Genomic DNA, 113,177 nt, shown 5'->3' on the forward strand with positions numbered 1-113,177 from the left:
ACGCGCTGCCGTTGAAGAGGGAGGTCACCGAGCCGTTCTCGAAGACCTCCTTGATGGTGCGCGCGAGCAGCGGCGCGATGGAGAGCACGGTCAGCGTCGGGAAACGCTTCTCCTCGGGGATCGGCAGCGTGTTGGTCGCGATGACCTCCTTGGCGCCGCAGGACGCCAGTCGCTCCGCGGCCGGGTGCGAGAAGATGCCGTGGGTGGTGGCGATGATGACGTCGCCTGCACCGGCATCCTTGAGCACCTTGACGGCGCCCGCGATGGTGCCGCCGGTGTCGATCATGTCGTCGATCAGCACGCAGGTGCGGCCGTTGACGTCACCGACAACGCGGTTGGACTTGACCTGGTTCGGGACCAGCGGGTCGCGGGTCTTGTGCACGAACGCCAGCGGCGCGCCGTCGAGGGCGTCGGCCCACTTCTCTGCGACCTTGACGCGGCCCGCGTCGGGGGAGACGACGCAGATGTTGTCGGTGCCGTAGTTCTCCCGCACGTACTCGGCGAGCTGACCCTGCGCGTGCATGTGATCGACGGGGCCGTCGAAGAAGCCCTGGATCTGGTCGGTGTGCAGGTCGACGGTGATGATCCGATCCGCGCCCGCGGTCTTGAGCAGGTCCGCGATCAGGCGGGCCGAGATGGGCTCGCGGCCGCGGTGCTTCTTGTCCTGGCGGGCGTACGGGTAGAACGGCAGCACCGCGGTGATGCGCTTGGCGGATCCACGCTTGAGCGCGTCGATCATGATCAGCTGCTCCATGACCCACTGGTTCAGCGGGGCCGGGTGGCTCTGCAGCACGAACGCGTCGGAGCCACGGACCGACTCCTCGAACCGGACGAAGATCTCACCGTTGGCGAAGTCGCGGGCGGTCTGCGGGGTGACCTGGATGTCCAGCTCTTTCGCGACCTGCTCGGCCAACTCGGGATGGGCGCGACCAGAGAAGAGCATCAGGTTCTTCTGGTTGTCGATCCAATTCGCGCTAGTCACTGATCTTCGCCATCCTTGTTCGTGTTTTCGGCTTGTTGCTGTGCCCGCGCCGCCGCTTCGGCCGCCGCGGTGCCGGGTCGGTTCCGCTCGACCCAACCTTCGATGTTGCGCTGCTTACCCCCGGACACGGCGAGCGCGCCGGGCGGAACGTCGAACCGCAGCACCGTACCCGCACCGGTGTACGCACCGTCGCCCACCTGCACCGGGGCGACGAACATCGTGTCGGACCCGGTGCGGACGTGCGACCCCACCACCGTACGGCTCTTGCTGACGCCGTCGTAGTTGACGAAGACGCTCGACGCCCCGATGTTGCTGTGCTCGCCGACGGTGGCGTCGCCGACATAGGTCAGGTGCGGCACCTTCGAGTGCGCCCCGATGTCGGAGTTCTTCACCTCGACGAAGGCGCCCAGCTTGCCCGCCTCGCCGAGCACGGTGCCTGGCCGCAGGTAGGTGAACGGCCCGACGGTGGCGCCCGCGCCGATCGTCGAACGGTCGGCATGGGTGCGGACCACGGTGGCGCCCTCGCCGACCGTGACGTCCTTGAGGGTGGAGTCCGGGCCGATGACGGCGTCCTCGCCGATGGTGGTGCGGCCGCGCAGCTGCACACCGGGCTCGATGGTCACGTCGCGTCCGAGGGTGACGCCGACATCGATCCAGGTGCTCGCCGGGTCGACCACGGTGACGCCTGCGCGCATGTGTCCTTCGATGATGCGACTGTTCATCTCCGCGGCCACCCGGGACAGCTGGGCGCGGTCGTTGACACCGGTCACCTTGGCCTCGTCCGCGAGCTGCGCCGCATACACGTGGTGACCGTCTTCGCGAGCGATCTTGAGGACGTCGGTGAGGTAGAGCTCCTGCTGCGCGTTGTTCGTTCCGAGCTTGCCGAGTGCGTCGCGCAGGACCCTGGCGTCGAAGGCGTAGACACCGGAATTGACCTCGGTGATCGCGATCTGCTCCGGGGTGGCATCCACGTGCTCGACGATCTCGACCACCTCGCCTGCCGCGTTGCGGACGATGCGTCCATATCCGTTGGGATCGGCTGGGACGAAGGTCAGCACCGTCACCGCGGCAGGGGTGGGTGCCGTCTTGTGCTCGTCGATCAGGCCGAGCAGGGTGTGGCCGTCGAGCAACGGCACATCGGCAGCGGTGACGAGCACGACCCCGTCGAAGTCCTCGGGCAGCGACCGTAGCCCGCACTCGACCGCGTGACCGGTGCCGTTCTGTTCTTCCTGGATCGGGACGAGGATCTTGCGACCCAGTTCGGTGGCGACCTCCGACACCGCCGCGCTGACTGCGTCGCGCTCGTGCCCGACCACGGTGACCAGGTGGGTGGGGTCGAGTTCGGAGGCCGCGTACAGCGCGTGCGCGAGCATCGTCCGGCCTACCAGCGAATGCAGCACTTTGGGGGTCTTGGACCGCATCCGTGTGCCCGCTCCCGCGGCGAGGACTACCACGGCGGTCTCGGCTGGCATGACGCTCCCTCGAAATCGAACCGGTCTCTACAAGCTGCTGGGTGACCCAGCAGATCGCGCCACTGAGCCAATGGTCGCTCAGAAGTACTCGCTCCGCCGCCAGGACTCGAACCTGAACTATCTGAACCAAAATCAGAGGTGCTGCCATTACACTACGGCGGATTGCCGCACCTGCGGAAACGCGTCAGAAACCGGAGGCTCGACCCGGCCCCGCCTGTGCGCCCACGATCCTCGCATGCTGCCGCGGATTTGGTCGAACCGCCTCGACTGAATCGATTCGCGTGCCGGATAGGCTGGCGGCATGTCCCGACCCCCGCAGGCCTCCGGCGAACGACCTCCGCGGACGCGGATGACAGGCACCCAGCGTCGTGAGCAGCTGATCGAGATCGCCCGCGCGCTGTTCGCCGAACGCGGGTACGAGGCCACCTCCATCGAGGAGATCTCGGCCCGTGCGAGCGTCTCCAAGCCCGTGGTCTACGAGCACTTCGGCGGCAAGGAGGGCCTCTACGCCGTGGTCGTGGACCGCGAGATGTCGACGCTGCTCAACATGATCACCGCCTCCCTGTCGCAGAATCGGTCCCGGGTCCGGGTCGAGCGGGTGGCATTGGCCCTGCTCACCTACGTCGAGGAGCGCACCGACGGGTTCCGCATCCTGGTGCGCGACTCCTCGGTCACGGCGGCCGACGGTACCTATTCGTCCCTGCTGAACGATGCAGTCAGCCAGGTCGGGCACATCCTGGCCTCGGATTTCTCCAAACGCGGCTTCGACCCGGACCTGGCGCCCCTCTACGCCCAGGCGTTGGTGGGGATGGTGTCGATGACCGCGCAGTGGTGGCTCGACGAACGGACCCCTCCCAAGGAGGTGGTGGCCGCGCACGTGGTGAACCTGTGCTGGAACGGCCTGACCAATCTGGAAGCCGAACCGAAACTCGCCGGGGAGTAGGACTCCCGGTTGCCACGACACCGGGGCGGTGACTCGCGGTCCGAATACGACCGAGTTCACCGTGCGGGTGTAAAGTTTTTGATGGATTTGTCGTGGTGACAGGCCCGCGAGTCACATAGTGTGCGCGCCAGCGGCAGGCTCTAGGCCTCATGCGTCTACCGAGAAGGCGGTCCGATGGTCAGGCAGGAGCGCGCGGAAGCGACGAGGAAAGCGGTTCTCGGTGCCGCCGCGAACGTATTCGCGAGATTCGGTTATGCGAACGCGAACCTCAGCGAGATCATCGCCGAGTCCGGTGTCACCAAGGGTTCGCTCTACTTCCATTTCGCTTCCAAGGAAGAGCTCGCACGGGGCGTCATCGACGAGGGAAACAGCCGAGTGATCGCGGCCTGCGCGCCGTTGATGGACATTCGCGACCCTGCGTTGGAGACGATGATCGGGCTCTCGTATCTGGTGACGGACGTGGCCGCAACCGATCCGATCGTCGCGGCGATGTTGCGCCTGCATCACGAGATCGGCGATCACCGCGGAACCGGAGACAACCTCGTCGAGTTCTGGCAGCGAGAGAACTCGAACCTGGTCAAGAGGGCGATCGCGGAGGGCGACATCACCGCGGAGGCGGAGGCGGACGCGATCGCGACCTTCATCTTCGATGCGTTGTTCGGTGGTCGGGTCGCAGCTAGCGCGACCGGGAGCGCGGAACAACTACCGGCCAGGATGGAAAGCACCTGGTCCTTCATTCTCACGTCGTTGGTTCCCGCCACAAAGGTCGGCTATTTCCGGGAGTTCACCCTCAGGCGTTCACGTCGTTGACCCCATCGGCACCGGTCGGTGCCCCGGCCTACTATCTGTTGTGGTCGTCCATGCGGCGACTTCACCCGTTCGGCGAGCCCAGGAGCATCGACGTTGTCTTCCCGTTCTTCGAACCCGGTGGCCGTCGAACCCGCTGCCTTTCCCCTCGCCGGAGTTTTCGCGTCGGCGCTCGCCGACCCCGCCTTCGGCGGCGTGCGGGAGGCCGTCGGCTCGGCCTCGCTCGACATCGTCGCGCCCACCCCGGCCCGGCCGTTCATCGCCTCGGCCATCGCGGAGAAAGTGCAGTTGCTGCTCGTCACCGCGACGGGCCGCGAGGCCGACGACCTGACCGGTGAGCTGCGCGAGGTGCTCGGCGACGCGGTCGCCCAGTTCCCGTCCTGGGAGACGCTGCCGCACGAGCGGCTCTCGCCCGGCGCGGACACGGTCGGTCGCAGGCTCGAGGTGCTGCGCAGGCTGGCACGCCCGGACGACGCCGACTACGGCCCGCCGCTGCGGGTCATCGTCACCACCGTCCGCTCGCTGGTGCAGCCGATGGCCCCCGGGCTCGGCGAGATCGAACCGATCACGCTGCGGGTCGGATCCGAGTACGACTTCGACGCGCTGACGCACCGCCTCGTCGAACTGGCCTACGAGCGCGTCGACATGGTCGGCAAGCGTGGCGAGTTCGCGGTCCGCGGCGGCATCCTCGACATCTTCTCGCCGACCGCCGACCACCCGGTGCGGGTGGAGTTCTGGGGCGACGAGGTCACCGAGCTGCGCGCGTTCTCGGTGGCCGATCAGCGGTCGTTGCCCGAGCTCGAGGTCGCCACCCTGATCGCGCCGCCCTGTCGCGAGCTGCTGCTCACCGCGGCCGTACGTGATCGCGCGGCGGCACTGGCCGCCGACAACCAGGCCGATGCGGCGCTGGTGGAGATGCTCGACAAGCTGTCCGCAGGCATCCCGGTCGAGGGTATGGAGGCGCTGCTGCCCGTGCTGCAGAACGGCGAGCTGGCGCTGCTCACCGATGCGCTGCCTGCGAACACGCACGTGCTGCTCTGCGACCCGGAGAAGATCCGTACCCGCGCGACCGACCTGGTGCGCACCGGCCAGGAGTTCCTCGAGGCGTCCTGGACAGCGGCCTCACTGGGCGGGGCGGCGCCGCTGGACGCGTCCGCGATCGACACCTCGAGCGTCGGTGGCAAGGGCCTCGACCTCGCGGCCTCCGCCTACCGGTCACTGCGCCAGGTGCGCGAGAGCGTCGAGGCGTCCGGCAGGCCCTGGTGGACGGTCAGTCCGCTCGCCTCGGGTAGCGGCGAGGAACTGGCGCTCGAACTGCGGGCGGTGCCGGAGGTCCGCGGTTCCGACGAGCTGCTGGCCGAGCTGTTCGTGACCCTGCGGGCGCACGTGAGCGCGGGCGGTCGGGCCGCGATCGTGGTGGCCGGCTCCGGCACCGCGCACCGGGTGCTGGAGCGCCTCGCCGAGGCGGAGGTCCCGGCGACCGAGCTGGCGCCGGGCGCGGCACCGGGGCCGGGCGTGGTCGGCGTGCTCTGCGGCAGCCTGCACGACGGACTGATGTTCCCTGGCGGCGAGGCCGCCGATGCCGGCCTGGTCCTGATCACCGAGTCCGACCTCACCGGCAACCGCGTCGCTGCGGTCGGGGACGGCAAGCGGCTGCCTGCCAAGCGGCGCAATCAGGTCGACCCGCTCGCGCTGACCGCGGGCGACATGGTGGTGCACGATCAGCACGGCATCGGCCGGTTCGTCGAGATGGTCGAGCGGACCGTGGGCGGCGCGCGCCGCGAGTACCTGGTGATCGAGTACGCGGCCAGCAAGCGGGGGCATCCCGGCGACCGGCTGTTCGTGCCGATGGAGTCCCTCGACCAGCTCTCCCGTTACGTCGGCGGCGAGCTGCCCGCGCTCTCGAAGCTCGGCGGCTCCGACTGGACCAACACCAAGCGCAAGGCCCGCAAGGCTGTCCGTGAGATCGCGGGGGAACTGGTCCAGCTGTACGCCGCCCGGCAGGCCGCGCCGGGGCACGCCTTCGGCCCTGACACCCCGTGGCAGAAGGAGATGGAGGACGCGTTCGCGTTCACCGAGACCCACGACCAGCTGACGGTCATCGACGAGGTCAAGGCCGACATGGAGAAGCCGGTCCCGATGGACCGGGTGGTGATCGGCGACGTCGGCTACGGCAAGACCGAGGTCGCGGTCCGCGCCGCCTTCAAGGCCGTCCAGGACGGCAAGCAGGTGGCGGTGCTGGTGCCGACCACCCTTCTCGCGCAACAGCATCTGCAGACCTTCACCGAGCGAATGGCCTCCTTCCCCGTCAAGGTCCGGGGCCTGTCCCGGTTCACCGACCCGGGGGAGTCGCGGGAGATCATCGCAGGCATGGCGGACGGCGAGGTCGACGTCGTCGTCGGTACCCACCGCCTGTTGCAGACCGCGGTCCGCTGGAAGGACCTCGGGCTGGTGATCGTCGACGAGGAACAGCGCTTCGGCGTCGAGCACAAGGAACACATCAAGGCGCTGCGCACCCACGTCGACGTGCTCACCATGTCCGCCACCCCGATTCCGCGAACCCTCGAGATGAGCATGGCAGGCATCCGCGAGATGTCGACCATCCTCACCCCGCCGGAGGAGCGACACCCGGTGCTCACCTACGTCGGCGCGTACGCCGACAAGCAGGTGGCCGCCGCGATCCGGCGCGAGCTGCTGCGCGACGGTCAGGTGTTCTATGTGCACAACCGGGTCAGCTCGATCGACAAGGCCGCCAAGCGTCTTCGCGACCTGGTGCCCGAGGCGCGAGTGGTGGTCGCGCACGGCCAGATGAACGAGGAGACCCTCGAGAAGACCGTGCAGGGCTTCTGGGAGCGCGAGTTCGACGTCCTCGTGTGCACCACCATCATCGAGACCGGTCTGGACATCTCCAACGCCAACACCCTGCTCGTCGAGCGGGCCGATTCGCTCGGCCTGTCACAGCTGCACCAGCTCCGCGGTCGCGTCGGCCGCAGTCGCGAGCGCGGCTACGCGTACTTCCTGTATCCGCCGGAGAAGCCGCTCACCGAGACCGCCTACGACCGCCTCGCCACCATCTCGCAGAACTCCGATCTCGGCGCGGGCATGGCCGTCGCGATGAAGGACCTCGAGATCCGCGGCGCGGGAAATGTGTTGGGGGCGGAACAGTCCGGTCACGTCGCAGGGGTCGGGTTCGACCTGTACGTGCGGTTGGTCGGCGAGGCCGTTGAGGCGTTCCGTGCGGTCGCCGACGGCAGACCCGTTGAGGCGGCAGCGCCTTCTTCGGAGGTCCGCATCGACCTGCCGGTGGACGCGCACATCCCGCCCGATTACGTGACCAGCGACCGGCTCCGGCTCGAGGCATACCGGAAGCTGGCCGCCGCCACCGACTCCGAGGCCATCGCCGCGGTGATCGAGGAGCTCGTCGACCGATACGGCCCCGTGCCGGAGGAGGTCGGCAGGCTGGTCTCGGTCGCCAAGCTGCGCCTGCTCTGCCGCGAGTTCGGCCTCGAGGAGGTCTCCGTGGCGGGCACCCAGCTCAAGATCGCGCCGATGCAGCTCCCGGACTCGAAGCAGCTCCGGCTCAAGCGCCTCTACCCGAGCGCGCAGTACCGTGCGACGACCGGGATGGTGCAGCTTCCGTTGCCGCGCACCGGCTCCGGCGGAGTCGGTGCGGACCGGCTGCGGGACGTCGAGCTGCTGCAGTACATCGCGGACTTCCTGCTCGCCCTCGACGGCCGGGCGGCGGGGGCAGTGGACGTGCGGGTGCAGGCGGGGGCGTGAGGCGATGACCGTGGTGTTGCTCGACCCGCACGGCCCCACCCGGGTCCCGGCGGCGGCGGTGCGGCTGCTGCGCGGGCAGGTCGAATACGCCTCGGAGGTGCCGATCGCAGTGCGTGAAGAGCTGGGGCTGCCGCACGCACCTGGTGCCGCCGTGCTGGTGGCAGTGGACCCCCAAGGGGTACAGGTACGGCACCGCGTGTCCTCGGGTGAGGAGGTGGTCGTGGCGTCACCGGTGCCGGGGAGCCGGCTGTTGGCGGCCGTCGAGGTGATGGACAGGCTGTGGCAATTCGGCGGGTGGGAGGTCACGCAGACTCACGACTCGCTGCGCCGCTACCTGCTCGAGGAGACCTACGAACTGCTCGACGCGATCGAGGAGGGCGACCAGGAGGGCCTGCGGGAGGAGTTGGGCGATCTACTGCTGCAGGTGCTGTTCCACTCGCGGATCGCGCAGGAGTCGGCGACCGATCCCTTCACCGTCGACGATGTGGCGCAAACCCTGGTCGCGAAGCTGGCGTTACGCAGCCCCCACCTCACCAACGGTCACACCGGGCCGATCGACGTGGCCGAGCAGGAGGCCGCGTGGGAGGTCGCGAAGGCCACGGAGAAGTCTCGGGCCTCCTGCCTTGACGGCATCGCGATGGCGCAGCCGGCGCTCGCGTTGGCGGAGAAGGTGATCGAGCGGGCGACCAAGGCGGGACTGCCGCAGAGCTTGATACCCGCGGAACTCAAGACAGTGCGACTGGGCGGGTCGGGCAACGCCGAGGACGACCTGCGAAAGGCAACCTTGTCATTTGTGACGCAGATCCGGGGCGCCGAGGTCGCCGCGCATGAACACGGGATCGAACGGGGCCGCCTCACCGCGGACGTGTGGGCGCAATACTGGATTGCGCGGTAGGTCTTCGACCGCGGAAGGTGGGTGTCGATGTACGACTACTGCGTCATCGGCGGGGGCATCATCGGCGTGGCCACGGCCAGGGAACTTCTCCGCCGTCGGCCGGGAGCGAGTCTGCTCCTGCTGGAGAAGGCCGGCCGCCTCGGCATGCATCAGACCGGACACAACAGCGGCGTCATTCATTCCGGCATCTACTATCAGCCGGGCAGCCTCAAGGCGGAGCTGAGCAGGCGCGGCGCCGAGCTGACCAAGAACTTCGCGGCCGAGCACGGCATCCCCTTCGACGTACGGGGCAAACTGCTGGTCGCGACCGACGGCGTCGAGCACGCGAGAATGCAGGCGCTGTACGAGCGATCCAGGGTCAACGGGCTCGACGTCGAGGTGCTGGATCGGGCCGAGTTGCGGCGCCGCGAGCCGGCGGTGACGGGCACCGGCGCCCTGTTCGTGCCGACGACCGGAATCGTCGACTACCGCAGGGTCACAGAGGTTTTGGCCGATCAGATTCGCTCCGCGGGCGGCGAGATCAGGCTCGACACCGCCGTGACCGCCATCGCGGAGTCGGCCGCTCGCGTCGTGGTCAGTGGTCCGTCGGGGTCGTGGTCGGCCCGGCGTCTCGTTGTCTGCGCGGGCCTTCAGGCCGATCGAATGGCCCGAATGGCACAGATTCGCACGGACTTTCAGATCGTTCCCTTCCGGGGCGAGTACTACGAGCTGCCCGCTTGGCGTTCAGAGTTGGTGCACCACCTGATCTACCCGATCCCCGATCCGGAGTTGCCCTTTCTCGGTGTGCACCTCAGTCCGACCATCGAGGGCAGGCTGACGGTTGGCCCCAACGCGGTGCTCGGTCTGGCGCGTGAGGGCTACCGACGATTCAGCTTCGACCGCAGGGACGTGTGGGAGTACGCGCGGTTTCCCGGCTTCTACCGGGTGGCGCACGCACACCTTCGGACCGGCATCGGCGAACTGCGGGATTCGCTGTTCAAATCCGGATACCTGGCGCGCTGCCGGAAGTACTGTCCCGAGCTGACCATCGACGACCTGCTGCCCCGCGAGGCTGGTATCCGGGCGCAGGCGGTGCTTCGCGATGGAACCCTCGTCCACGACTTCCTGATCGAGCGGTCACCACGCTCCGTGCACGTCCTCAACGCTCCGTCGCCGGCGGCGACCTCCGCCTTGCCGATCGCCGAAGCCATTGCACACAGGCTGTTGGCCGAGGGCTGAGCTGGGGCTGCGGATCGTCATGGAGCCCGCAGGTGTGGGCGCAGCGCGAGGACGTGCCAGCGCTCGCTGAGTGGCTTCCGGTGATCGGTGTGGCGCACCTGCCGCCGGATCGTCGGACGGCGCACTGACTTCTCGCCGAACAGAAGCGTCTGCATCAGACTCGATCGGCGAGATACGATCTGGAACGCAATCGGTGCGGCGATACCGATCAGCAGGCCGAGGGCGAACAACTCCGGGCGCCTGTGACAACGTGAACGCCCGATCGAGCGAGGCCTACTTCGGACGCGTCTGTAACTCACACAAGGGGTTTCACACGTCGCGGGTCATCTCGAACGAGTTCCCGCGCGATACGCGCGAGTTTGCGTCCGCGGCGGACCACCACGATCCGTTGACGCCGCGCGTACATCCGCGCCACCGCGAGCCGGGCCCTGCGCCGCTGCTGGTCGCCCAGGTCGCATTCGGCCAGCCAGCGCAGGATCTCTCGGCACTGCAGCGTGGTCGCGACATGCGCCTGCCACCCCGGCACTGCCAGCTTGCGGGCCAGCGCCGGTAGCCTGTCGTCCGTCCAGTTCCGCCGTGCGAGCACCTCCGGCACGTGCCCCCACGGCCCGGCGAGCGCGAGCTTGGTCGCGAACACCTCGTCCTCACGCAGCATGTTCCGACGCTCGATGCGCACGACCGGCTCGCGTCGGACCAGGGCATACAGGGGATCGATCAGCAGGTGGCTCTCGTTGAGCAGCCGCAGCATCTCGGTGAAGCGCGTGACCGGGTCGTCCGAGCCGAGTGCGGTGCCGTCGTACGCCGCGGTCTGCGTGACGCCGTCCGGGCCGGTGTACGCGAGCTGGCTGGTCACCAGGATCAGCCGGTCGTCGGCCGCGAACGCCTCGAGGCCGCGCGACACGCAGTGCGGCTCCAGCCAGTCGTCATCGCCCACCCAGCGGAAGAAGGTGCCGGTGGCCAGGCGAATCGTTCCGATGAAGTTGTTGAGCAGCCCCACGTCCATCGGATTGCGGTGATAGACGATCCGGCCGTCCTGCGCGGCGAGGCCGCGGCACAGCTCCTCGGTGCCGTCGGTGGAGGCGTTGTCGCAGATCACCAGTTCCAGGTTCTGGTGGTCCTGGGTGAGCACGGACTCGACGACGTGTTGGATCCGCTCGGCTCCGTTGCGGACGGGCAACCCGACCGAGACCTTGGTGGCTGCATTGTTCACCTGGCTACTCCTTCATGGCTCAACGGGCGGCGAGCCAACCACGACCTCAACTGCCGGAACCGGCCGATCGGGACCACGACCAGGGCGAAAGTGAGCATTCCCGCACCGCCGGCCACCACGAGCTGGGCGAACGGCCCACCGTCGATCGACGGGAGGACGAGCAGGATGACCACGGCCGACACCGCGGCGCCGAGCGCCGGCCGCACGAGCGCGGGCAGCGTCGGCACCAGGCTGACGCCCGCGCGGTGCAGGGCCAGCACGGCGAGGGGAAGCGCGACGAGCACCGCGACGACGCCGTGCGCGAAGGCCGCTCCTCGGATGCCCGCCAGGTGGGTGCCGGTCCAGAGCGCAGGGATGAGGGCGACGGCCCAGCCGGCGTTGAGCCAGACCGTGGCATTGGTGGCGCCAAGGGAGGCCAGGATGTCGAACGTCAGCGACGTCAGCATGCGAACGACCATGAGCACGGTGAGAATGCGCAGCACATCCGCCGACGGCCCCCACTGATCGCCGTACAGGAATTCGATCAGGGGCGAGGCCAGAGTGGCCATCACCACCGCGATGGGCAGGATCGCCGACACCAGGAGGGGGACCGTGCGGCGCACACCCAGCGCGAGCGCCCCCGGCTCGTGCTCCGCCAGCCGCGAGAAGCCGGCGATCGACACGTAGCGCACGGCGGTGCCGACCAAGCCGGGAACCCAGTTGGAGACGTTGAACGCCAACAGGTAATAGCCAAGCGCCGCAGCCCCGAGCGCGTTGCCGACGATCACGTAGTCCGCGTTGAGCAGCAGGGCTTCCACGCCGAGGCTGCCGGCAAGCGGTATCCCGAACTTGAGCAGCTTCTTCGCGATCTCCCTGTCCAGCGCATACTTCACCGGCAGATCGGCCATCGTGAACACGAGCACGCCGGTGACGATCGCCCCGGCCACCTGACCGCCCGCGAAGCTGTACGCACCCGCGCCTGCGAACGCCAGCGGCGGCGCCACCGCCACATTGGCGAGCATGCCGATCACGGTGGCCTTCGTCAGCCGGTCCTGCTCGAACCTGCGCTGCAGCGCGGACACACGTATCGCGGTGATGCCGTCGATCAGGATGACCACGGTCAGCAACCGCACCACGGGCGCGGCATCCGGAGTGCCTGCGAGTGCGGCGAACGCGGGTGCGAGCAGCCAGAACACGCCGTAGACGAAGACGCTGAACATCACCGCGATCGTGGCGCCCGTCGGTGCCATGTCCTCGAGCTTGCCTCGCCACTGCACGCCGGCTGCAATCATCCCGATGTCGTTGATGTGCATGACGAACGCGGTCGCGGCCAGCGCCACCGCGTACATGCCGAAATCGGCTGGGGTGAGCAGCCTGGCCAACACCAGGCCGATCGCGAACGAGCCTGCCTTGGTGGCGAAGTTGCCGAGCAGGCTCCACTTGAGGCCGCGACCCGCCTTGCGGCCGATCCTGCCGACCTGCTCGACGCTCGACTCCTCAGGCGTCACCTCCGCCTCGTCAGGCACGCTCGAGCCAGATCTCTCGCCAGAACGACACGTACTCGCGCGGGCAGCTGGCGTTGTACACGCCGGCGCACACGATGTCCTCCAGCACGATGCAGGGACTCTTCATGGTCAGCAGCTCGCCGGTCCTCTCGTCCATGCACTTGGTCACTCGTGCCTGCACACGCGCGGTGCGGCCGCAGAAGCGAGCCATCTCCTCCTCGAAGCCCATGCCGCGGTTGAGCCGGTCCTTGTTGAGGGTTGCCTCGATCTGCTCCTTGGTCTTGATCCGGACCATCTCGCCGGGCTGCAGGTCCAGGTGCCCGGTGGGTGTTCTGCCGATGACCCGGCCCTTCACGAAGCCCCAGGGAAGGCCGTCGCGGAACCACAGCTTGGGGGGCAGCACCCGCTTGCTTACGTGCTGCAGCCGGTTGAAGAAGGCAACGAGGAACGCCAGGAGCGACTCGAGCGCAGTGACGTTGCCGGTCCTGACATCGGTCACGTACTGGCGGACGTCGCGGAACGGCAAGCAGGTCGGCGCGGCCCGCAGTATCTCGGTCGCCTGGCATGAGTAGCGTGGCGCGCCGTCCTGCCCGGGTTCCTTACGCGTGTTGATCTCCAGTAGCGGCAGGTCGATGGGGCCGCCGGTTGCCGAGCTCGCCATACCTGGCTCGACTCGCTTGAGCCAGGCTTCCTTCCAGTACAGGGAGCATGCGGTCTGGCAGCCGCCGTGTGCCGAGCCATCGCAGCGTGAGCCGGTCAGGTGCACCGCGTTCGCCATCTTGTGCATGCCGGTCTTGTTGACGGGGTCGCACAGCTTGTGAGCGACCTTGCGCACTGTCAGCCGCCGGCCGCAGAACCCGAGCATCTCCGGCATGAACGGCAGGTTCTCCAGCTCGCCGCGCTCGTCGAGGGTCGCCATGATCTCCTCGGCGCTGCGGACTTCGACCAGGTCGCCGACGCGTAAGCCCTGAACGGACGCGGTGGACACGGGCTCCGTCATTCTCGCTGTCGCTCCTTCGCCAGGCCGGCGCCACGTAGGGCATCGGCCCCGTCCGCGACCGCGGCGAACGGCAAGCGCAACGTTGCGCGACGTCCGACAGGCTGTGCTCATAGGACACGATGAGCACACCAAGGATTCTCACACTCGAGCTATTCGGTGTCCACGCCCTGGCATCAAATCGCCTGGGTACGGCATGATCCGTTACATGGCGACCGCCAAGAAGCCGACTCGTGGTGCTCATCTCTCGGCGGCGGTCGCTGCCTGCACCGTCCTCGCCTGCACGGCACTCGTCGCCGGGCTCGGCGTCATCGTCACTGCAGGCGGACGGGACCAACGAAGCTTTCACCTGCCGTCTGTGATGCGAATCCGCGACGATTTCCCGCGCATCGACATCGTCGATCTGCCCACCGCGACCGGGCCGCTTTATCACCTTGTCGTCGCAGCGATCTCAGGCCCGTTCGGAATGGGGGAGGCCGGAACACAGATCGTGGGTGCGCTGTTTGCCGCCGCGCTGGCGGCCCTTGCCGTGTGGCATGCGCGATCGGTCCCGACTCCCTACGGTCGCGCCCTCGCGGTCGCGCCCCTGCTGCTCTCGGTGTACTTCTGGCAGTCCGCACTGTGGATGCTCACCGATGACGCCGCGATCTTGTTCACCATGGCAGCGCTCGTTCTGCTGGAGCGCACACTGACAACGCGGCGACAGGTCGCGATCGGCGTGCTGATCGCCGCAGCCATCGCGACGCGCCAGACGTTCGTGTGGGCGCTGGTTCCCGCAATCCTGGCGTGCCTGTGGTCCATGCGCGGCCGACCCTGGCCGACCAGAGTGGGCGCGCTCGCCAGGCTGTGCGTGCCCGGCGTGGCGGTTCTCGTCGCGCTCGTGACGATGTGGGGAGGCCTCACGCCGCCGGCCATGCGCGGTTTCAATGCCTCGACGCAGAGTTGGACATCGATCGCGTTCACGTTTGCCGTCGCCGCGATCTTCGCGGTTCCAGTGCTCATCGCGACGATGCGAACCGACGTCATCCGAGAGCGCGCTCGGGTCGGGGTGGCGGTCGGAGCTGTTGCGGCACTTGCCGCGAGCGTGTTCCCGAGTGCGGCCACGTCCTTCCCGGATGATTCTCGCCGGGGAGGTGTCGTATGGGCGGTCGTTGCCCAGGTCCCAGATGTCGCCGGTCGCTCGCCGATTCTCGTAATACTCGCCTTCATCGGCGGCTTCGCATGCACGGTGGTGTTCTTCATCCTCGAGCGGCGGACCGCGATCATCCTGGCATCGGCGCTGTGTGCACTGGCAGTCGCGACGGCACCGGGTGCTCAGCTCTATCAGAAATACGCCGAGCTTCCGATCGGGATGTTCGCCGTCCTCGCGATTGTGGCCCTCTTCGCCGACGGGCAAATCCGACGCACATGGCCTCTGCTGGGATTGGCCGGTTTCCAGGCCCTCCTGACCATCGGGGTCGTGGTGATGCCGATCGTGCGAGCTGTCTGAGCAGGCAACGTGGCCCACCCGAGGCGAACGACGACGACCGGGTGAATTTCACGGTGCAACGGAATCCATTTCAACCGGGTATCTCGTCGGTGCCTAGCCGGCGCAAGAAAAATGCGAAACACGTTAATTGTCAAGCAATTTCGAAGAACTGAGCGTACGTCGTCCGCTGTGAAATTCACTGGCGACGGCAAACTCGTTCTGTTAAACTGGCGCCCGACCGTTCCGGACTCGATTGCGCGAGTTGTTGCCATGTCTCGATCGCCTTTTGTCGTCGGCCGGACCCTGTGTTCAGTGCTCACGGCGTCGCTCATCGTGTTGGTGCTGTCGTGCAGTGGCGGTACGAGCGACGGCGCGAGCACCGACTCCTGCGCGGCGGGTGAGGTCGGCGCGCACCCCAACTGTGCATCTTCTCCGCCGGCACTGGCGGCTCCCGGCAAGACCTGGCAGGTCGCATTCGCCGAGGAGTTCGACGGATCGGATTACGACCACGCCAAGCTCACACCGTGTTTCGACTGGAACTACGGTGACTGCACCAGCTCCTTCAACGAGGGGCGGGAAACGTACAAGCCGGAACAGGTCCGCGTGAGCGGGGGCACCGCCAAGCTCGTCGCGGAGCCACTGTCGCCCCCCGAGGCGGACAGTGCGTGCTTTCAGGGTTCCTGCACCTACAAGGCCGGATTGCTGTCCACCGCACGGCCGAATGTCGGCGCGCAGTATCTGTTCCCTTTCACCTACGGATACGTGGAATCGCGGATGAAGGTCCCCGATGTTCCCGGATTCTTCACGGCGTTCTGGATGTTGCCGACAGATCCCTCGTACGTATACCGGAGCGAGATCGATATCGCGGAGGTTCTGGGCGGGTTTCCCGACAGCGTCTTCATGACCTATGCCTATGACGGCCGCACTCAGTCGTATCGGGTCAACGACGGTCTCCACGACAACGGCGCCTGTGCGGCAAGGGACTATTCGCGGGATTGGGTCCGATTCGGCGTGGACTGGCAACCCGACCACATCGCCTGGTACATCGACGGCGTCAAGTGCGGTCAGTTCGACGACGCCGCCAAGATCGAGAACGGACCCATGCAGATCATCCTGCACATGATGGTCGACAACGACTGGGAGCGGCGCGAGGGCTCGGTTCTGGCCGATCAGACGGTGGCCGACCAACTCGAGGTTGACTACATCCGGGTGTATCAGCAGCATTGAGCGCACATGCTTCGCACGATGTGTCCGACCGACTCGGCGACGAGCCGTCAGGGGTTTCGGCATGAAGGCATCGCGGGCCCGAGACGGGCGAGGCCGGTTCATCGCCGCGGATCGGCCCGCTGACGTCGCTGTGGTGCTGGTGACGTACAACAGCGCTCGCGATGTACTCCCGCTGATCGACGATCTGCGAATCGCAGCCCGTGACCGGCCGGTGCGAGTGATCGTCGTGGACAATCGGTCGTCGGACGACACGGTCGAGCTGGTCCGCGCGCACCGCGACATCAGGTTGATCGAGTCCGGCGGCAACCTCGGTTATGCGGGCGGCATCAACGCGGCGTTGCCGTTCACCGAACCCTGCGGCGCGGTGCTGATCCTCAACCCGGACCTTCGGTTGCTCCCGGGCGCGGTCACCCGGCTGCTCGGGGTACTCGACGAGGACAGTCGGATCGGTGCCGCGGTACCACTCATCCGGGACGCCGATGGGCGGACCCACCACTCACTGTGCCGGGAACCCTCGCTGACCCGGGCCATCGGCGATGCGGTGCTCGGCAGCAGGCTGTGGCGCAGCAGGCCCGGATTCCTCTCCGAGTTCGATCATCGCCCTCGAAGCTACGTCGAAGCGCACGATGTGGACTGGGCCACGGGCGCCGCGTTGCTGGTCCGTGGCTCGCTTGCTCGCGTGTTGGGGGAGTGGAACGAGGAGTATTTCCTGTACTCGGAGGAGACCGACTACTTTCGTCGGCTGCGGGAGAGCGGCCATCTCGTTCGCTTCGAACCATCTGCGATCGTGGTACATCGCATGGGAGGGTCGGGAACCTCGCAGTCGCTGGCGACGCTCTTGGCCGTCAACAGGGTCCGCTACGTCGAGCGCCACCACGGATCGGTGTACTCGGCACTCTTCCGGTTCTCGGTTGCACTGGCCGAGATGTTGCGTTCCTACGATCCCGTTCATCGTCGTACGCTCGCCGTCGTGGTGAGTCGGAGCCGCTGGCGGGAGCTTCCGCGTGCAACCAAACCCAGAGCGGTGGAACGGATATCGGGCCCGCATCGGCGTGGTTCGGTGATCGTTCCTGCCTACAACGAGGCCACCGTCATCGAACGAACGCTCGCCCCGCTGAGCCGGGCAGCGGTGGACGGGTTCATCGAGATCATCGTCGTGTGCAACGGCTGCACGGATGGCACCGCCGACGTTGCGCGGGCGGTGCCGGGGGTGCAGGTCGTGGAGTTGGCGGTGGGGTCGAAGCCTTTGGCGCTCAACACCGGTGACGAGTTGGCCACCCTGTGGCCGCGACTCTATCTGGACGCGGACATCGGGATCACGGCCGCTGCCGTGATCGAGGTCCTCGATCGGCTCGGCCAGGGCGACGTGATGGTCGCCCGGCCCGCCTCTCGCTACGATTCAGACGGCGCAGGCGTGCTCGTGCGCAGCTATTACCGTGCCCGGAGAAGGATTTCGCTGCACGAGCAGGCGATGTGGTGCGCGGGCGTATACGGACTCAACGAGCTGGGACACCAGCGATTCGGGAGCTTTCCGGACGTGACGGGAGACGATTTCTTCGTCGACACCCGGTTCGACGATGACGAGAAGGCAGTTGTGCAGACGGAACCCACCGTCTGGCGGACGCCCTCCGATGCCAGGAGTCTGCTCGCGATCCTGCGTCGTCACCACCGTGGTAACGCGGAGCTCGTCGCCTGTGACCCCGATCGGGCGAGCCGAACCGGTCCTGCCACGGCGCGCGCACTCGTGCACACGATCCGGGGGCCCAGGTCGGCGGTCGATGCGGCCGTGTACTTCGGCATGGCCGTGGCTGCGCGGCGACCCGCCGCACAGGCGACGGTGATGTGGGAGCGCGACGAGAGCAGCCGATCCAACCGGTGATGCTCTGCGTTCGAAGGATCAGTGTCGCGGCCGCCCTCCTCGGATCTCGGGCACAGGAACGGTGAAGGTGGACCACAGCAGGCCGAACACGATGAAGAAGATCAGCGAGGCCTGTTGGTAGTAGAAGAGGTCGAATGTTGTGCTGGACACCAGGATGCCGGCAAGGACCGCCCCCATCATGTACACCTGCTCGCGTTCTCGCGGGGACGTGGCCCTGCGTAGTCCCGCGGCCATTCCGAAGACCGCACCCCCGGTCACCACGATCATCGCCGCGAGGCCGATGACACCGCCTTGCACGATCGTCTGGAGCCATTCGTTGTCCAGCAGGTGCGGTTGGCCGCCGAGCCCGAGGCCGAAGACCGGATGCTCGCGGAAGGTCTGCGACACCTCGGCGTAGTCCTCGGTTCGGGCACGGACGCTCGGGTCCCTCTCGGAGCCGGTGATCGTTTCCCACAACGCCACCGCCACGTGCGGGAACGCGACGGCATAGGCGACGACCGCGACGGCTCCGACCGCAAGCGCTATGGCGATTTGTCGCACGGTGAAGGCGAGCATGTAGATCAGTAGCACCGTGACCAGCGAGATCACCCCGGACCGTGAGATGGCCGCCGGCAACGCCAGCAGGGCCAGGCACGCCGCGGCCGCGGCGAGCAGGCGCAGGCTCCGGTTCGGGGCATGCCGGGCAAAGTAGATGGTCAGCGGAACCGTCGTGGCGGCAAGCACGGAGAACTCGATCGCGTGCTGCGACGTGCCGATGACCCGCCTGGCCCCCAGACGCTCGGTCAGCTGCAGTTCCTCGACGTTGAGGGCGAACCCCGGGGGCCGGAACAGGAACCGCAGGTCGATCGGGGTCAAGCCCTGCAGTAGCCCGACAAGGCAGGCGAACGTCAGACCCGCCGCGAGACAGCCGAGCACGATACTGCGCTGGCGATCGGTCTTGACCCTGGACAGGACGTAGAGTGCCACGCCGACATCGGCGCACAGTGTGATGATCGCGCGAGTCCTGTTCGACGCGATGAGCGCGCTGTCCACGTACAGGAGCCCGACCCCGTACGTCGTCAGCCAGAGCAGGAAGTAGACGAGGACGACGATGGCCCCGGGGCTCACCTGCCGGGTGTTCGCGGTTCGTCGGGACAGCGCGAAGCCGAGGACGACCAAACCGAACAGCACCACCGCGATCATCCGCGCGGGCGATCCGTTGCTCTTCAACGGTCCCGGCAGCACCACATACGCCGGCATGATCGGAATCAGAAAGGCGAGGAACCCGAGCAGCCACGGCGTCCGCTCCCGCTCGTCCTTGCCGCCGTATGTGTTCTGGAACGGCGGATCGATCGGTGTGGCGGCGGTGCGCGGCTGCGCCGTTGTCATGTCGTGTCCATGGCGCCTTCGGTGACCGGTGCGCCGTCACCGCGCCCGGCGGGCTCGCTCGGCGGGTGATCCGGGCTCGGGCCGGCGGCCTCCCCGGCCTGCCGGTTCGTGGCCGTTCGCTCCTTGCGGCGGGTCAGCATGATGTCCAGCACGACGGTGAACAGGATCGAAAGCCCCACGCCGGCAGCGAAGATCGCGATCGTCGACCGGGTGCGGGACGGCATCGCCGCGACGGGCGCGGTGGGCGGTTGCACCAGGAACGGCGCGACCATCTGATCATCGGGTACGCGCGCCTGCTGTTGCAGGGTCCGCATCGTGACATCTGCCTGGGAGGAAACCAGTTCGAGCGTCTTCGTCGCGGCCGCCGGGTCCGGGGCCATCACCTCGACCATGATCAGCGGCAGCTGCGGGGTGGCGGCGGGTGTCGGGAACATCTCGGACTTGTAGTCGGGCAGCCCGCCCGCTGCCACGACCCTGCTCACGACGGACGATTCCTTCAGTCCGACCGCGGTCATGTTGGCGATCAGCGACGCTCCACCCACGTCCAGAAGCCCGTTGCGGCGAACCCCGCCGCTGTCGGGGGAGGCAGTGTCGATCCGCAGGCTCGGCGGCGCCAGTCCGATCACGGCACTCGAGTAATAGACGGGCTTGGTCGAGCTGTACGTGTGGTAGCTGAACCAGGTGGTGATCAGCAGCAATGGAAGCACGACATACCAGCGTCGAAAGCACGATCGCGCGACATCGAACAGGTCCACGTCAACGTCCCCTCGTCATTGAATGAACTGGGGTGCGTCAATGCTACCAACCCGAATGCGCCGACGGATGCCTCGATTTCTCAGCGATCAACAACCCGGTTGCAGGACTGCCCTCACATAGCCCACGGACTGGTACGCGTACTCGAAAGCCCATCTCGGCACGGATACCTCGCCCGGGCTCGCGACCATGGTCAGTTCGCCGTCGAAGCAGCGGTGCAGGATGAACCGAGCGCGGGAAATGTGCGGTGTGAAGGTCACGACAATGACGTGATGCCATCCGTGCTGGTCGGCGAGACGGCGCAGTTCCCGTCCTTCTCCTCGGGTGGTCGGGGGATCAGGAACGAAACATTCCACCTCGATCCCACGGTGTGGTGACTCACAGACTTGCGTCATCCAGTCATCCTCTGCCCCAAGCGGATTCGACAGAACCACCGTGGGGGCCCAACCGTGCAGCCCGAGCTCGATGCCGAATGGATACCGGCTGTCGTCGGGCCCGCCGAGGACGAGGATCGCATCGGCAGGCCGCAGCGGATCCAGTTGCGGATGTATATACGCAGGCACCCCGGCGATCGCGACCGTGATCAGCAGGAGGCAGGCCGCAGTCAATCGTCGAATGCGGTTTCGGGCATGACCTGATTCCGGACGGTGCTCACGCATCGCGAGCGTGTCGTTCCCGGTACCACTCGACCGTCGTGGCAAGGCCTTCGTCCAGGGATGTCCGCGCCTGCCATCCCAAGACCTCGCGGGTGCGCCGAACATCGGCGAGCAGCGACACTTCCCCCGACCTGTCGGGCACGACTCCGAACTGTGGCTGAACCGTCCGGTCGGCAAGTCGAACGATCCGCTCGACGACCGAGCGAACCGAAACCAGCTCGCCGGATCCGATATCGAGGGTTTCTCCCATACAGTCGGCGTCCGATGCTGCCCAGGTGAAGGCTTCCACGACATCGTCGACGTACACCCAGTCGAACTCGTTGGCGCCGCTGGTCAGCCGGGGAACCTCACCGCGCAGGAGAGTGCGGGTCACGTACGGGACCAGCTTGCCGTAGTCCTGTTGACCGGGCCCGTAAACCATCGAGAGTCTCAGATTCGTCACCGGAAGTCCGTAGCGCGCGTGAAATGTGCGCGCATAGATCGAACTCGCCGCCTTCGAGGCCGCATATGGAGAGGTCGGAATCTGGTCGGGATCTGGTTCTGTCGCTGACCCGGCCAGGATCACTCGAGGTCCGCCCAGTTCGGATGCCGACGTCAGGAGGTTGACCGTCGGCAACAGGTTGTTCCGAATTGTCGGACGAATCATCGACACATCGCGCGCTCCGTTGACTTCACCTGCCAGGTGAAATACGAGATCGGGCCGGACCTCTTCCATCACGTGGTGCGCGGCTGGATACTCGGCGAGATCGGCTTTCCACCAGAAAGCGCCGCCGCCTTCGCGGCTGCGCCGAGATACCCCGTGTACTTCGGCGCCCAATTCCTGCAGTCTCGTGCACAGGCGGGATCCGATGAACCCGGCCGCCCCAGTAACGAGTACCCGTCGCGATGCGAGGGTCGACTTCATGTCGTTGCCACCTCAGACATTGGGCTGACAACGCTATCAGTCCCGACCGATCGCGTCACCGAGAGCACATCGATACAACTCGCCCTATCGGTGCCCCAAGCCCATTACGCTCGATAACTGTGACCGGTCACCGGCTCCGCATCGCCATCCTCGGGATCAACTACGAACCCGAGTCGATCGGGATCGCGCCGTATACGACGGGACTCGCGACCGGGCTGGCAGCACGCGGCCATGACGTCGAGGTGCTGACCGGATTTCCGCATTACCCGCAATGGAAGCGAGCGGAGGGCTACGCCGGATTTCGGTCAACGGACGTCACGGCCGGCGTTCGCGTACGCCGGTTCAGACACCCTGTGCCACAGGGAGGGTCCGCGATCGGGCGGACCATGATGGAACTGGCGTTCGGGCTGCAACTGCTCACAACCAGATGGAATCACCCTGAGGTGGTGGTGTGCGTGAGTCCGCCGCTGCTTGCCGCCGGACTGGCCGTCACCCGCACTCGGCTGACCACTCATCGACCGGCGCTCGGAGTCCTCGTCCACGATGTCTACAGCCGTGGCGTCATCGAGACGGGAAGCATGTCTGGGCCCGCTGCCCGTGCTGTTCGTGTGATGGAATCGGCGGTCACGCGTCACGCTGACGGCGTTGCGGTCATTCACAACGGCTTCATGACGGATCTGGTGGAAAGACTCGGAGTCGACCGGGCCAGAATTCGTGTGATCCGAAACTGGACTCACGTCGCACCGCCGGATCCGTCGGCCAGCGCCGCGTACCGCGCTGCGCGGGGCTGGGGGGACGGCGAGGTGGTGATCCTCCACGCCGGGAACATGGGTGCCAAACAGGGGCTGGAGAACGTGATCGCCGCCGCAAGACTGGCGGATCGAGGCGGGTGCCGGGTCCGGTTCGTCCTGCTCGGGGACGGACACCAGCGCGCGCATCTGGAGGCAGAGGGCGCATGGGTGGCCGCCCTCGAATTCGTCCCGCCGATTCCCGACGACGAGTTTCCCGCGGCTATCGGAGCCGCTGACGTGCTTCTGGTGAACGAGCGCCCCGGCGTGGCGCAGATGGCCGTGCCCAGCAAACTGACCTCGTACTTCATGTCGGGCAAGCCGGTCCTTGCCGCGTCTGACCCACATGGGATCACCGCCCTCGAGGTGGCTGCGTCCGGTGCGGGGATCTGTGTGCCTGCGGGCCGACCCGATCTGCTGCTCCGCGAAGCTGTTCGACTCGGCACTGATCACGCGCTGGCCGAGAGTCTCGGTGTCGCGGGCAGACGCTACGTGACCAGCGCATTGTCCGCAGACGCGGCCCTCGACTGCTACGAGGAGTGGATTGCGGACCTTGCCGCGACCCGCCGGGACCGCAAGCGAGAGGTACACCGATGAACCGACGCGCTCTGATCACCGGCATCACCGGTCAGGATGGCTCGTACCTGGCGGAGTTCCTTCTGAACAAGGGTTACGAGGTCCACGGAATCATCCGCCGCGCATCATCTTTCAACACCGGCCGGATCGACCACCTGTATGTCGATCCGCACACTCCCGGGGCAAGGCTTTTCCTGCACTACGGAGATCTCCTTGACGGCACGCGATTGATGAGCCTGTTGTCCCAGATCGCCCCCGACGAGGTGTACAACCTGGCGGCCCAGACACATGTCCGCGTCAGTTTCGACGAGCCCGAGCACACGTCGGAGACCACCGGACTGGGCACGATCCGACTCCTCGAGGCCATCCGGCAGCTCGGCTTGGACTGCCGTTTCTATCAGGCATCGAGTTCAGAGATGTTCGGATCCTCACCGCCGCCGCAGAACGAGGACACGCCGTTTCATCCCCGGTCGCCGTACGGCATCGCCAAGTTGTACGCGTACTGGTCGACCCGCAACTATCGCGAGGCCTACGGGTTGTTCACGGTCAACGGCATCCTGTTCAACCACGAATCACCTCGGCGGGGAGAGACCTTCGTGACCCGCAAGATCACCCGCGCCGCCGCACGCATCCAAGCCGGCCTGGATCAACACGTGTACATGGGCAATATCGAGGCGGTCCGAGACTGGGGATACGCTCCCGAGTATGTAGAAGGCATGTGGCGCATGCTCCAAGCGGATGCCCCGGACGACTACGTGCTCGCGACGGGAATCGGCTACTCGGTGCGCGAGTTCCTGGCCCTGGCCTTCACTCATGTCGGCCTCGACTGGGAGCGGCACGTTCGGTTCGACGAGCGGTATCTGCGCCCGGCCGAGGTGAACACGGTCATCGGCGACGCGTCGAAGGCAAATGTCGCGCTGGGGTGGAAGCCGCAGGTGCAGGCTCCACAATTGGTGCGGATCATGGTCGAGGCCGACCTTCGGGCGCTCGAACTCGGCGGATCCGGACCAGTCGACCGACCGGAGCTTCCTGGCTGGACCAACACGTCGGGCTGACCCGAGCAGAGTTCAGCGTCGGTAGTCGCCCTGGTGTCCGAGAAACCAGTCATAGGTGGCCCGGACCCCTTCCGCCAGAGGGATTCTCGCGTCCCACCCGAGGTCGCTCAGCCGCTGTACGTCGAGCAGCTTGCGGGGCGTTCCGTCCGGCTGCGAAGTGTCCCACTGAATCTCACCCCGGAACCCCACGACGTCCGCGACCATGTCCGCCAACTCCGCGATCGTCAGGTCGGTTCCGGTGCCGACGTTGATCGGCCTGTCGTCGTCGTAGGTATCGAGCAGAAAGTGACAGGCCGCGGCGAGGTCGTCCACGTGCAGGAACTCTCGCCGAGCCAGCCCTGTGCCCCAACAGGTCACGGTCTCGGATCCGTCTCCGGCCGCGGCGTGGAATCGCCGGATCATGGCAGGAAGCACATGACCGTCGTACAGGTTGAAGTTGTCGCCGGGGCCGTAGATGTTGGTCGGCATCGCAGAGATATAGGGCAGACCGTGCTGTCTACGGATAGCCATCACCTGCAGAACACCGGCGATCTTGGCGATCGCGTACCCCACGTTCGTTTCCTCGAGAGGGCCGCTGAGCAGTGCATCCTCGCCGATCGGTTGATCGGCGGACTTGGGGTAGATGCAGCTCGAGCCCAGGAACAGCAGTCTCTCGACGCCCGCCGCAACCGCGCTGTCGAGCACATTGACCTGGATCCGCACATTGTCCGACAGGAACTCAACGGGCCGGTCCCTGTTCGCGGCGATACCGCCCACCCTGGCCGCCGCGAGGATGACCACCTCCGGCCGCGTTGCCTCGAAGAAGGCACGAGTGGCGTGCGGATCGCGCAGGTCCAGCTCCGCGGAGGTGCGGCCGATCAGATTCCCGAATCCCCGATCCGTGAAGTGCCGCCACAGCGCCGACCCGACGAGACCCCGATGTCCGGCTATGAACATCCGGGTATCTGGCGGCATCGGGCCAGGAGCCATGGTGGACATTGTTTCAGCAACCGTGGCGACCCACCACACTAGAATCGTGCAATGACCCACGGCGGCAGGCGGGCGAGACTCCTGCGCCTTGCGCGGGTGTGGGCCTACCTGTTGTGGTGGGCGGTCAGACACTCGGGGGAGTCGGACGCGGTTGCCGTGGACGTCGACTGGTGGATCGAGTGCATCGGCGCGCCGGACCTGCTCGAACTCGACCACTACTCCCGATTCTCCTATCTGGCGGGTGCCTTGACGGAGTTCCGCACCCTCGTCCACTACCGGCTCCGATCGGATCCCTTCCTGCGTCGGTGTCTGCTCCGCGCGCTGTACCGGCCGGCCACCACGCTGACGCTCGACGCCGACCGGATCGGCCCGGGATTCTTCATCCAGCACGGGGTGGGCACGATAGTCACCGCCGACACGATCGGAAGCCATTGTTGGATAAACCAACTGGTCACCATCGGGCATGACGCGAAGGGCCGCCCCACGCTCGGTGACCGCGTCCGCGTCGGGGTCGGTGCCGTCGTGTTGGGCCCGATCACACTGCACGACGACGTGACCGTGGGAGCAAATGCGACGGTGATACATGATGTGGCGCCGGGTGTCGCCGTCGTCGCCCCGCTCGCCCAACCGCTCCCGCGCGGTGATCGATCGCGCTAGGCGTGCAGATGCTGGACCGGCGGGCGCCGCCGGACAAGGGTGGGAACCCACAGCAAGCTCGGGGCCGCCTGAGCTGCAGCGACACCGAGAACCGAGGCCCACACCACACCGATCGCCCCGTATGGTTCGGCCACGGCAATACCCGATCCCAGACTGATCGCGGCCATCACCGCGATCCAGCACGCCTGCCAGCGTGCCTCCGTCGGTCGGGTCAGTAGGACGCTGGTGGGGAGATACACGGCCTGCACAACGAGTAACGCGCCGAACGCCAGCGCCAGCGATGCCGACACCTCGATTCGCCCGCCCGACAACACCGACGCGACCCACGGCCCGAGCGTCGCCAACGCGAGCGCGGCAACCGCGGCGAGAGCGGCGAACGCGCCGGTGAGTCGCCACCACATCCGAACCGTTTCGCCGGTCGCGCCGCGCCTCTTGACGAAGACCGGCCAGTAGGCCAGGCCCGCGGTCGAGAGGATGGACCAGCCCGCGCCGTACATCTGCGCCATGAGGGCGTACTCGGACACCTCGGCGGCGGTGGACCGATGCGAGAGCAGGATTCGCCCGGTCTGCAGGCCGACCGGCAACCCGACCCCGACGACGAACAGCCACCAGTTTCCCTCGAGCAGCCGAGTTCCGCCCGACCGCTGACCGACCGGAGCGAAGGCCGACCACCCGAGTCCGGACAGGCGCAGCGCGAGCACCGTTCCGAGCACGTGTCCGGTGAGCACACCACCCAACGGCGGGATCGCGTACCAGATACCGCTCACGTCGAACGAGTACAGGAGCAGAGTGAGGAACAGCGAAAAGGCGGCGCTGCTCATCAGGACGAGAGTGGCCAGCTGGTTCCGGTCGATCCCGATCAGGATGCGCACGCCGAGTCCGCCCGGGATGGTGAGCGCGAAGACCACCGCGGCCACGGTGATCGCCCACCGATCCTCCGGACCGCTCGACATGCCGATGAGAAATCCCCAGCCGTCCACGACCATCACCGCGAGCGCGACGACGACCAGAGCGGCGGCCACGGAGAACAGCACCCGATACGCGCGCCGGATCACGTCGATCGCGGCCTCGTCCCGGGCGGGGCCGCTGAGCTGAGCGCTTGCGCTCAGTACGACTGCGCCGATCCCGAGGTCAGCGAACGGGAACAGCAGGGTGACCGTGGCGACGAGGGACACCAGCCCGAACACGGCCTCGCCGGTCTCGCGCACGATGATGGCCGTGTTCACCAGGCCGAGCACCGCCACGGCTGGGGTGCCCACGATGCGGTAGACGGTCCCGCGGACCAGGGCCCGCCGCTCCTCGGGTGCCAGCCGGTCGTGCCCCGAGGTCATGACCGGTCACCTGCGACCCCGAGCGCCGACCACGCCCTCAGCAACAGGATCCTGACCGCACTGAGGACGGCGTAGCCGAGCGCCCACGGCCCGGGCCTGCCGTGCCGCACGGCCGTCGAGATCGCGCGGTGCACGCCCGTCAGCGACCGCGCCGACACGGCCGCGCTGACCGGGCTGGTGCAGAGATAGTCACCACGCACCCGCGGCGACTCGCCGCTCAGGTGTCGCAGGCCCCAGTCGAGGTACTCGACGGTGCGGTCGACGCTGCTGCGCGAGAGCGACTCGCCGCCGACGTGATAGGTCCCGAGCACCTCGGGCGACTGGATGATGCGCAGCTCGGGCATCGCCGCCTGTACGCGGATCAGCCAGCTCGGCTCGTCGTGTGGCTTGTCCCCGTCGTCGTCCCATCGCACCTCGCGGGCGATCTCCGCGGGGAAGCAGAGCGTCGACGTCTGCAGCATGGCGCCGCCGAATCTCAGGTCGGTGAAGCGGAACAGGTACTCCGCGACCGGTTCACGAGTCCCGACCAGCCGTCGCGGCCAAACCCGTCGCCGGCGGCCGGGGCCGACGACCTCCGTGCGTGAGGACGCGATCCACCTGTCGCCTGCACCGGACTCGACGGCGTCCAGTTGCCGCCGCAGCTTGTCGGGATGCCATTCGTCGTCATCGTCGAGCAGCGCGATCACCGCACCGCTCGATGCCTCGATACCGCGCTGCCGGTGCGGTCCGGACCCGGTCCCCGGTGGCGTCCGGAGCACCACGATCCGCTCGTCCACCGGCAGGTGCAGGGGCGCGTCGGTGTCGGCCACCACCAGGATCTCGGCGACCCGGTAGGTCTGGCCCTGGACGGACCGCACGGCGCGGGCGAGCGTCGGCCGCCCCACCGTGGGAATCACGACGCTGACCCGTGGGGGCACGGTCCGCACGCCCCGTCCGGTCATGGCGGGCGGGTGTCAGGGGGAGTGGGGCGCATGGCATCGGTCGCCGAGAAGAACAGTGCGATGCACACGAACACCGGGATGGCGTTGTACGTCCACGCCTCGTACCACAGGTCCCACATCCCTTGCACGGCAAGCACAACCACCAACGGTCCCCACACCCCGTACCGCTCGCTGTTCCAGACGAGGCCGACACAGGAGACGACCAGCCACAGCGGCAGGAGCGCCGCGAGCACCCCTCCTTCGGCCCACGACCCCAGCACGAGCGAATGCATCGCCGAAGGGTCCGCGGCGGGCAGGCGCCAGTAGAGCTCGAACGGAAAGGTCGGGGAGAATCCGAGCCGGACCGCGAGGTGCTCGGCGGCCGTGTAGACCTCCGGCGTCAGTTTCTGCGCGCTTCCCCAACCGAGGACCGGTCGTTCGAGGATCGCCGTGATCGACATCGGCGGTTCGGTCCGGCCGACCAGGTACAGCGGCAGGTCCGTCGCCTGCTGCTCGAGGGTCTTCTGCCGCAGGGCCGGACCGAACAGGCCAACCCGCGCCGCGATGGGCATCAGATACGCGACGGTCAATCCGAACGCGGCGATCCCCGCGAACTGCCATCCGCGCGCTATCCGCGATCCCAGTACCCGGCGGGTCAGCAGTATCGCACCGGAGAGGAGGCAGACCAATGCGTGCGCGCGGAAATTCAGGGCGAGGCTGGTCAGTCCGAACACCACGAGCACCGCCGGGATGACGAACCACCGCACCCGAGTGCTGCGGATCAACCCGTACAGCACGAGGGTCGTGACGGCCTGGGCGATCCCGTACTTCCACAGATCCAGGAAGCTCCCGGTGTGGGTCAGCTCGATCCCCTGGGACAGGAAGAAGATCAGCGACCCGGCGGCGATGCCGGCGACGACCGTGGCGATCCTCGCCACCTCCCGACCTGTGATCACGGTCAGGCCGAGCAGATACAGCGAGAACGCCGCCGGCGCAATCGCGTTCGGCCACAGCACGCTGACCCCGTTGATCAGGCACGAGGCCAGGTAGGAGATCCATCCGAGGGCGGCGAGCACCAAGGGGACCAGTTCTGCGCCCCGGTGCCTCATCAGCAGGAAGGCGGGGACGAGGAGCAGACACACCACCGACAATCCGGTGACCGTGAAGTTGGCGACCTGGATGCCCGACGTCGCGCCGACACCGAACACCACGATCTGCGCGATGACCACCCTGTGCGCGCGCTGCTGCTCCGCGAACGTCCGGACCGGCCCGGACCCGAGATAGGCCATGGCACCATCCCCTCACGGCTGCGCCGAGGCGTGAATACAAACATAGTGGTTCTCGACGTGGTTCTTGACACATCCCAGGAGTGATCTAGCGTTTGAGTGAACTGACCGTTGTCCGACGGACGGGGGCGCGAATGCCCGGCGCACGAGCGACACGATCGTTGGGCCCGCTGCGCGGCCGCTCCTACGACAAGGGCCGCGGGTTTCTCGCGCAGGCGCTCTGGGTCGCGACCTCCAGTCTGCTGTTCACCCAGGTCTGGTGCCCCAACCGGCTGCGGTGTGCGACCTTGCGCTGGTTCGGCGCCGAGGTCGGCAGCGGCGTGCTGATCAAGCACAGGGTGACCGTTCAGTGGCCGTGGAAGCTGTCGATCGGAAACGACTCGTGGATCGGGACGGGGACCGAACTCTACGACGTCGACCGCATCGTCATCGGCTCCGACGTGTGTATCTCCCCGCACACCTACCTGTGCACGGGCAGCCACGACCGCCGTTCGCCGATCTTCGAGTACGACAACGCCCCCATCGTGATCGAGGACGGGGCGTGGCTGTGCGCACGATCGATGGTCCTGCGTGGAGTCACTGTCGGCGCCAACTCCGTGGTCGGCGCGATGTCGTTGGTATCGGCGGACGTGCCGCCCGACTCCTGCGTTCGGCCGCCACGGTCGAGCATCGCACCGGGCTGAATCGCGTGCGGGTGCTGCAGGTGGTGACGATGATCAGCCCCGACGGTGCGTACGGGGGACCCGCCCGTGTCGCGCTGAACCAGAGCGCGGAGCTGATCCGTCGCGGCACCACCGTCACCCTCGCCGCCTCGACTCGTGGGTATGCCGCCGCCCAGAGGGTGGTGGACGGCGTGCCGGTCCGCTTGTTCACCGCCAGGACCGTGCTGCCAGGGGCCGGATTCGCCGGCCTCGGCGCACCAGGTCTCGGTTACTGGTTTCGCCGCCACCGCACCGATTTCGACCTGGTGCACGTGCACCTCGGGCGTGATCTGGTCGTCCTTCCGCTGGCGGTGGCCGCGCGGCGATACGGCATCCCATACGCCCTGCAGACGCACGGGATGGTGGTCCCTTCCTGCCACCCTCTCGCGCCCGCGGTGGACGGCGTGTGGGTGCGCAGGGTGCTCAGGAGCGCCGGTGCCGTGTTCTACCTGACCCCACGGGAACGCGAACAGCTCATCGAGGTCGCGGGGGAGTCGCTGCGGCTGATGCAGCTGGGAAACGGCGTGCCCGCCTATCCGGCCGGTGCCGAGGAGGGCACCCGAGAGGTCCTGTTCGCCGCTCGCCTGCACCCACGCAAACGTCCGATCGCTTTCGTCGAGATGGCCCGCATCCTGCTCGACGCCGGCGCCGACGCGCGATTCACGCTGATCGGTCCCGACGGCGGCGAGGGTGGGGCGGTGCGTGCGGCGATCGCGGGCGACGATCGCATCGTGTGGGAGGGGGCACTGGCCCCCGCATCCATCCCCCGACGGATCGCCGGGGCCGCTGTGTACGTGCTGCCGTCCGTCCGCGAGCCCTATCCGATGTCGGTGCTCGAGGCGATGTCCGTCGGACTTCCTGTCGTCGTGTCGAACGACTGCGGGCTCGCGCCGATGATCATGCGGACCGGCAGCGGCATCGTGGTCGACCCGTCCGTACCCGCCCTTGCCGATGCGGTCGAAAGCCTGCTCGCGGACCGGTCACTGGCACGGGATATGGGGCGGCGCGGACGGGAGACGACGCATCACGAGTTCGGCATGGACGCTGTCGGTGACCGTCTTGTGGCGGTGTACGCGAACATGGCCGGTGATCGGTCGTGACCCGCCCGCTCCGCGCGCCCCGCCTGCGGGTGGCGTTGATCGCCGGGGTGCTTGCGGTGACCGCGGCCGTCGCGATGGCCTCCGCGATCGCGCTGCGAGGCGACGCGGACGTCCCACAGCCGTTGCGAATCGCGGTCGTCGGCGACGACTACGCCGCGGGTACCCAGAATCGGGTGGTGTGGCCGACGTTGCTGGCGGAGCGCACCGGGTGGGCCGTGTCGAATTTCGCGCTTCCCGGCGCCGGATATGCGGCCGACGGCAGGGGTGGCTACGCCTTCACGTATCAGGTGGACAGGGCGCAGGGCGCCGGCCCCGACATCATCCTGGTGGTCGGCGGGTTGCAGGACACCGGATTCCCCGATGCCGGCCCGATCAAGGTGGGCGCCGCCGCCGTGGTCGACAAGGCGGTTCTCGGCGGCGAGCGGCTCCTCGTCATCGGCCCGACCTGGTACGAGACCCCGGTGCCCGACTCGGTCAGGCGCGTATCCGATGCCGTCCGTGGCGTCGCGGATTCGGCGGGCATCTCGTTCCGCGAGGCGATCGATCCCCCGTGGCTGACAACGGATGTGATGCTGCCCGACCTCGCGGGACCCACCGATGCCGGGCAGTCCGTGCTCGCGGACACGATTGCGGAGTGGGTCCGGGCGGAGGTGGGCGGGTGAGGAAGGTCCGGTGGTGCGATGTGGCCCTGCTGGCGTTCGCCGCGGTGACACTGATCGGCCTGGCGGCGGTCGCCAGGCCCTCTGCTGGGGAATCGTCGGCGGTGCCCCAGCCCACCATGACCGTGCAGCGCCCGTCCACCGATCCGCAGGCCCCGCCTGCGGCCCTGTTCATCGGCGATTCCTACACGCAGGGAAGCGAATCGGAGGAGTTGACGTACGCATGCCAGGCCGCGGCCCAGGCGGGGTGGCAGTGCGCGGTGGCGGCGTTTCCTGGGACCGGCTACATCAGCGGTGGCCCCGCCAACAGATTCGACTTCGAGTATCTCGGCGAATCGGACTCCTTCGTCGAACGCATCCAGAAGCTGGGATCGGTGTACCGACCGGACATCGTGGTCCTCGACGGTGGCCGCAACGACGGCTTCCCGCCCGCCGACGACGTCTACAAGGCGATGGTCTCCACCATCGGGGAGGCGAGACGCATCTGGCCCGAGGCGGAGATCGTCTTCATCAGACCGAGATTCCTGGCCGACCCGCGCGGCGACGCGGGCTTCGGTGACGACTTCATGCGCCGCCTCGAGTCCGACCCGGCCGCCGCGGGCGTCCGCTTCGTGGACCCGATCGCCGGCGCCCCGTTCGCCGGTGGCGATACGTCCGGGCTGTTGGCCGCTGACGGGGTGCACCCGAACCTCGCGGGTGACCGGCAGATCAGTGCGGCCCTCGCGGCTGCCCTTGTCGCCTCCGGAGCGGAGGGCGCACGATGAGCACCACGGGGCACCAAGCCGTGCTCGCCTACGCTCGCGTCCTGCGTCGGCGATGGCGCTGGGTGGCCTGGGGGGCGCTGCTGGCACTCGGCGCCGGGATCGTGGGCCTGCTCGTCGTCCCGCCGATGTATCGGTCGACGGCGACCGTCTTCATCCGGACACCGGGCGACGTCAGCCGTGTTGTCGACGGGGGCGACAGGTACGCGCAGAACCGCGCGGGAACCTATGTCGAGCTGGCAGGTAGCACGGGCCTTGCGGCGCGGGTGATCGCGGACCTCGGCGTCGACGCCAGCCCGGAGGAGTTCGCCGATCGCATCACCGCCACCGCCGTGCCCGGCACCGTGCTGATCGATGTCGCGGTCGACGCCTCGTCCGCCGATCAGGCCCAACGCACCGCGACCGTGTTCCTGTCCGAGTTCGCGGAGACGGTGCGGGTGCTCGAATCGGTCGATGGTGCTGTGATGCCCCGAGCCCAACTCGTGGTCGTGGATGCCCCGGGGCCGCCGAGCCGGGCACGATTCTGGGGTGTCCCGACGCTCGTGGTGCTTTCGGCGGCACTCCTGATCGGGGCGGTCCTCGGCGCGGCGGGTGCCGTCGTGCGGTCGATGTTCGATCGCGCGGTCCGCGACCCGCGCGACGTTGCCCGCCTAGCAGGAGCGCCGGTGCTCGGTTCGATCGACCTCCGGTCAACGGGGTCCGTCACCGAGGATGCCCGGCTCGTACGACGCCGGTTGCAATCGTTGACGGGCGACCCTGATCGAGGGGTCATCGCGGTCACCGCGCCCCACGACGGTTCGGCGGCCGCAGCCGCAAGCCGTGCACTCGAGGCGGTGCTGCGCGAGCGACACGAGTCGGTGATCCTGGTGGATCTGGATCTGCGTTCCCGCCGGTTGACGGAACTTCTTGGGATGGAAGAGGTCCCGGGGGTATCGGATGTTCTCGGCGGTCACACCGCACTCGTGGCGGCGGTGTCGGACCACGAGGACGGAGCTGTCCTGAGCGCAGGCAGCGTGGTCGACCTCCCCTCGTCGTTCATCGACTCCGCCGCGCTGCCCGCCATGATCGGCGAGCTCCGCGAGCGGTATGCCTGGGTGCTGCTCGCCTGTCCGCCCACGTTGTCGGCAGCCGATGTCGATGTGATCGCGGCGGCCGCAGACGCGGTGGTGATCGTTGTGCGCAGCGGTGTCACCACGGACAGCGAACTACTCGAGACCGCAGCCGCCCTGCCCCCGCCGACGGTGTCCGCGGCGCTGCTCGACCGGGGATCCGATCCGGGCACGTTCGGATTGCTTCGGTCAGGGAAAGGACAGGTGCAGTGATGGATGGTTCCGAGTTCCTCGCCGCGATTCGCCTGCGGTGGAGGTTGTTCCTGACGGTGGTGGTGGCCTGCGTCGCAATCGGTGTCGGCTGCGCGCTCGTGGCGCCTGCCGGGTACGTCTCGACCGTCCAGTTGCTGGTGGCCATCGATGGCTCAACGACCTCGTCCGCGTACCAGAACGACGAGGTGGTGTCGGGGCGCGTCAATTCTTACGTCGCATTGTTGACGAGCGAGGCCGTCACTCAGCGAGTGGTCGACGATCTGGGTCTGACGACGTCGGCGCGGGACCTCGCCGGCGACGTCAACGCCACCATCGTGCCGCCAAGGACGGCGGTGATCGACGTCGCCGTGACCGGCGAGTCACCGGACCAGGCGCGACTGCTCGCCGACACGCTCGCGCGCGAGTTCATCACGTACACGGACGCGCTCGAGTCACCGACGGGCGCGGATGATCAGAAGGTTCACACGAGCGTCGTCACCTCGGCGAGCGTGCCGCAGGCCGGTCTGCCGCGGCCGCTGACGTTCGGCGCGCTCGGCGCGCTGGTGGGGCTGGTGTTGGGATCGGTGGCCGTGTGGTTGCGCGCGCGCACGGACCCCGTGATCCGGACACCGGAGCGGGCGGCTGCGGCGGCGGGGCTGCCGGTGATCGGCTCGGTCGCCGGTGCCGATCCTGCGGCCGGTGAGGACCTCGAGGGCTATCGCCGACTGCGCACCCGACTGCGGTCGACGACGACGACGGCGGTGGCAGGCGAGGCCACCGAGCGCGGCCGGGCATGGGTGCTGACGTGCGCGGACGGAGAGTCGGGCGGCGCCGCGGTGGCGTCGAACCTCGGCCGCGCACTCGCGGTGGGCGGAGAGCGGGTGATCCTCGTCGACGCGAACCCTGCCGGCCCGGCGATCGCCGACGAATCCGAACCGGGGCTGTTCCAGGTCCTCGCAGGGTCGGCGACGGTGGACCAGGCGGTCCGGCGTCAACTGGACGGACGACCGGACGTCTTACCCGCGGGCTCCTGCGAGGAAGAACCCGGCGACATGCTGGCGACGCCCGGCATGCGCATGCTGGTACACCGGCTGCGCATCGAGTACTCGCACATTGTCATCGCGGCCCCGCCAGTCCTGCGCACGGTCGCAGCCTCGGTGGTGAGCGAGTACGCCGACGGCGTGCTGCTCGTCGTCGTGCCCGGCACCACCCGGCGGCGCGAGCTGACCCGCGCCGTCGAGAAGCTGGGCGCGACGGGTGTCCCGGTCGTCGGAACGGTGATGTGCGTGGAGCCCGCGGACCACCGGTGGCGATGAGGTGCCCGGCTCAGGTCGACAGGTGCGGCGGAATGCGTTGTCGTGCACGCGTCGACCGCAGCATGTCCGCCAGCGCAACTGCACAGCGGAACAGTCCTGCATACACGGCGCCGTGAGACCGCCGGACGTAGCGAATCCGGTTGACCGACATGGGAGTCCCCAGGGAAGACACGGTCCCCGAACCGCTGCCTCGGTGGGTCACGACCGCCGCCGGCTCGAATCGGACCCGGTGGCCGGAGGCCCGGATCTTGCGGCAGTAGTCGGCCTCCTCCGAGAACAGGATGTGCTCCTCGTTCCACGCCCCCAACTCGCGAGCCAGGGTGGAGCGCAGCAGAACCGCGGCGCCGGTCGCCCAGTCCACATCCCACGGTGTGGCGTAATCTTCTGGCCGGTAGTCGATCTCGGTGAGAAATCCCGGCCGCGACGGGAAGTGGCTGCCGAAGATCGCATCACCCGCGGCGCGGGTCAGTGACGGTTCACGTCGTAGCGAGGGGTAGATCGCCCCGTCGCGGTCGAGGATCGTTGGGACCACGGCCCCGACCCCGCGATCGCCGAGCGCGGAGAGTAACTGGCTGATCGTGTCTGGCCGCACCTCGAGGTCCGGATCGAGCAGCAGAACCGCAGCACACGGATCGACGAGCGGGAGCGCCACGTTGATTCCCTCCGCATAGCCGAGATCGCCACCCGATCGGATCAGGTGGACATCCGAGTGGATCGGAGCGAATTCGGCTGTGCCGTTTGATGATCGGTTGTCGACAATGATCAGACGAATCGGATGTTCCAGCGCGGCGAGTCGGAGTCCGTCGATCAGGGTGTGTAGATCGGATGCGCTCTTGTGCGTCACGATGACGATCGTCACCGTGGCCCGGATGCCGTTCGGGACGAACCTTCCTCGTCTGCCAGGGGCCCGCGGGAGGTCGGTCGGGCCGGCGGCGACCGCGCGCGAACGACGCACGAGTCGCAGCATCGCGGGCGGACCCTCGATCAGGTAGCGATGTCCCAGCCGCCGGGGTTCCCTGGCCAGCCGCCACGCCCATTCGAGCCCATCGTTCGTTGCCCATTGCGGTGCCCTCGGGATTCGGCCTGCCAGGAAGTCCACCACCGCGCCGAAGGCCAGCAGTACCCGTGCGCCCGTGGCGACACCGAACTGGGCAATCCAATTCTCCTGACGCGGTTTTCCCAGCGCGACCACCAGGATCTCGACGTCCGCGTCACGGATCGCGTGCGCCAGGCGCGCAGATGCCGCCATGTCGGTCAGCTCGGATCGATCGGGCGCCCACGTCCCGACGATCTCGAGCGTCGGGTACCGAGCATCCATCGCCTCGGTCAGTTGCCCATGTGTTTCGACGGACCCGCCGAGGAACCCGATGCGGGCACCGTCTCGTGCCGCACGCTCGAGAATCGGTTCGATCAGGTCGCTGCCGGACAGCTTCGGCCATTTACGACCGGTCAGCGTCTTCGCCTTGCGTACCAGCGGGAAACCGTCGAGCAGTGTGAGCCACCTCAGATCGGCTGTCGGCCCGTCCACGGATACGGCGGGCGGACGGTCCAACCACGAGTCGCCTGCGCCGAAATGGTGAATGTGGTCCAGGTTCGCGGAAGCGACGGCGAGCGGTCCAGGGGCGGTGAGCGCGTCGAAGATCAGCGAGATCGCGGACTCGCGATTGATCAGGTCGACTGCGACCTGGTCGACGAGCATTCGTGGCCACGGCGGCGGATGTGCACTCATCGAGTCGGCCCTACTTGCCGCGGGCGGCCATCGACGCCCGCTTCGTCAGACCACCGGCCCGGCCGGTTTGCTGAGCGCGTGGCTCCCGGGTCCTCGGCTTGTCGCCACCGGACCAGTTGACCACCCACCGGCCGCCCAAACCAGGGAACTGGCGCTGCAACTCCGGCAGCAGGTCTGGAAGGGTGAGCAGCACCCAGTCGGGGTCGGCAGCGAGGAGTTGCCGGGGGGAGATGATGGGCACGTCGGTCCCAGGCATTCGCCTGCCCTGTTTCGATGACGAGGCATCGGCAACAGCTGAGACGAGCCGGCTGTCGATTCCGGCTCGACTGAACAAGGCGACGGCTCGCGACGCCGCCCCGTATCCGAACACGCGTCGGTCGTGGTAGGCCATCGATTCGAGTAGGAGGCGCAACCAGTCGGAGTGCCGGTCCGCTGCATGCTGCAGTCGGCTGACCGCATGGGGCCGGTCGACCCCGAGGGCGGCCTCCGCATCCAGGATCCTCTGGACCGTGGCGTCGGTGTCGGCCCCACGACCGTGCCGAGCCGCGACCAGGACGGTGCCCCCGTACAGGTCGAACTCCCACGCGGCCGTGACGGCCATGCCGACATCCGCGAGCAGCCGACGCAGCACGGTCAGCGAATAGTACGCGAAGTGCCCATGGCGCAGCGCGTTCCACTGTTCGTGTTCGATGATCGTGCGCAGCGAGTGGAACTGGATCAGCAGCACGCCGTCATCGTCTGTGGATGCCGCCCGGCAACGGAACGCGGCCCGTTGATCGGGTTCGTGCATGATGCCGAAGCAGTCGAGAACCACCGACGCCCGTGCGCCACGCGCCGATCGCCGGAATCCCCGGTCCACCAGCAGGGGTAGCCAGCTGCCGCCGTGTGGACTGCCGAACTCGATCACCGTGTCGCCGATCAGGCCACCGGCTTCGCCGACGGTTCGAATGGCATCGACCGCCTGGTCCTTCAGAGCCTGCGGTTCGACCCCTCGGGGTTCATCGGCGTGCGTGTCATCGTCAGCCAGTTGCGCGAGTCCACATCGCGTGCACAGGTCCATCGCCAGGGGATGGGCCGATTCGCCCGGCGATACCGGAGTCGATGCGAGCGGAAAGAAGTCAGCGGCCGGCACTCTGCCCAGGTCGAGAACGCGGGCGGATTCGGTGCCGGGGCAGGCTCTGCATGTCATTGTGTCCCCCTCGGGGCAGGAACTTCTGGTCTCGACCGACCGAATGCGGCAAGATGGCCACATGCGCGTCGAAACCGCGGATCTGGCAGATGTTTTGGTGTTTCGCCCCGAGCCCTTTCGGGACGAGCGCGGGCTGTTCACCAGGACGTTCGACGCGCGGATTCTGGACAACGCACTGGCTGGGAAGACGTCCGGGGGCAGCCCGGTCAGGGCGGTGGACTTCATCCAGGACTCGCAGTCGAGATCGGTACTCGGCGTGATTCGAGGCATGCACGGCAGGTCCGGGCGAGGTGAGGCGAAGCTGGTCCGCTGTGCACACGGCGCGGTGCACGACGTGCTGGTGGACATCCGCCGGGATTCGCCGACCTTCGGGATGCAGCAGGCGTTCACCCTCGACGACGTCGACTTCGCTCACCTGTATGTACCCCGCGGATTCCTGCACGGCTTCCAGGCCCTCACACCGACCGCCGACGTCTGTTATCGAATCGATCGCGAGCATGATCCGGCGGAGGACGTCGCAGTGGCCTACGACGATCCGGACTTGGGGATCGTGTGGCCGATGCCGGTGTCGATGGTCAGCGTCAGGGACGCCACGGCGGGCGGATGGTCGCAACTTCTCGAGTCGCTCTGAGTGAGTCGGCATGTGGCGCTCAACCATGTCCGGCCTCGATCGGTTGGAAGCGGAGTGAGGAATCGAGTAGCCGTGCTGCCCTGAGCTTCTCGAGATGTATCAGCCGCGTGTATCGCCCGGTGAAATCCGCTTCGGACACGCCCCATCTGGTGTACTGCCGATACAACTCGACCGCGCCGTCCGCGACGCTCCACCGCGGCTCGTATCCGTCGAAGGCGGCCCGTACAGCCGAGAAGTCCACGCGGTACGAGCGGGCATCGGGCCCGGTTTCCCCGGTGATGGCCACGGTGGAGCCGGGCACCGCTGCGGCGACCGCTGCGGCGATCTGTGCGACCGTGACGTTGTTGGTCTCAGTGCCGACATTGTATGCGGCGCAATGGATCTTCTCTATCGGTGCCTCGAGGGCGCGGGTGAACGCCGTCGCGATGTCCTGCGCGTGCACCAGTGGACGCCACGGCGTCCCGTCGGACAGTACCCGGACCTCGCCGGTCAGCACAGCGACCCCGACCAGGTTGTTCAACACGATGTCGGCGCGCAGTCGTGGGGAGAATCCGAAAGCGGTCGCGTTGCGCAGGAATACGGGGGAGAACCCGGAGTCCGCGATGGCCGCGACGTCGTCCTCGACCCGGACCTTGCTCTCTGCGTACGGGGTCAGCGGGCGCAGCGGTGCGCTCTCGGTCACCAGGGTCTCGCCGGCTGAGCCGTACACGGAGCAGGTGGAGGCGTACAGGAACCGCCGGACACCGGCGTCCTTCGCGAGCCGGGCCAGCCGTACGGACGCATGGTGATTGATGTCGTAGGTGATCTGGGGCGCGAGAGATCCCAGCGGATCGTTCGACAGCGCGGCAAGGTGAACCACCGCATCGAAACCCGACAGGTCCGCCTCCGTGACGTCGCGCACGTCCATCCTGATCGAGGGCGGATCCACGGGGGTCGGCCCGAGGACACAGTCCGCGAACAGGCCGGAATCGAGACCGGTGACGTCGTGGCCTGCCGCCTGCAGTGCCGGAACCATGACCGTGCCCAGGTAACCCTGATGTCCGGTGACGAGTACCCGCATCGTCATTTCCTTCCGAACCGGAGGGTGGACTTCTCCAGGACGAAGGCCTCGGCATGGGGGCGATGGCACTGCACCCCGCGCAACCGCGACAGTCCGAGGAAGGCCTGCTCGTCGAACCAGTCGCGTGCCTTCTGCGACGGGTAGTGCTTGAGCACGATCCGCGCTTTCTCCTCGGCGACCCTGGCCGTGAGCGGGTGAAACACCGTTGGTTGGGGCGTGTCCGCCTCCCATTTGAGGATCTCGTACCCCAACACGAGGTGGTCCCGGAACACCGTCGGCACCAGTTCGGCCAGCAGCCGGTGGTCCTGGTGCGCGTCGCCACGTTGGGGTGCGAACACCACGTCGGGCGTGACGCCCCGCGCGAACGCCTCGAGCGCGGTCTTGATCGGATCCCAGTACCCGGGCGCGTGGCCGTCGGGGATGTCGAGAACGGTGAGTTCGAGGTCCCCGCCGGGGCACAGGGCGGCGAGCGCGTGCCGTTCCTCGATCTCACGGCGCGAATCGGTCCCGGACATGACGAAGGCGTGAACGCGGAGCCCCGGCAGGACGGTCGTGAGGGTGAGCAGGGTGCCGCCGACTCCGATGGCGATGTCGTCGCAGTGTGCGCCGAGCAATGCCACCTCGCCGATGCTGAGTGCGTGTAGGTCGATCATGAGCTTTGCACCGGTTGTGGGGTCTCCCAGACGGTCCATGGGTGGATGCCGTGGGTATAGCCGTCGTCGAGCTCTGCGCGTTCTTTGAAGGTATCGGCGGGTTTCCAGAACCCCTCGTGCCGATAGCCGAAGAGCCTGCCCTGGCCGGCGAGGGGTTGGCACACGTCAGCGACGAGATCGCCGCCAGGGGGCAGCAGGTCGAAGATCTCCTGACTGAGAACGAAGTAGCCGCCGTTCTCCCAGATCGGGAATCGACTGATCGGTGTTATCTCCTTGATCTCGCCGTTCTCCGCCACGTCGACGCAATGGAACGACGATTGCGGTGGCACCACGAGGATGGAGGCAGTAGCGCCCGACTCGTGGAACCGCTCGATCACGCGGTCGAGTGGGGCGTCGGTGAGGACGTCCGCGTAGTTCGCGAGAAAGTAGGGGTCACCGTCCAGGTACTTGCGGACACGACGCAGCCGCTCGCCGATGGCGGATTCGAGGCCGGTGTCGACGAACGTGACGGACCAGTCGCTGATGTCGGTGTGCAGCAACTCGACTCGGTCGTTGTGGAGCACGAAGTCGTTTGACTGCTCTTCGTGGTAGTCGAGGAAGAAGTCCTTGATCTTGGCGGCACCGTAGCCGAGGCACAGGATGAATTCGGTATGGCCGAAATGAGCGTAGTACCGCATGATGTGCCACAGCAGCGGGCGGGGGCCGACCATCTGCATCGGTTTGGGGATCTCGTCGCTCCGGTCGTTGCGCATGCGCATCCCGTATCCACCGCAGAACAGAACGACTTTCATACTGTTCACCTCCTGTTGAGCCCGTGAATGTCAGCGGTCGCGCCCGCTTACGGCGCGGCTGGGTGCAGATGAGGCAGCGGGAACATCAGCTCGCCGCCCCACTCGGTGATGTAGCGGAGCTGTTCGGTGATCTCCGGCTCCAGGTTCCACGGCAACGCGAGTACCACGTCGGGGCGGTCCTTGGCGATCTGTCGGGGATCGAGAATCGGTATCCGTGCACCAGGGGTGAACCGGCCCTGCTTGTAGGGGTTTCGGTCCACGGTGTACTCGAGCAGGTCACTTCGAATGCCGCAGTAGTTGAGCAGGGTGTTGCCCTTGCCAGGGGCCCCGTAGCCGACGACGGTCTTGCCCTGGTCGCGGCAATCGAGGAGGAAGCGCAGCAGTTCGTGCCGGACGCTTCGTGCGAGCCCGGCAAGGTGGAGATAGCCGGCTGCGTCGTGGAGTCCCGCCTGCTCCTCGGCCGACAGCAGCTCCCGGACCCGCGGGCTGGGCTGATCTGCCGCCGCGTCCGGCTGTGCCCAGATGCGAATCGATCCGCCATGTGTCGGCAGCGACTCGACGTCGACGACGGCGAGACCCGCCGTGGCGAGCGCCCGAGCCGCGGACAACACCGTGTAGTACTGGAAGTGCTCGTGGTAGACGGTGTCGAACTGGCCGAGCGCGACAAGATTCAATGCGTGGTGGACCTCGATGCTCAGCCAGCCGTCGTCCGCCATGAGCGTACGGAGCGCTTGGGTGAAACCGATCAGGTCCGGGATGTGTGCGTACACGTTGTTGGCAACCACGAGGGCTGCCGCCCCGTACTCGGACCGGATGGAGGCCGCGAGTTGCTCGTCGAGGAACTCGGTCATCGTCGGTACCCCGCGGGCGCGGGCCGCCGCGCCGACGTTGTGCGACGGCTCGATCCCCAGGCACGGGATGCCGGCGGTCACCACGTGCTGCAGGAGATAGCCGTCATTGCTGGCGACCTCGACCACCAGCGAGCGTTCGTCGAGTCCGAGTCGGCCGACGGCGTGGTCCACGAAGCGCCGGGCGTGGTCGACCCAGGTGTCCGAGAACGAGGAGTAGTAGGCGTACTCGGTGAAGGTGTCCTCGGGTGTGATCAGCGCCGGGATCTGCAGCAGCAGACAGTCTTCGCACAGCCGCAGGTGCAGCGGGTAGGTCGGCTCGGGGCGATCGAGTTCGTCGGCCATGAGGAACTTCTCGCATGGCGGAGTCGCGCCGAGATCGAGGACGCTCACGAGGCGGTTCGAGGAGCAGAGTCGGCAGCGCACGCCATGTCCTTCCGATCAACCCGATCGAGGGGACGAGCTTCGCGAGGCGGACGTCTCATAGATGGATCAGTTCGGCCCTGATGGGTTCGATCTCTCCAACTAACCACACCCAAAGTCTTCAATCAAGAGAAAAACAGACCTTGGGTAGGTTATTTAAAATGTGTCGTTCGGTCATCGGGGCGGGGCGCCGGAATCGGCGCAGGCAGTCTAAATAGCAGCACACGCCCCGCGTTGTTGAGCTCGTTTTTCATCTGTTTGAGGGCAGAGCCGGGACGTTGCGTCGGCGGTATGGTTGATCTGCATTCACGGAGTCGGCCGCCACCGTCACCGGTGGCCCGTTCCAGGGAGGATCCGCGCAATGAGCAGGCGGCCGAGTGGTGAGATCGAATTCCTCGAACTCGGGGAGACCCTAGTGGCAGGCCTGCCGGTGCGAAGTCCGAAGCGGCCACTCGGTTCACTGCGGGACCGCAATCTCGAATCGGCTTGGTCCGGCGTTCTCCAGGAAGACCTGCCGGGGCCGTTGGCGTCGATCTACACCGACCACGCGCCCGAGAACGATTCGTACTACACCCAGATCGTCGGTTACCAGTGCTCGTCGATCGACGAGGCGTTGCGGGGGCACGTGGTCGCCCGGATCCCCGCCGGTCGATACGCAAGGTTCGTCTCCCTCGGTGAGTTCCCCGGCGTGGTGGCCGGATTGTGGGACCAGGTCCGTGCTGCGGAGGAATCGGGGCAGATCAACCGGTCCTTCACCGGAGATTTGGAACGCTATCCGAATGCCTTTCGGATCGATCTGTATGTTTCGGTTCGATCCTCGTCTGGAGAGACGCGCGCATGAGCTTCGAAATCGTTAAACGCGGAGCACAGGACTTCGGTGGACTGGTCCTGCCGAATGTCGAGACCGGACCGGGCGAAAGGGCCGGTGGGCTAGTGGAGTTCACACGCGAACGAATCCTCCAGCGCGGGGTCTCGGAGATCGTCACTGTCTATGTTCCGAATCGTGACGGCGGGTTGTCGGCGGTGATCGGATACCCGTGCGGCGATCTCGATGACCTCGTCGTCGGTGACGTGCTCGTGCGGGTGCCCGCCGGCTACTTCGCGGCGTTCACCCCGGATGGCCCTGTCGATGATCCGATCGACGATGTATGGCGGCAGGCGGAGCTGGCGGCGAAGGAGGGGCACATCGACCGCGCATTCGCCGAGGAGGTCGAGGTGACCCGAGCGCCGAGTGTCGTCGAGCTGTTCATTTCTCTCGTATAGCGGACACCTATCTGATACCTACGCCGCGGTTCGCCTTGTTTGGATCGCGGAATGTCCCATGGTGACAAAGCACGGACAAACGAGAAGAGTTATTGGTCAGAAGCGAGATTGTCGGCCCGAGCGCCGGCCGGAAGAAATTGCTCGAACCTGCGGTCTGATGTCTGCCCGGCCGGTGCTTCGACCCGAAATGGAGCAATGGAGATGGCGAGTATCTCGGCCTGCATGACAACTCCGGAGAAAATCCAGCGTGTCGAATCCAGAAGTGTATGGGACCCGCGGTCACAATATCGATTCGTTGCGGCGTGTCCGGCAGGGGAGCCGGAACTCTGGTCGACATACCTGGAGGGAGCATTGGGCGGCTACCGCAAATACGGCGCCGAGAACGCACTCGACTACGAGCGGACACGCGATGGCGGGTCGACGGCGTTGTTCTTCGTGGCGATCGGAGGGGACGGGTGCGTGGCGGGCGGGTTGCGGGCACAGGGTCCCTATCAGCGCGTGGAGCAGGCTCATGCGACCGTGGAGTGGGCGGGGCATCCAGGCGCGACGGCGGTTCGCACGATGATCGCCGATCGCATCCCATTCGGTGTCGTCGAGATGAAGGCCGCATGGGTGGCGGACGGAGTGGCCCGCCGAACCGAGCTCACTCGATCCCTGGCCGGAATCGGTTGTTGCACATTGGAAATACTGGACGTCCAGTTCCTCCTGGCCACCGCTGCCGAGCACGTCCTTCAGTTGTGGGCCTCGTCTGGGGGTGAGGTCGCCCGGCACATCCCGCCCGCGCCGTACCCGGACGATCGGTACCGGACGCGCATGATGTGGTGGGATCGGCGCAACCGCCAGAATCTCGGCGTCAAGGGGGCAAGTCAGTTCAACAGGATGCGTGCGCCGTGGCCGAAGGACGACGATGATGAATCAGTCAGGCTGCACCGGTCGAACTGAGGCTCGGAGCGTGTCATGGAAGTGCCCCGCGAGCAGTACGCGGCGACCTTGCTCGTTGACGGGTGCGACGAGGACGCACGCCTGCTCGCCACCCTCCGCGCGAGGGAGGCGATCATCTTCCACGACGAACTCGAGGCACAGCAGCAGGGACTTCGTGCGATCCTCCCGCCGCTGGACTCGGCTGAGTCCCCGGCCTGGGCCTACTACCCATGGCGGAGAGCGGCCGTCCGGGTTCTCGGCCAAACCGAGTTCCGGTTGCTGCGGCTGGACCGGAATCGAAACAAGATCACTCGTACGGAACAGGAGCGGCTGACGGAGCTCGCCGTGGGGGTCGTCGGCCTCAGCGTCGGCCACGCGGTCGCGTTGGCGCTGACCCTCGAAGGCACCTGCGGTGCGATCAGGCTCGCCGACTTCGACGCCCTCGAGCTGTCGAATCTGAACCGGGTACCGGCGTCGGTCTTCGATCTCGGGGTCAACAAGGCCGTCGTCGCCGCCCGCCGGATCGCAGAGATCGATCCGTACCTCTCGGTGTCGGTGCAGACCGGAGGGGTCGGCGCCGACACACTCGACGAGTTCCTGCTTGGACTCGATCTCGTGATCGAGGAATGCGACTCGCTGGACATGAAGGTCGCGGTGCGGGCGGGTGCCCGCGCGCGTCGGATCCCGGTTCTGATGCAAACCAGCGACCGGGGCCTGGTCGACGTGGAACGGTTCGACCTCGAGCCCGACCGGCCCCTGTTCCACGGACTGCTCGGTGATGTCGACGGGGAATCGCTGGCCGGATTGTCGGCTGGGGGGAAGGTGGCGCCGGCGTTGCGGATCCTCGGCGCCGCGGACATCTCATCCCGGATGGCCGCATCCCTGGTCGAGCTGGGCACCACGCTGTCGACGTGGCCGCAGCTCGGTGGCGACGTGATGCTCGGCGGTGCTGCCTTGGCCGCGACCGTGCGACGGTTCGGATTGGGCCAGTCGCTGCCGTCCGGGCGCGTCCGGATCGATCTGGACGAGCGCCTCGACGCGTTGCGGGCACCGATGGTCGGCCGCGATCTCGCGGGTGGCGAGGCCACGCCCGCCGAAGGTCCGCCGGACGATGCCATCGGTGCGATGGTCCACGCGGTGAGCAGGGCGCCTTCGGGGGGCAACGCTCAGCCCTGGACGGTGCACACCGACGACGGTGGGCTCCGGCTGTATCTGGATCCCGGCCGGACGACGGCGATGGACGTGCAGCTCCGTGGCAGTTACGTTGCGCTCGGCGCCGCGCTCTTCAACGCAAGGGTGGCTGCCGCGGCACATGGCCGGCTCGGGCCGGTCGAGTTGTTCGGCGACGACGACGGGCCGACCCTGGTGGCCACCATGACCTTCGGCGACGGGGCCGACGACCAACTCGCCCGACGCTACGAGGCCATGCTTCGTCGTACGACGAACCGCCATGTCGGGGTGCCTGCGCCCATCGCCCCCGAGACCGAACTGGCGCTGGCGGGCGCGGCGCGTGCCGAGGGCGCGCGCCTGTCCATGGTCACCGATCTGCGTGACATCGGCGCGGCCGCCGAGGTGTTGGCTGACTCGGAGCGTGTGCGACTTCTCGACCCTCGACTGCACCGCGAGATGGTCGGCGAGCTGCGCTGGCCCGAGGACACATTGGATACGGGTATCGACATCCGGTCGCTCGAGCTCGATGACGCCGAAATGTCGACGATCGGAATCGTGAGCAGGCCCGATGTGATGACTCACCTGGCCGAATGGGACCTGGGTGGGGCTCTCGGTGCCGTCACACGGGATCGGGTCGTGTCCAGTTCTGCGCTCGCGGCGGTTGTCGTGAGCGGGTGCGAACCCCGTGACTTCGTCCGCGGTGGGTCCGCGGTGGAAAGCGTCTGGATCAGTGCCGAGGACCATGGATTGGCAGTGCAGCCGATCGCGCCGGTCTTCCTCTACGGAGTGGACGGGGTCGACCTCGAGGAACTGGCTCCGGTCTATTCCGGGCAGCTGTCCGAGGGGCAACGGGTGCTGCGGGCGTTGTTCGGGATCACATCGGGCGAGGTGTTCGCCCTGATCTTGCGGCTGAGCCATGCCCCCCGCGCAACGATTCGCAGCCGCCGCCGTCCGTCTGTGCTTGGCACGGCCACCGGGCACACGAAAGGCTGAGGGAGCGCGCATGTCTGTGCACAGTCTGGAGGAACTGGTCACCGCCGTCGCTTCGCGGCTGACCGCCACCGACGCCCGGACGTGGGTGGCCTCGGCCGAGCAGGTACTTCACGATCTGGTCGACTACTTCGAACTCGATGTGTGCTTCCTGCGGCGCAACGACCACGAGATCGGCGCGACGATCCTGGTCGCCGAGTGGCCGAAGCGGCCGTTCGTTCCCGATCCCGATCCGCTCGCCGTCGTCTACTTCGCCGACGCCGACCCGGACTTCGCCAGGGCGGAGCACCTGAAAGAGGTCGGATTCGTACATCCCGGGCAGGACAGCGAGGGGTATCAGGATCGGGTGGCCGAGAGCACGGGGGTGCCGCAGGTCACCCTCGCCGCGGTGCCGCTTTTGTCGGGGGAGGTGACAACAGGAACGTTGGGGTTCGTCAAGTTCGGGGACCGCGAGTGGAGTACCGCGGAAGTGAACGTGCTCAAGGCGATCGCGGCGCTGCTGACGCAGGTTCAGGAACGGGTGCGGGCCGAGGAGCAGATCCGGCATACGGCCGACCATGACGAGCTGACCGGCCTCGCGAACCGGCGCGTTCTGGTGGAGTGCTTGGAGCGCCGGATGGCGCGAGGGATGCCGGGACCGGTCGCGATCCTGTTCTTCGACCTGGATCGGCTCAAATCTCTCAACGACTTCCTGGGCCATACCGCGGGCGATGCCTTCATCGTCGAGGTGAGCGCTCGGTTACGCAGGTACGTGGATGGTCGGGACATCCTCGCCCGATTGGGCGGGGACGAGTTCGTCATCGTGTTCGGTGGGGAAGTCGACCTCGCGGCGGCCCGCGTCAAGGCGGCGCAGATCAACGGCATCGTGAACGAGGGCGTCCGGCTCGGCAGCGTGTCGGTGAGCCGCGGTGCGAGTTTCGGAATCGCGGTCGGGATGCCGGGTCAATGCTCGGGAGCGGATCTGCTGTGGCAGGCGGATCACGCCGTGTTGGCGGCAAAAGCGGAGGGGGGCAATGCCATCGCCACGTTCAACGAGGACATGCGGGCGGAGTTCGAGATCCGCACCGCCATCGAGCTGAGCCTCCGGACGTCGATCAACGACGACTCCCTGCACCTGGTGTATCAGCCGGAGGTCGACATGCGCGACGGCAAGGTGCTCGCGGTCGAAGCGCTGGTGCGATGGGACCATCCGACACTCGGGCTGTTGCTGCCGGCCTCCTTCATCGAGATCGCGGAGTCGACCAACCTCGCCTCCGAGCTCGGGACCTGGGTATTTCGAACGGCCTGCCGTCAGTTTGCGAAGTGGCGATCCGAGAACGCCGACCTCGATCTGTGCCTGAGGGTCAACGTATCTCCTGCACAACTGGTCGGCCTCGACTTCCTCGAAGGTACCGCTCAGGTCCTGGAGGAGTACGAGATCGCGGGCAACAGCGTGTGTCTGGAGATCACCGAGAACGCAATGGTGAGCGATCTCGATCGAACTCGGGTGACCCTGCGTGGGCTGTCCGACCTGGGTGTCCGGGTCGCCATCGACGACTTCGGCACTGGCTTCAGTGCGCTGGCGCAACTCAAGCAGCTCAAGGTCGATGTTCTCAAGATCGATCAGGAGTTCATCCGCGATCTAGGCCACAGTCGGGGCGATCTCGCCATCGTCAAATCGATTGTCAGCCTGGCGAAGTCGTTCGACGTCGACCTGGTGGCGGAGGGCGTGGAAACTGTGTCGGCCGCGCGAACCCTCCTGGAGCTCGGGTGTTATCGAGCCCAGGGGTTCCTGTTCAGTCATCCGCTGCCGGCCGACCAGGCGGGTGACCTGCTCCGTGCAGGGGCGATCCAGCCGTGGTTGGCGGCGGCCACCGGCCCTGTGCGGAAATAGACTCGGCATCCTTTTTTTGGGCAGAAAAGAGGAACGGGTTCGCCATTGCGGATGATAACGGACCTGCAGTATGTTTTTGGGGTCGGGCCAGTTGGGGAGTGAACGGCCTGATCCTCGAGTTTGGACCTGCCCATGTGTGAATGCGAAAGAGTCGTAGAAAGAGAGTTCGGATCTGCTCCGCCGGTTGAAGCGGCGAACGTCCTGTGCGCCGAGTGCGCCCGAAGATCCAGACAGGCGGGCCACAGCGGCCCTCTGATCGCAACTCCCGCCTCAGTCCGTCCGGACTGGGAGCGCCGCTACGGCCGCGCTGCCGTTGCCTCCGACTGCCTGAGCCTCCTGGCTGCCGATGCGGTGGTCACGCTGATCTACAACAACGACTCGGTGCTCTCATCGCCGTCCAACATCGCTGTTGCACTGGCTGTTCCGCTGACGGCGCTGATCGCGTTGGCGATGGCGCACGCATGGGACCCGCGGGTGCTCGGCTCCGGGGCGGAGGAGTTCAGGCGGATCGGCTCCGCGTATGTGGTCGTGATCGCGGCGCTGGCGCTGGTCGGATATGCGATGGGGACGGCGGCGGGCCAGTCGTGGGTGTTCGGGGCACTGCCCCTCGCCGCCGTTCTGTCCGTGTTCGGGCGGTATGTCCTGCGGAAGTGGCTGCACAACGGCAGGCGATCCGGCGCGTTCTTGCGCTCGGTGCTGGTCGTCGGGGACATCGACTCGGTTCAAGAACTCATCAAGCGGACCCGTCGAGCTGCCCACGCGGGCTGGGAGATCCAGGCGGTGTGCCTCGCCGATGTCGATCACGCCGAGTGTTTCCCGCTCGCGATCGAGGATGTGCCCGTCGTCGGAACCGACCGCGACATCATCGGCCTGGTGGCCCTACACGGGTACGAGGCTGTGGCGATACTTCCGTCGACAGGTTGGTCGCCGATGCGTACCCAGCGGCTCGCCTGGGATCTGGAGGGGACGGGGGCGGATCTGCTCATTGCGCCTGCCCTGATGGACATCGTGGGGCCGCGGCTACACATTCGCCCCGTCTCCGGGATGCCGTTGTTGCAGTTGAGCGCGCCGAACTTCACCCGGCCCGCATGGTTCGTCAAGACGGTGTTGGACCGGGTGCTCGCGCTGGGGCTGCTGATCGTGATCGCCCCGGTGATGGTGGCCATCGGGTGCGCGATCCGTCTGACGAGTCCGGGTCCCGCACTGTTCAAACAGACCCGCGTCGGCCGGGGAGGCACGCGGTTCGAGATGTTCAAGTTCCGCAGCATGGTGCGTGACGCCGAAGACAGGCTCGCCGACCTCGCCAAGGCCGACGAGGGTGCCGGTGTGCTGTTCAAGATCCGGGAGGACCCGAGGGTCACCCGGGTTGGTCGGGTCATCCGGAGATATTCGCTCGACGAGCTGCCCCAACTGCTCAACGTTGTGGCGGGGCAGATGTCGCTGGTCGGACCTCGGCCACCACTCGTCTCCGAGTTCGAGAGATACGACGACGGCGGTGTTCGGCGCCGCATGTTCGTCAAACCCGGTCTGACCGGCCTGTGGCAGATCAGTGGTCGCAGTGACCTGCCCTGGGACGAGTCGGTGCGGATGGACCTGCGATACGTCGAGAACTGGTCGATCGCACTGGACTTCATGATCCTGTGGAAGACGGCGGGGGCGGTACTGCGGCCGGATGGGGCTTACTGACGCCGTGTGGCAAGCGCTGAGCGAGGAAGCGCCCGCCGATCTGGATGATGGACGGGGTGTATCGAATACGAAGCGCGTTCCTGGTCTCGGCGGCCGTGGCTGTGGCGTGCGCCGCCCTGGTGGTTGGGTGCAGCGGAGAACCCAGGATCGCCATCCCGCAGGGCATCCCACCGGGCCCCGGTGCACCCGTGCCCCCGATCGACATCAATGCACCCGGTCGCACCGCGGATCAGCTGCGGGACTGGGCCGCCGACCAGACCGACGCGCTCGGCATCTCGGCCACCGCGCTCGAGGCCTACGGGTACGCGGCCGCGGTGATGGCGCAGTCCCGGCCCGAGTGCGGCATCGGATGGACGACGGTGGCGGGAATTGCGAGCGTCGAGAGCAGGCACGGCACCTATCGCGGATCCTCCGTCGCGCCGAGGGGCGACGTCAGCCCGCAGATCCGGGGGATACCCCTCGACGGGGGACCGGGGGTCGCCGAGATTCCGGACACCGACGGCGGCGCGATGGACGGCGACCCCGTGCACGACCGGGCGATGGGTCCGCTGCAGTTCATCCCCGAGACCTGGAAGCGGTGGGGCGTCGACGCCAACGGCGACGGGGTTGCGAACCCGGACAACATCGACGACGCGGCGCTGACGGCGGCGCGGTATCTCTGCGCCAGGGGCGGCGACCTGACCTCCGAGGAGGGCTGGCGTCGGGCCCTGATGGCCTACAACCTGTCCGGCGAGTACCTGAGCGATGTTCGCGACCGCGCGGCCGCGTACTCGGTGGGGACCCGGCCGTGACCGCGCGGCGCGACGACACGGCCGGTTGCTGCCGTTAGGCTCAGACCTGGCACTATGTAGCGAAATCGTCTACTGGAAACGCCGCCAAAAGGAGAACCATCCGTGGCCATCATTGAGCAGGTCGGAGCTCGCGAGATCCTCGATTCCCGGGGAAACCCCACGGTGGAGGTCGAGGTGCTGCTCGACGACGGCAGCTTCGCGCGCGCCGCGGTGCCCTCGGGAGCGTCCACCGGCGAGCACGAGGCCGTTGAGCTGCGTGACGGCGGCGAGCGTTACGGCGGCAAGGGCGTCGAGAAGGCCGTCGAGGCCGTGCTCGGCGAGATCGCCCCGGCCATCATCGGCATCGACGCCACCGAGCAGCGTGTGGTCGACCAGGCCCTGCTGGACCTCGACGGCACCCCGGACAAGTCCCGCCTCGGCGCCAACGCCCTGCTCGGCGCGTCGCTGGCCGTCGCCCGCGCGGGCGCCGAGTCCTCCGGCCTCGAGCTGTTCCGCTACGTCGGCGGCCCGAACGCGCACGTCCTGCCCGTCCCGATGATGAACATCCTCAACGGTGGCGCGCACGCGGACACCGGCGTCGATGTCCAGGAGTTCATGGTCGCGCCGATCGGCGCCGCCACCTTCAAGGAGTCGCTGCGCTGGGGCACCGAGGTGTACCACTCGCTCAAGTCGGTGCTCAAGGCCAAGGGCCTGTCCACCGGTCTCGGTGACGAGGGCGGCTTCGCCCCCGACGTCGCGGGCACCAAGGAGGCGCTCGACCTGATCAGCGAGGCCATCGCGAAGACCGGCCTGAAGCTGGGCACCGACGTGGCCCTGGCCCTTGACGTGGCGGCAACCGAGTTCTACACCGACGGCACCGGCTACAAGTTCGAGGGCAAGAACCGCACCGCCGCCGAGATGGGCGCGTTCTACGCCGAGCTGCTGACCGCCTACCCGCTGGTGTCCATCGAGGATCCGCTGGACGAGGACGACTGGGAGGGCTGGGTCGCCCTCACCGATCAGATCGGTGACAAGCTGCAGCTCGTCGGCGACGACCTGTTCGTCACCAACCCGGACCGCCTCGAAGAGGGCATCGTCAAGGGCGCCGCGAACGCGCTGCTGGTGAAGGTGAACCAGATCGGCACGCTGACCGAGACCCTGGACGCCGTCGACCTGGCGCACCGCAACGGCTACAAGACGATGATGAGCCACCGCTCGGGCGAGACCGAGGACACCACCATCGCCGACCTCGCCGTCGCCGTCGGCAGCGGCCAGATCAAGACCGGCGCCCCCGCCCGCAGCGAGCGCGTCGCGAAGTACAACCAGCTCCTCCGCATCGAGGAGGCCCTCGGTGACGCGGCCCGCTACGCAGGCGAGCTCGCGTTCCCGCGCTTCTCCTTCGACGGCTCGGCGAGCTGAGAACGGAAGCGGGACTGAGCCTATGAGCCAACGCGGTAGGTCACGTCCGGGCGGCAGCCCGGCCGGTCGGGACTCCCGTCGCACCCGCGACGAGTCGGCTGCGCGACGCCCGTCGCGCGGCCGCCCGACCGGACCTACCGCGTCGGCTCCAGGCTCCGGTCCCGCGGCGAGCGGAAAGCCCGCGCCAGAGTTCGAGCCCGAGTCGTCCAGCGAGAAGCCCATCCGCGCACGGGGTTCGCGGGCGGGCGCCTCGGGCGAGGAGAAGCCCGAACGCACCATCCTCGGGCTCTCCACCGGCAAGGCGGTGATGCTGGCGGTGGTGGTCTGCGCGCTCGCGCTGACCCTGGCCGTCCCACTGCGCAACTACCTCACCCAGCGCAGCGAGGCGGATCGGGTCGCCGCGCAGCGCGAGCAGCTCGAGGACGACCTCAAGCAGCTGACCCGGCAGAAGCAGCAGAACGACGACCCCGCGTACATCTCTGCCGAGGCGAGGGAGCGGCTGCAGTACGTCAAGCCCGGCGAGACGCCGTTCCAGGTGCAGCTGCCCGGCGAGGTGGCGACCAGGCCCGAGGAGCTCAGCGAGCGCAAGCGCACCGCGGATCCCTGGTTCACCGACCTGTGGCGGCCCATCGTGGAGCCGCAGCCGGAGCCGAGCGCGGCGCCCGCGCCGCCTGTCCCGGGACCGCCCCCGCCCGCACCGGATTCCGGCGCGGGTTCGATGACCATTCCTCACGATCAAGGAGGGCCCGTCGGGTGACCGATCCGGCTGACAGCACTTCCCGCCCCGCGGTGTCCCAGGAGGACCTGGCCGCGGTGGCCGCGCAGCTCGGCCGCGATCCGCGCGGCGTGCTCGCCATCGCCTACCGGGCCCCCGACGGCACGCCCGGCGTGGTCAAGACCGCGCCCCGGCTGCCGGACGGCACGCCGTTCCCCACGCTGTACTACCTGACCGACCCGCGTCTGACCGCCGAGGCGAGCAGGCAGGAGTCGGCCGGGGTCATGCGCGAGATGACCGAGCGCCTCGAGCGCGATCCGGAGCTGGCGCAGGCGTACCGCCGCGCGCACGAGTCCTACCTCGCGGAGCGGAACGAGATCGATTCGCTCGGAACGGATTTCACCGGCGGCGGCATGCCGGACCGGGTCAAGTGCCTGCACGTGCTGATGGCGCATTCGCTGGCGAAGGGTCCGGGGCTCAACCCGCTCGGCGACGAGTCGGTCGCCTTGGCCGCGCAGGGCAAGCTGCGCGGCACCGCCATCCCGGCGGACTGGCCCGTCTACCAGGGACCGGGTGAGACCGGGGACGACGAATGACCAGGGTCGCCGCCGTCGACTGTGGCACCAACTCGATCCGCCTGCTGATCGCGGACGCCGACGCTGAGGGACGCCTGCACGACGTCCGGCGCGAGATGCGGGTCGTGCGCCTCGGGCAGGGTGTAGACGCGACCGGCGCGTTCGCACCCGAGGCCATCGAGCGCACCAGGGTAGCGCTGCAGGAGTACGCGGACATGATCCGCGAGACCGGCGCGACCGCGGTCCGGATGGTCGCGACGTCGGCGACAAGGGACGCCTCCAACCGCGAGGACTTCTTCGCGATGACCAGGGAGGTCCTCGGTGCTGTGATCGAGGGAGCAGAGGCGGAGGTGATCTCCGGCGACGAGGAGGCACGGCTGTCCTTCGCGGGCGCCGTCGGCGAACTCGATCCTGCCGCAGGTCCTTTCGTTGTCGTCGATCTCGGCGGCGGATCCACCGAGGTGGTTCTCGGTGACGGAGACGGGGTGCACGCGGCCCACTCGACCGACATCGGCTGCGTGCGGATCACCGAGCGCTGCCTGCACGACGACCCGCCGACGGCCGAGCAGATCGCGCAGGCGCGCGAGTTCGCGTTGGCGAAGCTCACCGAGGCCTTCGACCTGGTGCCGGTGGAGCAGGCCAACACCTGGGTCGGCGTGGCCGGCACGATGACCACCATCGCCGCGGTCGCGCTGGAGCTGCCGCACTACGACGCCGAGAAGGTGCACCTGTCGCGGATGACGCTGCCGCGGCTGCACGAGGTGAACGATTCGCTCGTGCACATGACCCATGACCAGCGGGCTGCCCTCGGGCCGATGCACCCGGGTCGGGTCGACGTCATCGGTGGGGGAGCGATCGTCTCCGACGTCCTGGCCGATGAGCTCGCGCGCCGGGCTGGGATCACCGAACTCGTGGTCAGCGAGCACGACATCCTCGACGGTATCGCGCTGTCGATCCTGTAGCGCTCGGGGAGAGCCCGCGCATACCTGTACGCAAAGGCGGCGTCAATACCTCAGCCTGTGCGTGTTGGGAAGAAAGATCTTGATAAAGATTCCATAACAGTGTTCGAGATTGATGCAGTTTTGTTACCTTCGTCACGGGGGCCCGAGGGTTCGCGCCACAGGAGCGGCCCAGCCAACGAAAAGAAGGTAGTGCTGTGGGCAATCACCACGGGACGGACACTCGTTCGAACTTCACCCTTGATCCACATCCCGGGTCAGGTCGGCACCGCGCGCCGGATGCCGGCGGCCCCGATGTAGGTGCCCTGTACGGCCGCCATTGCTTGCGGAACGTCGCGGTTTCCGTTGAAGTCGCCACCCAGGCCAAGGTCGCTGTGCAGGGCAAAGATGTCGCGCAAGCCAAGGCATCTGTCCGGGGCCGTCACCGCACGCCTGCCGGTAGGGGTCCGGTCAAGGTCGTCACGGTTGCAGCTGCGACGGGCGCGATGCTGGTCGGAAGCATGCATCTCGGTGTCGCCAACGCGACGGCAGTTCCGATCCGGATTCCCGGATTGCCGCCGATCGAGATTCCCGATGCGCTGGTGCCGGCGGGCGTTCAGCTTTCCCCGGTCCACCAGGCGCCTGCCGTCGTTCCGGTCCCCCCGGCGCTCCAGGCGCCGCCGGCGGACGTGGTGCCACAAGTCGCCCCGCCCCCACAGGATCCCGCGGCGCCGTCGATCGAGGTGCCCGGTCTCGCGGGCGTTCAGCAATGGGCGCAAGATCAGCTTGGCGCGCCTCCGTCGAACAATCCGATTTTGGCGCGAACTGTGCAACCGGCGTCGGGCACGCTGACATCTCCTTTCGGGCAGCGCTGGGGGACGCTGCACGGAGGAATCGACATCGCGGCGCCGATCGGAACCCCGATTCAGGCGGCCACAGATGGCACGGTCATTTCCGCGGGCCCGGCCTCTGGCTTCGGGCTGTGGGTGCGTGTTCAGGAAGACGATGGAACGACCACGGTATACGGCCACATCAACGAGTTCCTGGTCGACGTCGGCCAGCAGGTGGCCGCCGGTCAGCAGATCGCAACCGTTGGAAATCGTGGCCAGTCGACCGGACCGCACCTGCATTTCGAGGTGCACAATCCCGACGGGCAGAAGATCGACCCTGCACAGTGGCTCCTGGAGCGTGGGGTTTCGCCGACCTGGTCTCAATAGCCTCGGCTGTTCGTGAGGCTGAACACCGGCTTTGAGATGGCGCACGCGAAATGCGTCGCCCGGGATGGCGGGCAGCTAGCATCCACGTGTCCAGTTCGACCGTTTCCCGCGGTAGGACCGGTTGCGGCTGCCGTGGTGTTGGCAGTCGCTGCCCCCATAGCCCAATTGGCAGAGGCAGCGGACTTAAAATCCGCCGAGTGTCGGTTCGAGTCCGACTGGGGGCACTGGGACGAGACCCTTGTCGTGGATGGTGTCTGTTACATCCGCGAGCCCGGAGGAGCTCGGCTCTTCGAAACTGCCCCCGCCGCCCTCAAGCGGCCGGTCGCGCGGATCCGGCGGTGACCCGGGCGGCTGCGATCGGCGGACGGTCCGGATCGACCTAGTCGGTATGGTGGCCGTCTCGGTGGGCGTGGTCCTTGGCGAACTTCTCGGCGCGTTCTTCCACATGCCGGGCAGTTTCGGCGACCACCTGACCAGCGTGGCGCGTTGCCTCACCTGCCGGTGACGCGGCGAGCCTGGAGGCGGTTCTCTTGACTTGTTGCGGCAGGTTCTCTCGAACGTTGGCGGTGATCTCAGCCGGATGTATGTGCGGTGTGTGTTCCTTGATCGGGCCTTCCGTCGCGTGTATGGCCTTCGTCGTGATCCCTCGGCGACGTGCGAGCACGACGGTGACTCCGACAGCCGCTCCGGCACTGGCCCCGATAATCAGTCTCAACCACAGTTTGCGCATCTGATGGGCGTACCCCGCTGGTGCACCAGGAAACCTCGGTCGCGGCATCTCCAACCCTTCGGTCAGGGAAGATGCATGAGTTCTCTGGCGAGGGAGAAGAGGCGGCCTGCGAGTTTCATGACTGGGATGCCTAGCGGGATCAGGATGAGCGTCACGCACAGCACCGCACCGACGAGCCAGAGCACGGCCGCGAGGATTCCTAGTACCGAGCCGAGCAGTGCTGTGACGATCCCGAGGACCACATTGAGCAGGCCCTCTAGCACTCGCATGTTGGCCTCCTTGTCTCAGAATACGCGCTGGATGCGTAGGCCTTGTGGCTCAACGCATCTACGCCACTGTGCGGCATCAAGCAGGCAGATGAGAAGGCGCTTCAGGTCGGCATGAGAAAGGCCTCGCCGCCCTTCCCGGCGGGCAGCGAGGCCTCCGCCGCTGGATGGGAACCGGTGCGGCGAGTCAGAACGATAGGCGGCCCCGATCGGGGCGCGCTTCGATACTCAGCGAACTCTCAGCAAGAAGGCCCCACGGGCGGGCGGGGAGGCGCAGCCTGGTTGCTGGGCCACGCGTGCGCGGCGTTAACCCTTCGGTCGTGCGCGCTTTCGAGAGGCCGCCGGCGTACGTCACGGGCGTCGACGGCCTCGCCCATGAGGCGAGCCCCGCCGAATGCCGCGCTCCGGCAAGTGCGACATGGACGATTGGTCCTGGGCGCGTCGAGTTTCGGCCTTACATTCGTCGGGTAGCCGAGGTGGTGTCAACCGCACTCGACACGAAAGGCATGAACATGACTGCCACCCCGATCCGATCGACAGATGACGTGATCCAGTTCCTGGTCGGCCAGCATGAACAGATCAAGGCACTGTTCGAAACGGTCCTGGCTCGCTCGGGGAAGGCCCGCGAGCAGTCGTTCTTCGAGCTGCGACGTCTCCTCGCCATCCACGAAACGGCGGAGGAAGAGGTCATTCACCCTCGCGCTCGGCGTGAACTCGACAACGGCGAACCGCTGATCGAGGACAGGCTGGAGGAAGAGCACGAAGCGAAGGTGGCGTTGGCCGAGCTCGAGACGCTCGATGTTGACTCCGATGAATTCACACGCAAGATCACCGAGCTGCAGGCCGCGGTCCTCGAGCACGCCGAGCATGAAGAGAACGAGGAGTTCGAACGCCTGCGCAAGTCCCTTACGGACGCAGAGCTCGCCCGCATGACCAATTCAGTCGAGCTGGCCGAAGCAGTTGCGCCCACACGGCCACATCCCGGTGTCGAGTCGAAGGCGGAGAACCTACTCGTCGGCCCGTTTGCCGCGATGCTCGATCGTGCGCGCGATGCCATCGACAGCCCCCACAAGTGATGACGCCTCGACGATCGCGCACCGGACGTGGCCAAGTCGCCCGTGCTGAACGGGCCGGAGGGTCGGGCCACGGCGACAGCTTGGGTACTCCCACGAGTGATATCTGTGAGCCTCCACCGTCGGCTGATCAGATGAGAAGGAGGTCATCAGCGGCAGCGGTGTGGCGCGACCATCCGAAGATTAGGTGAAGCGGTGCACGTCAACGTGCTGGAACTGATTCTGCTGTTGGCTGCCGGCATCGGTAGTGCGATTGTGGTGCGGGCCAGGATCCGCCATCCCGAATACCGCCGACCGTCTGGCATGAGTAGGGGGTAGATCCCGTCGTTCAGTCCGCGAACTACGCATGCACGGCGCACTTGGCCCCTGGGCCGCGCGTGCCCACCAGAGGTCGTCGCACTGCGTGGAGTTGACGACCTCGAACACGAGCCCTGCTGGAGCGCACACCGGCAGGGCCCGTGTTCGATCCCGCAGCGGCAGCTCCTGAGCCCCGGCAGATCCGTCCGTGCGCCGCGGGGTGTCCTGGTCTCGGGTCGGCGGTTATGCCGACCGGAAGATGTCGTTCGCCTTGCCCGTGGGACTGGACCCTTCGCCCGGGGTGGCGATGAACATCTGGCGCATCACAGCCCGCGTCAAGGCGCCAACGGCGCGGGACTGAAGGATCAAGGCTGCGTCGGTGGTCGCCAGTGCGAGCACCACAGGTGTGCCGATCCACACCGGAATCTTCATTGGCCATCTCCTCGGGACTGCTTGTGCCCGTCAGTGATTGGGGTCTGACGGGAGACAACAGGCGGCCCCACCGACGCAGGGGGATTTGTCGGCGGGGCCTACGCCGGTCATCGAGGGATGGTGGCGCGAGCCAACCGTAGACGTAAGAAGTCGTTACTCGCGCGTACCAAACTGGGCGGTTCGCCAGATGTGAACCGGTGTGCCGATCGGTGCCGCCCTGCGTCAGGGGCTCGGCGGGGACTCACCGAGGTATGCCTGATGGCGGTGCACGAACTTGGCGCGGTGCCCGCGGAGCAGATGCACCTCGGCCACGTCCTTGTCCTGCTCCTGTTGTTCGGCCTGACGTTGTTCGAGCACCAGGGCGATCCGGGCCGGGTTGGTTTGCGCGCGCAGATCGCGGGCCCGCATGGCAGCGGAGCCGTCATGCAGTACATATGCGGCGGCACGGTCGCAATAGATCAGCATCCGCTCGTACGCCAGTCGGATGGCCGCACCTTCGCGCAGTCGTGTCACGCCAACGTCCTCGATCAGCTGTAACGGAAGACGCGCGAGCCGGTAGTTGAATCGGGCCACCGCCATGGGTATCCCGAACACGGTTCGATCGTATCGGCGCCCTCGTGGGCAGGCTGTGGACAACCGCTGTGGAAATCAGCGCATCGCGGGCAGGCCGTATCGCTTGACGGCGGCGACGGCCAGGCCGGTCGCGAGGGCGGCTGCTGCGACGACGCGAATTGCAGCCGACTTGATGCGGGGTGCTACGTGCGATGCCATTGGCGACGGTCTCCCTGGTTGGCATGCCTCCGGAGTGAGGCGGCGAAGGCAACCGTATTCCACGTCACACCCGATGGCCACCAAAGGACCGTTTGGTATCTGTCGAGGTGAAACGCGTTCTCGCGCTGCATGAGCCCGTACGGCGGCCCGCGTGCGAAGGGCGTCAAGGTCGGCGGTGTGTGCGTCAGGGCGGCGTCAAGGTCGGCCCCGTCGGGGCCTTGGAGCGGTAGACCTGGAGGCAGGGACTTCGCCGTTGCCCTGTCGGGTTTCGGCACGAGAAGGAGGTCTCGAATGACCCTTCATCTGCCTCGACGTCATCACGGCCTGACACGGCAGCAACCGAAACAGAACACGCTGGTCCACGTACCTCAGCAGGCCGATTCGGTGACGCGGCGCGCGATCGAGCGCGAGCTCTCCGGCGTGATCGCGCAGCCGAACCTGACGCTGGTGGGGCTCTGCTACACCCTGTGGGGTGAGGTCGTCGCCTCTCGCGGCATCGGCGCCACGGTCGACCTGATGATCTCGCTGATGGAGGAGGTCCGCCGCGACCACGGGTTGATCCTCTCGGAGCTGGTGATCGAGGTGGCGGAGCTTCCCGCCGGGCAGGAGGTCGAGCTGCTCGACGCGTTGGACGATGCGCTCGATTCGGCGTGCGCGACATACCGATTCCCTCGCCCGAGCGTCACGTTGATGACCAGGCCCGACATCCACGAGAGTTCGTCGGCCGACCGACTCGCCGCGGCGCTGCGGGGGCGAGCGACGGTCGGCGACTAGCTCAGGGCTCGTCGATGCCGGCGAAGGCGGCGGTGGACTGGCGCAACAGATCGGTGACCCGCTTGTCGGAGTACCCGGTGGGAGCGATCACGACGCCCCGGCGCGGACACCACACCACGCCCGCGTCGATCCGGGTCGCCGACTCCGCGAGGCCGGCCTCCCACTTCCCGAGCACGACCGCGTCGGGTTCCGCCGACACATCCCAGTCGAGGATCCAGGATTCGAGGGCCGCCCACTGAAAAGAGGGGTCAGCGATTCTTGCGCGCACGGCGGCCATTGTGGTGACGGGAGAACGAGCTGGCAAGTGTCGCACTACAGGGCGATGCCCGGCCGACTTTCACGGGTTCGGGCGAATCACCGAGTCGGGCCGCCAGGTCACCTACTCGCTGCCGGACGGCGCCACCGCGACCTTCGTATGGAACAGGAACGGCGAGCAGCGGGCTCAGGAGTAGACGGCGGCCTTCAGTTCCTCGAAGGACTCGAGCAGCAACTCGGCGTAGCGACGGTCGTCGCGCAGCTGCCGTGGGTCCGCGATGATGTTGACCGCCAGCGAATCGCCAACCGAGCTGACCGTGTGCGCCACGCCGGCGAGGCCGATGAGTGGGGCCAACCCGAAGTTCGCGGCCACGGGGGATCCGCAGAGCACCAGGTCGGCGGGGCCCTTGGGCACGTTGGTGACGAGGGTGTTGGCGAGCTGGATGGTCGTCGACGGCCGGGCCGGGAGCGCGCCGAGCACGCGCAGGGCGTTCCGCACCACGAATCCCGGGAGCGAATTGGCGAGCGCATCGGACTGCGTCTCGCCTGGGCTGGTCTTGCGGACCTTGTCGGCGAGCACCGAGCGGTGGATCGCGCCGACGCGCTCGACGAGGTCGGGGAGGTCGGTGTGCAGGTCAACGGCGATGGTGACGAACCGATTCCGGGATGCCGCCTCGATGTCGTCGCGCGTCGATACCGGGACGCAGGCACCCAGCGATCCGGCCGGCGGGTCGCCGACCTCGCACAGATATCTGTGCATGGTCGCGCCGACGATCGTGAGCATCAGATCGTTGAGGGTCACGCCGCCGACCGCACTCCGCATCGCCTTCAGCTCGGGGACCGAGAAGAACACGGCGTTGTAGACGCGTTCCGGGCCGAGGGGTTGGTTGAGCACGGTGCGCGGGCGCAGCGCGGCCGGGGTCTCGTACATCCCCTGCGCGCGCTCCGCCCGCCTCAATTGCTGGATCCGTCTCGCCCGGGGAACGGCGCCTGCGAGCAGGCAGAGATTCCGGGGAATGGCCGCGACCGCGGTCGCGGCCATCGAGAAACCGGACGGAATCGGGTCCGCCGCGGCCGGGCGCTCGTCGGTCGGCAGGGTCTCGGTGAACAGTTGTCGGGCGATCCGGGCGCCGAGGCCGCCGTCCGCCATCGAATGGTGCATCTTGATGGCCACCACGGTGGCGGGACCCGCGATCCCGTCGACGCCGTCGACCCCGGTGGCGACGTGGGCCTCCCACAGGGGTCGCGTCGGATTCAGCGGCCTCCGCTGGATGTCGACCAGCAGCGTTCGCAGGTCTTCCCAGCCCCGTCCGTCGTGGAAGGTGACGTGGTCCTCGGCCGCGAACGCGGGATCCTCGGCCCAGTACGGGTGGTCGAGGTCGAACGGAACCCGGATCATGCGCTGGCGCAGGACCCCGATCCGGCAGGCCCGTTGCGTGATCCACCGCAGGAGCTCGTCCCGGCTCGGGCGGGGGTGCCCGCCCGAGCCGAAGGCGTACGCCGAGACGGTGGTCTGAGCCGTCGACGGCGTCTCGACGTACGCGAAGATCGCGTCGCGTGGATCGATCTGGATCATGGCGCCCCCTTCGGACCGAAACGTCCCCCCGGACGATAAACGTATCGCCCGGTTTGGCGTGGCTCCTATGTCGGCCCCTCTTCGGGCCGCGGGGCACATAGCACCCCGATGGCTCGATTCGGGCGAACTGGGCAGGGCGGATTTGGTGACGTCGGTCACTCGGATTTCGCGGCCGCTCGGCGTCCGGATTCGGGATGGTGTGGCCCATGATCGACACAAAACCGGCCGGTTTGTTATCTCGTCGTTATTAAAACCGTCTCGCGCGGGTTTCTGTGCCTGACCACCTATTTCCGCCCGTTCGTCGGGCGTCGCCGGCGACTTGCCGCAGGTGGGGTGCCATGTCGCGCCCGGCGGGCCGGGCGCCCGTCGCGGTGCGGTAGCCGCCGTTCGTCGGATCAAGATCGTATTTAGATAAAGATTCGATCACGTTGGACGTATCGATATCGTTTCGTTACCTTCGTTGTGGGGGTCCGAGGTTGCACGGCCCAAAAGGTGCGACCAAGAAGCCAACGAAGATGAGGTAAAGACTGTGGGAACTCTCCGCAGGACGTTCAATCGTTCCAGCTCGATCACCACCGCGCGTCGCCTGAAGGGCGCCACGGTCGCCGTCGCGACCGGCGCGATCCTGGTCGGAGGCATGCAGCTCGGATCCGCCACCGCGACCGCCGCTCCGATCGACCACCAGGCCTTCGCCGCAGTGCCCTTCCAGCTTCCGCAGGAACTGCTTCCTCAGGGAGCCCCCGCCGCACCCGCCCCGCTGCCCGAGATCACCGGCGCGCAGCAGTGGGTCAACGACCAGCTCCGCGCGCTCAACCCCGGCGGGTCGGCCGCTCCGTTCAAGGCTCGCACCGTTCAGCCCGTCAGCGGCGTCATGACCTCCGGCTACGGCGCTCGCTGGGGCTCGCATCACGGCGGCATCGACATCGGTGCCAACCTCGGTACCCCGATCATGTCCGCGGCCAACGGTGAGGTCATCTCCGCCGGCCCGGCCTCCGGCTTCGGGCTGTGGGTCCGCGTGCGTCACGACGACGGCACCGTCACCGTCTACGGCCACGTCAACGAGTACACCGTCAACGTCGGCCAGCGCGTCGAGGCCGGTCAGCAGATCGCGACCGTCGGCAACCGCGGTCAGTCCACCGGACCGCACCTGCACTTCGAGGTGTGGGACGCGAACGGTGTCCAGCTGGACCCGAGCGAGTGGCTGGCGGCCAACGGCGTCGCGGTGACCTGGGGCAGCGCCCCGGCCGCCTAGGCGTCAGCCGAGGCTGAAGACCTCCACGCGCGGGGCGTGGGCACGCTGTCGGACGACGGCGCTGCCCACGCCCCGCGCGTTCGGTGTCTCAGATGCCGACGGCGGTCTCGAGCGCCTGTAGTTCGGCGTCGAGGTGGCCGAGGATCGCATCGAGGTCCGGCAGCGCCCGCCTGCACCCGGTCAGCCCGAACGCGATCGCGTCGTCGGAGCTGGTGCAGGTGATGTTCAGGGCCTGTCCGTCCTGCGGGAACGCGATCGGGTACAGCCCGTCGAGCCGGGCCCCGTTCCAGTACAGCGGCGTGGTGGGCCCGGGAACGTTGGAGATCACGACATTGAACGGCGGGCGGACCGCCCCGCTGCTACCCGCGACCACGTGCAGCGCCGCCGGGACCATCCCGACCGCACTCATCGCGAGGATCTGCGACGGGCGCTTGCCGGTCAGCGACTCCTTGCCCTCGAGCATCGACGCTCGCACGGTCTCGAGCCGCTGCGCCGGGTCGGCGGAGTGGGTCGCGAGGTTGCACATCAGCACGCCGAAAGAGTTGCCCGCCGGGCTTTCGTCGGGGCCGCCGCGCAGCGACACCGGCACTGCGGCGATCAGCGGGACCTCGGGCAGGGCCTCCTGCGACAGCAGATACGTGCGCAGGCCGCCGGAGCACATCGCGAGCACGACGTCGTTGACGGTGGCGTCGGACGCTTTGGCGATCAGGCGGAGTCGCTCGATCGGCCAGGACTGCGCGGCGTAGCGCCGCGCCCCGGCGATCGGCACGTTGAGGACCGTGTTCGGGGCCGCGAAGGACAGCGAGCCGCCCTGTTCACGGAGCGCGCGGGCCACGGTGCCCGCCAGCGCGGAGCCGAGCCCGGCCGCCCCTTCGAGCAACGTCGCGGCCCCGCGGACCGCGGCGACGGGCAGTCCGAGGATGCCGCCGTTGTCGCCGGTCTCGGCGGCCGGTTCCTCCGCTGCGGGGCGCTCCGGCTCCGGGTTCGCCATGTCCCAGACGGCGGGCATCGCCCGGTCCGTCGGGTCCTCGCTCAGCGACCGGGCAAGCAATCGCATCGCCGAAACCCCGTCGGCGAACGCGTGGTGGAACTTCGTGTACACCGCGAATCGGCCGTCGTTCAGGCCCTCGATCAGGTGCATCTCCCAGAGCGGACGGTGCCGGTCCAGGGGTGCCGCGTGCAGTTGTGAGCACAGGTCGAGCAGTTCGCGCATGCCGCCGGGTTGCGGCAGGGCGTCGTGGCGTACGTGATATCCGAGGTCGAATCCGCGGTCCTCCTCCCATTCCCACTGTCCGAGCGATGACCACGAGCGCGTCGCCCGCTGCCGAAACCTTTGTGCAGCAGTGTCGTTCGATAGGGCAGTATCGAACAACGCTCGCACGGTCGCGGCGTCGCCGCCCTCCGGGGGCTCGAACAACTGCAGCCCACCGACGTGCATGGGGTGTTCGCGCGATTCTGCCAGCAGCCACATCGAGTCGGCGGGAGACATAGACAGCGGCATGGGCGGCCCTCCTGGGTTCTCGACCGCTGCCCCGGTCGGGTGGATTCTGTCGAATTTGTTGTACCCGTTCGTGAATCGCCCCGCTACTTGTCAAGTGTCCAGTCGTAGGACCGACGGACGAGGTGGTCGCTCGTCCATGTCGCGGCCGGGACCTGGAACAATCGAGCAGTGCCGGTCCCCGAAGAACTCCTCTCCCGACTGCGTCGGTTCCCCGACGTGGAGGCGCCGAACCTGTTCGCCGTCGACGGCGCGGATCGGCTGATCCTCGACGAGGCGGGCGCGGCGCTGCTGGGCGCGGCGAACGCAACGGTCGCGGTGATCGGTGACCGTTACGGCGCCCTCACCCTCGGGGCGATCGCGGGCTTCGGCGCCACCGACGTCCGGGTGCACCAGGACCCGATCACCGGCGAGCTCGCACTGTCACACAACGCCGAGCGCGAGGGCCTGAGCGTCGCCTACCGGTCCTGCGGGCTCGACGCGTCCCTGCTCTCCGGTGCGCGGGTGGTGCTGGTCCAGCTACCGCGCAGCCTGGCCGCCCTCGCCGAGATCGCCGAGGCCGTCGCCCGACACGCCCACCCGGAGGTGGTGATCTACGCGGGTGGCCGCGACAAGCACATCACCCCCGCGATGAACGAGGTGCTCGCCCGCAGCTTCGGCGACGTCCATGCCACCCGTGGCAGGCAGAAGTCCAGGGTGCTCGTCGCCCGCGGCCCGCTCGATCCGCCCGCGGAGCCGACCTACCCGCTGCGCGAGCACCTGGCCGAGCTCGACCTGGAGGTGGTCGCGCACGGGGCCGCGTTCGCGGGCACCAAGCTCGACATCGGAACCCGATTCCTGCTCGACTACCTGCCCCGGATGAATCCGGATGCGCGATCGGCGGTCGACCTCGGTTGCGGCACAGGGATTCTCGCCGTGGAGCTGGCTCGCGCCCGCGCCGACCTACGGGTGATCGCGACCGATCAGTCCGCCGCCGCGGTCGCGTCGACGGCGGCGACCGCGCACGCGAACGGGGTCGGCGACCGGGTGACCGCCCTGCGGGACGACGCCATGTCCACGCTCGGCGACGGCACCGCCGACCTGATCGTGTGCAACCCGCCGTTTCACGTGGGTGCGGCCGTCCACACCGGGGCGGCGCTGTCGATGTTCCGCGCCGCGGGCCGGGTGCTGCGTGAGGGGGGCGAGCTGTGGACCGTCTACAACTCGCACCTGGGCTACCGCGGTGCGCTCAGGAAGTCGGTCGGCCCCACCGAACTGATCGGGCGGAACCCGAAGTTCACCGTCACCCGATCGGTGAAGGGCCTGTGACGCTTCTGCCGGCTACTTGACTGGCCCGCCGCCGATCGGGTCACCGTCGAACTGGTCGCGGGTGATGCCGAGGTCCTCGATGATGACGCCGTCGACCACCTCGGCCTGAACGGACTCGGGATCGCCCGGGTCCGGCCCGTCCTCGTCGAGCGGGGTGTCGGGCTCTTCCTCGGCGAGCCGTTCGTCGAGGGTCTCGCCCGCGGCGGCCTCGGCAGCGGTGGTCCCGAAGCGATCGGCCTCGCTCCAATGATCGGGGGCGTCCACGACATCGTCACCGTCGTCGTTGCGAACCTCGTCCGAGTCGACCGACTCGCTGGCGCTGAGCGTCTGGCCCGGACCGTCCTCGGTGCTCATGAGTCAATGATGCCACCGTTGGGAGCATTGTCGTGCCAGGTGAACCTCGTTTTTGTGCGAGGCGGGCGCGATCTCGGCCCGGTAGAGTCCTCACTGTCACGGCGGGGGGAGGCGTTTGGTTCGAAGCGCCGGGAACTTACTGTCACATGTGAGACGTTTTACCAACAGAACGGGATATCCCGTCGCGGTCGGGCCACAGCGGCACGGCAGGATCCCCAAGGGATCCACCTAAAGAAGGGACACGCACGGTGCGCACCACCAGCAACCCGGTGTTCCGCAACCTCCCCAAGCAGGAGGGCAGCGGATACGCCTCGTTCGGTTCTGCCGCGGCAGGCGCGGGGCAGATGACACAGCAGTTCGGCCAGCCGCAGTACACGCAGGCCGAGCCGTACACGACCGGTCCTGCTCAGCGGGCCATGACCATCGACGACGTCGTCACCAAGACGGGCATCACGCTCGGGGTGCTGACGGTCGCGGCGATCATCTCCTACGTGCTCGTCAACTCGAACGTGGACCTCGCGGCCCCGTTCGTGATCGGCGGCGGACTCATCGGGCTCGTCCTGGTGCTGGTCGCCACCTTCGGCCGCAAGATGGACAACCCGGCGATCGTGCTGGCCTACGCGGCGGCGGAAGGCGTCTTCCTCGGCGCGCTGTCGTTCATGTTCACCGACATCACGTTCGGTGGCACCGGCGGCTCCACCCTCATCGCCCAGGCGGTGCTCGGCACCTTCGGTGTGTTCTTCGGCATGCTCGTGGTCTACAAGACCGGCGCCATCCGCGTCACCCCGCGGCTGACCCGGATGATCATCGGCGCCCTCATCGGCATCGTGGTGCTCTCGCTCGGCAACCTGATCGCCAGCTTCTTCACCCCGGGCGGGCTCGGCCTGCGCGACGGCGGCGGACTCGCGATCGTCTTCAGCCTCGTCTGCATCGGCATCGCGGCGTTCAGCTTCCTGCTCGACTTCGACGCGGCCGACCAGCTGATCCGCGCCCAGGCGCCGGAGAAGGCGGCCTGGGGCGTCGCGTTCGGCCTCACCGTCACCCTGGTGTGGCTGTACGTCGAGATCCTGCGGCTGCTGAGCTACTTCAACAGCGACTAGTCACCGCACGCCTGACCACGAACGGGCGGTTTCCTGCTCCGTCACTCGACGGATGTTCAGGAAACCGCCCGTTCGGCGTTGTGGATACGTTCTCGTTCATCCACATCCCAGGGATTTCGAGCCGTCGCGGGCCGCCGGGGCGACGATGCTGGTGCGGTGGATCACTTCGATGCGCCGTTCCTCGGGTCGCGCGCAGTCGCGATGGGTGCGCTCACGGAGCACCAGCTCTACCACGATTTCGTGCGCCTCTACCAGGGTGTCTATCTGAGCAAGCGAACCCCGGTCACGGCAGCGGTGCGCGCGCGGGCAGCGTGGCTCTTTGCCGGGCCGTCCGCGATCCTGACCGGCTTCTCGGCCGCGGCTCTGCATGGGTCCAAGTGGATCGACGCGAGCGAACCGGCGGAGGTGATCCGCGTCGGGCATCATCGGTCGACACGGAACCTCATCGTCCACAACTGCCGACTCACTTCCGACGAGATCACCGTCGTCGACGGTATCCGGGTGGCCACGGTTGCACGTGCGGGCTTCGATCTGGGCAGGCGCCTGTCACGAATCCCCGCGATCGTCGCGTTGGATGCGCTGTGCGGCGCGACGGGACTCAAGCCCGTCGAGATGAGCCGGCTCGCGGAGCAGCATCCACGCGCGCGTGGACTCATCCGGTTGCGCTCGGTTCTCGAAGACGTGGACGGCGGCGCGGAGTCGCCGCCCGAAACCCGTACCCGACTGGTGATCGTCGACGCGGGTCTGCCGAGGCCGGAGACACAGATCCCGATCCTCGGGAGCGACGGTTGGAGGTTCGCGTGTTCGGACATGGGCTGGAGGGAGTGGTCGGTCCTCGTCGAGTACGACGGCGAACATCATTGGACCGATCGTCGTCAGCGGGCCTGGGACATCGAACGCTCGGCTCGGATCGAGGCACTCGGCTGGAAGGTGATCAGGGTCGGTGCGGAGCTGCTGTATGACCGGCCGCACGAGCTGGTCCGGCGGGTTCGTGCCGGGCTCTGCGCAGCGGGTGCGCCCGTATGACGACGAACGGGCGGTTTCCCGGCAGGCCTCTCGACCGATGCTCAGGAAACCGCCCGTTCGCGGTGGTGCAGAAGAACTAGCTCAGGCGCTCGAGCACCATCGCCATGCCCTGGCCGCCGCCGACGCACATGGTCTCGACGCCGAAGGTCTTGTCCTGCTCACGCAGGTTGTTGAGCAGGGTGTTGGTGATGCGGGCGCCGGTCATACCGAACGGGTGGCCAAGGGCGATCGCGCCGCCCGAGACGTTGATCTTGTCCTCGTCCAGGTCGAGCGCGCGGGCGGAGCCGAGCACCTGCACCGCGAACGCCTCGTTGATCTCGTACAGGTCGATGTCCGAGGTGGTCATCTTCGCGTAGCCGAGGGCCTTCTTGACGGCCTCGATCGGGCCGAGGCCCATGATCTCGGGGGACAGGCCGGTCGCGGCGGTGGCGACAACGCGCGCCAGCGGGGTCAGGCCGAGGGCCTTCGCCTTGGTGTCGCTCATGATGACGAGCGCGGCAGCGCCGTCGTTGAGCGGGCAGGCGTTACCGGCGGTGACGGTGCCGTCGGGACGGAACACCGGCTTGAGCTGGCTGATCTTGTCGTAGCTGGTGCCGGCGCGCGGGCCGTCGTCGGTGGACACGACGGTGCCGTCGGCGAGGGTGACCGGGGTGATCTCGTTGGCGAAGAAGCCGCGGTTGATGGCCTCCTCCGCGCGGTTCTGGCTGCGCACGCCCCAGCGGTCCTGGTCCTCGCGGCTGATGCCGGTCAGCGAGGCGACGTTCTCCGCGGTCTGGCCCATCGAGATGTAGATGTCGGGGGTCAGGCCGTCCTCGCGGGGGTCCTTCCACGCGATGCCGCCCTGGGTGGCCAGCTCGGTGCGGGCCTGCGCGTCGGCGTACAGGGCGTTCTTCGTGCCCGGCCAGCCGTCGGCGCTGCCGGTGGCGAAGCTGGAGACGGACTCGACGCCGGCGGAGATGAACACGTCGCCCTCACCCGCGCGGATGGCGTGCATGGCCATCCGGGTGGTCTGCAGCGAGGAGGAGCAGTAACGGTTGACCGTCACGCCGGGCAGGAAGTCGTAGCCGAGCGTGGTGGCGACGACCTTGGCGATGTTGTAGCCGGACTGTCCGCCCGGCTGGCCACAACCCATGATCAGGTCGTCGATCTCGGTGGGGTCCAGCTCCGGGATCTTCGCGAGGGCCGCGGCGACCATCTGGGCGGCCAGATCGTCCGGACGGATGTCCTTGAGGGAACCCTTTCCGGCGCGGCCGATGGGCGAGCGCACGGCGGAGACAATGACTGCCTCAGGCATGGAGAACTCCTTGTGTTTCGGTGCGTCGTGGTCGACGCGTGACTGGACGATTTGTCTCAGACGTTACGTGGCGCTCGCGGCGCGCTGACGACGCCGTCGGTCATCGACGATCTTGAGCACTCCTGAGGTCGGTTCCGGGGCCACCTGATCGGTTCCGGGCTCGCCCCGGCTGGCCCGGCGCTCGGTGTCCCGGCGCCACAGGAACCGGTTGGCGGCCTCGGTGATCCGGGCGACGGCCCGGCGCGACTCGGCGGCCTCGGAGACCTCGGGCAGCTCGGGCAGCGGACCGCCCTCCCATTCCCCGAGCGCGGTGGCGAGGACGGGCAGCAACTGCTGGGCCGCGAGCTCGTATCCGGCCGCGGAGGGATGGAAGTGATCGGCGGAGAACATGGTGTCCGGGGCGGCAAGGAACTCCGGCGCGAGCAGGTCGGCAAGCGCGACGGGGTGGCCGCCCGCTCGTAGCACCGCGGCGGCCTGCGCCCGGGCCAGCCGGTGGCCCCACTCGCGCACCACCGATCGCAGCGGCTGCGGGATCGCGGTGACCACCCCCAGGTCCGGACAGGTGCCGACGACCACAACCGCGCCGGCCTTGCGGAGCCGTGCCACCGCGTCGCCGAGGCGCCGGGCCGAGGCGTGGACCGAGTTCTTGGCCGTGACGTCGTTGGCGCCGACCAGGATCACCGCCGCGTCCGGTGGTGGGCCCGCGATGAACATGGCATCGACCTGACCCTTGAGTCCCTTCGAGGTGGCGCCGCCGATCGCCTTGGTGGACAACCAGATCCGCTTGCCCGTCTCCTCGGCGAGGCCGCGGGCCAGCAGCACCCCCGGTACCTCGTCGGCGACCGCGCAGCCGACCCCGGCCGCGGTCGAGTCGCCGAAGATCATCAGGTGGATGTCGAACTCGGCGCCCAGCCGCCAGCGCTCTGGGGCCTCGCACCCGGCGGTGTAGATGCCGTCGGCCTCCGGCGGTTTGGCGACGTTGCGGCCGATCACCCCGCGCGCGGCGGTGGCCTGGCCCATCAGGTAGTTGTAGAGCGCCCACGAGGCGGTGCCTGCCGAGGATCCCGCGACGACCGCGGCCGCGCTTGCTTTCGCGGCCGTTTTCCATCCGCTGGTGGGCACCGGATCCACCCCTCCGCTCGTCGCGAGTGCTACCGGCCACAAATCTAGTGCGAAAGCCCGCGCGGCGTGGGGTCGGCGCGCGAGCGCCCGCAGACATCAAGAGCGGAGCCGGAGGAGCGACCCTCGAGAAGGGACCTGGTGTTGCCCCCGCGGCGCGCTCTGGGACCATGTAGGCATGCGCATCGCGGATCATGTCGTCGACCTCATCGGAAATACTCCGCTGGTCAAGCTGAACTCGGTGGTCGAGCCCGGCTCGGGACTGGTGGCCGCCAAGATCGAGTACCTCAACCCGGGCGGCAGCTCCAAGGACCGGATCGCGGTCAAGATGATCGACGCCGCCGAGGCGTCCGGCGAGCTGAAGCCCGGCGGGACCATCGTCGAGCCGACGTCGGGCAACACCGGCATCGGGCTGGCGCTGGTCGCGCAGCAGCGCGGCTACAAGTGCGTCTTCGTCTGCCCGGACAAGGTCAGCGAGGACAAGCGCAACGTTCTCAAGGCGTACGGCGCCGAGGTCGTGGTGTGCCCGACCGCGGTGGCACCGGAGCACCCGGACAGCTACTACAACGTCTCCGACCGGCTGGCGCGGGAACTGCCCGGCGGCTGGAAGCCGAACCAGTACTCCAACCCGGGCGGGCCGGAGAGCCACTACGAGACCACGGGCCCCGAGATCTGGCGGGACACCGAGGGCAAGATCACCCACTTCGTGGCGGGCGTCGGCACCGGCGGCACGATCACGGGCACCGGCCGCTACCTCAAGGAGGTCTCCGGCGGCAAGGTCAAGATCATCGGCGCGGACCCGGAGGGCTCGGTGTACTCGGGCGGCACCGGGCGGCCGTACCTGGTCGAGGGCGTCGGCGAGGACTTCTGGCCCACCGCCTACGACCCCTCGATCCCCGACGAGATCATCGCGGTCTCCGATGCGGACTCGTTCGAGATGACGCGGCGCCTCGCCCGCGAGGAGGGCCTGCTGGTCGGCGGCTCCTGCGGCATGGCCGTTGTGGCCGCGCTGCGGGTCGCCGAGCGCGAGCCCGACGCGGTGATCGTCGTGCTGCTGCCCGACGGCGGCCGCGGGTACCTCTCGAAGATCTTCAACGACAAGTGGATGGCCTCGTACGGCTTCCTGCGTACCCCGCTGGACGGCAAGGTCCACGAGCCGACGGTCGGCGACGTGCTGCGGGGCAAGTCGGGCGAGCTGCCCGACCTGGTGCACACGCATCCGTCGGAGACGCTGCGCGACGCGATCGAGATCCTGCGCGAGTACGGCGTCTCGCAGATGCCGGTCGTCGGTGCCGAGCCGCCGGTGATGGCGGGCGAGGTCGCGGGCAGCGTCACCGAGCGGGACCTGCTCTCGGCGGTGTTCGAGGGGCGGGCGCAGCTCGCCGATCCGGTCGCCAAGCACATGAGCCCGCCGTTCCCGCTGATCGGCTCGGGCGAGCCGGTGAGCGCCGCGACCAAGGCACTCGGCGACTCGGATGCGCTGATGGTGGTCGACGACGGCAAGCCCGTCGGCGTCATCACCCGGCACGACCTGCTCGGATTCCTCAGTGCCGGGGGATAGCTCGATCCGAGCCCGCCCCGCCAGGAGCCGTTAGGATCCCCGCATGGGGGAGACGAGAGCTCGGGTGGGGATGGTCGCCGTTGCGGTCACCGTGCTGGTGTCCGGATGTTCGACGGTGACGAGCGGTACGCCGGTCGCGGAGTCGGAGGGGTCGGGCGCGGTGGTGGAGCTGTCCGCGGGCGAGGCGCCTGACTGCGCGACGATGGCCGGGGCGCTCGGCCCACTGGTGGCCGGCATGGCGCTGGCGAACCAGACAACGCTGCCGGGCTCAACCGACCCGCTCTGCCTGTGGTCGGACGGGGACTTCACCGGAGCCCAGCGCAATCTCTTCGCCAGCGTCAAGGGCAACGGGTTCACCGAGGCGATGCTCGAGGCCTCCAATGGGAAGACGAGCATGGGCGTGGTCGACGAGCCGCGCGCCGACGCGCTGAATGGGCTGGTGATCAAGGTCAACGACACCGTGTACACGCTGACGATGGCCGGTCGCAGTGTCGATGTCGGCAGCCACGGCAACCAGGGGTACACGGAATCGGAGTACATCGACGCACTGGTCGCGGTTGCCCGATTACTGACGCAATAGCGGCTCGCTAGGCTTACCGGCATGAGCGAGCACAGCAACGCAGAGCACGGGTTCTCCACCAGGGCCGTTCACGCCGGGTACGAGCCGGATCCGCTGACCGGCGCGGTGAACGTGCCGATCTACGCCAGCTCCACCTTCGCCCAGGACGGCGTCGGCGGCATGCGCAACGGGTTCGAGTACGCGCGCACCGGGAACCCGACCCGGCGTCCGCTCGAGGCCAACCTCGCCGCCCTCGAGTCCGGCACCTACGGTCGCGCGTTCGCGTCCGGCATGGCGGCCACGGACTGCCTGCTGCGCTCGGTCCTGCGTCCCGGCGATCACCTGGTGATCCCGAACGACGCCTACGGCGGCACCTTCCGGCTGATCGACAAGGTGTTCACCCAGTGGGGCATCGAGCACACGCCCGCCGCGGTGTCCGATGTGGACGCGGTCCGCGCCGCGATCCGCCCGAACACCAAGCTGGTGTGGGTGGAGACCCCGACCAACCCGCTGCTCAACATCGGCGACATCGAGGCGCTGGCCGGGGTCGCGCACGAGGCCGGGGCAAAGCTGGTGGTGGACAACACCTTCGCGTCCCCGTACCTGCAGCAGCCGCTCGGCCTCGGCGCCGACATCGCGCTGCACTCGACCACCAAGTACATCGGCGGGCACTCCGACGTCGTCGGCGGTGCGCTGGTCACCGACGACGAGGAACTCGACACCGCCTTCGCGTTCCTGCAGAACGGCGCGGGCGCGGTGCCCGGCCCCTTCGACGCGTACCTGACCATGCGCGGCATCAAGACCCTCGCGCTGCGGATGGAGCGGCACAGCGAGAACGCCGAGAAGATCGTCGACCTGCTCACCGGCCACGCCGCGGTCTCGCAGGTGATCTACCCGGGCCTCGAGTCGCACCCGGGCCACAAGGTCGCGGCCAAGCAGATGCGCCGCTTCGGCGGCATGATCTCGGTGCGCCTCAAGGGCGGCAAGCAGGCCGCGCTCGACTTCTGCTCGCGGACCCAGATCTTCACCCTGGCCGAGTCCCTCGGCGGCGTCGAGTCGCTGATCGAGCATCCCGGCGCCATGACCCACGCGTCGACCGCGGGCTCCGCCCTCGAGGTCCCGGACGACCTGGTCCGGCTCTCGGTCGGCATCGAGGACGCGGCCGACCTCCTCGCCGATGTGGAGCAGGCACTGAAGTAGGCGGCTCCGCCGCCCGTGCGCGGTTGGCGAGTCTCAAGACTCGTCAACCGCGCACGGGCGCCGCAGGCGCCTTACGCTGGCGCGATGGAACTCGTGACGAGGGACCAGATCGCGGCGGCGGCGGAACGGCTCGCCCCGGTGATGCGCAGGACGCCGATGCTCGCGTCGCGGGTGCTGTCGGAGCGCTGTGCCCACGACGTGTGGCTCAAGTGTGAAAACCTCCAGCGCACAGGCTCTTTCAAACCCCGCGGTGCCTACAACCGGATCGCGAACCTGACCCCCGAGCAGCGGGCGGGCGGCGTGGTCGCGGCCAGTGCGGGCAACCATGCCCAGGGCGTGGCCTGGGCCGCCAGCCGGCTCGGCATCGAGTCCACGGTCTTCATGCCGGTCGGGGCGGCGCTGCCGAAGCTCGTCGCGACCAGGGCGTACGGGGCGACGGTCCACCTGCGCGGGCACACCGTCGACGAGGCGCTCGTGGCCGCCGAGGAGTTCGCCGCGGCGACCGGCGCCGTGCTCATCCACCCGTTTGATCACGTCGACGTCGTCGCGGGCCAGGCCACCGTCGGGCTGGAGATCCTCGAGCAGCTGCCCGAGGTCGGGACCATCGTGGTGCCGACCGGCGGCGGCGGGCTGCTCGCCGGGATCGCGGCCGCGGTCCGGGACTCCGGCCGCCGGGTGCGCCTCGTCGGCGTGCAGGCCGAGCAGGCGGCGGCCTGGCCGCGGTCGCTAGCCGAGGGCGAACCCGTCGAGGCGCAGGCCCTGTCCACCATGGCGGACGGGATCGCCATCGGGCTCCCGGGTGCGGTGCCGTTCGCACACGTCAACGCCCTGGTGGACGAGGTGGTCACGGTCAGCGAGGACGCGCTGTCCCGGGCCCTGTTGCTGTGCAGCGAGCGGGCCAAGCTGATCGTCGAGCCGGCGGGGGCGGCGGCGGTGGCCGCCCTGATGACCTGCGCGGCTGACCAGCTGCGGCTGGAGGGGCCCGTGTGCGCCGTGTTGTCCGGCGGCAACATCGACCCGCTCCTGCTCACCCACGTGATCACCCACGGCCTGCGGGCCGCAGGCCGCTACCTGGTCGTGCGCGTCACCATCCCGGACCGGCCCGGCGGGCTGGTGCGGCTGCTGGGCGTGGTGAGCGAGCGTGGCGCCAGCGTGGTGGACGTCGTGCACTCGCGGACCGCGCGCGACCTCGGCCTCGACGAGGTGGAGGTGCTGCTGACCCTGGAGACCCGCGGACCCGACCACCGAGACGAGGTACTGGGCGCCCTCGGCGCGGCCGGCTTCGCCGTGCGGGTGCAGGAGTAGGCGCTCCGCGCCCGTGCGTGGTCGACGAGTGCGGAGACTCGCTAACCGCGCACAGGCGGCGTAGCCGCCTGTGCCTTCACGGCCAGCCGCAGAGCCGGGTGACCCGGAAGTCCCGGTCCACCAGCCGGGCGGGCAGCCCGACCTCCTCGAGCCAGGCGAGCGTCTCCTCGCCCCCGCGGACCGCCGCCCTGCTCGCCGCGGCCGCGGCAAGGGCCGAACCGGCGACCACCGACACGGTGCGCCAGTGCGGCGCCTCGGCGGGATTCGGGTGCAGCGGGCTGACCGTGCTCGCGGTCGCGAGGCCGGAGCCGGACGGGATCGAGACCTGGCAGGACGGGTCGCCGGGCAGGTCCTCGACCTTGATCTGCCAGCCGCTGCGCGGCTGCGGGCCAGCGGTCGCCACGTCGCCGCCCAGGCTGACCAGCACCCCGCAGCCGAGCAGTTCGGCGACGGCGCCGGCGCACCGGTCGGCCGTGACGGAGCGGGCGGTCGCGGACACGTCGAGGGTGAGCCCGGCGGGGAGGGTGACGTCGTGGCCGCGGACGGTCACCGAGCGCCACTGGTTCGGGCCCTCGCCCCCTGAGGTGGGGTCGAGCGTGCCCGCGGTCAGCTCGGCGGCCAGGAGGGCCCTGCTGACCTGCTCGGCGAGCAGGACGCTCACCCGGGTCGTGGTGCCCGCGGACCGGTTGAGCGCGGCTATCTCGGAGTCTTCGCGGGTGGCGTTGGTCGCGACGTCGGCTGCGGCCAGGTGGCCGCGGACCATGTTCCAGGCGGACTCCAGCATCTCGGGCTCGGACACGACCACCGTCGCGCGCACGCCCCACATCGACCAGCTCTTCGCGGCCTTGTCCGCCGCGAGCGTCACGACCCGCCCGAGATCACGTCGAACTGACCGGCGCCGCGGGTGACGATGGGGCCGCCGACGCTCGAGCGGTTCGACTCGGCGGCCATGACGGTCCCCGAATCCGAAGACGGGGCGTCTCCGAGCACCAACGAGCCACCGGTGAGGGACCCGACACCGAGCGCGCCGACGATGCCGGACGCCGCGACGGCACGGCGCAATCGGGACGTTCGGTGCGGTTGCTCTACGGGTCGCTCACTCATGACGACCAGGATCCACCGTGAGTCTGAGAGAGACCTGAGGGTCTGCTGAATTTCTCGCTCTTGCGCCCGAATGTCGCGGCGCGCGGGCATACGCTCCGTGAGTGCGCAGTTTTCCCCGCCCGAAGTGGGCCGATTCGCCGGCAGATGCACAGTCGGCGGCGGCTAACGCCGGACCGGCACGCCGCGATACAGGCGTCGTGTGGGTTCGGGAAAAACGGTTCGATCGATGTGATCGAAATCGCCCCGCGGCCGGGTCGGGGGACCTAGCGTTGCACCTGATGGCCCGCTCGAAGTTTGGAGTTGCGAATGCCGGTTGATCCAACGGCGGTGATCGTGGCAGTTGCCACTGCCCTCGGCGGCTTCGTTCAAGGAGCCGACATCCCATTACCGGTGAAGGATCAAGCAGCACAAGCGATTCAGTCTTTCGAGGCGTCGGCGCCCGCGGCGTCGCAGCAGATCAACGACATCATCGGGATGCTGCCCGAACAGGTGCAGGGGCAGGCGCAGCAGGCCGTAACGGATGCGGCTGCCGCAGTGGAGGATTCGCTCAAGCCGTACCTCCCACCCGCCCCGCAGGCCCTTCCCGGACTGCCGGCCGCGCCCGCCGTGCCACCGCCCGCGGTGGTCGCGCCACCGGTGCAGGAGTCGCCCCGCTACACGGCGCCGCCCGCGCTGCAGGCGACCCCGATCGGCGGCGACCCGAGCCGAGCGCTGCCCGGCGCGTTGACGGACCTTCCGGAGTTGGCGATGGCCCCGATCGGTGCGATCGCGGTCTTCGTGCCGTGGCTGAAGAAGGCGGGCGAGATCTGCGAGGGCATCAAGCCGCCGGTCCTCGCCGCGCTCTATTCCGCGGAGAACGGATTCCGGTACGGCCCAACTGCGCCGGTGTCGAGGGACGGAGCCCGCGGCCCCGGTCAGTTCATGCCGGGCACGTGGGCCAAGTACGGCAAGGACGCCGACGGCGACGGCAAGGCGGACATCCTCGGCGTCGCGGACTCGGTGATGGCGTCGGGGCACCTGCTCTGCGACATGTACACCGAGATCGAGGGCTGGCAGAAGCAGGGCCTGGTCAAGGGCGACACCCTCGACCTGGCCATCGCCGGGTACAACGCGGGGGTCGGGGCCGTGCGACGGTCCGGCGGGATGCCGTCCGGACTGCCCGACTACGAGAACCAGACCAAGCCGTACGTGGCGAAGATCCGGGCCACCGAGGCCCGATTCGCGGGGATCCTCACCCCGTTGGTCGGCAACTTCGGCGACGGGATCGGCGGCAAGATCGTCGAGGCCGCGCTGCGGTACCTCGGCCTGCCCTATGTCTGGGGCGGCGGCAACATCAACGGACCCTCCGGCGGCGGCTTCGACTGCTCAGGCCTGACGTCCTACGCGGTGTACGCCGCCACCGGCGACCTCCTGAAGCTGCCGCGGACCTCGGAGACCCAGTGGGGCGTCGGCGAGGAGATCCCGCTGGTCGAGGCCAGGCCCGGCGACCTGCTGTTCGGCAACTGGCAGTCGGGCGGGCCGGGCCACGTCGCGATCTACATCGGCAACGGGCAGATGGTGCACGCCCCGCAGACCGGCGACGTGGTCCGGGTCGGCCCGGTGTTCGACGGGATGAAGGTCCGCCGGATGGTGTGACGCGGCTCCGCGGCCTGTGTGCGCCGCCCTAGCGCGGCGGTTCAGGGACCGCACCGGTACCAGCCCCCAGCAGTGGTTGTTGCAGCAGCGCACCGACCACGCCCGGCTGCTGCTCGAATCGACCGACGAGACGGTGGACCGGATCGCCCGCGACACCGGCTTCGGCAGCGCGGTGAGCCTGCGCCACCACTTCCACCGCATGCTCGGCACCAGTCCGGCGGCCCATCGCGCCCAGTTCCGCGGCGCAGCGCACTGATCACCGTTGCAACGGGGCGCGTCCCGACTTCGACAACACGAAACCCCGGTCCGAGCCGAGGCTCGAACCGGGGTCCGGGATGAAGAATTGTGCGCGTTCTGTACCCCGGTGAGGGTGCGAAAAGCGCACGGGCGGCGTAGCCGCCTCAGCTGTGGTACGGCTCCGCGCTGACGAGCGTCACTTCCATGGTGCCGCCGTTGGGGAGCGTGTACTTGCGGGTCTCGCCGACCTTCGCCTCGAGCAGCGCGCTGCCCAGCGGGGAGTTGGGGGAGTAGACCTCGAGCTTGTTGTCGCGGGCACCCTCTTCGCGGGTGGCGATCAGGAAGGTCTCGGTGTCGGACTTGTCGCCGTCGTAGTAGACCTTGACCACGGAACCGGGCAGTGCCACACCGGACTGGGTCGGCGCCTCGCCGACCTTCGCGCTGTTGAGCAGCTCCTGGAGCTGGCGGATACGGGCCTCCTGCTGGCCCTGCTCCTCGCGTGCCGCGTGGTAGCCGCCGTTCTCCTTGAGGTCGCCTTCCTCGCGTCGCTCGTTGATCTCGGCCGCGATGACCGGGCGGTTGGCAATGAGCTGGTCGAGTTCGCTCTTGAGCCGGTCGTGTGACTCCTGGGTAAGCCAGGTCACCTGGGTCTCGGTCATGCTCGATCACTCCTCGTAGTCGGGACCCATCCGGGTCCCCTGGGCGGGCCACTGAACTCCAGTGGCCTTCGGCGACGAGAGCGCCCCTACCCCCGGTGGTCGGATCCCCCCGGTTCGCTCAGTCGAGTGAGCGGTGCACCCTGCCGCTACGCATCTATACGCAAATGCAGCAATACACGGTTCCAAAGCCGGAACCGTGTACCCGAGGATTCTAGCACGAGCAGGGATTTCTCCATGAAGATCGCACTTGTGCGGCCCGGGAGCGGCCCGGTCCGGTCAGCCGGTGGTCAGGTACTCCGGCACGGTCGTGCCGCAGCCGTAGATGTCGGCGATGGCGGGCCGCTGCGACGTTCTGATCAGCGTGGTCACGTCGACGGTGCCGCTGTCCGACGGTCCCAGGTACACCTCGCGCCTGCCGGTCTCGGAGCCGTCCTTGGACCTGGCCCGCACGATGCAGACGGCGGGTTCTGACGGGTCCTCGCGGGTCACGGTGAACCGGATGCTGATCGTCGACTCGTCCACCAGGTTGTAGGCGATCGACTGACCCTCGACGTCGTCGCCTGCGAACTTGTTGTACGCGAAGAAGGCGAGCGCGAGCCCGAGGAGCACGACGCCGATGGACAGGATGATCGCCACCACCCGGGATCCGCGCAGATCGCGCGTGGGCGTCGGGTAGCGGTCGGCGGGAGGCGTCTCGGTCATATCGCTCAGCTCTCGTACAGCGGCACCGGGCCTGCGGCGGCCCGGTCGGCGTACCTCGCGTGCTGCTGGGGCGGGGCCACGGCTGACGGCGGAAGTACCGGGTGGAACTATAGGGGAAGGACAACGGTGCGTTGTCGGCGGACGTCGGCGTCGGACCACCACGTCGCTACAGGCGAAGCTGAGGTGAAGGAGCACTGTGAGCGGATTGCGTCTCATGGCCGTGCACGCCCATCCCGACGACGAGTCGAGCAAGGGTGCCGCAACCACGGCCCGGTACTCGGCCGAGGGCAACGAGGTCCTGGTGGTGACACTGACCGGCGGCGAGCGCGGCGACATCCTCAACCCCGCGATGGATGTTCCCGGCGTGCGCGACCGCATCAGCGAGGTGCGCAAGGAGGAGATGGCCGAGGCCGCTCGCATCCTCGGCGTCCAGCAGCTCTGGCTCGGCTTCGTCGACTCCGGGCTGCCCGAGGGCGACCCGCTGCCGCCCCTGCCCGAGGGCTGCTTCGCGCTGGTGCCTCTGGAGGAGTCCACCGAGGCGCTGGTCAAGGTGATCCGCGAGTTCCGTCCGCATGTCATCACCACCTATGACGAGAACGGCGGATACCCGCACCCCGATCACATCCGCTGTCACGAGGTGTCGATGGCCGCGTACGAGGCCGCGGGCGACTCCGAGCGTTTTCCCGGGGTCGGGGAGCCGTGGGAGCCGTTGAAGCTCTACTACTCGCACGGCTTCATCCGCAAGCGCCTGCTCCTGTTCCAGGAGGAGTACGACCGCCGCGGTGAGGAGTTCCCGATGGCGGAGTGGCTGAAGAAGTGGCGGACCGAGCAGGGCGACCTGATGGCGCGGGTGACCACCCAGATCGTCTGCGGTGACTACTTCCCGCAGCGCGACGATGCCCTGCGTGCGCACGCCACCCAGATCGACCCCAACGGTTCGTTCTTCGCGGTGCCGCTGGAGATCCAGCAGAAGATCTGGCCGACCGAGGAGTTCGAGCTCGCGAAGACGAGGGTGCGCACCGCAATCCCGGAATCCGACCTGTTCGCAGGCATCGACCACGTCGGCTACGGCCACCCCGAGGAGAAGAAGTGATCTTGGCAAGTGCGGCCGGCTGGCTGGCACAGACCCCCAGCAACCCGGTCGGACCGGAGTTCGGCAAGGCCTCACCGATCGGCTTCGTCATCATCGTCGCCCTGCTGGTCGGCACGGTGCTGCTGGTCCGGTCGATGAACAAGCAGCTGCGCAAGCTGCCCGACACCTTCGAGCCGGAGCATCCCGAGCTCGATCAGGCGGCGGACGAGGGCACCGATCGGGGCGCGGCGGGCGAGCCGCCCACCGACGGGAAGAACGCCGAACCGCCGACCGGCTCGGCGAGCTAGGCAGCGCGGCGTGTCGGCCCTGGCACGGAACACTCTCGGCGGGGCGACGAGCCCCTACCTGCGTCAGCACGCCGACAACCCCGTGCACTGGCAGCAGTGGGGTCCGGAGGCGCTGGAGTGGGCGCGCGTGCGCGACGTGCCGATCCTGCTCTCGGTCGGCTACTCGGCCTGCCACTGGTGCCACGTGATGGCCCACGAGTCCTTCGAGGACGAGGCGACCGCGGCGCTGATGAACGAGAACTTCGTCTGTATCAAGGTGGACCGTGAGGAGCGGCCGGACCTCGATGCGGTCTACATGAACGCGACGGTCGCGATGACCGGCCAGGGCGGCTGGCCGATGACCTGCTTCCTGACCCCCTCGGCCGAGCCGTTCTACTGCGGCACCTACTACCCGACGGTGCCGCGCGGCGGGATGCCGTCCTTCACCCAGCTGCTCGAGGCCATCGCGGACACCTGGCGGGGCAGGCGCGGCGAGGTCGAGGAGGCATCCGCCGCGATCACGGCGCAGCTGACCGCCAACGCGGCCGGTGTCCCCGGGGGACAGGTGGTCCTCGACGCGAACCTGCTGGACGCCGCGATCGTCGCCGCGCTGCGCGACCAGGACCTCGACAGGGGCGGATTCGGGGTCGCGCCCAAGTTCCCGCCGTCGGCATTGATGGAGGGGCTGCTGCGCGGCTACGAGCGCAGCGGAGACACGAAAGTGCTTGCCGCGGTGGAGCGTACCGCAGAGGCGATGGCGCGCGGCGGAATCTACGACCAGCTGGGCGGCGGGTTCGCGCGCTACTCGGTGGATGCCGACTGGGTGGTCCCGCACTTCGAGAAGATGCTCTACGACAACGCCCAGCTGCTGCGGGCCTATGCCCACCTGGGGCGGCGGACGGGGTCGGCGCTGGCGATCCGGGTGGCCGAGGAGACAGTCGAGTTCCTGCTGCGGGACCTGCGCACCGAGTCCGGTTGTTTCGCCTCGGCGCTGGACGCCGACACCGACGGCATCGAGGGCCTGACCTACGCGTGGACCCCGGACGAGCTGCTCGCGGCCCTCGGTTTCGAGGACGGTGTTTGGGCGGCCGGGCTGCTCGCGGTGAGCTCCGCCGGCACCTTCGAGGCGGGCACCTCGGTGCTGCAGCTGCCCGCCGATCCCGAGGACCCGGCGCGCTGGGAATCGGTGCGGTCGAGGCTGTTCGAGGTGCGGTCGGGTCGCCCGCAGCCGGGGCGTGACGACAAGGTGGTCACCGCGTGGAACGGGCTCGCCGTCACGGCGCTGGCCGAGGCGGGCGCCGGGCTCGGCCGCCCCGAGTGGGTCGAGGCCGCGGCGCACTGCGCCCGGACACTGCTCGACGAGCACCTGGTCGACGGCCGACTGCGCCGGGCCTCGCTCGGCGGGGTGGTCGGTGACGCGGCCGCGGTGCTCGACGACCACGGCGCGCTGGCGGTCGGGTTGCTGGCCCTGCACCAGGCGACCGGCGAGCTCGAATGGCTCACCCGCGCAGAGCAACTCATCGACCTGGCGATCGAACACTTCGCCGATCCCGCGGAGCCGGGCAGCTGGTTCGACACCGCGGACGACGCCGAGGCCCTGATCACCCGGCCGCGTGACCCCTTCGACGGGGCGACGCCGTCGGGAGCGTCCACGATGGCGGAGGCGCTGCTGGCCGCCGCGGCGCTGGCCGGCCCCGAGCGTTCCGCCCGGTACGCCGCGGCCGCCGCGGACACCCTCGACCGCGGGGCGCTGTTGCTGGCGCGCGCGGCCAGGTCCGCGGGCCACTGGCTGGCCGTTGCCGAGGCCTCGGTGCGCGGACCGATTCAGGTCGCGGTGTCGATGACCGGTGACGGCGCCGACCTGCTGGACACGGCCCGACGCGAGGCGCCAGGTGGGGCGGTGGTGATCGGCGGTGCGCCGGACACGTCCCCGCTGCTCGTCGACCGCCCGCTGGTCGACGGGGACCCTGCCGCGTATGTGTGTCGAGGGTTCGTCTGCGACCGGCCCGCGACGGGCGTCGACGAGCTGAGGGCCGCGTTGGCGCGCTAGCAACGCCGGCGCTCCCCACACCGGGAAGCACGGTCCCTGCGGGCTCGAAACCCCTATTGACAACAGCGCCTTGTCGATTCGTCGTGAATCTGTTGTTTCAGTTCTGCTGCCACTCGCTCTAGTGTCGATCCGAGATGGACGTCCACTGTGGACGTCCATCTCGTGCGCGGTCACCATGTCGAGGGCCTGGCGTTCGTGTGTTGTGCAGGCCCCTGCCGGTGGCGCGGGCAGCCTCGGCTCACCCGGTGGCTCCGACTCCAGCGGGGCGCAGGTGCGGATGTGGTGTCCGGACAGTCGGCCAGTGCGACATCGGTACCCGCGCGAATCCGGTCGGCCGGCTGCGAAACAGGCCCCGATGGATCCGGGACGATTGGGGGAAATCGCATGACCAACGCAATGGCTGCCGGTGCTCGCACCGATCTGGTTCAGCCCGCCATCAGGCCACCCGTTGGGCTCGGCGACAACGAGGGCTGGCGTGCAGGCGCCCAGTGCGCCCAGTCGGAACCGGACGAGTTCTTTCCGGACCGCTGCCGGCCGGAAAACGTCCGCGCCGCCAAGGAAGTCTGCCACCGCTGTCCGGTCGCGGCCGAGTGCCTCGAGTATGCCCTCGGCGCCGCCGAGCCGTTCGGAGTGTGGGGAGGAAAGACTCCGAGGGAACGGCGCCGCATGCGTTCCGGCCGCCCGATCCCCGGGGCGGCCGGTGATTGAACCAATCGTCCGCTGCTGCCTCCGGGAAACGGAAGGGACCAATTCGGCTTTGTAGGGCGTGGATTGTGAGCAATTGAGTTCGGCGGCGGAAGCCGGCCACAGTGCATCCGCCCGTGACGGCGATCGGCCTCGGCCAACACGGTCCGCACGCACCCGTGTGGCCGGGCTGACACGTGTCTGCCATGTACCAGCAGCCCAGGCGGGGTGCACCGTGCTGGGTACCCGACGAAGGATGAGAATGCGAACTGCCACTGCACGATCCAGGACTCACGCGATCGGCACCGTCATCGCCGTGTCTGCCGCCGCCGCGACTGTCCTCGCCGCGGCGCCGTCTGCCAGCGCGGCGCCGGCCGCCGGCGCGGGCCCGATCGTCTACCCGGCCTCGCTCCAGGACGCCTTCTATGGCACGCCCGCCGACATCGCGGACCGGCAGCCGGGCGACGTACTCGCCGCGCGATCGGTGCCCGCGCCTCTCGGGTTCATCGACACCGACGCGGTGCAGCTCAAGTTCCGGTCGACCAGTTCGGAAGGCAAGCCCATCTCGGCGGTGACCACGGTGTTCTCGCCGCGCAACGCCGCACCGGGCCGCCCGCTGCTGTCCTACCAGCAGATCATCAACGCCCTCGGGCTCGGGTGTGCGCCGTCGACGGCGATGTACACCGACGATCCGGAACCCGCGATTCGAGCGACGCCCGCGTTGAACGTCGCCATCCAGAAGGGTTGGTCGGTGGCCGTCCCCGATCACCTCGGGCCCAACAGCGCGTACGGCGCGGCGAAGGTCGGTGGGCAGATCACCCTCGACGGGGTCCGGGCGGCCCAGCGGTACGCCGCGCTCGGGCTGGCCGCGAGCCCGGTCGGTCTGGCCGGTTACTCCGGCGGCGGAATGGCCACCGCGATGGCCGCCGCGATCGCCCCGACCTACGCGCCGGAGCTCGAGCTCGCCGGCAGTGCCTACGGCGGTGCCCCGATGAACATCGACAAGATGGCCAAGGCCCTCGGTGAGCAGAGGCATCCCGTGTTCGGGCTCGCGATGGCCGCCGCGCTCGGCCTCGAGCGCGAGTACCCGGACCGGATGCCGGTCAGCAGCCAGCTCAACCAGGTTGGCCGGGACCTGCGGGACCGCATCGCGAACGCGTGCACCAACGAGATCATCCTCTCCGGCGCCGGTCGATCCATCGCCGACGTCGCCGACCCCGCGGTAGGACGTGCGCTGCTCGACAGCCCGCCGGTGCAGGCGGTGCTCGCCGAGAACAGCGTCGAGAACGTTGCCTCCGTGCCGAACGCGCCTGTGTACGAGTGGCATTCCGGCACCGACGTGCTGATCCCGGTCGACTCGATCACCAAGACGATGCGCCGTTACTGCGACGCGGGTGTACCCGTTCAGTCCGAAGTGGTTTCGAGTCCGGATCACCTCTCGGCCGCGGCGATCGGTCTCCCCGGCGCGTGGAAGTTCCTCGAGGACCGCTTCGCGGGCGTCGCGCCGATCTCGAGCGGCTGCTGACGTGAGCGTGGAGCGACCCTCAGTTGACGACGACGAGCCACACCGCGATGTAGTGGCACAGCGCCGCGATCACGGTGCCCGCGTGGAAGAACTCGTGGTGGCCGAAGGTGGCGGGCCAGGGGTTCGGCCACTTGGTGGCGTAGAGGATCGCGCCGACGCTGTAGAGGACCCCGCCGACCGCGAGCAGGATCAGCGGCAGCCAACCGACCTCGTCGACCAGTTGTCCCGCGACCGGCACGATCGCCCACCCGAGGATCAGATAGAGCGGGACGCCGACCCAGCGCGGCGCGGTTGGCCACAGCATCTTCAGCGCCACCCCGGCCAGCGCGCCCGCCCACACCACGGCAAGCAGCGTCCGGCCGGTCTCCCGGGGCAGTGCGAGCAGTGCGAACGGCGTGAAGCTGCCCGCGATGAACAGGAAGATCATCGAGTGGTCGGCGCGCTTCATCCAGATCCGGCTGCGCACGGTCGTCCAGTGCACCCGGTGGTAGGTGGCACTCACGCCGAACACCCCGCACACCGTCACGGAGTAGATCGCGGTCGCGACGGCGGCCCGACCGGATTCCTGCGCGGCAAAGGCGACGAGCGCGGCGCACGCGATCGCCGCGACGACGAATGCCCAGAGGTGGATCCAGCCCCGCATCCGCGGCTTCACCGGCGGCGCTGCGAGGTCGAGTTCGGACATTGCTGCTCCCGGGCGGTCGTGAACCTACGGTGGCGTAGGTTCGGGCGTCGGAGGCCACTGTAGCGGCCGCCGGAACCGCCCGAAACGGGGTGAGACGACGATTACAGCGGCGGCCGTCGCGGCCGTACCCGAGCCGCGTAATGTGGGCTCTCGTGGTGATGTCCAGGTGAAGGTCCCGAACCTGCTGTACAGCATCTACGAGCGACGCCTGCGCCGTCAGCTCGAGGGGCTCCAGCACCCGCGACACGTCGCGGTGATGTGCGATGGCAACCGCCGGTGGGCGAGGGAGAACGGTTTCACCGACGTCAGCCACGGTCACCGGATGGGTGCGCTGAAGATCGCCGAGTTGCTCGGCTGGTGCGACCAGGCCGGCATCGAGATGGCAACCATCTACCTGCTCTCCACCGAGAACCTGCGGCGCGAACCGGAGGAGCTCGACACCCTCCTCGAGATCATCACCGATGTGGTGGAAGAGATCTCGGGCCCGGGGCAGAACTGGAGCGTCAAGATAGTCGGCACCCTCGACCTGCTCCCGGAGGATCAGGCCCGCCGCCTGCGGGAGGCCGCCGAGCGCACCGCAGGGCGCACCGGCACGCACGTCAACGTCGCGGTCGGCTACGGCGGCAGGCAGGAGATCGCCGACGCCGTGCAGTCGCTGCTGCGCGAGAAGCTCGACGAGGGCCTGTCCGGCGACGCACTGGTCCGGGCGATGTCCGTGAAGGGCATCGACGGGCACCTCTACACCTCCGGTCAGCCGGATCCTGACTTGGTGATCCGCACCTCGGGGGAGCAGCGCCTGTCCGGCTTCCTGCTGTGGCAGAGCGCGTACTCCGAGATCTGGTTCACCGAGGCGTACTGGCCGGAGTTCCGGCACGTCGACTTCCTGCGCGCGCTGCGTGACTACGCGGCCCGGCACCGCCGCTTCGGCGCATAGGCGCTCCGCGCCCGTGCGCGGTTGACGAGTCTCAGGACTCGTCAACCGCGCACGGGCGGCGTAGCCGCCCTACAGCTTGCGCAGCCGCAACCGGTTGATGGAGTGGTCGGCGTCCTTGCGCAGCACCAGCGTGGCGCGCGGGCGGGTCGGCAGGATGTTCTCCACCAGGTTCGGCCGGTTGATCGAGTTCCAGATGTCGTCCGCGGCCAGGGTGGCGTGCTCGTCGGAGAGCCCGGAGTAGTGGTGGAAGTGCGACGTCGGGTCCGCGAACGACGTCTTGCGCAGCGCGAGGAAACGCTTGATGTACCAACGCTCGATGTCCTCGATCCGCGCGTCGACGTAGATCGAGAAGTCGAACAGGTCGGAGACCATCAGGCGCGGACCGGTCTGCAGGACGTTGAGGCCCTCGATGATCAGGATGTCGGGCTGGCGCACCAGGTGGTACTGGCCGGGCAGGACGTCGTACGAGACGTGTGAGTACACCGGCGCCGCGACCTCTTCCGCGCCGGACTTGACCTCGGTGACGAAGCGCAGCAGCTTGCGGCGGTCGTAGCTCTCGGGAAAACCCTTGCGGTGCATGAGGCCCCGGCGCGTCAGCTCGGCCGTCGAGTACAGGAAGCCGTCGGTGGTGACCAGATCGACGCGCGGGTGGTGATCCCATCGCGCGAGCAGGGCCTGTAGCACGCGGGCGGTGGTGGACTTGCCAACCGCGACGCTGCCCGCCACGCCGATCACGAAGGGCACCTGCCGATCCGGGTGCTTCTCGCCGAGGAACGTCGCGGTTGCGGCGAACAGGCGCTGCCGTGCGGCCACCTGGAGGTGGATGAGCCTGGAAAGCGGGAGGTAGACCTCGGCGACCTCGTCGAGGTCGATCTGTTCGCCGAGGCCGCGCAGGCCGAGGAGCTCTTCCTCGGTGAGCACGAGCGGTGTCGACTTACGCAGGGTTCGCCATTGCTTGCGGTCGAACTCGACGTAGGGGCTGCTCTCGCTCACTCGTGCCATGCGCGCACCTGGATCTCGCTCTGCATAGTCGGATTGTGCTCGACACCACTGTGCGTGGCGGCGGCGGGTCGGGCAAGTCGCCGGTGGTTAGGGTGGACGACCATGGACCCCGTTGCACTCGTCCGCGAATACCTGCTGCTCGGACTCGGTTTCGACCGGCTGGAGGAGGGTTTCGTCGACGCCTTCACCGGCGACCAGGCGCTGCGCAGGCAGGTGGAGAACGCGCCGGCGCCCGACCCGCGCCAGCTCGCGCGCCGCGCCGCGGAACTGCGTGACGAGGTGGCCGGCTCCGGGTTGTCCGCTGAACGGGCCGCGTTCCTCGCGGTCCACCTGCGCGCGCTGGAGTGCTCCGCACGCAAGTTCGCGGGCGAGCAGATCGGCTTCGTCGACGAGGTGCAGGCGTACTTCGACGTGCGCATCGAGCCGGGCTCCGAGGACGAATACCGGGCGGCGCACCGGGCGATGGACGAGGTGCTGGGCGGCGATTCCGCGCGCCCGCTGGCCGAGCGGCTGCAGGCCCACCGCGCCGCCGACGAGATCCCGCCGGAGCGGCTGCCGGAGTGCGTCGAGGCCTTCTCCAGCGCGCTGCGCGACCGGGTGCGGGCGGAGTACGCGCTGCCCGAGACCGAACGGGTCGAGTACGAGGTGGTCGGGGACAAGCCATGGTCCGGGTTCAACTACTACCTCGGCGACTACCGGTCGAAGGTGGCGATCAACTCCGACCTCAAGCAGCACATGGCGAACCTGCCGCACCTGATCGCCCACGAGTCGTACCCCGGCCATCACACCGAGCACTGCCGCAAGGAGGCGGGCCTGGTCGGTGCCGGGCAGGCCGAGCAGACCCTGTTCCTGGTCAATACGCCGCAGTGCCTGATGGCGGAGGGGCTCGCCGACCACGCGCTCGGCTCGATCGTGGGGCCTGGCTGGGGGCCGTGGGCCCAGGAGATCTACGCCGACCTGGGGCTGCGCTTCGACGGCGAACGCGCGGAGCGGCTGGCCAACGCGTCGGCGTCGCTGCTCGGAGTCCGGCAGGATGCGGCCCTGCTGCTGCACGATCGCGACCGCAGCCACGACGACGTCGCCGCGTTCCTGCAGCGGTGGACCCTGTCCACCCCGGAGCGGGCCCGGCAGACGCTGCGATTCCTGTCCGACCCGCTGTGGCGCGCCTACATCAGCACCTACGTCGAGGGCTACCGGCTGCTCGGCAGCTGGCTCGATCGCGGAGCCGACGCCGCAGGCCGTTCCGAGATGTTCCGGCGGTTGCTGGACGAGCCGCTGATCCCGTCTGCGCTGCGCTGACAGGCATTGCCTAGACTGGGCATGCCCCTGCCGTAGCTCCCGCTTGGAGATTCCTCGATGACCGCTGTGCCCAGCACCGACGTCAACAATGCTTCGCTCGCCGAACTCGATCCCGAGGTCGCGGCCGCGATGAACGGCGAGCTGGCCCGTCAGCGCGACACCCTCGAGATGATCGCGTCCGAGAACTTCGTGCCGCGCGCGGTGCTGCAGGCCCAGGGCAGCGTGCTGACCAACAAGTACGCCGAGGGCTACCCGGGCCGCCGCTACTACGGCGGCTGCGAGCACGTCGACGTCATCGAGGACCTGGCGCGCAACCGTGCCAAGGAGCTCTTCGGCGCCGAGTTCGCGAACGTCCAGCCGCACTCGGGCGCGCAGGCGAACGCCGCGGTGCTGATGGCGCTGATGAACCCGGGCGAGAAGCTGCTCGGTCTCGACCTGGCGCACGGCGGCCACCTGACGCACGGGATGAAGCTCAACTTTTCCGGCAAGCTCTACGACGTCGCGTCCTACGGGGTCAGCAAGGAAGACCACCGCATCGACATGGACGAGGTCCGCAAGATCGCCGTGGCCGAGAAGCCGAAGGTGATCGTCGCCGGCTGGTCCGCCTACCCGCGGCACGAGGACTTCGCCGAGTTCCGGTCCATCGCGGACGAGGTCGGTGCCTACCTGTGGGTCGACATGGCGCACTTCGCCGGGCTGGTCGCGGCCGGCCTGCACCCGTCGCCGGTGCCCTATGCGGACGTCGTGTCCACCACCGTGCACAAGACCCTCGGCGGCCCCCGCTCCGGCCTGATCCTGGCCAAGCAGGAGTGGGCCAAGAAGATCAACTCCGCGGTGTTCCCCGGCCAGCAGGGCGGGCCGCTCATGCACGCCATCGCCGCGAAGGCCGTCTCGCTCAAGATCGCGGGCACCGAGGAGTTCAAGGACCGTCAGGCCCGCACCCTGTCCGGTGCCCGGATCCTGGCCGAGCGTCTCACCGGCGCCGACGTCGCGGACAAGGGCATCTCCGTGCTCACCGGCGGCACCGACGTGCACCTGGTCCTGGTGGACCTGCGCAACTCGGCGCTGGACGGCCAGCAGGGCGAGGATCTGCTGCACGAGGTCGGCATCACCGTCAACCGCAACGCGGTGCCCTTCGACCCGCGTCCGCCGATGGTCACCTCCGGCCTGCGCATCGGCACCGCCGCGCTGGCGACCCGTGGGTTCGGCGACGCCGAGTTCACCGAGGTCGCGGACATCATCGCGACCGCGCTGGCCAAGGGCTCGGAGGCCGACTTCGCGGCGCTGCGCGCCCGGGTCTCGAAGCTGGCCCTCGACCTGCCGCTGTACGAGGGACTCGAGGACTGGGGTCTGCTCTCCAAGTCGGTCTAGCGTCTGAGCTGGAGTTAACGACGCGTTCATCGGCGCCCTGCGTGTTGCGAGTGCAGCAGGGCGCCGATCGCAGTAGCGTCCCCGGTAACAGGCAGCGGACGAGTTGCCTGTCCGGGAGGTTCTGATCGTGGCTGAAGTATTCAGTGCGAGGGGGCCGGCGCCCGGCCCTCGTGCGGATTGACGCACCAGGGACGGACCGGCCCAGCGAACTGAAGTTTGCGCGGGCGCCGCGCAGGCATAGGAGCCTCACGTGACCGCAACACGCTCCGTATCTGCCCATTCCGGACATGCCGGGAACTCCCCGAGGTCCGCATCCACGAAGTCTCCCGAACGGTCAGTTCGCACCTACGTACTCGACACCTCGGTTCTGCTCTCGGATCCGTGGGCCGTCACTCGTTTCGCGGAGCACGAGGTGGTCCTGCCCCTGGTGGTGATCGGGGAGCTGGAGGGCAAACGCCACCACCACGAGCTGGGATGGTTTGCCCGCGAGGCACTTCGGATGCTCGACGACCTGCGGATCGAGCACGGACGGCTGGATCAGCCGGTTCCGATCGGCTCCGACTACGGCACGCTCCAGGTGGAGCTCAACCACACCGACCCCTCGGTCCTCCCGATCGGATTCCGGACCGACTCAAACGATTCCAGGATTCTGGCCTGTGCCCTCAACCTCGCCGCCGAGGGCAAGGACGTGGTCCTGGTCAGCAAGGACATCCCCCTGCGGGTCAAGGCAGGTGCGGTCGGCCTGCCCGCCGACGAGTACCACGCACACGACGTGGTCCCGTCGGGATGGACGGGGATGACCGAGCTCGATGTTGCCTCGACCAGGATCGACGAGCTGTTCTCGGACGGGGTCATCGATCTCGACGAGGCGCGAGAGCTGCCCTGTCACACCGGAATCCGGCTGATGGGCGGAAGCTCCAGCGCGCTGGGGCGGGTGACCCCGGACAAGCGGGTGCAGCTGGTCCGCGGCGAGCGGGAGGCCTTCGGCCTGCACGGCCGCTCGGCCGAACAGCGGATCGCCCTCGACCTGTTGCTCGACGAGAGCATCGGCATCATCTCGCTCGGCGGCAAGGCAGGCACCGGCAAGTCGGCGCTCGCCCTGACCGCGGGGTTGGAAGCGGTGCTCGAGCGTCGCACCCACAGGAAGGTGGTGGTCTTCCGGCCGCTGTATGCGGTCGGCGGACAGGAGCTCGGTTACCTGCCCGGCAGCGAGAGCGAGAAGATGGGGCCGTGGGCGCAGGCGGTGTTCGACACCCTCGACGGCCTGGCGAGTCCCGAGGTGATGGACGAGGTGATCAGCCGCGGGATGCTGGAAGTGTTGCCGCTCACCCACATTCGCGGCCGGTCGCTGCACGACTCGTTCGTGATCGTGGACGAGGCGCAGTCTCTCGAGCGCAATGTGCTGCTCACGGTGCTGTCCCGGCTCGGCACCGGGTCGCGGGTGGTGCTCACCCATGACGTCGCCCAGCGCGACAACCTGAGGGTCGGCAGGCACGACGGCGTCGCCGCGGTGATCGAGAAACTCAAGGGGCACCCGCTCTTCGCCCACGTCACGCTCACCCGTAGCGAGCGCTCGCCGATCGCGGCGCTGGTGACCGAGATGCTCGAGGAGTTCGGTCCGACCGCCTGACGCGAGGGTGGGGAGGCCCGGTCTCGGGCCTCCCCATCTGCTACTGCTGCGGGGACTGGTCCTGAGCCGGCGCCTGAGCCGTCTTGTCCGTGCCGCGGAGCTTGCGCCACTGGGTGGTGGCGACGTACTTGATGAGCAGGCCGTAGTTGCGGAGCTTTTCCATCGTGGTCCCTTCGATACCGGATCGTGAGTCGATCCGGTGAATTCTATTGGTAGGCAGACACGCCGGATCGACACCCGTCAATGTCGGGATGAACACACCTCACCAGGGCTTTTCATGGTCCGGATCATTGGCGCGCACCGCAGCGGTCTACGTACCATCGGCGGGCGTGCACGGTGAGAGCGAAATGATCGACGCGGATTCGGACTGGGTTCACCCGCGTCTGCTGCAGGCGACCTTCGTCCCGGTTCTCGGGGCGATGGCGTGGTGGGGCACAGATGACGTGGCGGCCGAGCTGGCTCGGTTGGGCCTGCCGCAGGGCCGGGCGGCCAGCTGCCGGTTTGCGGTTCCAGTCGGCGGTGCCGTCGCGCCGCGCACGGTCGATGCGCGATTGGTCGATCTGGTGGACGCGCTGCCGGCATTGCGGGCGATGGACCCGGGCGAGGGCGCGGGGAGATCCGTCCGCTCGTGGTGCGCGGCCGCGCATCTCGCGGGCGGGGACCAGGCAGCGAGCGGGGACCGGCGCGCCGAGCTCGCCGCGCAGATGCCCGCCGCGGCCCACGCCGTGCCGAACGAGGACGAGTCGGCGATCCCGGCCGCGCTCGCCTCGCTGAACAGCTTCATCTCGGCGGCACGGACCACTGACGATTTGGCGGCGGCCCATGTCCGCGCCACGCTGCGGCCGTATCAGGTCCAGGGGGTCGCCTGGCTCCTGGCGCTCGACGAGGTGGGCGGCGGCATCCTCGCCGACGAGATGGGGCTCGGCAAGACGCTGCAGGCCATCTGCGTGCTCGCCACCCGAAACGAACGGGGTCCACATCTCGTGGTGTGCCCGACCTCGGTGGTCGGGAACTGGCGTCGCGAGCTCGCGCGGTTCGCCCCCGACGTCCCGGTGATCGTCCATCACGGCGGGGGCAGGGCTCTGCCCGCGACGGTGAGCCCGGGGACCGTGGTACTGACCAGCTACGGACTGCTGCGCTCGGACGTCGACCGACTGGGCGAAGTGACGTGGGACGCTGTCATATTCGACGAGGCGCAGCAGATCAAGAATCCCGATTCCCTCGCGGCCAGGGCGGCGGCGCGGCTGTCCGCGCGGATTCGGGTCGCCGTGACCGGAACCCCGGTCGAGAACCGGCTCGACGACCTGTGGTCGATCTTCCGCGCGGTCAACCCGGCACTGTTGGGTACCAGGGCACGCTTCCGTCAGCGCTTCGTCGTCCCGATCGAGTCCAGACGATCGGCGACGGCTGCGGCGCGGCTCGGCGCACTCATCGCGCCACACGTGCTGCGGCGTACCAAGGCCGAGGTGGCCACCGAGCTACCGGACAAGCAGTACTCGACCGTCGCGTGCACGCTGTCCGACGAGCAGGTTCGGCTGTACCGTCACGCGGTGGAGCGCGCGTTCGACGCGGGGCTCGGCAGTGGAATCGCCCGGCGCGGCAACGTGCTCGCACTGCTGACCACCCTGAAGCAGGTCTGCAACCATCCCGAACAGCTCCTCGGCGACGGAGGCGCGCTGCGCGGTAGGTCGGGCAAGTTCGACCGGGCTGCCGAAATGCTCTCGGAGATAGTCGAAGACGGGGACCGGGCCCTGGTGTTCACCCAGTACCGCACGATGGGGGAGCTGTTGTCGACGCACCTGACGACCGAGCTCGGGGTCGGCGAGATCCCCTTCCTGCACGGTGGTCTGAGCGCACGGGCGCGGGACCGGATGGTCCAAGAGTTCCAGGATGGTCCCGACGCGCCGCCCGTGCTCATCCTGAGTCTGCGCGCGGCGGGATTCGGCCTGAATCTGACCCGGGCCAGCCATGTCGTGCACTACGACCGATGGTGGAATCCCGCGGTCGAGGACCAGGCCACGGACCGGGCGCACCGGATCGGCCAACGCCGAACGGTGAACGTGTACTCCCTCGTCACCGGCGGCACCATCGAGGACCACATCGCCTCGATGCACGAATCGAAGCGCGCTCTGGCGGAATCGATTTCGCGGAACTCGGAGGTCGAGCTGGCTGAGCTGGCCGACGACGAGCTGCGCTCGCTGCTCGACCTCGACGCGGTGGGTGCTCGATGACGGCAGCAGAGTTCGGCGCAACGGCGTGGGGGCGGGTCTGGCTTCGCACGATCGAGTCGACGGCCGCCTCGGCGCCGAATGCGCAGCTGCCCCACGCGCGGAGACTGGCCAGGGGTGGCGCGGTGACCCTAACGGACGTATCGGCGGGCCGGGTCGACGCGGAGGTGGTGGTGAAGCAGAAGTCCTACGCGATCACCGTCGATGTGCCGCGCTGGGATGCGGATGCGTTGGTGCGGGTGCGCGAGGTACTCGGCGGGGCGGGGCTCAGCGACGGCGGCGCGTCGGGTGATCTCCCGGACGCGTTGGTGGCGCAGCTGCAGGGGGCGGGCATCGTGGTCGCCGCGACACCGGCGGAGTGCGGGGCGACGTGTGCCTGCACGGGTCGCCGGGCGCCATGCCTGCACCACCTGGCGACCGTGTATGCCCTCGTCCAGCTGATCGACGAGGAACCGGCGCTGGCCGTCCGGTTGCGGTCCGATGGCTCGGTCGCCGTCGGCTCGGCTGGTCCGGGGTCGCGGGGGCGGCGGGACTGGATCGCCCTGGCCGAGGTGGACCCGGAGTCGTTCTACGGTTGACGGGCAGCTGTTCGGACGCCGACTTCTCAATCGCGCAGCGCGGTGACCTCGCTGAGGTAGCCGGTGCCGCGTCCGCCACGCCTGCCGGTCACGGCCCTGGCCGCGCCGACCAGGATGCCGCGGACGACGTCGCGGATGCTGAAGTAGTCCCGCCAGACCGCGATCTTGCCGTCGCGCAGCTCGAACGTGCCGCACACCCAGAACTCGGCGTTGAGCGGTCCGACGCCGAGCAGGTCGGTGCGCTCGGTGAGGACCATGCCGTACTCGCCCGCAGCGTGGTGCATGATCACGTCGAATCGGAGGCCGGGGCGGGCGAGTTGCCGCAGCACCCTGGTCACCAGGGGGTATCCGCGCAGGATCGGCAGCGAGACGTTGTGCCAGGCGATCTCGGAATGCAGGTACGCGGCCGCGGTGTCGACATCGGTCCTGGCCAGGGCGGCCAGGAACTCGCGCACGACCAGGACGTCGGCGGGTGTGTCGACGGAACTCGATTCGAGGTCTACCAGACTCATGTCGATCCGATCGCTCGTGTGGTCAGTGGACGGTGTCCCGACCGTACCGGTCGAGCGCGCCGGGAGGAGGGCCGGACAGCCGCCGAGTTCGGCGACTGCTGCTCGTCCGCCACCGAACCCGAATCGGCCGGATGCTTGACCACGCGTGCCTCGCGGGACACCATGTGGTGTGCGCAAATTGGCGAGCGCGATCCTCTCGACCGTCATCGCAACGGTGCTGGCGCTGCTCTGTGCGCCGCACGCCCTGGCTCAGGGGCCCTGGTTCGACGGGGCCGTCGGCGGGGCAACTCAGGTCATCGCCGTCCGTGGTTCGGGCGGCTCGGACGCCACCCTGGAGGCCTGGCAGCGGTCCCCGCTCGGCTGGCACCGCATCTCCCCGACCCTGCCCGCAAAGGTCGGGGCGGACGGGTTCACGGATGCTGCCAGGGACGGCGTGCCCGCGACCCCGGAGGGCGTGTTCAGCCTGGACGCGGCCTTCGGCACGGCCGGGAACCCCGGCGGCGGCCTGCCGTACCGGAAGGTGGGTCCGAACGACTGGTGGGACGGCGACCCGGACAGCGCGACCTACAACACGCATCAGGTCTGCGCCCCGGGGTCCTGCGCCTTCGACGAGTCGGCCAGCGAGGAGCTGGAGATCCCCGCGTACCGCTACGCGGTGGTGATGGGCGTCAACAAGGAGCGGGTGCCGGGCGGCGGCGGTGCCTTCTTCCTGCACGTCTCGAATGGTGAGCCCACGTTGGGCTGCGTCGCGGTGAGCGAGGGCGCACTGGTCTGGCTGATCCGGTGGCTGCAGCCGGGCGCGGTCATCGCCATCGCGGACTGAGCGCGGTCCCGTCGACTGCCAGGGAGGCCGGAGTGAACAGCGATCGATCCACCCCCTCGGCGGACGCGAAGTCGATTGCCGTGCGCAGTATCGAGTTCGTGGCCGCGGGCGGCCGCGAGGACTTCGACGCCATCATTCATCCGGAGGCCCTCAATCACGAGACCAAGACCGAGCCCCCGCACACCCGGGTCCCCGGACCCGCTTCCTGGCATGCGACCGCGCTCTGGCTGCGCCAGCCGTTCGCGGACCTGCATTTCGAGATTCGGAACGTGGTGGCGGATGGTGACCTCGTCGCGGTCGAGGTGACCATGAGCGGTCGCCACGTCGGACTGTTCCTGAACTTCGACGAGAGCGGCGCCGTCGCCGGGGCCTTCCCGCCTACTGGCCGGAGTTTCGCTGTCGCCCAATCGCATTGGGTTCGAATCGAGAACGGCCTGGTGATCGAGCACTGGGCCACCCGCGACGATCTCGGTATGGCCGAGCAACTCGGCTGGTTGGAGCCGAGCCCGGCCTACCTGACGCGGATGCTGTGGGCCAAGCGCCGTGCCAGGAAGGCGCGGCCGGTCTGACGGCTACTCCTCGACCTTCGCCATCGCGAGGACGTCGAGACGGCTGTCGAGTTCCGCCTCGGTCAGCTTCTCGGGGACCAGCCCGCGGTCGATCACCGTCTGGCGGATCGTCTTGCGCTCCTTGAGTGCCTCCTTCGCGACGGCGGCGGCCTCCTCGTAGCCGATCGCGGAGTTCAGTGGCGTCACGATCGACGGAGACGACTCCGCGAGCGTCCTGAGGTGCTCCGTGTTGGCGACGAGGCCGGAGACGCACTTGTCGGCGAACAGTCGGGAGACGTTGGCGAGCAAGCGGAATGACTCGAGCAGGTTGCGGGCCATCATCGGGATGTTCACGTTGAGCTCGAAGGCGCCGGCTGCGCCGCCCCAGGCGACGGCCGCATCGTTCCCGACGACCTGCGCGGCCACCTGCGTGACCGCTTCCGGCAGAACGGGATTCACCTTGCCCGGCATGATCGACGAGCCGGGCTGCAGGTCGGGGAGTCGGATCTCGCCGAGCCCGGTCAGCGGGCCCGATCCCATCCAGCGGATGTCGTTCGCGATCTTGGTGAGCGAGACCGCGATGGTCCGCAGAGCGCCCGACGCCTCGACCAACCCGTCACGGGCGGCCTGAGCCTCAAAGCTGTTGCGCGCCGGGGAGAGAGCGTCGATCCCGGTGGCGCTGACGAGTTCGGCGACCACCATCGGGCCGAACCCGTCGGGGGCGTTGAGCCCGGTGCCGACCGCGGTGCCGCCGATCGGGAGCTCGCCGAGCCGGGGTAGGGCGGACATGATCCGTTCGATGCCTGCCTCGACCTGTCGGGCGTAGCCGCCGAACTCCTGCCCGAGGGTCACCGGCACCGCATCCATGAGGTGGGTCCGACCGGACTTGACGACGGACTTCCATTCGGAGGCCTTGTCGAACAGCGCCAGCCGCAGATGATCGAGCCCGGGGATCAGCGCCTTCACCGCGGACTCCGTGGCCGCGAGGTGGGTGGCGGTGGGGAAGGTGTCGTTCGAGGACTGCGACATGTTGACGTGATCGTTGGGGTGCACCTCGACGCCGTTCGCCTTCGCGATCGACGCGATGACCTCGTTGGCGTTCATGTTGGAGCTGGTGCCGGAGCCGGTCTGGAACACGTCGATCGGGAACTGGTCGTCGTGCCTGCCGTCGGCGATCTCGTTGGCGGCCGAGATGATGGCGTCGGCCTTGACGGCGTCGAGCAGGCCGAGGTCCTTGTTGACCTGCGCGCAGGCGGCCTTGAGCAGGCCCATCGCCCGGATCTGGGCGCGTTCGAGGCCGCGGCCGCTGATCGGGAAGTTCTCCACAGCGCGCTGGGTCTGGGCCCGCCACAGCGCGTCGATCGGGACCCGGACCTCGCCCATGGTGTCGTGCTCGATGCGGAACTGCGATTCGGCGTTCTCAGTCATACCTAGCAGCTTGCCACCGAAGCGGCTTCGCCGCCTGTGCGCGATTTGTACCCCAACCGGGGTACAAATCGCGCACAGGCGCGTAGCGCCTCAGGGCATGGGGAACTGGGCGTCCGGGTCGCCGTCGAAGTCGACCGAGGAGTACTCGCGCAGCTTGGACAGGCGGTGGTAGGCGTCGATCATCCGGACGGTGCCGGACTTGCTACGCATCACGATCGACTGGGTGTGCGCGCCGCCGCCGCTGTAGCGGACGCCGCGCAGCAGGTCACCGTCGGTGACGCCGGTCGCGGTGAAGAAAACGTTCTCGCCGGAGACCAGGTCCTCGGTGAGCAGCACCCGATCCAGGTCGTGGCCCGCGTCGATGGCCTTCTGGCGCTCGGCATCGTCGGTCGGGGCGAGCCGGCCCTGCAGCGCGCCGCCCATGCAGCGCATGGCGGCCGCGGCGATGATGCCCTCGGGGGTTCCGCCGATGCCGATCAGCATGTCGGTGCCGGAGTCCGGGCGGGCCGCGGCGATGGCGCCTGCCACGTCGCCGTCGGAGATCAGCCGGATCCGGGCGCCGGTCGCGCGGACGTCGGAGATCAGCTGCGCGTGCCGGGGGCGATCCAGGATGCAGACGGTGACGTCGGAGACCGAGGACTTGCGGACCTTCGCGATGCGCTTGATGTTCTCGGCGACCGGCGCGGTGATGTCGATGACGTCGGCGGCGTCCGGGCCGACGGCGATCTTCTCCATGTAGAACACGGCGGACGGGTCGAACATGGCGCCGCGCTCGGCGACCGCGAGCACGGAGATCGCGTTCGGCATGCCCTTGGACATCAGCGTGGTGCCGTCGACGGGGTCGACCGCGAAGTCACAGTCCGGGCCGTCGCCGTTGCCGACCTCTTCGCCGTTGTAGAGCATGGGGGCCTCGTCCTTCTCGCCCTCGCCGATCACTACGACGCCGCGCATGGACACGCTGCTCACGAGCTGACGCATGGCGTCGACGGCGGCACCGTCGCCGCCCTCCTTGTCGCCCTTGCCGACCCAGCGGCCCGCGGCCAGCGCGCCCGCCTCGGTGACGCGGACCAGCTCCATCGCCAGGTTGCGGTCCGGCGCCTCGCGGCGACTCGATGGGGTGCTGGCCGTCATGTGCGGTGCCTCCTAGTGGCAGGCGCGTGCGGGCGCCGCCATAGATTCCGTCGGGGGAAGTCAGTCTTCGACTCGAGCGTGATTGTCTCATCACCGGTGGCCCGCTGATGAGGCTGGGCTACGGCTGCCGTTCGAGCGACCATCCCGTGCTCAGGTCGTGGAGCAGGTCGGGGGCGCGGTGCACGGCCCGCTGCTGGTCGGCGAACTGGCGGAACGGCTGGGCGAGCAGCGCGTCGGCCACGCCCGGTCGATCCTCGGCGAGGCGCCGGTACGCGACCGCGATGTCCCCGGCGATGTACGTCCAGCGCGGTCCGCGATCCGCCCAGTTGAAGTCGGGCAGCGGCGCCCGCAGCCGGTAGGTCGCGCCGCCGACCTCACCGGTGACCGACACCGGGGCGAACACCCCCGCGGCCCGCGATCCGGGGACCGAGGGCTTCGCGGCGATGGTCGTCACATAGGTCAGGGCCCGGGCGACGCCACCGCGCGCCGTCGACGTGGCATCCCACTGGTCGGCGACCACCTGGTTCTGCTCCCGGTCCGCCATCCGGACCATGGCGTCGGCGTAGCCGGCCGGGGTGCCGGAGTAGATGCCGACCCACGCGGCCCTCGCGTTGTCGTCGAGCAGGCCGGCCGCGTCGAGCTCGTCGACGGCGGTCCGGCCGCCCGCGAGGTAGGCCTCGTGCATCGGCACCATGTCGAAGAAGATGTGCTTCTGCATGATCAGCAGGCGCTTCTGGTACCAGTCCAGATCCTGCGCGGTCACTCGCGGGCCGACGGTCGCCAGCACCCGGGCGTCCGGCGGCAGCAGCGCCGTCGCGGCCTCGGGTAGCGCACCGGTGGCCGCGGCCACCGCGCCGCCGAGGCCGCGGACGGCGTCGACGCCGAGCGCCGCGCGGCCCATGTCGAGGTCCCAGAAGCCGCCGGTGAAGGACGCCCCCGCCATCCCCGCCATCCCGGCCCAGTACAGCTCGGCGCGGGCACGCTGGTACCGGCCGTAGTTCTCGTACACCCGGTCCACCAGCGTCGCGTTGGCGGCGAGGCCGGTGTTCGGGTCCCAGGAGGCCAGGTCGATGCCCGCCGCCCTGGCACTACGGGCGAGCCAGTACTGGTGCAGCAGTGCGGAATAGCGGTCGGGGGTCACGCCTGCCGCCCGGGCATCGCCGAGCGCGTCGCCGAGGACGGCTGGGTCGGCAGGCAGCCGGGGGTCGAGCCCACCCGCTTGCTCGGCCTTCGCGTTGGCAGGGGTGATGTCGAGCAGCGCGGCATAGCCGACGGGCTGGGCGAGCGCTGCTTGCGGCGCGGCCGTTGCGACGGCGGCGAGTCCGAGAGCGAGGACCACCCCGCGGATCGTTGCGGCGCGAACGGCAGGCGGGCGGATGCAGATCCTCGAACGCATGCCGGACATCTAACAACATATATTTTATTTGTGGTGGTGCTTTCGCTCCCCGGTGGGAACCGCTGGACCTCGGCCGACGCGCGGCTGGGATACTAGCTGCGTGGCCGAGAAGAAACCCCGGATTCTGCAGAACAACCGCGACATGATGTGGTCGATGATCCCGCTGGTTCTGATCTGCCTGATCATCGCGGGGATCGCGAGCCGCTGCGAGTTCAGCCCTGGCGGTCCCTCCTCCGGGCCGGTGCCGCATTTCGACGTCAACGCCTCGCTCAAGTACGACGCCGGTGTGCTCGGGTTCCCGGTCCGCGACCCCGCCGTGCCCGAGGACTGGCAGCCGAACTCCGGCAGCCGCGGCGTGGCGGGCAGCAACGGCGGCGGCGACGTGACCACCGTCGGCTACATCACCTCGAAGGGCCGTTACCTGCAGCTGAGCCAGAGCGAGGCGACCGAGGAGGCGCTGGTGCCCTGGGTCGCAGGCGACCTGCGGAGCCCGACGGGTGTCGCCCCGGTCGCGGGCGATCGGTGGGTGGAGTATGCCGAGGAGGGCAGCGAGCCGATCTGGGTGACCGATTTCGGCGACGTCCGGGTCCTCATCAAGGGCAGTGGCACGACGGAGGAGTTCACCGAGCTCGCCACGGCCGTCGACGCGGCCCAGCCGCTCACGCCCTGACCCGGGCCATCCGCCCGGTCCGCTGCTAGACGGCCGAACCGTCGAGCGCGCAGAAGCTGTGGCAGACCCGGTCGCGGACGATCACGTCCGGGCACTCCGGGTCGAACCATCGGTCGACGTACGCCCAGTGCACGGGGTGCGCGAGGTAGGGGCCCATCAGTCCCTGCAGGTCCGTGAACTCCTGTTCCCACACGTGCGTCCACGGCGAGGCGCCCTCCGCCCGCGACACCCGGCTGAGCTGCCAGGCGCGGATCGCCGGGACATGGCGGGGCATCCGGAGCAGCTCGGCCTCGAATCGCTCCACCACGGTGTCCGCCGTGCCGGGATCCACCCGCAGCAACAGCGTCCGGTACACCCCGCCCTCGGCTCCGGCCTCGAGCCGTCCGCGCGGCTCGCCGCGGTACTCGACGCCGTCGACGTGCGCGACGACCGCGGGATCGAGGAGCGCATCGACGGCGGGTACGGCTGCCCGCCACTGTTCCTCGACGTCGAACTGCAGATGCACGATCAGGTCGCCGCCATTGCGGACGCCGGGCAGGGTCGGTTGGATCAGCGCGCGGTGCGCGCCCGCCATGGCCGCGGTGCGGCGCAGGCCCTCGGCCAGCCGTGCCCGCGCGCCGTCATCGATGTCGGGCCGGTGGTGAATGAGCTTGGTGATCTTAAACATCGGTCAACCCGTCCACGTCGTGTGCTGCGGCAGCCATCGTGCGGGTGCGCTCGAGCACCAGCTCGTCCATCCGCGCCCACCATTGCCCGAGGGCGGGGTCCGGGCGCCCCTGCCACGTCATCCGCCACCACCCGTCCGCCCCGGCGAGGGCCCAGGTGAGGGTGATGGTGTTGGACTCGTCGTCGAACCAGACCGGCGGGCTCACCAGCACATGCTCGAGAGTCATGCCCCGCTCGCGGGCTCCTGGGGCGTACTCGGCGAGGTACGCGTCGACGAATTCCCGTGCGCGCCCGGGCTTGGTGACCACCCGGTCGATGACGTACACCTTTTCGCCTGCCATGGGCCGAGGCTAGGGATTCTCCGGCGATGGGGGCAGCGGGCGCTCCCGCTCATCGGGAGTTCGCTCAGCGGACCGAGCGCACACTTTGTGCCCAATTCGACAGGTTTCGCGCATCGAAGCAGCAGACTGTGAGTGGAATCCGGAAGTGTCAACCCCGCTCCGCGCTACCGCGGATCGCCCTCGTCGTCGGCGTGCGAGAGCGCCTTCTCGACCCGTGCCCTCGCCCCGGCGAGGTGCTCCTCGCAGCGCTTGGCCAGCGCCTCGCCCCGCTCCCACAGCGCGAGGGAGTGGTCGAGGTCGAGGCCACCCTGCTCGAGCATCTTGACCACGTCGGCCAGCTCGTCCCGCGCGGCCTCGTAGCCGAGCTCCGATACCGGTTGGCTCACTGTGCTTCTCCTGACTTGTCCTTACCCATGACGGCGGCGATGACCGCGCCGTCGGCGACCCGCACCCGCAACTGGGTACCGGGCGGGGCGTCTTCCACCGAACGCAGCACCTCCGGATCCGACCCGGGCACGATCTTCTGCACCACCGAGTACCCGCGGGCCAGCGTCGCCGCCGGTCCGAGGGTGGTCAGCCGGGCCGCGAGGTGTTCGACGACGGTGGCCTGACCTGCCACCAGCCGGCTGACGTCGCGCCTGCCCGCCTCGCGGAGTCGGCCGATCTCCTCGGCCCGCCGGTCGACGGCGGCGAGCGGGTCGGCGAGCACCGGCCTGCTGCGCAGGTCGGCCAGCGACCGCGCCTCGCGCGCCACCCAGTTCCGCAGGGCGGCCGCGCCGCGCGCCCGGAACTCGGCGACGAGGGCCTGCTCGGCGACCGCGTCGGGGACCACTCGCTTGGCGGCATCGGTCGGCGTCGCGGCCCGGACGTCGGCAACGTGATCGCACAGGGGGTTGTCCGGTTCGTGGCCGATCGCGCTGACCACCGGGGTCGTGCACGCGGCGATCGCCCGGCACAGGGTCTCGTCGGAGAACGGCAGCAGGTCCTCGACGCTGCCGCCACCGCGGGCGAGGACGATCACCTCCACCGCCGGGTTCGAGTCGAGCTCGGCCAGCGCCGCGACGATCTGCGCGGTTGCCGTCGGACCCTGCACCGCGGTGTTGCGGATCTCGAACTGGACTGCGGGCCAACGTTTTCCGGCGACGCTGAGCACGTCACGCTCGGCGGCACTGGCCCGCCCGGTGATCAGGCCGACGGTGTGCGGGAGGAACGGCAGTTGCCGCTTGAGCCGCGGGTCGAACAGGCCCTCGGCCGCGAGGAGCGCACGCAACCGCTCGATCCGGGCGAGCAGCTCGCCGATCCCGACCGCCCTGATCTCGGTGACGCGCAGGGATACCGTTCCCCGACCCGTGTAGAAGGACAGCTTGCCGAACATCACGACCCGGCTGCCCTCGGTCAGCGGCACCGGGGAATCGCGGATCAGCGCGGGGGAGCAGGTCACCGACAGCGACATGTCCACGGAGGCGTCGCGCAGCACCAGGAACGCGGTGCGGGTGCCGGGACGGACGTTGATCTGGGTGATCTGGCCCTCGACCCAGATGCTGCCGAGGCGGTCGATCCACTGCGAGACCTTGGTCGCGACGGATCGCACCGGCCACGGGTGCTCGGGCGAGTTCGAGGTCGACGCGCCCGTCTGGCTCGGCTGGACGGAGCTCACTTGGCCTTGGCGCTGGTGATCCGGTTACCGAGCATGGTCTGGAACGGGGCACGGGCTCGGGCGGCGTTCTCGTAGGCCAGCAGGGTATCGAGCTCCTCGACCGACAGCGTCCGCAGCCGCGCCCGGAGTTGGGCGAGCGTCAGGTTGTCGTAGTCGAGGTACTCGGCGATCTCGGGCCGCTTCGGTGCCGGCTCGGACTGCCGGGACGCGGGCGCGCCGTTGGCGGACTTCTTCGCGGCCGAGGTCTCGGGGGCGGTGGTGGCAGGCGTCGCCGCGGGCGCGTCCGGCTCGGACTCCGGCTGCATGGAGTACAGCGCGAACCGGCCCTGGTTCGCGGGCTTGGCCGCCGCCCCGTCACCGCCCGACGGCGCGGGCGCGGCGTCCTCGTCGAAGACCGCCCACTCCGGCTGCTCCTCGTCCTGATGGAACAACATCGAGAACGCCTGATCGCCCTTGATCGCCAGCGCCGTCATGGACTGCTGGACGCGCATCGTCGTCTGCAGCATGTGGCTGATCGTGGTCATGGGGAGCGCGACCGCGGTGTTCGGCAGCTTCTGCACCTCTTCGACAACCGTGACGGCGATCCCGGCAGCGACCCGCGCAGCGAAAGGGGGACGAATCATGGCCCTAAGACTGCCTGACGAATGCCCCTTTTGGTAGCCGGGCGCGCGGTGTGCCTGATCGGGCACCCCGTCACGGCTGCCCGTACCCTGGTGTCATGTCTTCCGCAGTCCCCCTGAACCTGGGCATCGCCCGTTCCAGCGCCCCTGCTCCGGGCGGCTCCGGCAAGCGCGTCCTGCTCGCCGAGCCGCGTGGATACTGCGCGGGCGTCGACCGCGCCGTCGAGACGGTCGAGCGGGCCCTCGAGAAGCACGGCGCGCCGATCTACGTGCGCAAGGAGATCGTGCACAACCGGCATGTGGTCGAGACGCTGTCGGACCGCGGCGTCGTCTTCGTCGACGAGACCGACGAGGTGCCGGAGGGCTCGCTGCTGGTGTTCTCCGCCCACGGGGTGTCCCCGGCCGTGCACGAGTCGGCGGCCGAGCGCAACCTCAAGACCATCGACGCGACCTGTCCGCTGGTGACGAAGGTGCACCAGGAGGCCAAGCGCTTCGCGCGGGACGACTTCGACATCCTGCTGATCGGGCACGAGGGCCACGAGGAGGTCGAGGGCACCGCGGGTGAGGCCCCTGACCACGTTCAATTGGTGGACGGACCCGAGTCGGTCGACGCCATCACCGTGCGTGACGAGTCGAAGGTGATCTGGCTGTCGCAGACCACGCTCAGCGTCGACGAGACGATGGCGACGGTGTCCCGGCTCCGCGAGAAGTTCCCGCTGCTGCAGGACCCCCCGAGCGACGACATCTGCTACGCCACCCAGAACCGGCAGGTCGCGGTGAAGGCGATGGCCCCCGAGTGCGATCTGGTGATCGTGGTCGGGTCGCGGAACTCGTCGAACTCGGTGCGGCTGGTGGAGGTCGCCCTCGGCGCGGGCGCGGGGGCGAGCTACCTGGTGGACTACGCGCGAGAGATCGACACCGCGTGGCTCGACGGTGTCAGCACCGTCGGCGTCACCTCGGGTGCCTCGGTGCCGGAGATCCTGGTCAGCGGCGTGATCGAGCTCCTCGCCGAGCACGGATTCCACGACGTGCAGCCGGTGACCACCGCGAACGAGACTCTCGTCTTCTCGCTGCCGCGCGAGCTGCGCAAGCCGAGCAACACCGGTTCCTAGCGCGGGCGGTGACGCCCCGGTCCGGCCCACACGGGGTCGGACCGCGGACCGCTGGGGTCAGTACCTGCCGCGCGGCTGATCGTGAGCAGAGTCCCCCCGGTCCCGGTACCGCACCTGCGGGATCGGGTGCACGGGGGTGTACGGGTCGGCGGCGCCGCGCGGGGGCTGCACCCGTGCTGTAGCAGGGCTCGGTGCGCGTTCCGGCCTGCGGCCGAGATTTCCCGGCGCGGGCGGCGGGGGGACCGGACGACGTTGCGCCTGGGTCGGTGCCGGGTCCCGGTATACCGCGCGCCCTGGCTGCGGCTGCGGAGTCCCCTGCGGTCGCGGTGCCGGTGCGGTGCGCTGGGCGCCCGTGCGCGGCTGGTCGGTCCGCCGCGCCGCCTGTTGCGGTCGGGTCGCGGGGCGATCGGTGCCGCGGGTCGCGCCTGCCTCCGCGGACCTGCTCTTGCTCCTCGAGCGGGCGGGGGTGCGGGCAGGGGTGCGGACTGCCTGCTGACCGAGGTAGAGCCGGACCCCGCCGATGATGAGCACGGCGAGGGTGGTGGTCAGCATCAGCGGAAAGCGGTTGACCAGCGGAATCGCCACGTTGAACATCAGATCCTTGAGCCCGCCCTTGGATCCCGTGGAAAGGAACTGGTAGGCCAGCGGCACGGCCGCGAACAGGATCAGTGGCGGCTGGACCATCGCGGCGAACAGGCCGCGGCTGCGGACCGCGAGGACCGCGCCGACGCAGCCGAGAAAGTAGAAGACGGAGAACGCGGATGTCAGTTCGCTGCCACGGACAGCGTCAATGGCGAATCCAACGAAGGTCGCCGCCACCGCGATGAGAACGGCGGCCGCCGCGGGCACGCCGGGCACAGTTGGGAGAACAGACCGCATCTCGAGCGGCACCCCAGAGCGAGCACGTTGGGTTGCAGACACCCTTAGACATTAGCCGTTCACGATCCGATCGCCTCGTTGGCGCGACCGTTAGTGGGCAAGTTCTCGGACAGACCGACCGCCCTCGGCCACGAGTCGATCCGCCCGATCTCGGCGACCTCACCGTCCCCGACCTCCAGTTCGTGGAGCTTCCGAGCGGTCACGATGACCCGCGACTCCATGGAGGCGGCCGTCAGATTGAACGAGTCGACGGCCTTGCCCAGCTGGGAACCGAGCCGGTCCAGGTGGCTGCCGACCACCCCGAGCCGGGTGTACAGCTCGCGGCCGAGGCGGTGGATGGTCGCGGCCTCGCGGGAGAGCGTTTCCTGCCGCCAGGTGTGTGCGATGGTGCGCAGCAGCGCGACGAGGGTGGTCGGGGTCGCGAGGATCACGTTCTTCGCGAAGGCGTGCTCGAGCAGCTCGGCGTCGGCGGTGAGCGCGGCGTCGAGGAACGCGTCACCGGGGACGAACAGCACCACGAACTCCGGGCTCGGATCGAACGAGGCCCAGTAGGCCTTGGCCGAGAGCTGGTCGACATGCGTGCGCAGCTGTCGGGCGTGCCGGGTCAGGTGACCGTCCCTGGTACGGGGATCCTCTTCCTGCGCGGCGTCCAGGTACGCGACGAGGGGAACCTTGGCGTCGACCACGATCTGCTTGCCGCCTGCCAGCCGGACCAGCAGGTCCGGCCGGACGCCCTCGCCACTGACCTGGGTGTCGAAGTCGCAGTGCTTGACCATCCCCGCCAGCTCGACCACCCGCTCGAGCTGGATCTCGCCCCAGCGGCCACGGATCTGCGGGGCGCGCAGCGCGGTGACGAGCTGGCCGGTCTGGGTGGTGAGCAGCTGGGAGGCGCGATGCATGCCCGCGACCTGCTCGGACAGCCCGGCATACGCGTGCACCCGGCTGCGTTCGACCTGCTGGACCTGGTGCGCGAGCGCGTCGACCGCATCGTGCAGCGGGCCGACCAGGTGGGAGACCTGTTCGCCGACCGCGCCCGACGTGCGGCGGGCCGAGTCCTCGTTCACCGCGGCGAGGGACTGTCGCAGCGTCTTCTCGTTCTCCCGCAGCGCCGCGAGCTGGGCCTCCGCTCGCGCCGCGTGCTGGCCGGACCGGGAGGCATGCCAGAGCCAGCCGACGGCGATGCCGAGGCCGAGCGCGACGAGCAGTCCGAGTGCGGTGACGGGGTCCATGGGGCAGATGGTGCACGATGGCACCGACAAGCTCCCGCGCGGAGCGCGGCTCGTGCCCGTGCCCGGCGCGCGTCATCGATCGTGTCGGCGCCGTGATCTACGGTCGGCGCATGCGAATCCTGCACACCTCCGATTGGCACATCGGGCGCACCTTCCACGGCGTGGACCTGCTCGCCGATCAGGCGAGCGCGCTCGAGGCCATCGCGGCCCTCGTCGCGGAGAACGAGGTGGACGTGGTCGTCGTCCCCGGCGACGTGTACGACCGCGCGATTCCCAGTGCGGACGCGGTGACGGTGTGCAACAACGGTTTCGAGGCGATCCGCGCGGCGGGAGCGGTGATCATCGCCACCTCCGGCAATCACGACTCCCCGGCGCGGCTCGGCGCGGGCTCGGCCTTCTCGGCCGCGGGCGGACTGCACCTGATGACGCGGGTCTCCGAGGTGGATCGCCCGGTCCTGCTCGGGGACGAGCACGGCGAGGTCGCCTTCTACGGCCTGCCCTACCTCGAACCCGAGACCACAAGGGCGGAGCTCGGCGTGCCGACCGCGCGTTCACACGCCGAGATCCTGGACGCGGCGATGGCGCGCGTCCGTGCAGACCTCGGGGCCCGTGCCGTCGACGGCACCCGGCCGCGTGCGGTGCTGCTCGCGCACGCCTTCGTCGTCGGGGCAGAGGCGACCGGCTCGGAACGGTCCATCTCGGTCGGCGGGGTCGAGACCGTATCGGCCTCCGCGTTCGACGGCGTCGACTATGTCGCGCTCGGGCACCTGCACTCGCCGCAGACCCTCACCGACCGGGTGCGCTACTCCGGATCGCCGCTGCCGTACTCGTTCGGCGAGCGGACCCACCGCAAGGCGGTCTGGATCGCCGACCTGGACGCCGCGGGCCTCGCGGAGGTGCGCTGCGTCGACCTGCCGGTGGTGCGCGGACTGAGCCAGCTGACCGGAACCGTGGACGAGCTGCTCGAGGACGAGCGGTTCACCGCGGACGAGGGCAACTACGTCTCGGCGATCCTCACCGATCCGGTCCGGCCGCAGGACGCGATGCGCACGCTGCAGACCAGGTTCCCGCACATGGTGCACCTCGAATGGCAGCGACCCGAGGGCAGCGCGGACCTGCACTATGGGGAGCGCGTTCGCGGGCGCAGCGATCTGCAGATCGCCACCAGCTTCCTCACCGACATGCGCGGCGAGCCGACGGCGAGCGAGCTGCGCCTGGTCGAGCGCGCGCTGAGCGCCGCGGTCCGCGAGAACGAGCTCGGCGAACCGGCGGCCCTGGAAGAGATCGCGTGAGACTTCACAGCCTGGAGGTCTCGGCGTTCGGGCCCTTCGGCGACACCGCGACGGTGGACTTCGACGCCCTCGGTGCGGACGGCCTGTTCCTGCTGCACGGCCAGACCGGTGCGGGCAAGACCACGATCCTCGACGCCGTGGCGTTCGCGCTGTACGGCACGGTCCCGGGGGCCAGGCAGCAGGGCAAGCGGCTGCTCTCGGACCACGCCCGCGCGGGTTCGGTGCCGAAGGTGGTGCTGGAGGCGACCATCGGCGGCCGCCGGCTCCGCCTGACCCGCAGTCCCGAGTACGAACGGGCCAAGCTCCGTGGCACCGGCACCACCAAGGAGAACGCCAAGGCGACGCTCACCTGGCTGGACGGGCAGGGCCAGAACCTGACCCGCCTCGACGAGATCGGCGAGGAGATCGGTCGGCTGCTCGGCATGAGCGCGGACCAGTTCTTCCAGGTCGTGCTGCTCCCGCAGGGGGAGTTCGCGCGATTCCTGCGCGCGGACACCGACGAGCGGGGCGACCTGCTGGAGCGGCTGTTCGACACCACCAGGTTCGGCACCGTCGAGGACTGGTTCGCCGAACGCAGGCGTGAGAGCGCCGCGACGCTGGAGTCCGGACGCAAGTCCGTTGACCTGATGCTCGCCCGCGTCTCCACGGCGGCGGGCATCGAGGCGGGCGCCGACGCCGATCCGCTGACGTGGGCGCACAAGCTGCGGGCTGATGCGGAAGAGGCCAGGGACACCGCCACCGCGGAACTCGTCACGGCGAGGGCGGCCGCGACCCGGACCACCGCCGCGCTCACCGAGGCGACGCGGATCCGGGGTCTGCAGCAGCGAGCCGCCAGGGCCGAGGCCGAGCTGCGCACGCACGCCGAGGGCGCGGACGAGAGGGCCGCGCAGACCGAGGAACTCGCAAGGGCGGTGCGGGCCGCGCCCATCGCCGAGCTTCGTGCGGATGCCACCTCGGCGGCGGAAACCGCTGCGCGGGAATCGAAGCTGATGGACACCCTGGCCGAGGGCGTAGGCGCGCTCGACGAGGGCAGGGCGCTGCTGGCGCGGCTGTCCTGGCCCGAGGCCGCCGAGGATCGCGGCGTCATCGCCGCGACGATCCGAGGTTGGACCGACGAGGTAGCGCGGCTCGACGACCTGATCGCCGAGTCGCTGGTCGCCGACGCGCTGCAGGAGACCGTGGACCGGCACGGCGAGCGTCGCCGCGAGCTCGCTTCCGCCGCAGAGGAACTCGAGCTCCGCCGGACGGCGCTGCCCGAGCAGCTGCGCGCCGCCGAGGACGACCTCGCCGCCGCACGGCAGGCCGTCGCGGCACTGCCCGCGCTCGACGAGGCACGGGGCAGGGCGGCCGACACGCAGGGCGCCGCCGTCGCCCTCGCGCAGCAGCGACTGCTCCGGGCGGACGCCGCGGACCGGCTGTCGGCGGCGCGGAGCCGACACCAGGACGCGCGCGGCCAGCTGCTCGACCTCCGCGAACGCCGGCTCGCGGGCATGGCGGCAGAGCTCGCGGCCGGGCTCGCCGACGGCGAGCCGTGCGTGGTGTGCGGCTCGGCGCTGCACCCGAACCCGGCCGAGCCGTCGGAGGCCGTCGTGACCAGGGCCGACGAGGACGCCGCCCGAGTGGCGGAGCACCGACTCGGGCAGGAGGTCGATGCCGCGGCCGAGCGCCTCGCGAAGGTCGATCAGGCCATCGAGGTACTGCTCGAGCGGGGCGGTGACCGTGATCCAGACCGGCTCGCGGCGGAGCTGTCAGCCGCCACCGAGGCGCACGCGGACGCGCATACGTTGGCAGCGCGCGAGCCCGCGCTCGCCGATCGCCTGTCCGGTCTGCGCGCCGAACAGGAAGGCCTGCAGGAACGTTCACGCGTCGCCACCGCCGAACTCGCGACCCTCGACGAGCGGATCGCGGGGACGGTGCACCAGCTGGAGACCATCCGGAAGCGGATCGCTGAGGCCTCCGGCGTGGACGAGAGCCCGCAGGCGCGTCGCGACCGGCTCGATGCGCTCGCGGCAGCGGTGTCGCGACTGCGAGACCTGCGTGTGCAGGTCACCGTCGCGCAGGAGACCGCGGAGGCATTGTCCACGAAGGTCGTCCGGTCCGCGATCGAGGCCGGGTTCGACTCGGTGGACGAGGCGGTCGCGGCCACAAGGGACGAGCGTCGGGTGGCGGCTGTGGAGGCCGCGCTCGCGCAGGCACGGGACCAGCGGGTGCGGGCCGAATCGGTCCTGGCGGAGGCGGAGGTTGCCGCCGTCGCCGGGATGGACGCCGTCGACCCGTCGGTCGCCGAGGCCGAGGTCGAGAGCGCGAACGCGGTGGTGAACTCGACCATTGCCGTCGCGTCGGAGGCCGACCGCAGGCTGGCGGACCTCGAACGGCTGGTCGCCCAGCTGGCGAAGGAGGTCGGGGCGCTGGCCCCGATGCAGCAGCGCCACGCGGAACTGGCTGGCCTGGCTGAGGTGATCGCCGGGCGCGGACAGAATGCCCGCAAGATGTCGCTGCGGTCCTATGTGCTCGCCGCCAGGCTCGAGGAGGTCGCGATCGCCGCCTCCACCAGGCTGCGCCGAATGTCCGGTGGCCGATACGAGTTCGTGCACACGGACGGCGCCGGGCCACGCGGCAAGCGCGGCGGGCTCGGCCTGGACATCCGCGACGACTACACCGGGGTGGTGCGCTCGGCGAAGACCCTCTCGGGCGGGGAGTCGTTCCTGGCGTCGTTGTCGCTCGCGCTTGGCCTCGCCGACGTCGTCGCCGCGGAGTCGGGCGGGCTGGTGCTCGACACCATGTTCATCGACGAGGGGTTCGGCACCCTCGACGCGGAGACCCTGGAGTCGGTGATGGGCGTCCTCGACGAGCTCCGCGCGGGCGGCCGGGTGGTCGGCATCGTCAGCCACGTCGACGAGATGCGCCAGCGGATCCCCAGCCGGCTGCACGTGATCCGCGGTCGGGCCGGGTCGAGCGTTGAGGTCGTCGCGGGCTGATCCGGCCTTGACCTCAAGTGTGGTTGAGATCTTAGCGTCGTCGAGGACGAGAGGAGTTCGACGATGACAACACTGGTCACGGGCGCCACCGGAAACACCGGCCGCCATGTGGTGGCAGAGCTGGTGCGCCGCGGCGAGC

At 68.7% G+C, this 113,177-nt stretch carries 109 protein-coding genes and 2 tRNA genes (1 of these 111 running past the window's edge); 61 read left to right on the forward strand and 50 right to left on the reverse strand.

What is annotated here, in order from left to right; translation table 11 throughout:
- From RM1_RS00235 to RM1_RS00245, 3 genes are all read right to left on the reverse strand, one after another.
- The coding region (locus RM1_RS00235; protein WP_051637329.1) for a ribose-phosphate diphosphokinase at positions 1-943 on the reverse strand (943 nt) is incomplete at its 3' end.
- 35 nt (positions 944-978) lie between these two features.
- The gene (gene glmU / locus RM1_RS00240) at positions 979-2,454 is read right to left on the reverse strand and encodes a bifunctional UDP-N-acetylglucosamine diphosphorylase/glucosamine-1-phosphate N-acetyltransferase GlmU (protein ID WP_072749474.1); all 1,476 of its coding nucleotides are present in this window, start codon (positions 2,452-2,454) and stop codon (positions 979-981) included.
- A 91-nt stretch (positions 2,455-2,545) separates the two neighbouring features.
- Positions 2,546-2,616: transfer RNA gene (locus RM1_RS00245), tRNA-Gln, on the reverse strand.
- 139 nt (positions 2,617-2,755) lie between these two features.
- On the opposite strand from RM1_RS00245, the gene RM1_RS00250 reads away from it, so the two are divergent.
- The 5 genes from RM1_RS00250 to lhgD all read left to right on the forward strand — a co-directional run bounded on the left by RM1_RS00250 (position 2,756) and on the right by lhgD (position 10,097).
- On the forward strand, positions 2,756-3,397 hold the full coding sequence (locus RM1_RS00250; protein WP_072749475.1) for a TetR/AcrR family transcriptional regulator: 642 nt from the start codon (positions 2,756-2,758) through the stop codon (positions 3,395-3,397).
- Between the two features lie 174 nt (positions 3,398-3,571).
- Positions 3,572-4,207: a ScbR family autoregulator-binding transcription factor gene (locus RM1_RS00255; RefSeq protein ID WP_072749476.1), complete on the forward strand. Its 636-nt coding sequence runs from the start codon at positions 3,572-3,574 to the stop codon at positions 4,205-4,207.
- Positions 4,208-4,324: 117 nt separating this feature from the next.
- Complete coding sequence (gene mfd, locus RM1_RS00260) at positions 4,325-7,984, forward strand: transcription-repair coupling factor (protein WP_425528687.1); 3,660 nt, start codon at positions 4,325-4,327, stop codon at positions 7,982-7,984.
- A 4-nt stretch (positions 7,985-7,988) separates the two neighbouring features.
- Entirely contained in the window at positions 7,989-8,879 is an 891-nt protein-coding gene (locus RM1_RS00265) for a nucleoside triphosphate pyrophosphohydrolase (protein WP_072749478.1), read from the forward strand.
- Positions 8,880-8,906: 27 nt separating this feature from the next.
- Positions 8,907-10,097: an L-2-hydroxyglutarate dehydrogenase gene (gene lhgD, locus RM1_RS00270; RefSeq protein ID WP_072749655.1), complete on the forward strand. Its 1,191-nt coding sequence runs from the start codon at positions 8,907-8,909 to the stop codon at positions 10,095-10,097.
- 17 nt (positions 10,098-10,114) lie between these two features.
- On the opposite strand, the gene RM1_RS00275 is transcribed toward lhgD, so the two are convergent.
- The 4 genes from RM1_RS00275 to RM1_RS00290 all read right to left on the reverse strand — a co-directional run bounded on the left by RM1_RS00275 (position 10,115) and on the right by RM1_RS00290 (position 13,791).
- Entirely contained in the window at positions 10,115-10,327 is a 213-nt protein-coding gene (locus RM1_RS00275) for a hypothetical protein (RefSeq protein WP_072749479.1), read from the reverse strand.
- A gap of 65 nt (positions 10,328-10,392) precedes the next feature.
- Positions 10,393-11,307: a glycosyltransferase family 2 protein gene (locus tag RM1_RS00280; RefSeq protein WP_072749480.1), complete on the reverse strand. Its 915-nt coding sequence runs from the start codon at positions 11,305-11,307 to the stop codon at positions 10,393-10,395.
- Positions 11,304-12,812: an oligosaccharide flippase family protein gene (locus RM1_RS00285; RefSeq protein ID WP_218019663.1), complete on the reverse strand. Its 1,509-nt coding sequence runs from the start codon at positions 12,810-12,812 to the stop codon at positions 11,304-11,306. Before RM1_RS00285 ends, RM1_RS00280 begins: the two co-directional genes overlap by 4 nt.
- Positions 12,805-13,791 carry a hypothetical protein gene (locus RM1_RS00290; RefSeq protein WP_072749481.1) on the reverse strand — a complete coding sequence of 329 codons (987 nt, stop codon included), beginning with the start codon at positions 13,789-13,791 and terminating at the stop codon, positions 12,805-12,807. Before RM1_RS00290 ends, RM1_RS00285 begins: the two co-directional genes overlap by 8 nt.
- A 205-nt stretch (positions 13,792-13,996) precedes the next feature.
- On the opposite strand from RM1_RS00290, the gene RM1_RS00295 reads away from it, so the two are divergent.
- From RM1_RS00295 to RM1_RS25835, 3 genes are all read left to right on the forward strand, one after another.
- Positions 13,997-15,277, forward strand: coding sequence for a hypothetical protein (locus RM1_RS00295; RefSeq protein WP_072749482.1), 1,281 nt, complete (start codon positions 13,997-13,999; stop codon positions 15,275-15,277).
- 291 nt (positions 15,278-15,568) lie between these two features.
- The gene (locus tag RM1_RS00300; RefSeq protein ID WP_072749483.1) at positions 15,569-16,483 is read left to right on the forward strand and encodes a glycoside hydrolase family 16 protein; all 915 of its coding nucleotides are present in this window, start codon (positions 15,569-15,571) and stop codon (positions 16,481-16,483) included.
- A gap of 61 nt (positions 16,484-16,544) precedes the next feature.
- The gene (locus tag RM1_RS25835) at positions 16,545-18,362 is read left to right on the forward strand and encodes a glycosyltransferase family 2 protein (protein ID WP_083576426.1); all 1,818 of its coding nucleotides are present in this window, start codon (positions 16,545-16,547) and stop codon (positions 18,360-18,362) included.
- 18 nt (positions 18,363-18,380) lie between these two features.
- Here RM1_RS25835 and RM1_RS00315 read toward each other — a convergent pair whose 3' ends face one another.
- The 4 genes from RM1_RS00315 to RM1_RS00330 form a co-directional block, all read right to left on the reverse strand.
- Positions 18,381-19,730: an O-antigen ligase family protein gene (locus RM1_RS00315; protein WP_083576427.1), complete on the reverse strand. Its 1,350-nt coding sequence runs from the start codon at positions 19,728-19,730 to the stop codon at positions 18,381-18,383.
- On the reverse strand, positions 19,727-20,437 hold the full coding sequence (locus RM1_RS00320) for a hypothetical protein (RefSeq protein WP_143069419.1): 711 nt from the start codon (positions 20,435-20,437) through the stop codon (positions 19,727-19,729). The genes RM1_RS00315 and RM1_RS00320 overlap by 4 nt, the downstream gene beginning before the upstream one ends.
- A gap of 135 nt (positions 20,438-20,572) precedes the next feature.
- A complete protein-coding gene (locus RM1_RS00325) occupies positions 20,573-21,142 on the reverse strand; it encodes a YdcF family protein (protein WP_143069420.1) in 570 nt (189 codons plus the stop codon).
- Complete coding sequence (locus RM1_RS00330; RefSeq protein ID WP_072749485.1) at positions 21,135-22,043, reverse strand: NAD-dependent epimerase/dehydratase family protein; 909 nt, start codon at positions 22,041-22,043, stop codon at positions 21,135-21,137. The genes RM1_RS00325 and RM1_RS00330 overlap by 8 nt, the downstream gene beginning before the upstream one ends.
- Before the next feature lie 119 nt (positions 22,044-22,162).
- On the opposite strand from RM1_RS00330, the gene RM1_RS00335 reads away from it, so the two are divergent.
- Together RM1_RS00335 and gmd are read left to right on the forward strand one after the other, a co-directional pair.
- On the forward strand, positions 22,163-23,428 hold the full coding sequence (locus tag RM1_RS00335; RefSeq protein WP_072749486.1) for a glycosyltransferase family 4 protein: 1,266 nt from the start codon (positions 22,163-22,165) through the stop codon (positions 23,426-23,428).
- On the forward strand, positions 23,425-24,462 hold the full coding sequence (gene gmd / locus RM1_RS00340) for a GDP-mannose 4,6-dehydratase (protein ID WP_072749487.1): 1,038 nt from the start codon (positions 23,425-23,427) through the stop codon (positions 24,460-24,462). The genes RM1_RS00335 and gmd overlap by 4 nt, the downstream gene beginning before the upstream one ends.
- A gap of 12 nt (positions 24,463-24,474) precedes the next feature.
- Here gmd and RM1_RS00345 read toward each other — a convergent pair whose 3' ends face one another.
- Positions 24,475-25,440 carry a GDP-L-fucose synthase family protein gene (locus RM1_RS00345; protein ID WP_072749488.1) on the reverse strand — a complete coding sequence of 322 codons (966 nt, stop codon included), beginning with the start codon at positions 25,438-25,440 and terminating at the stop codon, positions 24,475-24,477.
- A gap of 42 nt (positions 25,441-25,482) precedes the next feature.
- Here RM1_RS00345 and RM1_RS00350 point away from each other — a divergent pair, with 42 nt between their 5' ends.
- Positions 25,483-26,088 carry an LbetaH domain-containing protein gene (locus tag RM1_RS00350; RefSeq protein ID WP_072749489.1) on the forward strand — a complete coding sequence of 202 codons (606 nt, stop codon included), beginning with the start codon at positions 25,483-25,485 and terminating at the stop codon, positions 26,086-26,088.
- On the opposite strand, the gene RM1_RS00355 is transcribed toward RM1_RS00350, so the two are convergent.
- From RM1_RS00355 to RM1_RS00365, 3 genes are read right to left on the reverse strand one after another with little or no spacing between them, the layout of a single operon-like run.
- Positions 26,085-27,419 carry a lipopolysaccharide biosynthesis protein gene (locus RM1_RS00355; RefSeq protein WP_072749490.1) on the reverse strand — a complete coding sequence of 445 codons (1,335 nt, stop codon included), beginning with the start codon at positions 27,417-27,419 and terminating at the stop codon, positions 26,085-26,087. The two genes, RM1_RS00350 and RM1_RS00355, sit on opposite strands and share 4 nt — an antisense overlap.
- Complete coding sequence (locus tag RM1_RS00360) at positions 27,416-28,360, reverse strand: glycosyltransferase family 2 protein (RefSeq protein ID WP_245815892.1); 945 nt, start codon at positions 28,358-28,360, stop codon at positions 27,416-27,418. The genes RM1_RS00355 and RM1_RS00360 overlap by 4 nt, the downstream gene beginning before the upstream one ends.
- Positions 28,357-29,628 carry a hypothetical protein gene (locus tag RM1_RS00365; RefSeq protein WP_245815894.1) on the reverse strand — a complete coding sequence of 424 codons (1,272 nt, stop codon included), beginning with the start codon at positions 29,626-29,628 and terminating at the stop codon, positions 28,357-28,359. Before RM1_RS00365 ends, RM1_RS00360 begins: the two co-directional genes overlap by 4 nt.
- Before the next feature lie 131 nt (positions 29,629-29,759).
- Between RM1_RS00365 and RM1_RS00370 the strand changes: the two genes are divergently transcribed.
- Genes RM1_RS00370 through RM1_RS00395 form a run of 6 tightly spaced genes read left to right on the forward strand, consistent with a single transcriptional unit; the run spans position 29,760 to position 35,463 of the window.
- Positions 29,760-30,308, forward strand: a complete 549-nt coding sequence (locus RM1_RS00370; protein WP_072749491.1) for an LbetaH domain-containing protein — start codon at positions 29,760-29,762, stop codon at positions 30,306-30,308.
- A gap of 29 nt (positions 30,309-30,337) precedes the next feature.
- Positions 30,338-31,426, forward strand: coding sequence for a glycosyltransferase (locus tag RM1_RS00375; protein WP_245815896.1), 1,089 nt, complete (start codon positions 30,338-30,340; stop codon positions 31,424-31,426).
- Positions 31,423-32,088, forward strand: coding sequence for an SGNH/GDSL hydrolase family protein (locus RM1_RS00380; RefSeq protein ID WP_245815898.1), 666 nt, complete (start codon positions 31,423-31,425; stop codon positions 32,086-32,088). The genes RM1_RS00375 and RM1_RS00380 overlap by 4 nt, the downstream gene beginning before the upstream one ends.
- The gene (locus RM1_RS00385; protein ID WP_072749663.1) at positions 32,085-32,849 is read left to right on the forward strand and encodes an SGNH/GDSL hydrolase family protein; all 765 of its coding nucleotides are present in this window, start codon (positions 32,085-32,087) and stop codon (positions 32,847-32,849) included. Before RM1_RS00380 ends, RM1_RS00385 begins: the two co-directional genes overlap by 4 nt.
- A complete protein-coding gene (locus tag RM1_RS00390) occupies positions 32,846-34,168 on the forward strand; it encodes a hypothetical protein (protein ID WP_083576429.1) in 1,323 nt (440 codons plus the stop codon). Before RM1_RS00385 ends, RM1_RS00390 begins: the two co-directional genes overlap by 4 nt.
- Positions 34,168-35,463 carry a tyrosine-protein kinase domain-containing protein gene (locus RM1_RS00395; protein ID WP_072749494.1) on the forward strand — a complete coding sequence of 432 codons (1,296 nt, stop codon included), beginning with the start codon at positions 34,168-34,170 and terminating at the stop codon, positions 35,461-35,463. Before RM1_RS00390 ends, RM1_RS00395 begins: the two co-directional genes overlap by 1 nt.
- Before the next feature lie 10 nt (positions 35,464-35,473).
- Here RM1_RS00395 and RM1_RS00400 read toward each other — a convergent pair whose 3' ends face one another.
- On the reverse strand, positions 35,474-37,192 hold the full coding sequence (locus tag RM1_RS00400) for a WecB/TagA/CpsF family glycosyltransferase (protein ID WP_083576430.1): 1,719 nt from the start codon (positions 37,190-37,192) through the stop codon (positions 35,474-35,476).
- Between the two features lie 10 nt (positions 37,193-37,202).
- Positions 37,203-38,381: a transferase gene (locus RM1_RS00405; protein ID WP_072749496.1), complete on the reverse strand. Its 1,179-nt coding sequence runs from the start codon at positions 38,379-38,381 to the stop codon at positions 37,203-37,205.
- A 61-nt stretch (positions 38,382-38,442) separates the two neighbouring features.
- Between RM1_RS00405 and RM1_RS00410 the strand changes: the two genes are divergently transcribed.
- Entirely contained in the window at positions 38,443-39,012 is a 570-nt protein-coding gene (locus RM1_RS00410) for a dTDP-4-dehydrorhamnose 3,5-epimerase family protein (RefSeq protein ID WP_072749497.1), read from the forward strand.
- A 19-nt stretch (positions 39,013-39,031) separates the two neighbouring features.
- Here RM1_RS00410 and RM1_RS00415 read toward each other — a convergent pair whose 3' ends face one another.
- Genes RM1_RS00415 through RM1_RS00430 form a run of 4 tightly spaced genes read right to left on the reverse strand, consistent with a single transcriptional unit; the run spans position 39,032 to position 42,790 of the window.
- Positions 39,032-40,072 (reverse strand): NAD-dependent epimerase/dehydratase family protein, encoded by a 1,041-nt coding sequence (locus tag RM1_RS00415; protein WP_072749498.1) that lies wholly within the window; start codon positions 40,070-40,072, stop codon positions 39,032-39,034.
- A gap of 2 nt (positions 40,073-40,074) precedes the next feature.
- Positions 40,075-40,725, reverse strand: a complete 651-nt coding sequence (locus RM1_RS00420; RefSeq protein WP_072749499.1) for a PIG-L deacetylase family protein — start codon at positions 40,723-40,725, stop codon at positions 40,075-40,077.
- Positions 40,722-41,516 carry a glycosyltransferase family protein gene (locus RM1_RS00425; protein WP_072749500.1) on the reverse strand — a complete coding sequence of 265 codons (795 nt, stop codon included), beginning with the start codon at positions 41,514-41,516 and terminating at the stop codon, positions 40,722-40,724. The genes RM1_RS00420 and RM1_RS00425 overlap by 4 nt, the downstream gene beginning before the upstream one ends.
- A gap of 47 nt (positions 41,517-41,563) precedes the next feature.
- Positions 41,564-42,790 carry a class I SAM-dependent methyltransferase gene (locus RM1_RS00430; protein ID WP_072749501.1) on the reverse strand — a complete coding sequence of 409 codons (1,227 nt, stop codon included), beginning with the start codon at positions 42,788-42,790 and terminating at the stop codon, positions 41,564-41,566.
- A 358-nt stretch (positions 42,791-43,148) separates the two neighbouring features.
- Between RM1_RS00430 and RM1_RS00435 the strand changes: the two genes are divergently transcribed.
- The 13 genes from RM1_RS00435 to RM1_RS00495 all read left to right on the forward strand — a co-directional run bounded on the left by RM1_RS00435 (position 43,149) and on the right by RM1_RS00495 (position 56,548).
- The gene (locus RM1_RS00435; protein ID WP_072749502.1) at positions 43,149-43,628 is read left to right on the forward strand and encodes a GyrI-like domain-containing protein; all 480 of its coding nucleotides are present in this window, start codon (positions 43,149-43,151) and stop codon (positions 43,626-43,628) included.
- On the forward strand, positions 43,625-44,050 hold the full coding sequence (locus RM1_RS00440; RefSeq protein WP_072749503.1) for a hypothetical protein: 426 nt from the start codon (positions 43,625-43,627) through the stop codon (positions 44,048-44,050). The genes RM1_RS00435 and RM1_RS00440 overlap by 4 nt, the downstream gene beginning before the upstream one ends.
- Before the next feature lie 201 nt (positions 44,051-44,251).
- Entirely contained in the window at positions 44,252-44,992 is a 741-nt protein-coding gene (locus RM1_RS00445; protein WP_143069421.1) for a hypothetical protein, read from the forward strand.
- Positions 44,993-45,007: 15 nt separating this feature from the next.
- On the forward strand, positions 45,008-47,134 hold the full coding sequence (locus RM1_RS00450) for an Rv1355c family protein (protein ID WP_072749505.1): 2,127 nt from the start codon (positions 45,008-45,010) through the stop codon (positions 47,132-47,134).
- Positions 47,135-47,144: 10 nt separating this feature from the next.
- Positions 47,145-49,004 carry a putative bifunctional diguanylate cyclase/phosphodiesterase gene (locus tag RM1_RS00455; RefSeq protein WP_072749506.1) on the forward strand — a complete coding sequence of 620 codons (1,860 nt, stop codon included), beginning with the start codon at positions 47,145-47,147 and terminating at the stop codon, positions 49,002-49,004.
- A 132-nt stretch (positions 49,005-49,136) separates the two neighbouring features.
- Complete coding sequence (locus RM1_RS00460) at positions 49,137-50,690, forward strand: sugar transferase (protein ID WP_083576431.1); 1,554 nt, start codon at positions 49,137-49,139, stop codon at positions 50,688-50,690.
- A gap of 44 nt (positions 50,691-50,734) precedes the next feature.
- A complete protein-coding gene (locus RM1_RS00465) occupies positions 50,735-51,481 on the forward strand; it encodes a lytic transglycosylase domain-containing protein (RefSeq protein WP_083576432.1) in 747 nt (248 codons plus the stop codon).
- A gap of 102 nt (positions 51,482-51,583) precedes the next feature.
- Positions 51,584-52,879 carry a phosphopyruvate hydratase gene (gene eno / locus RM1_RS00470; protein WP_072749507.1) on the forward strand — a complete coding sequence of 432 codons (1,296 nt, stop codon included), beginning with the start codon at positions 51,584-51,586 and terminating at the stop codon, positions 52,877-52,879.
- Between the two features lie 22 nt (positions 52,880-52,901).
- Positions 52,902-53,636, forward strand: a complete 735-nt coding sequence (locus tag RM1_RS00475; RefSeq protein ID WP_072749508.1) for a septum formation initiator family protein — start codon at positions 52,902-52,904, stop codon at positions 53,634-53,636.
- The gene (locus tag RM1_RS00480; RefSeq protein ID WP_027501071.1) at positions 53,633-54,190 is read left to right on the forward strand and encodes a DUF501 domain-containing protein; all 558 of its coding nucleotides are present in this window, start codon (positions 53,633-53,635) and stop codon (positions 54,188-54,190) included. Before RM1_RS00475 ends, RM1_RS00480 begins: the two co-directional genes overlap by 4 nt.
- Positions 54,187-55,131, forward strand: a complete 945-nt coding sequence (locus RM1_RS00485; RefSeq protein WP_072749509.1) for a Ppx/GppA phosphatase family protein — start codon at positions 54,187-54,189, stop codon at positions 55,129-55,131. Before RM1_RS00480 ends, RM1_RS00485 begins: the two co-directional genes overlap by 4 nt.
- Positions 55,132-55,502: 371 nt before the next feature.
- Positions 55,503-56,324, forward strand: a complete 822-nt coding sequence (locus RM1_RS00490) for a M23 family metallopeptidase (RefSeq protein ID WP_072749510.1) — start codon at positions 55,503-55,505, stop codon at positions 56,322-56,324.
- A gap of 150 nt (positions 56,325-56,474) precedes the next feature.
- Positions 56,475-56,548, forward strand: a tRNA-Leu gene (locus tag RM1_RS00495).
- A 155-nt stretch (positions 56,549-56,703) separates the two neighbouring features.
- On the opposite strand, the gene RM1_RS26025 is transcribed toward RM1_RS00495, so the two are convergent.
- Entirely contained in the window at positions 56,704-57,054 is a 351-nt protein-coding gene (locus RM1_RS26025) for a hypothetical protein (RefSeq protein WP_143069422.1), read from the reverse strand.
- Between the two features lie 62 nt (positions 57,055-57,116).
- Positions 57,117-57,323: a hypothetical protein gene (locus RM1_RS00500; protein ID WP_072749511.1), complete on the reverse strand. Its 207-nt coding sequence runs from the start codon at positions 57,321-57,323 to the stop codon at positions 57,117-57,119.
- Positions 57,324-57,832: 509 nt separating this feature from the next.
- On the opposite strand from RM1_RS00500, the gene RM1_RS00505 reads away from it, so the two are divergent.
- A complete protein-coding gene (locus RM1_RS00505) occupies positions 57,833-58,396 on the forward strand; it encodes a hemerythrin domain-containing protein (RefSeq protein WP_072749666.1) in 564 nt (187 codons plus the stop codon).
- A 537-nt stretch (positions 58,397-58,933) separates the two neighbouring features.
- Here the strand turns inward: RM1_RS00505 and RM1_RS00510 are convergent.
- The 3 genes from RM1_RS00510 to RM1_RS26965 form a co-directional block, all read right to left on the reverse strand.
- Complete coding sequence (locus tag RM1_RS00510; RefSeq protein WP_072749512.1) at positions 58,934-59,122, reverse strand: hypothetical protein; 189 nt, start codon at positions 59,120-59,122, stop codon at positions 58,934-58,936.
- 222 nt (positions 59,123-59,344) lie between these two features.
- Positions 59,345-59,716 carry a hypothetical protein gene (locus RM1_RS00515; protein ID WP_143069423.1) on the reverse strand — a complete coding sequence of 124 codons (372 nt, stop codon included), beginning with the start codon at positions 59,714-59,716 and terminating at the stop codon, positions 59,345-59,347.
- Positions 59,717-59,770: 54 nt separating this feature from the next.
- Positions 59,771-59,893, reverse strand: coding sequence for a hypothetical protein (locus tag RM1_RS26965; RefSeq protein ID WP_269321344.1), 123 nt, complete (start codon positions 59,891-59,893; stop codon positions 59,771-59,773).
- 291 nt (positions 59,894-60,184) lie between these two features.
- Here RM1_RS26965 and RM1_RS00520 point away from each other — a divergent pair, with 291 nt between their 5' ends.
- Positions 60,185-60,667 carry a decarboxylase gene (locus RM1_RS00520; RefSeq protein WP_174562885.1) on the forward strand — a complete coding sequence of 161 codons (483 nt, stop codon included), beginning with the start codon at positions 60,185-60,187 and terminating at the stop codon, positions 60,665-60,667.
- Between the two features lies 1 nt (position 60,668).
- On the opposite strand, the gene RM1_RS00525 is transcribed toward RM1_RS00520, so the two are convergent.
- Together RM1_RS00525 and RM1_RS00530 are read right to left on the reverse strand one after the other, a co-directional pair.
- Positions 60,669-60,935: a hypothetical protein gene (locus RM1_RS00525; protein WP_143069424.1), complete on the reverse strand. Its 267-nt coding sequence runs from the start codon at positions 60,933-60,935 to the stop codon at positions 60,669-60,671.
- 174 nt (positions 60,936-61,109) lie between these two features.
- Positions 61,110-62,498: a wax ester/triacylglycerol synthase domain-containing protein gene (locus tag RM1_RS00530; protein ID WP_072749516.1), complete on the reverse strand. Its 1,389-nt coding sequence runs from the start codon at positions 62,496-62,498 to the stop codon at positions 61,110-61,112.
- Positions 62,499-63,027: 529 nt separating this feature from the next.
- On the opposite strand from RM1_RS00530, the gene RM1_RS00535 reads away from it, so the two are divergent.
- Complete coding sequence (locus tag RM1_RS00535) at positions 63,028-63,750, forward strand: M23 family metallopeptidase (protein WP_072749517.1); 723 nt, start codon at positions 63,028-63,030, stop codon at positions 63,748-63,750.
- Positions 63,751-63,838: 88 nt separating this feature from the next.
- On the opposite strand, the gene RM1_RS00540 is transcribed toward RM1_RS00535, so the two are convergent.
- A complete protein-coding gene (locus RM1_RS00540; RefSeq protein WP_072749518.1) occupies positions 63,839-65,251 on the reverse strand; it encodes a WS/DGAT/MGAT family O-acyltransferase in 1,413 nt (470 codons plus the stop codon).
- 168 nt (positions 65,252-65,419) lie between these two features.
- On the opposite strand from RM1_RS00540, the gene RM1_RS00545 reads away from it, so the two are divergent.
- A complete protein-coding gene (locus RM1_RS00545; RefSeq protein WP_072749519.1) occupies positions 65,420-66,556 on the forward strand; it encodes a class I SAM-dependent methyltransferase in 1,137 nt (378 codons plus the stop codon).
- 12 nt (positions 66,557-66,568) lie between these two features.
- Here RM1_RS00545 and RM1_RS00550 read toward each other — a convergent pair whose 3' ends face one another.
- Entirely contained in the window at positions 66,569-66,910 is a 342-nt protein-coding gene (locus RM1_RS00550) for a hypothetical protein (protein WP_072749520.1), read from the reverse strand.
- A 248-nt stretch (positions 66,911-67,158) separates the two neighbouring features.
- Here RM1_RS00550 and RM1_RS00555 point away from each other — a divergent pair, with 248 nt between their 5' ends.
- Together RM1_RS00555 and RM1_RS00560 are read left to right on the forward strand one after the other, a co-directional pair.
- Entirely contained in the window at positions 67,159-68,010 is an 852-nt protein-coding gene (locus RM1_RS00555) for a Bax inhibitor-1/YccA family protein (protein WP_072749521.1), read from the forward strand.
- Positions 68,011-68,166: 156 nt separating this feature from the next.
- Complete coding sequence (locus RM1_RS00560; RefSeq protein ID WP_092667783.1) at positions 68,167-69,036, forward strand: hypothetical protein; 870 nt, start codon at positions 68,167-68,169, stop codon at positions 69,034-69,036.
- Positions 69,037-69,112: 76 nt separating this feature from the next.
- Here the strand turns inward: RM1_RS00560 and RM1_RS00565 are convergent, their stop codons facing one another.
- Both RM1_RS00565 and RM1_RS00570 read right to left on the reverse strand, forming a co-directional pair.
- Positions 69,113-70,330 carry an acetyl-CoA C-acetyltransferase gene (locus tag RM1_RS00565; protein ID WP_072749522.1) on the reverse strand — a complete coding sequence of 406 codons (1,218 nt, stop codon included), beginning with the start codon at positions 70,328-70,330 and terminating at the stop codon, positions 69,113-69,115.
- 63 nt (positions 70,331-70,393) lie between these two features.
- The gene (locus RM1_RS00570; RefSeq protein ID WP_083576447.1) at positions 70,394-71,452 is read right to left on the reverse strand and encodes an SGNH/GDSL hydrolase family protein; all 1,059 of its coding nucleotides are present in this window, start codon (positions 71,450-71,452) and stop codon (positions 70,394-70,396) included.
- Between the two features lie 175 nt (positions 71,453-71,627).
- Here RM1_RS00570 and RM1_RS00575 point away from each other — a divergent pair, with 175 nt between their 5' ends.
- The 4 genes from RM1_RS00575 (at position 71,628) to ilvA (ending at position 76,074) form a co-directional block, all read left to right on the forward strand.
- Positions 71,628-73,010 (forward strand): cystathionine beta-synthase, encoded by a 1,383-nt coding sequence (locus RM1_RS00575; RefSeq protein WP_072749523.1) that lies wholly within the window; start codon positions 71,628-71,630, stop codon positions 73,008-73,010.
- 43 nt (positions 73,011-73,053) lie between these two features.
- Positions 73,054-73,590, forward strand: a complete 537-nt coding sequence (locus RM1_RS00580) for a hypothetical protein (protein ID WP_143069425.1) — start codon at positions 73,054-73,056, stop codon at positions 73,588-73,590.
- A gap of 21 nt (positions 73,591-73,611) precedes the next feature.
- Complete coding sequence (locus RM1_RS00585; protein ID WP_072749525.1) at positions 73,612-74,769, forward strand: cystathionine gamma-synthase; 1,158 nt, start codon at positions 73,612-73,614, stop codon at positions 74,767-74,769.
- Positions 74,770-74,853: 84 nt separating this feature from the next.
- On the forward strand, positions 74,854-76,074 hold the full coding sequence (ilvA, locus tag RM1_RS00590; RefSeq protein ID WP_072749526.1) for a threonine ammonia-lyase: 1,221 nt from the start codon (positions 74,854-74,856) through the stop codon (positions 76,072-76,074).
- Between the two features lie 76 nt (positions 76,075-76,150).
- Here ilvA and RM1_RS00595 read toward each other — a convergent pair whose 3' ends face one another.
- Together RM1_RS00595 and RM1_RS00600 are read right to left on the reverse strand one after the other, a co-directional pair.
- Positions 76,151-76,939, reverse strand: coding sequence for an FAD:protein FMN transferase (locus RM1_RS00595; protein WP_245815904.1), 789 nt, complete (start codon positions 76,937-76,939; stop codon positions 76,151-76,153).
- A complete protein-coding gene (locus RM1_RS00600) occupies positions 76,936-77,178 on the reverse strand; it encodes a hypothetical protein (RefSeq protein ID WP_143069426.1) in 243 nt (80 codons plus the stop codon). Before RM1_RS00600 ends, RM1_RS00595 begins: the two co-directional genes overlap by 4 nt.
- Positions 77,179-77,484: 306 nt before the next feature.
- Here RM1_RS00600 and RM1_RS00605 point away from each other — a divergent pair, with 306 nt between their 5' ends.
- The gene (locus tag RM1_RS00605) at positions 77,485-78,813 is read left to right on the forward strand and encodes a C40 family peptidase (RefSeq protein ID WP_072749528.1); all 1,329 of its coding nucleotides are present in this window, start codon (positions 77,485-77,487) and stop codon (positions 78,811-78,813) included.
- Positions 78,814-78,829: 16 nt separating this feature from the next.
- Positions 78,830-79,069, forward strand: coding sequence for a helix-turn-helix domain-containing protein (locus RM1_RS00610; RefSeq protein WP_072749529.1), 240 nt, complete (start codon positions 78,830-78,832; stop codon positions 79,067-79,069).
- Between the two features lie 145 nt (positions 79,070-79,214).
- On the opposite strand, the gene greA is transcribed toward RM1_RS00610, so the two are convergent.
- Both greA and RM1_RS00620 read right to left on the reverse strand, forming a co-directional pair.
- The gene (gene greA, locus RM1_RS00615) at positions 79,215-79,709 is read right to left on the reverse strand and encodes a transcription elongation factor GreA (RefSeq protein ID WP_027501048.1); all 495 of its coding nucleotides are present in this window, start codon (positions 79,707-79,709) and stop codon (positions 79,215-79,217) included.
- A gap of 276 nt (positions 79,710-79,985) precedes the next feature.
- On the reverse strand, positions 79,986-80,411 hold the full coding sequence (locus RM1_RS00620) for a DUF4307 domain-containing protein (protein ID WP_072749530.1): 426 nt from the start codon (positions 80,409-80,411) through the stop codon (positions 79,986-79,988).
- A gap of 196 nt (positions 80,412-80,607) precedes the next feature.
- Between RM1_RS00620 and mca the strand changes: the two genes are divergently transcribed.
- From mca to RM1_RS00645, 5 genes are all read left to right on the forward strand, one after another.
- The gene (mca, locus tag RM1_RS00625) at positions 80,608-81,504 is read left to right on the forward strand and encodes a mycothiol conjugate amidase Mca (RefSeq protein ID WP_072749531.1); all 897 of its coding nucleotides are present in this window, start codon (positions 80,608-80,610) and stop codon (positions 81,502-81,504) included.
- Positions 81,501-81,791: a hypothetical protein gene (locus RM1_RS00630; RefSeq protein ID WP_072749532.1), complete on the forward strand. Its 291-nt coding sequence runs from the start codon at positions 81,501-81,503 to the stop codon at positions 81,789-81,791. The genes mca and RM1_RS00630 overlap by 4 nt, the downstream gene beginning before the upstream one ends.
- 10 nt (positions 81,792-81,801) lie before the next feature.
- Entirely contained in the window at positions 81,802-83,820 is a 2,019-nt protein-coding gene (locus RM1_RS00635; protein ID WP_072749533.1) for a thioredoxin domain-containing protein, read from the forward strand.
- 384 nt (positions 83,821-84,204) lie between these two features.
- Positions 84,205-84,528: a WhiB family transcriptional regulator gene (locus RM1_RS00640; protein WP_218019664.1), complete on the forward strand. Its 324-nt coding sequence runs from the start codon at positions 84,205-84,207 to the stop codon at positions 84,526-84,528.
- Positions 84,529-84,766: 238 nt separating this feature from the next.
- Positions 84,767-86,029, forward strand: coding sequence for a lipase family protein (locus tag RM1_RS00645; RefSeq protein ID WP_072749534.1), 1,263 nt, complete (start codon positions 84,767-84,769; stop codon positions 86,027-86,029).
- Positions 86,030-86,048: 19 nt separating this feature from the next.
- Here RM1_RS00645 and trhA read toward each other — a convergent pair whose 3' ends face one another.
- Complete coding sequence (gene trhA, locus RM1_RS00650; RefSeq protein ID WP_072749535.1) at positions 86,049-86,714, reverse strand: PAQR family membrane homeostasis protein TrhA; 666 nt, start codon at positions 86,712-86,714, stop codon at positions 86,049-86,051.
- A 166-nt stretch (positions 86,715-86,880) separates the two neighbouring features.
- Here trhA and RM1_RS00655 point away from each other — a divergent pair, with 166 nt between their 5' ends.
- A complete protein-coding gene (locus RM1_RS00655; RefSeq protein WP_072749536.1) occupies positions 86,881-87,648 on the forward strand; it encodes an isoprenyl transferase in 768 nt (255 codons plus the stop codon).
- 69 nt (positions 87,649-87,717) lie between these two features.
- Here the strand turns inward: RM1_RS00655 and coaA are convergent, their stop codons facing one another.
- Positions 87,718-88,650 carry a type I pantothenate kinase gene (gene coaA, locus RM1_RS00660; protein ID WP_072749537.1) on the reverse strand — a complete coding sequence of 311 codons (933 nt, stop codon included), beginning with the start codon at positions 88,648-88,650 and terminating at the stop codon, positions 87,718-87,720.
- A gap of 102 nt (positions 88,651-88,752) precedes the next feature.
- Here coaA and RM1_RS00665 point away from each other — a divergent pair, with 102 nt between their 5' ends.
- The 3 genes from RM1_RS00665 (at position 88,753) to phoH2 (ending at position 92,950) form a co-directional block, all read left to right on the forward strand.
- Positions 88,753-89,949 (forward strand): DUF885 domain-containing protein, encoded by a 1,197-nt coding sequence (locus RM1_RS00665; protein ID WP_072749538.1) that lies wholly within the window; start codon positions 88,753-88,755, stop codon positions 89,947-89,949.
- Positions 89,950-90,006: 57 nt separating this feature from the next.
- Entirely contained in the window at positions 90,007-91,320 is a 1,314-nt protein-coding gene (gene glyA / locus RM1_RS00670; RefSeq protein ID WP_027501037.1) for a serine hydroxymethyltransferase, read from the forward strand.
- Between the two features lie 250 nt (positions 91,321-91,570).
- Positions 91,571-92,950, forward strand: a complete 1,380-nt coding sequence (gene phoH2, locus RM1_RS00675) for an RNA 5'-3' helicase PhoH2 (protein ID WP_072749539.1) — start codon at positions 91,571-91,573, stop codon at positions 92,948-92,950.
- A gap of 40 nt (positions 92,951-92,990) precedes the next feature.
- On the opposite strand, the gene RM1_RS26970 is transcribed toward phoH2, so the two are convergent.
- Positions 92,991-93,113, reverse strand: a complete 123-nt coding sequence (locus RM1_RS26970) for a hypothetical protein (protein WP_269321343.1) — start codon at positions 93,111-93,113, stop codon at positions 92,991-92,993.
- 166 nt (positions 93,114-93,279) lie between these two features.
- Here RM1_RS26970 and RM1_RS00680 point away from each other — a divergent pair, with 166 nt between their 5' ends.
- Together RM1_RS00680 and RM1_RS00685 are read left to right on the forward strand one after the other, a co-directional pair.
- A complete protein-coding gene (locus tag RM1_RS00680; protein ID WP_245815907.1) occupies positions 93,280-95,181 on the forward strand; it encodes a DEAD/DEAH box helicase in 1,902 nt (633 codons plus the stop codon).
- Positions 95,178-95,756: a hypothetical protein gene (locus RM1_RS00685; RefSeq protein WP_072749540.1), complete on the forward strand. Its 579-nt coding sequence runs from the start codon at positions 95,178-95,180 to the stop codon at positions 95,754-95,756. Before RM1_RS00680 ends, RM1_RS00685 begins: the two co-directional genes overlap by 4 nt.
- Positions 95,757-95,782: 26 nt before the next feature.
- Here the strand turns inward: RM1_RS00685 and RM1_RS00690 are convergent, their stop codons facing one another.
- The gene (locus RM1_RS00690; protein WP_072749541.1) at positions 95,783-96,268 is read right to left on the reverse strand and encodes a limonene-1,2-epoxide hydrolase family protein; all 486 of its coding nucleotides are present in this window, start codon (positions 96,266-96,268) and stop codon (positions 95,783-95,785) included.
- A gap of 169 nt (positions 96,269-96,437) precedes the next feature.
- Between RM1_RS00690 and RM1_RS00695 the strand changes: the two genes are divergently transcribed.
- Both RM1_RS00695 and RM1_RS00700 read left to right on the forward strand, forming a co-directional pair.
- Positions 96,438-97,091 (forward strand): L,D-transpeptidase family protein, encoded by a 654-nt coding sequence (locus tag RM1_RS00695; protein WP_027501033.1) that lies wholly within the window; start codon positions 96,438-96,440, stop codon positions 97,089-97,091.
- Positions 97,092-97,123: 32 nt separating this feature from the next.
- Positions 97,124-97,660, forward strand: coding sequence for an ester cyclase (locus tag RM1_RS00700; RefSeq protein WP_072749542.1), 537 nt, complete (start codon positions 97,124-97,126; stop codon positions 97,658-97,660).
- 3 nt (positions 97,661-97,663) lie between these two features.
- Here the strand turns inward: RM1_RS00700 and RM1_RS00705 are convergent, their stop codons facing one another.
- From RM1_RS00705 to RM1_RS00715, 3 genes are all read right to left on the reverse strand, one after another.
- Entirely contained in the window at positions 97,664-99,067 is a 1,404-nt protein-coding gene (locus tag RM1_RS00705; protein WP_072749543.1) for a class II fumarate hydratase, read from the reverse strand.
- A 90-nt stretch (positions 99,068-99,157) separates the two neighbouring features.
- Positions 99,158-100,198, reverse strand: a complete 1,041-nt coding sequence (gene glpX, locus RM1_RS00710) for a class II fructose-bisphosphatase (protein WP_027501030.1) — start codon at positions 100,196-100,198, stop codon at positions 99,158-99,160.
- 118 nt (positions 100,199-100,316) lie between these two features.
- Complete coding sequence (locus RM1_RS00715; RefSeq protein WP_072749671.1) at positions 100,317-101,594, reverse strand: hypothetical protein; 1,278 nt, start codon at positions 101,592-101,594, stop codon at positions 100,317-100,319.
- A gap of 100 nt (positions 101,595-101,694) precedes the next feature.
- Between RM1_RS00715 and RM1_RS00720 the strand changes: the two genes are divergently transcribed.
- Entirely contained in the window at positions 101,695-102,264 is a 570-nt protein-coding gene (locus tag RM1_RS00720) for a DUF4245 domain-containing protein (RefSeq protein ID WP_072749544.1), read from the forward strand.
- A gap of 25 nt (positions 102,265-102,289) precedes the next feature.
- On the opposite strand, the gene RM1_RS00725 is transcribed toward RM1_RS00720, so the two are convergent.
- From RM1_RS00725 to RM1_RS00745, 5 genes are all read right to left on the reverse strand, one after another.
- On the reverse strand, positions 102,290-102,931 hold the full coding sequence (locus RM1_RS00725; RefSeq protein WP_072749545.1) for a Dabb family protein: 642 nt from the start codon (positions 102,929-102,931) through the stop codon (positions 102,290-102,292).
- Entirely contained in the window at positions 102,924-103,271 is a 348-nt protein-coding gene (locus RM1_RS00730) for a hypothetical protein (protein ID WP_072749546.1), read from the reverse strand. The genes RM1_RS00725 and RM1_RS00730 overlap by 8 nt, the downstream gene beginning before the upstream one ends.
- 164 nt (positions 103,272-103,435) lie before the next feature.
- Positions 103,436-103,657: an exodeoxyribonuclease VII small subunit gene (locus RM1_RS00735; RefSeq protein ID WP_037176321.1), complete on the reverse strand. Its 222-nt coding sequence runs from the start codon at positions 103,655-103,657 to the stop codon at positions 103,436-103,438.
- Positions 103,654-104,928, reverse strand: coding sequence for an exodeoxyribonuclease VII large subunit (xseA, locus tag RM1_RS00740; protein ID WP_072749547.1), 1,275 nt, complete (start codon positions 104,926-104,928; stop codon positions 103,654-103,656). Before xseA ends, RM1_RS00735 begins: the two co-directional genes overlap by 4 nt.
- On the reverse strand, positions 104,925-105,551 hold the full coding sequence (locus RM1_RS00745; RefSeq protein ID WP_072749548.1) for a lipid droplet-associated protein: 627 nt from the start codon (positions 105,549-105,551) through the stop codon (positions 104,925-104,927). Before RM1_RS00745 ends, xseA begins: the two co-directional genes overlap by 4 nt.
- 95 nt (positions 105,552-105,646) lie before the next feature.
- On the opposite strand from RM1_RS00745, the gene RM1_RS00750 reads away from it, so the two are divergent.
- A complete protein-coding gene (locus RM1_RS00750) occupies positions 105,647-106,660 on the forward strand; it encodes a 4-hydroxy-3-methylbut-2-enyl diphosphate reductase (RefSeq protein ID WP_027501022.1) in 1,014 nt (337 codons plus the stop codon).
- Between the two features lie 57 nt (positions 106,661-106,717).
- Here the strand turns inward: RM1_RS00750 and RM1_RS00755 are convergent, their stop codons facing one another.
- Together RM1_RS00755 and RM1_RS00760 are read right to left on the reverse strand one after the other, a co-directional pair.
- Positions 106,718-107,539 carry a DUF6542 domain-containing protein gene (locus RM1_RS00755; RefSeq protein WP_245815909.1) on the reverse strand — a complete coding sequence of 274 codons (822 nt, stop codon included), beginning with the start codon at positions 107,537-107,539 and terminating at the stop codon, positions 106,718-106,720.
- A gap of 59 nt (positions 107,540-107,598) precedes the next feature.
- Positions 107,599-108,768 (reverse strand): DNA recombination protein RmuC, encoded by a 1,170-nt coding sequence (locus RM1_RS00760; RefSeq protein ID WP_072749550.1) that lies wholly within the window; start codon positions 108,766-108,768, stop codon positions 107,599-107,601.
- Between the two features lie 110 nt (positions 108,769-108,878).
- On the opposite strand from RM1_RS00760, the gene RM1_RS00765 reads away from it, so the two are divergent.
- The 3 genes from RM1_RS00765 to RM1_RS00775 form a co-directional block, all read left to right on the forward strand.
- Positions 108,879-110,060, forward strand: a complete 1,182-nt coding sequence (locus tag RM1_RS00765; RefSeq protein WP_072749672.1) for an exonuclease SbcCD subunit D — start codon at positions 108,879-108,881, stop codon at positions 110,058-110,060.
- Positions 110,057-113,038: an AAA family ATPase gene (locus RM1_RS00770; RefSeq protein WP_072749551.1), complete on the forward strand. Its 2,982-nt coding sequence runs from the start codon at positions 110,057-110,059 to the stop codon at positions 113,036-113,038. The genes RM1_RS00765 and RM1_RS00770 overlap by 4 nt, the downstream gene beginning before the upstream one ends.
- A 63-nt stretch (positions 113,039-113,101) precedes the next feature.
- Positions 113,102-113,177, forward strand: the 5' portion of a protein-coding gene (locus RM1_RS00775; RefSeq protein WP_072749552.1) for an NmrA family NAD(P)-binding protein. The gene runs 767 nt beyond the window's last position; 76 of the gene's 843 nt are visible here — the first part of the coding sequence; the start codon lies at positions 113,102-113,104; the stop codon falls past the right edge of the window.

Source organism: Rhodococcus maanshanensis NBRC 100610, from assembly GCF_001894865.1.
Classification (GTDB): Bacteria; Actinomycetota; Actinomycetes; order Mycobacteriales; family Mycobacteriaceae; genus Rhodococcus_G; species Rhodococcus_G maanshanensis.

What these genes read in the sequence shown, in the direction of transcription:
- glmU (WP_072749474.1), bottom strand. Translation starts at nt 2,454, where the DNA reads ATGCCAGCCGAGACCGCCGTGGTAGTCCTCGCCGCGGGAGCGGGCACA.
- RM1_RS00250 (WP_072749475.1), top strand. Translation starts at nt 2,756, where the DNA reads ATGTCCCGACCCCCGCAGGCCTCCGGCGAACGACCTCCGCGGACGCGG.
- RM1_RS00255 (WP_072749476.1), top strand. Translation starts at nt 3,572, where the DNA reads ATGGTCAGGCAGGAGCGCGCGGAAGCGACGAGGAAAGCGGTTCTCGGT.
- RM1_RS00265 (WP_072749478.1), top strand. Translation starts at nt 7,989, where the DNA reads ATGACCGTGGTGTTGCTCGACCCGCACGGCCCCACCCGGGTCCCGGCG.
- lhgD (WP_072749655.1), top strand. Translation starts at nt 8,907, where the DNA reads ATGTACGACTACTGCGTCATCGGCGGGGGCATCATCGGCGTGGCCACG.
- RM1_RS00290 (WP_072749481.1), bottom strand. Translation starts at nt 13,791, where the DNA reads ATGACGGAGCCCGTGTCCACCGCGTCCGTTCAGGGCTTACGCGTCGGC.
- RM1_RS00295 (WP_072749482.1), top strand. Translation starts at nt 13,997, where the DNA reads ATGGCGACCGCCAAGAAGCCGACTCGTGGTGCTCATCTCTCGGCGGCG.
- RM1_RS25835 (WP_083576426.1), top strand. Translation starts at nt 16,545, where the DNA reads ATGAAGGCATCGCGGGCCCGAGACGGGCGAGGCCGGTTCATCGCCGCG.
- RM1_RS00315 (WP_083576427.1), bottom strand. Translation starts at nt 19,730, where the DNA reads ATGACAACGGCGCAGCCGCGCACCGCCGCCACACCGATCGATCCGCCG.
- RM1_RS00325 (WP_143069420.1), bottom strand. Translation starts at nt 21,142, where the DNA reads ATGCGTGAGCACCGTCCGGAATCAGGTCATGCCCGAAACCGCATTCGA.
- RM1_RS00330 (WP_072749485.1), bottom strand. Translation starts at nt 22,043, where the DNA reads ATGAAGTCGACCCTCGCATCGCGACGGGTACTCGTTACTGGGGCGGCC.
- gmd (WP_072749487.1), top strand. Translation starts at nt 23,425, where the DNA reads ATGAACCGACGCGCTCTGATCACCGGCATCACCGGTCAGGATGGCTCG.
- RM1_RS00345 (WP_072749488.1), bottom strand. Translation starts at nt 25,440, where the DNA reads ATGTCCACCATGGCTCCTGGCCCGATGCCGCCAGATACCCGGATGTTC.
- RM1_RS00350 (WP_072749489.1), top strand. Translation starts at nt 25,483, where the DNA reads ATGACCCACGGCGGCAGGCGGGCGAGACTCCTGCGCCTTGCGCGGGTG.
- RM1_RS00355 (WP_072749490.1), bottom strand. Translation starts at nt 27,419, where the DNA reads ATGACCTCGGGGCACGACCGGCTGGCACCCGAGGAGCGGCGGGCCCTG.
- RM1_RS00360 (WP_245815892.1), bottom strand. Translation starts at nt 28,360, where the DNA reads ATGACCGGACGGGGCGTGCGGACCGTGCCCCCACGGGTCAGCGTCGTG.
- RM1_RS00365 (WP_245815894.1), bottom strand. Translation starts at nt 29,628, where the DNA reads ATGGCCTATCTCGGGTCCGGGCCGGTCCGGACGTTCGCGGAGCAGCAG.
- RM1_RS00370 (WP_072749491.1), top strand. Translation starts at nt 29,760, where the DNA reads ATGCCCGGCGCACGAGCGACACGATCGTTGGGCCCGCTGCGCGGCCGC.
- RM1_RS00375 (WP_245815896.1), top strand. Translation starts at nt 30,338, where the DNA reads ATGATCAGCCCCGACGGTGCGTACGGGGGACCCGCCCGTGTCGCGCTG.
- RM1_RS00390 (WP_083576429.1), top strand. Translation starts at nt 32,846, where the DNA reads ATGAGCACCACGGGGCACCAAGCCGTGCTCGCCTACGCTCGCGTCCTG.
- RM1_RS00395 (WP_072749494.1), top strand. Translation starts at nt 34,168, where the DNA reads ATGGATGGTTCCGAGTTCCTCGCCGCGATTCGCCTGCGGTGGAGGTTG.
- RM1_RS00400 (WP_083576430.1), bottom strand. Translation starts at nt 37,192, where the DNA reads ATGAGTGCACATCCGCCGCCGTGGCCACGAATGCTCGTCGACCAGGTC.
- RM1_RS00405 (WP_072749496.1), bottom strand. Translation starts at nt 38,381, where the DNA reads ATGACATGCAGAGCCTGCCCCGGCACCGAATCCGCCCGCGTTCTCGAC.
- RM1_RS00410 (WP_072749497.1), top strand. Translation starts at nt 38,443, where the DNA reads ATGCGCGTCGAAACCGCGGATCTGGCAGATGTTTTGGTGTTTCGCCCC.
- RM1_RS00415 (WP_072749498.1), bottom strand. Translation starts at nt 40,072, where the DNA reads ATGCGGGTACTCGTCACCGGACATCAGGGTTACCTGGGCACGGTCATG.
- RM1_RS00420 (WP_072749499.1), bottom strand. Translation starts at nt 40,725, where the DNA reads ATGATCGACCTACACGCACTCAGCATCGGCGAGGTGGCATTGCTCGGC.
- RM1_RS00425 (WP_072749500.1), bottom strand. Translation starts at nt 41,516, where the DNA reads ATGAAAGTCGTTCTGTTCTGCGGTGGATACGGGATGCGCATGCGCAAC.
- RM1_RS00435 (WP_072749502.1), top strand. Translation starts at nt 43,149, where the DNA reads ATGAGCAGGCGGCCGAGTGGTGAGATCGAATTCCTCGAACTCGGGGAG.
- RM1_RS00440 (WP_072749503.1), top strand. Translation starts at nt 43,625, where the DNA reads ATGAGCTTCGAAATCGTTAAACGCGGAGCACAGGACTTCGGTGGACTG.
- RM1_RS00445 (WP_143069421.1), top strand. Translation starts at nt 44,252, where the DNA reads ATGGCGAGTATCTCGGCCTGCATGACAACTCCGGAGAAAATCCAGCGT.
- RM1_RS00450 (WP_072749505.1), top strand. Translation starts at nt 45,008, where the DNA reads ATGGAAGTGCCCCGCGAGCAGTACGCGGCGACCTTGCTCGTTGACGGG.
- RM1_RS00455 (WP_072749506.1), top strand. Translation starts at nt 47,145, where the DNA reads ATGTCTGTGCACAGTCTGGAGGAACTGGTCACCGCCGTCGCTTCGCGG.
- RM1_RS00460 (WP_083576431.1), top strand. Translation starts at nt 49,137, where the DNA reads ATGTGTGAATGCGAAAGAGTCGTAGAAAGAGAGTTCGGATCTGCTCCG.
- RM1_RS00465 (WP_083576432.1), top strand. Translation starts at nt 50,735, where the DNA reads ATGATGGACGGGGTGTATCGAATACGAAGCGCGTTCCTGGTCTCGGCG.
- RM1_RS00475 (WP_072749508.1), top strand. Translation starts at nt 52,902, where the DNA reads ATGAGCCAACGCGGTAGGTCACGTCCGGGCGGCAGCCCGGCCGGTCGG.
- RM1_RS00485 (WP_072749509.1), top strand. Translation starts at nt 54,187, where the DNA reads ATGACCAGGGTCGCCGCCGTCGACTGTGGCACCAACTCGATCCGCCTG.
- RM1_RS26025 (WP_143069422.1), bottom strand. Translation starts at nt 57,054, where the DNA reads ATGCGCAAACTGTGGTTGAGACTGATTATCGGGGCCAGTGCCGGAGCG.
- RM1_RS00500 (WP_072749511.1), bottom strand. Translation starts at nt 57,323, where the DNA reads ATGCGAGTGCTAGAGGGCCTGCTCAATGTGGTCCTCGGGATCGTCACA.
- RM1_RS00505 (WP_072749666.1), top strand. Translation starts at nt 57,833, where the DNA reads ATGACTGCCACCCCGATCCGATCGACAGATGACGTGATCCAGTTCCTG.
- RM1_RS00510 (WP_072749512.1), bottom strand. Translation starts at nt 59,122, where the DNA reads ATGAAGATTCCGGTGTGGATCGGCACACCTGTGGTGCTCGCACTGGCG.
- RM1_RS26965 (WP_269321344.1), bottom strand. Translation starts at nt 59,893, where the DNA reads ATGGCATCGCACGTAGCACCCCGCATCAAGTCGGCTGCAATTCGCGTC.
- RM1_RS00520 (WP_174562885.1), top strand. Translation starts at nt 60,185, where the DNA reads ATGACCCTTCATCTGCCTCGACGTCATCACGGCCTGACACGGCAGCAA.
- RM1_RS00530 (WP_072749516.1), bottom strand. Translation starts at nt 62,498, where the DNA reads ATGATCCAGATCGATCCACGCGACGCGATCTTCGCGTACGTCGAGACG.
- RM1_RS00540 (WP_072749518.1), bottom strand. Translation starts at nt 65,251, where the DNA reads ATGCCGCTGTCTATGTCTCCCGCCGACTCGATGTGGCTGCTGGCAGAA.
- RM1_RS00550 (WP_072749520.1), bottom strand. Translation starts at nt 66,910, where the DNA reads ATGAGCACCGAGGACGGTCCGGGCCAGACGCTCAGCGCCAGCGAGTCG.
- RM1_RS00565 (WP_072749522.1), bottom strand. Translation starts at nt 70,330, where the DNA reads ATGCCTGAGGCAGTCATTGTCTCCGCCGTGCGCTCGCCCATCGGCCGC.
- RM1_RS00575 (WP_072749523.1), top strand. Translation starts at nt 71,628, where the DNA reads ATGCGCATCGCGGATCATGTCGTCGACCTCATCGGAAATACTCCGCTG.
- RM1_RS00580 (WP_143069425.1), top strand. Translation starts at nt 73,054, where the DNA reads ATGGGGGAGACGAGAGCTCGGGTGGGGATGGTCGCCGTTGCGGTCACC.
- RM1_RS00585 (WP_072749525.1), top strand. Translation starts at nt 73,612, where the DNA reads ATGAGCGAGCACAGCAACGCAGAGCACGGGTTCTCCACCAGGGCCGTT.
- ilvA (WP_072749526.1), top strand. Translation starts at nt 74,854, where the DNA reads ATGGAACTCGTGACGAGGGACCAGATCGCGGCGGCGGCGGAACGGCTC.
- RM1_RS00600 (WP_143069426.1), bottom strand. Translation starts at nt 77,178, where the DNA reads ATGAGTGAGCGACCCGTAGAGCAACCGCACCGAACGTCCCGATTGCGC.
- RM1_RS00605 (WP_072749528.1), top strand. Translation starts at nt 77,485, where the DNA reads ATGCCGGTTGATCCAACGGCGGTGATCGTGGCAGTTGCCACTGCCCTC.
- greA (WP_027501048.1), bottom strand. Translation starts at nt 79,709, where the DNA reads ATGACCGAGACCCAGGTGACCTGGCTTACCCAGGAGTCACACGACCGG.
- RM1_RS00620 (WP_072749530.1), bottom strand. Translation starts at nt 80,411, where the DNA reads ATGACCGAGACGCCTCCCGCCGACCGCTACCCGACGCCCACGCGCGAT.
- RM1_RS00640 (WP_218019664.1), top strand. Translation starts at nt 84,205, where the DNA reads ATGACCAACGCAATGGCTGCCGGTGCTCGCACCGATCTGGTTCAGCCC.
- RM1_RS00645 (WP_072749534.1), top strand. Translation starts at nt 84,767, where the DNA reads ATGCGAACTGCCACTGCACGATCCAGGACTCACGCGATCGGCACCGTC.
- trhA (WP_072749535.1), bottom strand. Translation starts at nt 86,714, where the DNA reads ATGTCCGAACTCGACCTCGCAGCGCCGCCGGTGAAGCCGCGGATGCGG.
- coaA (WP_072749537.1), bottom strand. Translation starts at nt 88,650, where the DNA reads ATGGCACGAGTGAGCGAGAGCAGCCCCTACGTCGAGTTCGACCGCAAG.
- RM1_RS00665 (WP_072749538.1), top strand. Translation starts at nt 88,753, where the DNA reads ATGGACCCCGTTGCACTCGTCCGCGAATACCTGCTGCTCGGACTCGGT.
- glyA (WP_027501037.1), top strand. Translation starts at nt 90,007, where the DNA reads ATGACCGCTGTGCCCAGCACCGACGTCAACAATGCTTCGCTCGCCGAA.
- RM1_RS26970 (WP_269321343.1), bottom strand. Translation starts at nt 93,113, where the DNA reads ATGGAAAAGCTCCGCAACTACGGCCTGCTCATCAAGTACGTCGCCACC.
- RM1_RS00685 (WP_072749540.1), top strand. Translation starts at nt 95,178, where the DNA reads ATGACGGCAGCAGAGTTCGGCGCAACGGCGTGGGGGCGGGTCTGGCTT.
- RM1_RS00690 (WP_072749541.1), bottom strand. Translation starts at nt 96,268, where the DNA reads ATGAGTCTGGTAGACCTCGAATCGAGTTCCGTCGACACACCCGCCGAC.
- RM1_RS00705 (WP_072749543.1), bottom strand. Translation starts at nt 99,067, where the DNA reads ATGACTGAGAACGCCGAATCGCAGTTCCGCATCGAGCACGACACCATG.
- glpX (WP_027501030.1), bottom strand. Translation starts at nt 100,198, where the DNA reads ATGACGGCCAGCACCCCATCGAGTCGCCGCGAGGCGCCGGACCGCAAC.
- RM1_RS00715 (WP_072749671.1), bottom strand. Translation starts at nt 101,594, where the DNA reads ATGCGTTCGAGGATCTGCATCCGCCCGCCTGCCGTTCGCGCCGCAACG.
- RM1_RS00725 (WP_072749545.1), bottom strand. Translation starts at nt 102,931, where the DNA reads ATGTTTAAGATCACCAAGCTCATTCACCACCGGCCCGACATCGATGAC.
- RM1_RS00730 (WP_072749546.1), bottom strand. Translation starts at nt 103,271, where the DNA reads ATGGCAGGCGAAAAGGTGTACGTCATCGACCGGGTGGTCACCAAGCCC.
- RM1_RS00745 (WP_072749548.1), bottom strand. Translation starts at nt 105,551, where the DNA reads ATGATTCGTCCCCCTTTCGCTGCGCGGGTCGCTGCCGGGATCGCCGTC.
- RM1_RS00750 (WP_027501022.1), top strand. Translation starts at nt 105,647, where the DNA reads ATGTCTTCCGCAGTCCCCCTGAACCTGGGCATCGCCCGTTCCAGCGCC.
- RM1_RS00755 (WP_245815909.1), bottom strand. Translation starts at nt 107,539, where the DNA reads ATGCGGTCTGTTCTCCCAACTGTGCCCGGCGTGCCCGCGGCGGCCGCC.
- RM1_RS00760 (WP_072749550.1), bottom strand. Translation starts at nt 108,768, where the DNA reads ATGGACCCCGTCACCGCACTCGGACTGCTCGTCGCGCTCGGCCTCGGC.
- RM1_RS00765 (WP_072749672.1), top strand. Translation starts at nt 108,879, where the DNA reads ATGCGAATCCTGCACACCTCCGATTGGCACATCGGGCGCACCTTCCAC.